Raw genomic sequence first — 115343 nt, 5'->3', positions numbered from 1 at the left:
AGCGAATGGAAGGGAGATCGCCATGGTAGTCGCCGCGCGAAATCACGATGGGCTGATATCAGCCCCGCAACAGAACCAATCGGTTGGCTGGGCGCTGGCAAGCCTGTCGCTCGCCACGCTGCTGTCGTCGCTCGGAACCAGCATTGCCAGCGTCGGGCTGCCCTCGCTGATGCAGGCGTTCGGGGCGTCGTTCCAGGCCGTGCAATGGGTGGTTCTGGCCTATCTCCTTGCCATCACGACACTGATCGTCAGCGCCGGGCGGCTGGCCGACATGTTCGGGCGCCGGCTGTTGCTGCTTGGCGGCATCGCGCTGTTCACATCGGCATCGGTGCTGTGCGGCCTGGCGCCGACGCTGTGGCTGCTGATCGCCGCACGGGCCGTGCAAGGGCTCGGCGCGGCGCTGATGATGGCGCTGACGCTGGCCTTTGTCGCCGAAACCGTGAGTAAGGAGCGGACCGGCAGCGCCATGGGCCTGCTCGGCGCCATGTCGGCGATCGGCACGACGCTCGGCCCCTCGCTCGGCGGTCTGCTGATCGCCGGCCTCGGCTGGCGGGCGATCTTTCTCGTCAATGTGCCGTTGGGCCTCCTGACCTTCGCTCTCGCCTGGCGTGCCTTGCCCGCCCACAGCAAGAGCGCGCAGGCCGCTCAAGGCGAATTCGACGCAACAGGCACTGTCCTGCTGGCCCTGACGCTCGCCGCATATGCGCTGGCCATGACGCTTGGCCGGGGCAATTTCGGCGCGCTGAACATCGGCCTGCTGGCAGCAACCGCTGCCGGCATTGGTCTATTCGTCATTGCGCAGAGGAGCGTGAAGAACCCCCTGGTCCAGCTTGCCAGCTTCCGGGATCCGCGGCTCAGCGCCAGTCTGGCCATGAGCCTGATCGTCGCCACGGTGATGATGGCGACCCTGGTGGTCGCCCCGTTCTATCTGTCGCGCGGGCTGGGGCTCGATGCCGCGATGGTCGGCGTGGTGCTTTCGACCGGGCCGCTCGTCTCGACCCTGTCAGCGCTGTTGGCCGGACGGCTTACTGATCGCTTAGGAGCCCACAGGATGATGGTCGCCGGGCTGTTCAGCCTCGCCATCGGCACATTCCTGCTGTCGCTGGCCATGACGAGGCTCGGCATTGCCAGCTATGTCGTTCCCATCACCGTCACCTGTTTCGGCTATGCCCTGTTCCAGACCTCCAACAATGCTGCCGTGATGACCGGTATCGCTGCCGGCGAACGGGGCGTCATATCAGGCCTGCTCAACCTGTCGCGCAATCTCGGCCTCATCACCGGCGCATCCTTGATGGGCGCTATATTCGCGGTTGCATCGGCCGGTGCTCGGCAAGGAATCGGTCAGCAGCTTCTGAGTTCCGAGGCTGCGGCCCGCGGAATGCAGGTCACCTTTCAGACAGCAACGGCGCTGGCGCTGGTAGCGCTGGTCCTCGCGCTGCTCTCGGCCCGCGTAGCCGGTCGTGTGGAACCCACGGTTTCATGAGGCACGACCTGCTTGGCGATGGAAGCATAATGTCCATTAGACGCCGCGCAGAGGCTGTTTCGAAATTCGCTCTGGCGAGTCATATGGTGGTGGTTTCGAGAACCGTAGCGCAGCGGACATTTGGTCCGTGAGCTCAGTTCCACTGCGAACGCAGTAGAACGGGGAAGCGCAGAAAACGCCATCAGATGGCCGCCAGAGTAGAATTTCCAAACAGGCTCTCAGGCCCCTGCCCGTTTGCGGCGTTCATAAAGCATGACCAGCGTTTCAGCTATCAGTGCAGGCTTTTCCTCGCCTTCGATCTCGACCGTGTTGGCTGCCTTCATCAGATACTGGCCGGGGCCTCTGTCTTCCATGGAAAGCAGGACCGTGCGCAGCCTGATGCGCGCGCCGACCTTGACCGGCGCCAGGAAACGCACCTTGTCGAAGCCATAGTTGAAGGCGGCCTGGGTGTTTTCCGGCACGATCCCCATACCGAGCGCCAGCGCGCCGATGATCGACAGCGTCAGATAGCCATGCGCGATCGTCGTGCGGAACGGGCTTTGCCGCCGCGCCCGTTCGGGATCGACATGAATCCATTGATGGTCGCCGGTGCATTCGGCGAACTGGTTGATACGGTTCTGGTCGACCGTGGTCCATTCCGAGACACCGAGCTCCTGCCCGGACATCGTTCTCAACTGCTCGTAGGTCGGCGGCGTTTTAGGCCGTACTTCTGTCATTCCTGCTTTCCCGATAGCTCACCGCGCCTCCGGACCACGAACGCACGGCCCCTGTCAATTCGTCCTGTGTGAATCCGTTCCGCCGAATTCCGGCTGACTCGTGCCATGCCTTGCCACGCAATGGCAGGCCGAATTCGGATTCTTGGACGTTCCAAGGCGGCTGGGAACCTATTCGTGGCGCGAATGCAACTATGAGCAAGGCTGCAAAGTCAGGAAGTCGCGTGCCCTGCGAAGGCGAAACGGCTGGCTGGAAGAGCCTATTTCTGCCCGTAACCGGCGCGGATTTCCTCCAACGCTTCCTTGATGCGCGCGCGCAGGATTTCGATCGATTCGGTGCCGGATTTCCGGGCCAGTTCAGCCACTTCCCCAGCATTCTTGAGCGCGGCCTCGAAGGATTTCTTGGCGAACTCGGTCTGCTTGGCCATGATTTCCTGCGGATTGCCCGGCGCCCTGTAGCTTTGTGCCATGTCTGCGACCTCGCGCAGCGTGTCCTGCAGCAGTTCGCGTTGCCTTGACAACAGCGAGGTCGCTCCGGCGGCGCCGGCTCGGGCCGATTTCTCCAAGGCTTCGAGGTTCTTGCGGTTATGGGCAAGGATCGCCTCTACATCGACATTGGGCACCTTCAGGTCGCGGCCAAACCTGCCGAACATGTCCATGAAGGAATCGGAGTCCGGTTGCTTGGCCATGATTTCTTCTCCCTTTACCGCAAATACGGGTGCCCTCACCGGGGAGCATAGCACTCGCGCGCCGCGTGTCCATTTCGAACCTCGCGATCAGTGCACATCAATTGACCGGGAGCAGCAACTCGATCGTGTAGAGCACGATGCCAGCCAGCCCGCCGATGATCATGCCGTTGAAGCGGATGTATTGCAGGTCCCTGCCGATGTTGATCTCGATCAGACGCGTCAGCTGGTCAAGATCCCAACGCTTGACTTGGTCGGCGATGAACTTCGACACGCCGCTCTTCTGGCTCTCGACGAAGGAGGCCAGCGCCACCACGAAGCCCTGGTTCATATCGGCTCTGATCTGTGGATCGCTGGCAAGATGACGGCCAACCTCGACGAACATGTTGGCAAGATGCGCGCGGATCACCGAATTCGGCGCCTTGGCGTCCTGCTCGATGAACTGGCTGAGGCTCTCCCACATGTCGCCGGCCAACCCCTTGACCTCCGGCCGAGCCAGAAAATCCCGCTTCATCTGTTCGGCGCGTTTGGCATACTGCTTCGATGTCCTGAGTTTTTCGATGAAGCCCTGCGCGAAACGGTCGAACTCGGCGCGCATCGGATGGTGAGGATCGGCCCGCACCTCGTCGAGCAAGGAACCCGCCGAAGCGACAATCTTCTTCAGCAGATAGGCGTCGGCTCGGAACAGGTTGAACAGCGACGGCAACTCCTCGCGGATTTTTTCACGCATCGTCGCCAGCGCCTGTTCGTCGTTGAGGAAGCGGCCGATCACCTTGATGAATTCATCGAACAGCTTCTGGTGGCGGCGGTCGTCGGTGAGTGCCGACAACAGTTCCGCCGCCAGCGGGGCCAGCGGCACCTTTTCGATCTGCTCGAGCATGCGGCTAGTGACGAAGCCGCGCAGGCCGGATTGCTCGACCGCGGCAAGCGTCTTCGGCACCAGCCGCACGACGAAGCGCGAGAGGCCAGCGGCGCGCTCGGCATCGGCCAGCCAGTCGGCGACGAGCGCTGCAAAATCGACCTCGGCAAGTTTCTCGCGCACCGGCTCCGGCGCCAGGAAATTGGCCTCGATGAAGCGGCCGAGATTGTCGGCGATGCGGTTCTGGTTTTCCGGGATGATGGCGGTGTGCGGGATCGGCAGCCCGAGCGGTCGCCTGAACAGCGCCACCACCGCGTACCAGTCGGCAAGGCCGCCAATGGTCGCCGCCTCGGCGAAGGCCGCAACGAAACCCAGCCACGGATACGTGCCTTGGAACGACTTGGCCACGGCGAACACCAGCACGCAAAACGCCAGCGCCGCCGCGGCGATGAATTTGGTGCGGCGCAGCGCCGAGAGCTTGGCGGCCGCATCGGCATCGAAACGGAGAGGCGCCAGGGACGGAGCCGATTGTGACATGGATGAACTGCTCCTCGTCGAACGCGGGCGGGCATCTCGGACCTATCTAGTGTTTCATCAGCCGAAATGCCCGCGACGACAGGCTTTTCCCGCGTTTTGCCGGCTTGCGCACATAAAGTTGACGAGAAAATTCATCTATCACGCGCTGCTAGTCTGGAATTATTCCAAGGTATAGGCCATATTCGCCGCAGGCCAGTGTGGCGAATCCGAAATTCCGGATCAGAGCCGCGCCAACAAAGTTCTGGAATCCGGCGTGGTTGCACCGCGCCGGCGCCTAGTGAGGACAAAAATGCGGCTTACGCGCCAGACCAATTATGCCATGCGCATCCTGATGTACTGTGCCGCCAACAATGACCGGCTGAGCCGCATTCCGGAGATCGCGGCCGCCTATTCGGTGTCGGAACTGTTCCTGTTCAAGATCCTGCAGCCGCTGGTCGAGCATGGTCTGGTCGAGACGGTGCGCGGCCGCAATGGCGGCGTCCGGCTTGGCCGCGCCGCAGAATCCATCAACCTGTTCGACGTCGTGCGCGTCACCGAGGAAAGCTTCGCCATGGCCGAATGCTTCGAGAACGATGCGGCCGAATGCCCGCTGGTCGACAGCTGCGCGCTGAATTCGGCGCTGCGCGAGGCACTCAACGCCTTCTTCGCCGTGCTGGCCCGCTACACAATCGCCGATATGGTGGCGGCAAGGCCGAATGTGCGCAACCTGCTAGGCATCGACATGCTGGAACGCCGCGCTCCGGCTGCCTGACCTGGGCAGGCCGGCCCCACCTGAATATCAACCGACCGACGATTGCGGCAGCACGAACGGCATGTTGCCGGCCGGCAGCGCGCCGACTCTGAGCCGGCAGTCGAACACTTTTTCGATCAGATCATCGCTCAGCACATCCAGCGGCGAGCCGGTCGCGGCCAGCCGGCCGCGATGCATGACGAAGATCCGGTCGGCATACATGGCCGTAAGATTGAGGTCGTGCAGGATGGCGACCACACCACCGCCCCTTCTGGCGAAATCGCGGGCGATGTTCATGATGATCAGCTGGTGCTTGATGTCGAGGCTGGAAACCGGCTCGTCGAGGAAGAGATAGCTCGGCTTGCCGTCGAGCACTGGCGCCCAGACCTGGCACAGCACGCGTGCAAGCTGGACGCGCTGCTGCTCGCCGCCCGAAAGCTCCTGGTACAAACGCCCGGCAAAACCGTCGAGGTCGACGCGGGCCAGCGCTCGCTCCGGCAGTCGCGCATCCTCGCCCGGCAAGACACCCGAGCGGCCACCGACAAGGCCAAGCTTGACCACCTCGCGCACCGTGAATGGGAAGGACAGTGTCGTCGCCTGCGGCAGCACCGCTCGCTGCACGGCAATCTCGACCGGCTTCATCGAAGAAAGGTTGCGGCCGTTGAGGGTGACGCGCCCGGTATAGGCGAGCTCACCCGACAACGCCTTCAGGAAGGTCGTCTTGCCGGAGCCGTTGGGGCCGACGATGGCCGCGATTTCGCCGGGCAGCGCGTCGAAATCGACCCCGCTGACGATACGCTTGCCGGCGATACCAACCGAAATGTCCTTTGCCACGATCATCCCAGCCTCACAAATCGACCACGCCGCGTTTGCGCAGCAGGATCCACAGGAAGAACGGCGCGCCTGATATCGCGGTGACGATGCCGATCGGCAATTCGGCCGGCGCCACGATGGTGCGGGCGACCGCATCGGCCAGAAGCAGCAGCGAGGCACCCAGCAGCGCCGAGGCCGGCAGCAGGTAGCGGTTGTCGGGACCGATCAGCAGGCGCAGCAGATGCGGCACGACGATGCCGACGAAGCCGATGCCGCCACTGACAGCGACGGATGCACCGACCGCCGCCGAGACACCGATGATGGCCGTGTATTTCAATCGCTGCACCGGAATGCCGAGATGGCCGGCGGTCGCCTCGCCGAGCGCCAGCGCGTTGAGGCCGCGCGCCAGGAACGGCATCGCCGCCAGTGCCAGTATGATGATCGGCCCGACGGAACCGATCTTCTGCCAGGTTGCGCCGCCGAGCGATCCCAATTGCCAGAAGGTCAGGTCGCGCAACTGGCGATCGTCGGTCATGAAGATGAGGATGCCGGTCAAGGCCATGGCAAGTGCTGCCAGCGCAATGCCGGCCAGCAGCATGGTGGCGACCGAGGTTTGCCCGCGTCGCGTGGCGACCTGATAAAGCACCAGTGTCGTGGCAAGACCGCCGAAGAACGCGGCCAGCGGCAGCGCGAGCGTGCCGAACAAGGCCGTCACCGGCGCCAGCACCGTGGTGCCAAGCACGATGACGGCCACCGCGCCAAGGCTGGAGCCGGCGGAAACGCCGATCAGGCCGGGATCGGCCAGCGGATTGCGGAACAGTCCCTGCATGACCGCGCCGGACACTGCGAGCGCCGCCCCAACCAGTATGCCGAGGATGATGCGCGGCAAGCGGATGTCGTAGACGATCAGGCTGTCACGGGCGCTCAGCGCCGCATCATTGGGAACGGCTCCTAGCAGCCAGCCCCTGAGGACGTTGACGGCCGAAGCATCCGATGCCCCTGACGTCAGCGACAAAAGCGCGGCCGCCGCGAGCCCCAGGCACAGCAAGAGGATGACGATGCGAGCGCGGCCCGAGCGGTCGCCTTCAGATGCACTCGCCATCGCCTTCACCGGGCCGGCGATCGATTGATCGACCATGATCTGCGCTCAGTCCGTGACTTCAGCGCCATAGAGCGAGGCGGCGAGGTCGTGGATGGCTTCAGCCGTGCGCGGCCCGAAGCCGAGCAGATAGCCGCCATCCTTGCGGATCAGCTTGCGCGCGGTTCCGGCGGGTGTCGAGGCGATCGAGGGATTGCCGAACAATTCATCGTCCGACACCGGCGGCCCGGCGTTGCTCATCATCAGGATTACGTCCGGACCGGCAGTGATGATCGCCTCGTCGGATATCTGCTTGTAGCCGGAAAAGCCCTCGATGGCATTGACGCCACCGGCCAGCTTGATGATGCCGTCGGCGGCGGTCTCCCTGCCGGCCGCCAGGATCTTGCCGCCCTGTATCGACAGCACGAACAGGATGCGCTTGCGCTCCTTGAGCGAGGCAGTCTGTTTTTCGGCTGATGTCAGCTTGGCATCGAGCTCCTTGGCCAGCACCTCGGCCTTGGCGTCGACGCCGAGCGCCTTGCCGACGATGCGGACCTTATCGAGGATGCCTTCGTGGCTATAATGCTCGGGCACTTCGATGAACGGAACGCTGCTCTTCCTCAGCACATCCACGGCTTCCTTGGGCCCGCTTCCGTGCAGCGCCAGGATGCCGGTCGGATTGACCGACAGCACACCTTCCGGCGACAGCGCGCGCATATAGCCGACATCGGGCAGGTCGAATGCCGCCTTCGGATAGCGGCTGCTGGAGTCGCGCGCCACCAGATGTTTCTCCTCGCTAAGCGCATAGACGATCTCGGTGATCGAACCGCCTATGGCGACGATCTTCGAGGTGTCCGTGAAAATCGAGACGCCTTCTGTGCCGGCAGCCGGCTGCAGCATGGCGAAAAAGAGGGAAAGGCCGACCATTGCGCCACGCATGGTCGGCGATCTCGAAAGAAAAGACATCGTTTTGTTCCTCAGGCTGCCGTCGGGTTCGGAATGCGCGGCAGATTCTCGGCCAGGAATCGCCAGTCGTTGCGCTCGCCTTCGCCTTCGTGGCGCTTGCCGAAGAACTGGATGATCATCTCGCCGTCGGCGGCGTAGACCTCGAGCGAGGTGACATGGCCGTCCTTGGTCGGCTTGCGCACCGCCCAGACTTCATGGATGTGGTCGGTGCGCAGGTGCAGATGGAAGGTCTCGTCCAGCACGTTGATCCACGGCCCCATCGGCTTGATCGACTTGACCGGGCCGGAATGAATCTGGATGCAACCGCGGTTGCCCACGAAGCACATGATCGGCATCTCGCCTTCGGCAGCGTGGTGGAACATGGCGCGGACCGCGTCATTGTCGAGTAGCCAGGCATAGTCCGTTCCGACCATGCGCACCGCCTGGAGGCGGCTGAGTTTCAGCGTCTTCAGCATGCCGAAGAACTGGTGCACGTCGGTCAGCCGGCTCCAGCGGTCGCGCAGATCGTCAAGGTTGGCGGTCGTCGCCGCGGCCTCGCCCTCATTGTCGGAGCATGGCCCGGTAATGGCGACCGTCGGCTCCTGGTTGGACGATTCCAGCGAGGCGACCAGCTTCTGGTAGGCATAGAGGCTGGAGGCTGGGCGCAGATGCACCTTGTGCACCGCCTCGCCTGCCGCGTCGAAGAATTGCAGGCCGCGGCGGATGTCGTTGCCCTCGCGCTTCTCCACGGCAAAGCCGTGCGCCCAGACCTTTGGAAAGATGCGCAGGTCGATGTTCTCGCCAAGCACCATCGCGTTGTGGTTGCCGGTGACGACCTTGTCGTAAACGCCGATCTTTTCGTGCACCGCACTTTCGTTGCGGGTCAGCGCCATCACCTCGCCGACGGCCTCGAGACCGGTCAAGAGGTCGTTGACGCGCGGTTCGACGCGGATGACGCCGTCGCCGCAATGCGCGGCGACCAGTTCGGCTTCCGAAATGCCGAGTTGGGCGGCCAGGTCGCGCTCGCGCGTTTTCGGATTTTCCGTCCGTGCCCGCCGGATTTCATGCGGGGCGGGTTTTACGCGCTGGTCCATGTCTCGTCCCTACTTGCCTTGCCTTACTTGTTGAGAATGAGCTTGCCCTGCCGGGTGATCTTCAGCCGGTAGAGAGCGCCATGATGCTCGATGCCGATCTCGTGCTCGCCCTGGAACAGCGTGTTGCTGGACAATGTTCTGACCGCCAGCGGAACCCGGTCGAAACGGGTGACGGGGGCCTCGTCGGAACGGCGGACGCGGTAGCGAAAGTCATTGGGATTGTGCGTGTTCATCTGGGTCGATCCCTTTCCTGTGCCGGGCGTCTGGCTAGGCGTTGCGAAGATCCGATTCATTTCTTGACTTGAATAATCATGTTTATTAGTCAGTGCAATACCGGATTAAATGAGTCAACATTTAACACGCCGGACACGATCAAAAATGCCAGCCAGCCACGGGCCAGCCAGCACGAAACCTGGAATCTGGAGTTGGGGCATGGGGTTGGTGAACTGGGAATGGCGCGGCCGGTCGGCGGTGAACGGTGTGGCGGCTTTGTTGGCAAGCGTGGCGGCGATCGCCGTGTCCGCGCCATCGGCGCATGCCCAACAAGCAACGCAGCCGGCGGGCGAGCAGACGGATCAATCGAAGAAGGCTGACCAGGAGAAGGCAGCCCCCGCGGGTGCGACGCTGCTCGACAAGATCCTGGTGCTCAGCCGCACCGGCGAGACGGCGATCGAATCGCTAGCCTCGGCCAGCCATCTCGATCAGGAACAGCTCGACCGCCGCATGGCGACGACGCCCAACGAGATGCTGTTCGGCGTGCCCGGTGTCGCCGCACAAGCCGACGCCAGGCGCGTCAGCACCAGCATCAACATTCGCGGCCTCCAGGATTTCGGCCGCGTTGCCGTCATCGTCGACGGCGCGCGCCAGGATTTCCAGCGTTCGGACCACGGCACGCAGTCGACCTTTTACATCGATCCCGACCTCATCAAATCCGTCGATGTGATCCGCGGTCCTGTCGCCAACACCTATGGCTCGGGCGCCATCGGCGGCGTCGTCTTCTTCGACACCAAGGACGCCGAGGACTTCCTCAAGCCGGAGGAAACATGGGGCGCTTCGGTAACCGGACGCTATGAGAGCAACTGCAAGGGCTGGACCACCAGCGCCACCGGCGCCTACCGTTTCAATGAAAACTGGGACGTCCTGGGTAACATCGTCTACCGCAACTACGATAACTACAAGGACGGCGGCGGCGACACCGTCAACGGCACCGGCTTCGACGTCTTGAGCGGCCTGCTCAAGACCATCATCCGTCCGACCGACAACAGCGAGCTGAAGCTCGGCTGGGTTGGCTCAAGCGACGGCTGGGACGAAACCAGCGGCGGTGTGCCGGTGAATGATGTCGACCTGAAGTCGAACACCTTCACGGCCCGGTACAACATCACGGATGAGGACAAGAGCTGGCTCGATCTCCACGTCAACACCTCGTACAACAAGACCAATCTCGACCTGACCAGCCTTGTTCCGCAAAACCGCTTCGATCCGGTCACAGGTCTTCCGGTGGTGCTGCCAACCGGCTCGACGTCGACGTTCGACGTCGGCACGGCCGCAATCGACATCTGGAACACCTCACGATTCGAGACCGGTGGCGTTGCGCATGAATTGACCTATGGCGGCGACTGGGTGAATGACGATGTCAAGACTGGCGGCACCGCCGGGGGCGACAGTTTCTACACGCCGTCGGGCAAGCGCAATGTCTCCGGCGCCTATGTCCAGGACAAGCTCACCTGGGATTGGCTCGAGGTGATCGCCGGGTTGCGTTACGACAGCTACAGCCTTAGGGACGACACCCACGATACATCCGGCGACCGGTTGTCGCCGCACATCACCGTCGGCGTCTCGCCCTTCGACAACACCGGCCTTGCCGGCCTGCAATTCTATGGCACTTACGCCGAGGGCTACCGTTCGCCCTCGCTGACGGAAACGCTGATCAGCGGCAACCATCCGGCAGGTGTCACCTTTCCATTCCTGCCCAATCCGAACCTGCGGCCTGAGACCGGCAAGACGACCGAATTCGGCATCAACTACAAGCAGAACGATCTATTGGAGACTGGCGACGCACTCCGCATCAAGGCGGCCTATTTCAACAACGACGTCGACGACTACATCGAAGGCGTGACATTGTCGCCGTTCGCCCCAGGCAGTGGTTGCCCGTTCGGCCCCGGCATTCCGATCTGCTATCAGTACCAGAATTTCGCCAAGGCCAAGATCCACGGCTTTGAGTTTGAAAGCGTCTACGACGCCGGATGGGGCTATGCCGGGCTTTCGGCATCGATTACGAATGGCCACACCGTTTCCTACAAGGGTGTGGAAGCCGATCTCGCCACAATCCCCTCTTCGCAGGTCACCGCCCAACTCGGCCTGCGCTTCCTCGAGGACAAGCTGACCGTCGGCGGCGAGGTGCAATACAACGGCAAGCCGAAGGGCAATGCGGTGGCCGAGGACTACACGCTGGTAAATGCCTTCGCCAGCTATCAGGCGACCGACAATCTGAAGGTCGATTTCCGCGCCGACAATCTGTTCGATGTCAAATACGCCAACCCGCTGAACGGCACCACGACAGTCGCGGCTAATGAACCGGGCATCACGCTGAAGCTGGCGGCAACAAGGCGATTTGGAGGCTGATGATCATGATGAGCTTGACGACATCCCTTCGTCTGCTGACCTCGACGCTGGCGATGTCGCTTGCGATGGTTCCGGCGTGGGCTGAAGGGTCCGCGCCGGTCCCCGCGCTGACCCTGGAGCTCAATGCCGCGCAACCTTCCGACAAGGGCTGCCGGCTGACCTTCCTGGTCAACAACAATCTCGGCGCCGACCTCTCCAAGGCAGCGTTCGAGATCGCCTTGTTCAACGAGGCCGGCGTCGTCGACCGGCTGACCGTGCTCGACTTCAAGGACCTCCCGGCAGGCAAGACCAAGGTGACACGCTTTGATCTCGCCGGCACCGACTGCGCCAAGATCAGCCGAGTGCTGATCAACAGCGCGACGGAATGCGCCGGCACCGGTGTTGAACCGGCCGCCTGCATGCGCAAGCTGAAGACGGACACCAAGACCGGCATCGCTTTCGGCGTCTGAGAACGGCGTTGAGATTGCATCCCGCATTCAAAGGAACGACCGTGGCTTGGCCGCTGGCCGACCACGGGTCTTCGATACCAGGGGCAAACGATCTTGATTTGACTTTTGCCCGCTGGTCGCTGCAATTTCCGGCCCGCGACATGCAGGAAATCAGTCCCCTCCCCGACGCCGGCAGCGAGCTGGCGATAGCGCCGGCAGCAACCTGGAGTTCACCGGCGCCATTGGACCGTTTTGAATGTCCCGCCTCCGAACCATTAGTAACCCCAGCAATCCATTGATTAAGAAAGGCAACCGCATGTACATCGCCATGAACCGCTTCAAGGTGCAGAACGGCTCGGAGGCCGATTTCGAGGCCGTTTGGAAGAACCGCGATTCCAGCCTTGCCGAGATGAAGGGTTTTCAGGAATTCCATCTGCTGCGCGGCCCGGTCAACGAGACCGAAGGCTACACGCTGTTTGCCTCGCACACGGTGTGGGCAAGCCAGGACGATTTCATCGCCTGGACCAGGTCGGAAAACTTCCGCGCCGCGCACAGGAATGTCGGCACGACCAAGGTGCACTATCTCGGTCATCCGCAGTTCGAAGGTTTCTCGGTCGTCGAAGGCGCTTGACCTGACTTTGCCCGAGCAAATGCGAGGACCTCCCTCGTCATGATCGCGTCGAACCGCGCCCACCCAGCCGTCGCAGCCACTGGGCACTGTGCATGCGCAGCCACTGCCACGGCCGTCGCCGGATCAGGTGTCGCATCAGCCGCGGATCATCGGCCAGCTCCCTGAACTGACGCACATGCTGCGTCAGGAATGCAGGTATGAAATTGCGCCCGTTAACTTCACCGAGCCAGGCTGAATTCTCCAGCACATAGTCGACGACATCCGCCGCCAATGTGCTCCTGTAGGCCCGATAGGCCTGCGTTTGCCGCACATGGCCGCCGGCAAAGCCAGCGCCGGTGGAGGACAGGTTCGACCCGTGCAGGCGATAGAGGCCGAGGCCTTCGGATAGGATGAGGCTGCCGCCGGCCAGATGCGCGCATGTGGCCGTCAGGTAATCCGTCCCCACCTTGGCCCTAAACGGGAAGGACAAGACCGATTCCAGCGCGCCACGCCGGTACATGATCGCCGAGCATGGTGACCATAGCCAGCCGGTTGTCGCAGGCGTGAAATAGGTCACCGGATGCTCCGAGGCGTAGGCAATCCTAGACGCCATGCCGGCAAGCTGGCCACCAGGCGCGATGGCGACGCCATTGCCATCGGACCCGAAGCGCGGTTTGCGCAGGGGAAGAAAAGTGCCGCTCAGCAAGGTGCCTCTGCCATCGACCAGGAACACATCGGAGCTCGACAGCGCGGCCGAATGTGTCGCGTTGAGGTGGGCGGACAGATGCGCCAGCAGAAAATCCGGCAGCCACGCATCGTCGGCATCGAGAAATACCACGAAAGGCGCGGCGGTCGCCGCAAAGCCATCGCGGAATCCCGCGATCTGCCCGCCATTTTGTGAGCGCGCCAGCAGGCGCAGGCGCGGATCGTCGATGGCCGCCAGAAGCTGGCGGATATGGTCGGCCGAGCCGTCGGTCGAGGCATCGTCGACAATGACGCAGTCCCAGTTCCTGTAGGTCTGCGCCAACACCGAGCGGATCGCCTGTTCGACGTAGGGCCGGTAATTGTAGCAGGTGATGACCACCGCCACGCAAGGCAGCTCAAACGGTGGGGACGTGTCTTCCATCTGATCGGTCGCCCCAGTCGATTTGCCGCCCATGCTTATCCCCGGCAACTCGAGACAAAGCAAGCGAGGTGCGAACAGTCCTTATGCCGCAGCCAGCAGGCTGGCATTGCCGCCGGCCGCGGTGGTGTCGACGCAGACGGCCCGCTCATGCGCATAGGCCGCCGGGTTGAGCACCTCGCTGACCAGCGGCACGATCGGGCCAGTCCTGTCGGCGATAACCTTGCGCACGATGCGCGCAGCTTCCGGTGTGCCTGAAAACGCGACGACATCGACGCGCAGCGAGCGCGCCTCGACCGGATCAGGGCGGCCATCTATTGCAGCCAATGGCAAGCCCTTGCCGGTCAATGCGGAGAGTGCGGCCGGCGCTCCCGGCGCCACAGCCAGCACCGCATTGCCTGCGGCGAGCGCCTGGATCGTCTGGGCAAGCAGCGAGTCGGCGTCGGGGCCGAGGCACAGCACCCGCCCGCGTGGTGACAACGACAGCGTGTTGGCCTCGCCGGTCGGCCCGGGCAGGTCGACCTGACCGAAATCGATTGCAGCGGCGGCGCCAATGGCGGCAGCGCCCTTGCCGCGCAGATGCTTCCTCAGGATGGCGATCCGGTCCGGCCGCGTCGACCAGCCGCCCAGCGTCGGATCGGGCAGATTGTCGGCCAGTTCGGTCGCCGTCACCTTGTGGCCTTCTCCCACATGCGTACCGGCTTCCGGCCCCTTGCGGAAGCGCCGGAGATAGTGCGGCCCGCCGGCCTTGGGCCCGGTGCCGGACAGCCCCTCGCCGCCAAAGGGCTGCGATCCGACAACGGCACCGATCTGGTTGCGGTTGACATAGATGTTGCCGGCATGGATGCCGTCGACGAAATGCTGGACGCGGCCTTCGATGCGGGTGTGCAGGCCGAAGGTCAGGCCATAACCCTTGCGGTTGATCGCGGCGATGACCGCATCGATCTCATCGGAGTCGAAGGTGGCGACATGCAACACCGGCCCGAACACTTCGCGGTCCATCTCCTCGATGCCCTTGACCCGGAAGACATGCGGCGCAACGAAGCGGCCGTCCTTCGGCGCCTCGAGCTTGGCGATCAGCCGGCCCTCGAGACCTTTCTTCGTGCAATAGTCACGGATCGAGGCCTGCGCCTCATCATCGATGACCGGACCGACATCGGTTGAAATCTGCCAGGGATCACCGATGTTGAGCGCTTCCATGGCGCCCTTCAGCATCTCAAGCATCTTCTTCTCGACGTCCTTCTGGACATAGAGCACGCGCAACGCCGAGCAGCGCTGGCCGGCACTCTGGAAGGCCGAGGCCAGGATATCGCGCACAGCCTGTTCGGGCAGCGCGGTGGAATCGACGATCATGGCGTTGAGGCCGCCGGTCTCGGCGATCAGCATCGCGTCGGGTGCCGCGGTCTCGGCCAGTTGCTTCTCGATCAGCTTGGCGACCTCGGTCGAGCCGGTGAAGCAGACGCCGGCGATGCGCGGGTCGGCGGTCAGCGGGCCGCCGACCGATGGACCGTCGCCGGGCAGAAGCTGGATCACGTCCTCCGGTACGCCGGCCTCGCGCAGCAGTTCGACGGCGCGGAAGGCGATCAGCGGCGTCTGCTCGGCCGGCTTGGCGATGACCGAATTGCCGGTGACGAGTGCCGCCGCGATCTGACCGGTGAAGATGGCGAGCGGGAAATTCCATGGCGAAATGCAGACAATGGCGCCACGCGCCTGCGTGCCGGCTTCGTTGTTGGCCGCTTCAGCGGCGTAGTAGCGCAGGAAGTCGACGGCCTCGCGCACTTCCGCCACACCATCGGCCAGCGATTTGCCGGCCTCGCGGGTGGCCAGCGCGAAAAACTCGACGGCGTTGGCTTCATAGAGGTCGGCGGCGCGGTCGAGGATGGCGGCACGCTCGGCAACCGGACGTTTTGCCCAGGCAGGCTGCGCCTCCACGGCGAAGCGTACGGCGGTCGCCACCTGCTTGGCGGCGGCCTCGCTAACCGTGCCGACCACTTCGTCAGGCTTGGCCGGATTGACGATCGGACGCTGCTTGCCATAGCCGGCGGCGCGCGTGATCGGCTTGGCATGCCAGCGGTCCGGCCCGGCAAAGGCGGCCTTGGCCTTGTTGATCGCCGCCAGCGTCACCGTATCGGTGATGTCAAACCCTTTCGAGTTGCGGCGGCCGGAGCCAAATATCTGGGACGGCCGGGCAATCGCCGGATTGGCGGCGGGCCCCTGGTCCTCGACTGTCTCGAGCGGATCGCGGGCGATGTCCTCCGGCTCGACATCCTCGTCGGTCAACTGGTGCACGAAGGAAGAGTTGGCGCCGTTCTCCAGCAGCCGCCGGACAAGGTAGGCAAGCAGATCGGAATGCGCGCCGACCGGCGCATAGATGCGGCAGCGCGTGCCTTCGGCCTGGCGCACGGTCTCGTGCAGGGCCTCGCCCATGCCATGCAGGCGCTGGAACTCGAAGGAGTCGCGATTTCCGGCCATCGACAGGATGGCGGCGACGGTGTGGGCGTTGTGGGTGGCGAACTGCGGATAGATGCGGTCGGTCATGCCAAGCAGTTTCTTCGCGCAAGCCATGTAGGAGACGTCAGTGTTGGCCTTGCGGGTGAAGACGGGATAACCCGTGAGCCCCAGCGTCTGCGCCCGCTTGATCTCGGTGTCCCAATAGGCGCCCTTGACCAGCCGCACCATGATGGTGCGGTCGTATTTCTTGGCCAGCGCGTAAAGCCAGTCGATGGCAAACGCGGCACGTGGCCCGTAGGCTTGGACGACGACGCCAAAGCCGTTCCAGCCGGCGAGTTCCGGCTCGGCCAGCACCCGCTCGATGACGTCGAGCGACAGATCGAGACGATCCGCTTCCTCGGCGTCGATGTTGAGCCCCATGCGCGAATGCCGCGCGGCGAGCGCCAGCGACAACAGCCGCTCGGCCATGACAGGCAGCATCTCTTCCTTCTGCGCCACCTCGTAGCGCGGATGCAGCGCCGAGAGCTTGACCGAGATACCATGGTTCTGACGGATGTCTGGGCCGTTGGAACCCGAGTCGAGCGAGGAAATCGCATCGGCATAGGCCTTGAGATAGCGCAGAGCATCGGCCTCGGTGCGGGCCGCCTCGCCCAGCATGTCGAAGGAATAGAGATAACCCTTCTGAATCATCGACCGGCCGCGCTTGACGGCTTCGGCGATGGTGCGGCCAAGCACGAACTGTTCGCCCATCTCGCGCATGGCGGCGGCCACCGCCTTGCGGATGACCGGCTCGCCCAACCGGCGCACCATCGAACGCAGCGTGCCTTCGATGCCACCCTCGCCCTCGTCCAACACACGGCCGGTCAGCATCAGCGCCCAGGTCGAGGCATTGACGAAGATCGAGCTCGAGCCGCCCGAGTGGGCCGACCAGTCATGCGGCGCGATCTTGTCGGCGATGAGATCGTCCATCGTCTCGGTGTCCGGCACGCGCAGCAGCGCCTCGGCCAGGCACATCAGCGCCACGCCTTCCTTGGTCGACAGGCCGTAGGCGGAGAGGAAGACTTCCATCAGGCGGGGATCGGACGAGCCGCGCACCGCCTGCACCAGATCGGCGGCTCGCGCCGAGATCGCATTGCGATCCCCGGCCGAAAGCCCTGTCGCCTCGGCCAGCCGCTTCACGGCTTCGTCTTCGTCGGGAAGATAGTTGGCACGGATCTGCTGGCGGATGGTGTCGAGCGGCATGGCGGGTCCTGTGGAGCGAGCATCAGGGAGCGGGCCGGCGGTCACCGGACCGAATGGCGCAAGCTAGCACAGGCGCGAATTTCAGTCGGTCCAAAGAAATCGACATGACAGGCCATTTGATCCATCATAGCGACATAAGATCAACAAATGGACTGCCTTTTTGATGACTGAAGACCAATTGGACCGCATCGACCGGAATATCCTGTCGGCGCTGGCAAGCAACGGCCGGCTTTCCATGTCGGAACTGGCGACAAAGGTCGGCCTGTCGAAGACACCGGTGCAGGCGCGGGTCAAGCGGCTGGAGAAGGACGGCTATATCAGGGGCTACCAGGCGATCATCGATCGCGAGCGCATGGGCGAAGGCCATGTCGCCTTCGTGCAGGTAAAATTGTCCGATACCCGCTCCGCCGCGCTCGACGCCTTCAACCGATCCGTCCAGAGCGTGCCGGAGATCGAGCAGTGCCACATGATGGCGTCGAGCTTCGACTATCTGCTGAAGGTCCGCACCAAGGACATCGCCGCCTATCGCCGCGTGCTGGGTGAGCGGATCTCGGCGCTTCCCCATGTCGCCCAGACTTCGACCTTCGTGGCGATGGAGACAGTGAAGGATCGATAGTTTATTCCGCCAAAGTCTTCAAAAACGCCACCAGCGCCGCGCGTTCGCGATCCGATAGCTGCAACGGGTGGATTTCGGATACCCCCTCAACGCTGGGCGCAGCCTTGGCGTAGTGCGCCACCACCTCGTCGAGCGAGGAAAACTGCCCGGCATGCATATAGGGCGGCCGCGTGGCAGCGCCGCGCAGCGAAGGCGTCTTGTAGGCGCGGATCAGTTGCGGCGCATCCTTGACCATGAAACGCAGCTCGCCGCAGGCGCTCGCATCGCCATCGCGATAAGCGCCGAAGCAGTTGAACGGGTCGGCCTCGACCTGTGCCACCGCATCGATGCGACCGCGATCCGGCGGCAGATCCGCGACAGGCGGCACGCCGGTGTTGTGAAAACTGTTGTCGGTGAAGCGCGGGCCGTTGTGGCAAGTCACGCAATTGGCCTTGCCGATGAACAGTTTCAGCCCAAGGATTTCTTCCCGCGTAAAGACCGCATCGCCCTTCGGCTCAGCGCCGGTGGCAAGGTCCAGCGCAAATCGGTCGAAGCGCGTCTGCGCCGGCTCGATCGAGCGTTCGAAAGCGGCGATCGCCTTGCCGATATTGGCAAAGACGCGGTTGATGGCGTCACGCTGCCCATCGCTCATCGCGTTCCAGGCAGTCTTTTCGGCATCCGTTCCGAGCGGGCTGGCATTCAACGGAATGCCGGAAAAGTCCGGCAGCGGTCCAAAAATGCGTTCATAGCGTTCGCCGAAGCGCGCCTTGATGTAGTGCGCGTAGGCGGCGCGGTTGCCGGCCTGTTCCAGCGGGTTTTCCAGCGGTGTCAGCGCTTGCGCCCACAGGCTGTCGCGGCGGCCGTCCCAGAAGAACCAGGGATCACGCGCCACGCCCGCCAATGCCATTGTGCGACGGTTGGTGCGGCCGACGCCGACGGCTTGCGGCAGGTCGTCCTGGAACTGGCGGTCGATCTTGTGGCAGGTCGAGCACGAGACCGTGCCGTCGCGGCTCATGCCGAGGTCGAAGAACAGCGTCGAGCCGAGCGCCGCAGCGGCCGGCACGTCGGCGAACCGGTTTGTGGTGTCGGGTTTCAGCGACGGCAAGGTGTTCAGCGCCAGCGACGCGATGGTCTTCTTCTCGGCGTCGGAGAAATCCGGCTTGCCGCAGCCGACGAGGACGACGGCGACCATCAGCGCCAGAAAGTAGAAAAGGCGCTTCATCGATCGCTCACAGGACCACGTTGAACAGCACCGTGTCGGAGCCGGCGCCGGACGAGATGGCGAAACGAAGTTGCCACCAGCCGCTCATGGTGAATTTCAGCCCGTCGATACGGTAACGGCCCTCGCCCAGGTAATCGGTCACCTGCGGGCTGGTCGGCAGGCCATGATTGTGTTGCGGCATGCCGCCGGAGATGGCGATCGCGGCGCGCTCCACCGAAGCCCCTGTCTTTGTTTTCAGGGTCAGCAGCCAGGATTCCAGTTCGCCCTGCCGCACCACGCCCCGTTCCGGAACGAAGCTCGCCATGTACAGCCCGTTGTCGGTTTTCTTCGTCCGCGAGACATCCGGGCCGGCAAGCTGCGCCGATTGCGGCGCCGTCAAATAGACGACCGCGAGGACGCCGACCAGCAGAGCAGCCAGACCAAGACCCGCCAGGAGATAACGCCATATCGATGCCAAACCGGTTCCTCTTCTGCGGATAACGTTCTGCTGGGTGGATCGCGTCCCGCCAGCCTGTGGGAAAACGCTGTGGCGCAAAAAAGCCTGCTTGCCAACCATGGCGCTGCCGCCGGCAAAAAGCTACAGCACCGAAATCATCGGAGGATTGCAGATGGCAGGAAACGGCGTCGCCTCGATCGGCGAATGCATGCTCGAACTGTCGGGCCAGGCCGGCCCGAACTGGCGCATGGGTTTTGCCGGCGACACGTTCAACACGCTGTGGGCGCTGCACGCGCTGAGCGGCGACCGCCCGGCGACCTATGTCTCGGCCTTCGGCGACGATCCCTTCTCGCAGGGCCAGATCGGCTTCTTCGCCGAAAACGGCATCGGCATCGGTTCCAGTCCGGTGATCCCGGGCGCGCGGCCCGGTCTCTATGCGATCACGCTGACAGGCGCCGAGCGCTCCTTCACCTACTGGCGCGGCGACGCCGCCGCGCGGCAGCTCGCCTCGGATCCCACGGCTCTGTCGAAAAACCTGGAAAATCAGGAACTTGTGTACTTTTCCGGAATCACTTTGGCAATTCTGAACGATGCCGCGCGCAAAACACTGCTGATGGCCGTGGCCAAGGCGCGGGCGGCGGGCTCGCTGATCGCCTTCGACCCCAATTACCGGCCACGGCTCTGGCGCCGGCGCGAGGAAGCGCAAACGGCTATCGTCGAGGCGCTTGCCGTTACCGACATCGCACTGCCAACCTTCCCCGACGAGCAAATGCTGTTTGAGGATGCAACGCCGCAGGCGACCGCAGAGCGGCTACGGCAATGGGTCGGCGAGGTCGTCGTCAAGAACGGCGAGCAGCCGGCGCTAATTTCCGAAAGCGGGACACTGCACGACGTGCCGGCGATCCATGTCGCGGCCCCCGTCGACACCACCGGCGCCGGCGATTCCTTCAATGGCGGCTATCTCGCGGCGCGTCTTGCCGGCCATGGCCCGCGGGAAGCTGTCCGCCGGGCCCATCGCGTCGCCGCCGCCGTGGTGCAGGTTCGTGGCGCGCTGGCGCCGTTCGAGACACTAAGAGCGGCGTTCGACAGCTGAGGTCTGTCGATCCTAGGGTAGACGGAATCGATATTCCGTCACGTGGTGATAAATGGCGCCCGGCCACAGGGTTGCCTGTGGGAAATACGGCCGGTTCGGTGCATCCGGCCATATCTGCGGCTCCAGGCAGAAGCCGGAAAAAGCCTTGTAGTCTCGCCCTTCCAGCCCTTTGCGCGGCGTCACATACTGGCCGGTATAGAGCTGGACGCCGGGCTCCGTGGTCCAGACCTCCATCTCGACGCCGGAACTGGCTCCTTGCGCCCACGCCGCTTGCCGCAACGGCCCGCGCGTCGAGGCAAGGCAGAAATTCTGGTCGTAGGGCAGTTGCTCGCCCTCAGTCTCCATGCGCAGCGGCCGCGCCTGGCGAAAGTCGAAAGGCGTGCCGTCAACCGGCTTGACCACGCCGGTCGGGATCATGTCGCCGTCGACAGGCAGATAGGCGCCCGCATTCAGCATCATCCTGTGGTCGAGAATGTCGCCGACGCCGCCATCGTCGAGGTTGAAATAGGAATGCTGGCTGAGATTGCACAGCGTCGGCTCCTCGCAGGTCGCCGTCAGCTCGACGCTGAGCGTACCGGGGATCTTCAGCCGGTAGGTGCAGGTGAGGTCGAGTGCGCCGGGAAAGCCCATCGTGCCGTCGGGATCGTGCAGCGTCAGCGTAACAAAATCCCTGCCGTGCAAAGAAACTGTCCAAGGCCGATGCGAATAGCCTTGCGAGCCGCCATGCAGCGTGTGCTTGCCGAGGAAGTTTTGGTCGGTTTGGTAGCGATTGCCGGCGATGGTAAAACGGCCATCATGGATGCGATTGGCGTAGCGACCGACGACCGCGCCAAAGAACGTGTTGTTGGTCTCATAGGCTTCCAGATTGTCGTAGCCGAGCACCAGCGGCGCGTCGTGCCCGGTCAGGCGCAAATCCTGGATGACAGCACCGAGCCCGATGACGTTGGCAGTGATACCGCCGCCCCTGATCGTGAAGCGGCGCACCGCCTCGCCCGCCTGCGTCGTGCCGAAAACCTCGCCGTCCTTCATAGCCATGCCCGCAAACGCCAGTAGATCCAGAAGAGTTCGGCCGGTTTTCCCATAAGAGATGGGCAGGCGATTGGCCTCCCCATCTCAGGACCAGTCTATCAGAGCCCGAGGCCGCCGATGCACACATATTTGGTATCGAGGTAATCCTCGATGCCCTGATGGCCGCCTTCCTTGCCGAGGCCTGATTCCTTGACGCCGCCGAACGGCGCCTCGGGCGTCGTGATAAGGCCTTCATTGACGCCGACCATGCCGTATTTCAGCCCTTCCATGACGCGGAAGGCGCGGCCGAGATCGCCGGTGTAGAAATAACAGGCAAGGCCGAATTCGGTGTCGTTGGCGAGCGCGATTGCTTCCGCTTCGGTCTCGAACTTGAACACCGGCGCAACCGGGCCAAAAATCTCTTCCTTCATGAAGCGCATCTTGGGCGTCGCATTGGCGATGACCGTCGGCTGGAAGAACGAACCGCCGAGCGCATGGCGCTTGCCGCCGGCGACGATCTTGCCACCCTTCGAGGTGGCGTCGGCGATCAGTTCTTCGACCTTCTCGACCGCCTTCTCGTCGATCAGCGGTCCCTGCTGGACGCCGTCTTCAAGGCCGGAACCGACCTTCAGCCCGTTGCTGGCGTCGGCGAGCTTCTCGACGAACTTGTCATAGACGCCGGCCTGGACGAGGAAGCGGTTGGTGCAGACGCAGGTCTGACCGGAGTTGCGGTACTTGGCGGTGATCGCACCGGCAACCGCACGCTCGAGGTCGGCGTCGTCGAAGACGATGAACGGCGCATTGCCGCCAAGCTCCATCGACACTTTCTTGACGGTCACCGACGACTTCTGGATGAGCAGCTTGCCGACCTCGGTCGACCCGGTGAAGGTGATCTTCGACACCAGCGGATTGGCGCAGATCTCGTCGCCGATCTCGCTGGCCGAACCGGTCAGGATGTTGACGACGCCCTTGGGGAAGCCGACTTCCTCGGCCAGCGCGCCCCAGGCAAGACCCGAGTACGGCGTCTGCGAGGCCGGCTTGACCACAGCGGTGCAACCGGCCGCGAGTGCCGGGCCGAGCTTGCGGGCCAGCATCGAGGACGGGAAATTCCACGGTGTGATGGCGGCGATGACGCCGACCGGCTCCTTGGTCACCAGGATGCGGCGGTCCGCCCATGGCGAGGGCACGACGTCGCCATAGGTGCGGCGGCCTTCCTCGGCGAACCACAGAATGTAGGCCGCGGCCGAGCCGATCTCGCCCTTCGATTCGAACAGCGACTTGCCCTGCTCGATGGTGAGCAGTTCGGCCAGCACGTCCTGATTGTCCATCATCGCGTCATGCAGCTTGCGCAGCAGCTTCGAGCGCTCGAGCGCGGTGGTCTTGCGCCAGGTCTTGAAGGCCTCAGCGGCGGCTTCGATGGCGCGGCGGGTCTCGGCCTTGCCGGACTTCGGCACCGTGCCGATCTTGAGGCCGGTGGCCGGGTTGTTGACGTCGACAGTCTGGCCGCTGTCGGCCTGCACCCATTCGCCGTTGATGAGATTGGCCTGCCGCATGAAATGGCTGGTTTTCTGAAGCATGGTTTAGCCTCCGCTCGGCGCACTGACGGGCCGGTATCTGGATTTTCTTCGATGGACGTGCCCGATGGTATCGAGGCCGGGACACTGGAGCCAGTGCTCTTTACCTAGGGCAAGCCACGCAATCAATTGCAAGATGGCATATAGGCTTTGGGCCAGCGCGAAACCAGCCGAAGACGAACTAGCCGTAGACGTGAAGCACCACGGTCAGCCAGAAAGCCGTGGTGACGGCGGCGCAGGCGGTGGCGATGGTCATCTGGTTCGATGCCAATGCCTGGCCGGTGTTGAACTGCACGGCGATGAGATAGGAATTGATGCCGGACGGTAGCGCCGCCACCACGACGGCCACCTTGGCCGTCATCGGCGGCAGGCCGAGCAGCCAGACGAAGGCGAGCACCAGCGCCGGCATCAGGAACAGTTTCAGCACCGAAAGCCCCAATGCCGGCCGGACATTGCCGGAAACGCCGAAGCGGCGCAGGCTGAGCCCCATGGCAAACAGCGCCACCGGCCCTGCCGTGTCGGCAAGCGCATCGACCAGCCGCATGATGAGGTCCGGCAGCGGCACGCCGCTGAGCCGCCATGCCAGCCCGAGCAGGATGCCGATGATCAACGGATTGATGAACAGCCGTCTCAGGAAGTTGCGGATAACGCGCAACGGATGGACAGGTTCACCCCCGCTGCGACCGAACATCTCGAACAGCACGATCGAGGCCATCATCATCACAGGCAGGTGCACGGAAACCAGCAGCGACAGCACTTCGAAGCCGCTCGGGCCGAATATGCCAAGAATGAAGGGAGCGCCGAGCAACACGACATTGGAATAGGCCGACGACACGCCGCCAACGACGCCGGCGCGCGCGTCGCGCCCGAAGATCCGCGTGGTGACAAGATGGCCCGCTGCCCAGGTGATCGCCACCGCCGTGAAATAAGCCCCCCACAGCGGCCAAGGCGCGACGCCATGGAAATCGGCATTCACCATCGTCTGGAACAGAAGCAGCGGCATCGCCACCGAGACCGCGAAGTCCGATATCCCCTCGCCGCTCGCCGGTCTGAGATAGCCGGTCAGCCCGGCGAGATAACCGAGCGCGACCAGGCTGAAGACAAAAAGCACGGTTTCTGTGAGCGGCGACATTTTTCAGGGATAGGCGAGCCACGCGCGCGGCGCAATCGCGCCCGAATTTGATCATGGTATGCTGGCAGCGTATAGAGCGTTTGGAATATCAGGGTGGACACGAACGACAAATGACCTTTGTCGAAACCTCAGGACGCAATCTTTTTGCGCGGATGTGGCTGTCGGCCTTCGTCGCCGCACTGATTTGTCTTGCCGCGACGGCGCTTGCATTTGCCGAGACCAAAAGCCTCAAGGGCGTGGCGCTGATCATCGGCCAGTCGAATTACCTGCACATCGCCGCCCTGCCCAACCCCGCCAACGACGCCCGCGACATGGCCAAGATGCTGACCGACCTCGGCTTCGACGCCCGCAACGTCACCGACCGCGATGCCACCAAGCTGAAGCGCGACCTCGAACGCTTCGTCGAGGACGCCGGGGGCGCCGACGTCGCCTTCATCTACTACTCCGGCCACGGCATCGAGGCCGGCGGCGAGAATTATCTGGTTCCGGTCGACGCCGACGTCTCGTCGCTCAAGGATGCAGGCAAGGCCCTGGTGCCGATTTCCGCGGTGATGGACGAACTGAAGAAGACCGTGCCGGTGACGATCGTGCTGCTCGATGCCTGCCGCACCAATCCGTTTCCGGCGGACGCCGTGGTGCGCCCGGCACCGACCGCTTCCGCTGAGCCCATCGGCGCCGGCGGGCTGGAACCGGTGCGTGGCGCCAAGGCGCTCGGCAACGCGTCAGCCCAAGATGCGAGCCTCGGCACGGTGGTCGGCTTCGCCGCCGAACCGGGCCGCCCGGCGCTGGATGGTGCCGCCGGTGAAAACAGCCCCTATGCGGCCGCGCTGCTACGCCACCTTGCGGCCATGAAGGGCACGGAGTTCGGCTCCGTCATGCGCATGGTGACCGAAGAAGTCTATCTCGACACCAAGGCCAAGCAGCGCCCTTGGGTCAATGAAAGCCTGCGCCGGCTGCTCTATTTCGGCGTCGCGCCGCCGGAACCGACCGGCGACGATGGGCTGATCACCGGCGAAAGGCGGCAGTTGCTCCTAACCATTTCCGATCTGCCCGACCCAAAGCGGGCACAGGTGGAATTGGCCTCGCTGCAGGACGGTGTCCCGCTCGACGCGCTCTATGGCGTGCTCAGGGCCCTCGGCACGGACAAGATCCCCGAGGATCCGACCGACCTGCAGAAGGTGCTCGACGGCCAGGCCGAGCGCCTGAAGAAGATGATGTCGGAGCGTGCGGCACTGCGCACCGATGATCCGGAGATCAAGCGGCTGGTCGCGTCCGCCGACAAGGCCATCGGCCAGGGCGCCATGGTGACGGCGCGCAAATTCCTCGATGACGCGGTCGCCAGGGTCGAGCAGAACAGCGGCGCCGTCGACGAGGCTGAGGACATGGTCCGGCAGAAACGCATTGCCGACGCCGGCATCTATGCCAAACGAGCCGACGCCGCCGCGCTGGTCTTCGACTACAGATCCGCCGCCAGCGACTATGCCAAGGCCTTCTCGCTGGTCGAGAAATGGGACGACAAGCTGCGCTGGAATTACAAGAACCAGGAAGCCGAAGCGCTCAACTCCTACGGCTACACCACCGGCGATCTCGACGCACTGCAGCACGCAATCGAGGCCTATCGCGTCATCCTGAATTTCATCCCCAATGGCGAGCAGAACAGGGATTGGGCAATCACCCGCAACAACATGGCGGTGGTGCTGCAGACCATCGGCGAGCGCGAGACCGAAACCGCGCATCTGGAAGAAGCAGCTCAGATTTTCCGCGACTCGCTCGTCGTCTTCGAGCGCGAGAAGGACGACCGCAACTGGGCCGCCTCGCAGAACAACCTCGCCAATGTGTTTCTAAAGATCGGTGAGCGGAATAGCGATCCGAAGTGGCTCAACGAAGCAGTGGCAGCGATGCGTGCCACGTTGAAAAAGCGCCCGCGCGACAAGGTGCCGTTCGACTGGGCGGCTTCGCAGATGAATCTCGGTATCGCGCTCTATGCGCTTTCTGAGCGCGAGCCCGCCGGCGAGCATCTGAAAGACGCGGAGGCCGCCTACCGGCTGGCGCTCGAGGAGTATACGCGCGAGAAAGCCCCCGTCGAATGGGCGATGGTCGAGAACAATCTCGGCAACACGCTGGTGACGCTTGGCATCCAGCTCAACGACAAGGCGAAGATCAATGAGGCGGCGGATGCCTTCCGCGCGGCTCTGACGGTGCGAACCCGCGAAACGTTCCCGGTCTCCTGGGCGACCAGCCGGCTCAACCTCGGCAATGCGCTGAGTGGCGTTGCCCGTTTCGATATGGGCACAAGCACGCTCGAAGAGGCCGCCGCGGCCTATGACGACGCGCTGACGGTATTTACCCGGCAGCGCTTCCCGATGGATTGGGCGTCGGCGCAGAACAATCTCGGCTCGATCTACCAGACGCTTGGCCAGCGGACCCGCGACGCGGCGAAGCTGGAGCAGTCGGCGGCAGCGTTCCAGGCGGCGCGGCAGGTCTATGTCAGGCGGAAATTCCCGCAGGATTGGGCCATGAGCTACTACAATCTCGGCAACACGCTGCAGTTGCTTGGCGGCGTGACGGACAAGCCCGAGCACTACGACGAGGCGGTCGACGCCTACGGCAATGCCTTGCGCGAGTACAAGCGCGAGACCAATCCGCGGCAATGGGCGCTGGCCCAGGCCGGTCTCGGCTCGACGCTGCACTGGCTGAGCATGAGCAATGCCGATCCGAAAACCTTGCGGGATTCGATCACGGCCCGTCGGGCGGCACTCGAAGTGCTGACCATCGAGACGGCACCGATCGACTGGGCCAGCGCCCAGAACGGCATCGGCATGAGCCTGCTCAACCTTGGCAATATCGAACGGACCGGCAAATATCTCGACGATGCCGAGGCGGCGTTCACCGCGACGCTGAAAGTGTTCACCAGGGAAAGCCAACCCATGCAGTGGGCCTTCGAGCAGAACAACCTCGGTGATGTCAGCTGGAATCGCGCCAGCTATGGCGGCGGCAAGGCCGAATATCTCAAGGCCATCGAGTTCTTCGAGAACGCCAAGCAGGGTTTCACCGAAGCCGGCTACACCCTCCCCATCCCGCTGACCGACCAGAAGATCGATCTGGTGAAGAAGCAGATCGCCAAAAAGTGAGACTTGAGACGCCGCCGGCTCCTGGCTTGTCTTTGTGCCTGCTTTCCAATCCCTATATGCGAATGGTCGGAGTCTGATGCCAGGCTCCTGGAAGGACTGCGATGATTCGATTTGCCCTGGCCTTGTTCCTGCTCGTCATTCCCGTCGCGGCCCACGCCACGGATGCCGGCTGGGCGCTGCTGCGCGATGGCGGCCATGTCGTGCTGCTGCGCCATGCCATGGTCACCGGCACCACCGATCCGGCCAATTTCGACATCGACAGCTGTGCCACCCAGATCAACCTGTCGGCGCGCGGCAAGCAGCAGGCGAGCAAGATCGGCGCCTTGTTTGCCGCTCGCGCCGCCCCCATCGAGCGAGTCCTGTCCAGCCGCTACTGTCGCTGCCTCGACACCGCACGCATCGCCTTCGAGGCCGAGCCGGAGCTGTTTGCGCCACTCGATCTCTTCAAAGGCGACGATGCGCAGAAAGCGGCGCAGATCGCCGCGATCATGAAGGAAATCCGCGCCTATTCCGGCTCCGACAATCTCGTAATGGTCACCCATCTGGAAGACATCGTGGCGCTCACCGGCATCTCGCCGCGCGAGGGCGAAGCCGTGGTCGTCGAACCGCAAGGCGATGGTCTGCGCGTACTCGGCCGCGTCACGTTTTGAAATTGGATATTCGGTCGCGGCTGCTGGAGGCAGTGTTGCCGAAATGCCACCGCCTAAAGAAGCCGCAAATTCGCCGTGATAATGCCGCTTGCGACAACCCGTCGCAGGGGCTATAGGCGCGCACCCGGTCACGAAAACCGAAGCGAGCACAACGGCTGGAGCTTTCGTCTCCGCCCGTGCAGGCGGCTTTGCCGCCCTGTATACGGTGCCGCTTTGGGGATTGGGATTGCGGGTGTAGCTCAGAGGTTAGAGCGCCGGATTTGGGTCCGGAGGTCGAGGGTTCGAGTCCCTTCATCCACACCACGGATAGCTCAGTTTGGTTAGAGCATCAGATTGTTAATCTGACTGTCGAAGGTTCGATTCCTTCTCCATTGGCCTGATAAGCCAGCACCCTGCCACGGTGTTATCTGAAAACGGTCCGGGGACTGGAATGCGAAAGACCTGACGACGGCCGAAGCCCTCGGGCCAAGGCCGTATCGAAAGGTCCAACGCCATCGGCTCGCGGCCAGGCCCGCGGTGATGGTCAAGGCGCAGTGTCGCCGGCAAGGGAGGCCAGGGCCTCCGGCGCCCGCTTCACTGCCCCGCGATCCGCTCCCGAAGGCCCGCTGCGATTTGATGCCACCAGTCCCCGGATCATTCGTGCCGGACCATGACGACGTGAAACGAGAAACGAAAGGGAAGATCGACGCATGAGTTAACGCCTCGCATGGGGCCATGCCCGACAGGAGTAAGACAATGACTGTTCTCGATAAGGTTCTTGGACGCGAGCGCGTCCTCGTAAGGGAAAACGAACGTGCCCTCACCCTCTTTAAGGGTGAGATCAAGGCTGTCCTGCTGCCGGGTGAGCATTGGCTCGCCAACCGGCGCGGAAGCCTGGAAGTATCTCGGCACGATCTGAAGAACCCGGAATTCGTTTCGGCATACGAGAAGGCGTTGTTCGACAAGCTCCCGGATGTGGCCGCGCGTCATTTCACCGTCGTTCGCACCGGGCGCACGGATGTCGCCGTCATCGAGCGTGACGGCAATCTGCATGCCGTCCTGGCACCGGACCGCAAGCTGGTGCTGTGGATGGATGCCGGGCCGTGGAAGGTGACGATGGTCGACACTTCGGCCGACCTCGCCATCGATCCGCCGGTCATGCGCCGGCTCGGCCAGGCCCGGAAGGCGGAGTTGATGTCGGTCCATCCGGTCATTGACGGCCAGGCCGGGCTGCTGTTCGTCGACGGTGTCCTGGTGCGGACATTGACGGCGGGCGTGCATGCTTTCTGGAACGTCGGACGCATGGTGCAGGTCAAGGTCGTCGACCTCAAGCGCCAGTCGCTCGACGTCGCCGGGCAGGAAGTGCTGACCAAGGATCGCGTGACGATCCGTGTCAACATCGCTGCCGAGTATCGGGTCGTCGATCCGGTCAAGGCGGTGAGCGCTGTGAAGGACTTCTCCGAGACCCTCTACCGCGCCCTGCAGTACGCCTTCCGCAAGACGCTTGGCGGGCTGACGCTTGACCAGATCCTTGAAAAGAAGGTGACGGTCGATGAGGAAGCCGCGGCCAAGGTCCGTGCCGACATGGCCGAGATCGGGGTGGAGGTCAACGATATCGCGCTCAAGGATGTCATCCTGCCGGGCGAGATGCGCGAGATCCTCAACCAGGTGGTGTCGGCCGAAAAGCAGGCCGAGGCCAACGTCATTCGCCGCCGCGAGGAGACGAACGCCACGCGTTCCCTGCTCAACACGGCCCGGGTGATGGCGGAGAACCCGGTAATGCTGCGGCTGAAGGAGCTCGAGGCTCTGGAAACCATCGCCGGCAAGGTCGAGCGGCTGACCGTCCACAACGGAACTGGCGGACTGCTGAACGACCTGGTCAAGCTCCGCGACAGTTGAGCTGACGCAGCGTCAATTGGAAGGGGCGCCGGTCGACCGGGGCCCTTCTTGCCTTTGCAGAGGAGGCTTCCCATCTGCGCCCGGCGCATCAGGCCTTTTCCTGCCGGGAAAAACCGATTAGACAGCGCCCAAACAAGATGCGGACAGATTCCGCCCGCAAAGAAGGAAAAGCCCTTGTCCACCACGTTCGACAAAGTCGCCAAGATCATTGCCGACACCAGCGAGATCGATATCGACACCATCACGCCCGAGAGCCACACGATCGACGATCTCGGCATCGACAGCCTCGATTTCCTCGACATCGTCTTCGCCATCGACAAGGAATTCGGCATCAAGGTGCCGCTGGAAAAGTGGACGCAGGAAGTCAATGACGGCAAGGCTTCGACCGACGATTACTTCGTCATGAAGAACCTGTGCGCCAAAATCGACGCGCTGGTCGCCGCCAAGACCGCCTGACATGGCTGTGTGCGCGACCTTGACGCGCTCAGCGCATGACCCCGAAAATCGGCATCGATTTTCGGACAGGATCATGCGCAAAATCAAAAAGCAGCCTGACACACAAAGCCGCTCATGAGCAGCCCCCGCGACGTCGTCATCACTGGTATCGGCCTTGTCTCCTCGCTGGGAGAAGGCCCTGACGCCCACTGGCAGAAGCTGGCGCAGCCGGGTCTGCAGCCGGTGCTCGAAGCTGTGCGCTTCGCGCCCTACACCGTCCACCCGCTGCCGGAGATCGACTGGAACCTGCAGATCGCCAAGCGCGGCGACCAGCGGCAGATGGAAACATGGCAGCGGCTCGGCACCTATGCAGCCGGCCTTGCGCTCGATGACGCCGGCATCAAGGGCAATGACGAACTCTGCACGACCATGGACATGGTTGTCGCCGCCGGCGGCGGCGAGCGTGACGAGGCGGTCGACGCCGCCATTCTCGCCGCTTCGGAAAGCCGCAACGATCGCGACGTTCTGCTCAATGAGAAGCTGACCACCGAGTTGCGGCCGACCTTGTTCCTGGCCCAACTCTCCAACCTGCTCGCCGGCAACATCTCCATCGTCCACAAGGTGACCGGGTCGTCGCGCACCTTCATGGGCGAGGAAGGTGCCGGCGTCGCCGCCGTCGAAACGGCTGCCGCACGCATCCGCTCCGGCCAGTCGACGCACATCCTGGTCGGTGGCGCTTTCCAGACCGAACACTCCGACATGCTGCTCGGTTACGAACTCGCCGGCTATTTGCATCGCGGCCCCTGGAAACCAGTCTGGCAAAGACAGGGCGCCGAGGGCGGTGGTGTTGTAACCGGCTCCGGCGGTGCCTTCCTTGTGCTGGAACAGCGCGAACACGCGATGAGCCGCGGGCGCAAGATCTATGCCGAGCTCGGACCAGTGGTCTCAGGCCGCGCCAGGCGGTCGCGCGGAGAACTCGACGCCGAGATCGCCGCGCTGCTCGGCCAGGCGGCGCTGCCGAACGGAAAGCTGTTGGCACTTTCGGGCGCCTCGGGCGCGCATGCCGCAACCACCGCCGAGAAGGCAGCGCTCGATGCCAATCCGACCATTGCCACACGCGGCTTCTCGACGCTGACCGGGCATATGAAGGAAGCGCAGTTTCCGTTCGCGGTGGCGCTTGCGGCACTCGCCGTCGACCGCAAGGCCGCCTACCCTGTTTTCGATGCCGCAGCCGAGAAGCCGTTCGAAGGCGTTCCCGCGACCGTCCTTGCAACGGCGATCGGCTATCACCAATTCGAGGGCATGGCGCTGGTCAAGTCAGCGTAAGGCGGCGCCAGCACGCTGCAGAGATAAACCACTCGAGGGCTTCCTGATGACCAAATTCAGAGATCACATGGGCAGGCCAATCGTCGCCGTCACCGGCATCGGCGTGGTTACCTCGCTTGGCGTCGGTAAATCAGACAATTGGGCGGCGTTGACCTCCGGCAAGTCGGGCATTCACCCGATCACCCGCTTTCCCATCGATCAACTGAACACCCGCATCTCCGGCATGGTCGATTTCCTGCCGTCGAGTTCGAAAGGTGCCAGCCCACTCACCTATCAGCTGGCCGAGCTTGCGGGTCTGGAAGCGGTGACCGAAGCCGGTCTTAATTCCAGCGATTTCGGCGGACCGCTTTTCCTCGCATCGCCGCCGGTCGAACTCGACTGGGCCGAGCGCTTCTCGCTCTACAATTCGGACAAGGACAAGGATGACACCGCCGCCGAAAGACTGCTTCGGGTGGCACGTAGCTTGAAAGAGCTGGATATTTTCGAGACCACCCAGTTCGGTTCGATTGCCGACCGCCTTGCCGACCGCCTTGGCACACGTGGTCTGCCGATCACCTTGTCGACGGCTTGCGCTTCAGGTGCCACCGCGATCCAGCTCGGTGTCGAGGCGATCCGACGCGGCGAATGCGACCGTGCGCTATCGATCGGCGCGGACGGTTCTGCCACCGCCGAGGCATTGATCCGCTTCTCATTGCTTTCGGCGCTCTCCACGCACAATGACATTCCCGAAAAGGCATCGAAGCCTTTCTCCAGGGATCGGGACGGCTTCGTATTGGCCGAGGGATCCGGGGCGCTGGTGTTGGAATCGCTTGAGGCGGCATTGGCTCGCGGCGCGACTATTCTTGGCGTCCTTGGCGGTTGCGGCGAGAAGGCCGACGACTTCCACCGCACCCGCTCGAAGCCGGACGCTTCGCCGGCCATCGCCGCAGTTCGCGCCGCCCTCGCTGATGCCGGCCTGAGTGAAGACGAGATCGACTATGTCAACGCGCACGGCACGTCGACCCCCGAGAACGACAAGATGGAGCATCTGGCGCTGTCGACCGTGTTCGGAGAGCGCATAAGCTCGATGCCTGTCTCTTCTAACAAGTCAATGATCGGCCACACCCTGTCTGCGGCCGGTGCTGTCGAGGCGGCGTTTTCGCTGATGACGATGCGTGAAAGCGTCATTCCGCCGACCATCAACTACGACAATCCAGACCCGGCGATCGTGCTCGACGTGGTGCCCAACAAGAAGCGCAATGCCGAGGTTCGCAGCGTTCTGTCGAACTCCTTTGGCTTCGGCGGCCAGAACACTTGCCTTGTCATGGCGCGGGAACCGGTCTAAGCGAGCCCCTTCCGCTCAAACAGAACCGACAGGCTTTATGCGCGCACTGCAACTTATCGAGGACCGCCGTCTCGAAACGGTGGACCTGCCGCCTCCCCCGCCGCCCGCACTCGGCGAAGTCACGCTGCGCATCAAGGCAGTGGCGCTGAACCATATCGACGTCTGGGGCTGGCGCGGCATGGCCTTTGCCAAGCGCAAGCTGCCGCTGGTCGTCGGCGCGGAAGCCTCCGGCGAAGTCGAGGCGGTCGGTCCCGGCGTTTCCAGCCTGCTGCCCGGGCAATTGGTGTCGATCTATGGCGCGCGCACCTGCGGCCTTTGCCGGGCCTGCCGCGAAGGGCGTGACAATCTCTGCGAACATGTTTCCGGTGTCCACGGCTTTCACCTGGATGGCTTCGCACAGGAGAAGATCAACCTGCCTGCACGTCTGCTCGTGCCCGCCCCGCCCGGCGTGACCGACATTGGCGCAGCTGTCGCGCCCGTCACCTTCGGCACGGTCGAGCACATGCTGTTCGACAATGCGAAACTGCAGCCGGGCGAAACCATCCTGGTCCATGCCGGCGGCTCCGGCATCGGCTCGGCGGCGATCCAGCTGGCCAAGCGGATGGGCTGCACCATCATCACCACGGTCGGTTCGAACGACAAGATCGACAAGGCCAAGGCGCTGGGCGCCGACCATGTCATCAACTACCGCGAGGACCGCTTCGAGGGCGTGGTGCGCAAGCTGACCAAGAAGAAGGGCGTCGATGTCGTGTTCGAACATGTCGGCGCCGACACCTTTGCCGGTTCGATGCTGTGCCTGAAGCGCGGCGGCCGCCTGGTCACCTGCGGCTCGACATCAGGCGTGTCGACGCAGATCAATCTCATGCAGCTGTTCCAGCAGCAATTGAAACTGCTGGGATCCTTCGGCTGCCGCATGGAGAACATGGCCAACGCCATGCAGAAGATGGCGGCCGGGCAGGTCGCACCGGTCATCGACACCGAGGTCGGCTTCAGCGATATCGATGCCGCGCTGAAGCGCATGGAAGGCCGCGACGTCTTCGGCAAGATCATCCTGCGGGTCGGCTAAAGCCTGTGTTCAAGAAGTTTCGCCGGGATCTGAGGTATCGCTACGGCAGGCAACTGCGCCAGCTGAACTACTGGCTGGTTGCGCGCGCGGCGATGATCATCATCTCGATACTGCGCCTGCTGCCGGCCGACAGCGCGCTGAATTTCGCCGACCGCATCGCACGCCTCGTTGGCCCCAGGGTCGGACGCCACCAGGTTGCCATCGACAATCTGCGCAAGGCCTACCCGAACAAGAGCGAGGACGAAATCCAGGCCATCGCCTCCGACATGTGGGGCAACATGGCGCGCTTGGCCGCCGAATATATCTTCCTCGATGCCCTGTTCGACTATGACCCAGCGGCCAGCAAGCCTGGCCGCGTCGAGGTCAAAGGAACAGAGCACTTCGTCGAGATTGCCGCCGAGAAGCGGCCGCACATTGTCTTCACCGGCCATCTCGGCAATTTCGAGCTGCTGCCGGTGGCGGCAGCCACCTTCGGCATGAACATCACGGCGCTGTTTCGCCCGCCCAACAACCCCTACCTCGCCGATTACATCCTCTCGACGCGGCGCTCGACCATGGGATCGCTGCTGCCGTCGATGGCCGGCGCCTCATTCGCATTGGCAGGTGTCCTGGAGAATGGCGGCAATATTGGCGTCCTCGTCGACCAGAAATTCTCCAACGGCCTGGACACGACCTTCTTCGGTCGTCCCTGCCAGAGCAACCGGGTGCTCGGCACCCTTGCCCGCCACTATGACTGCGACGTCTATCCCGCGCGTTGCATCAGGCTGCCGGGTAACCGCTTCCGGCTCGAGATCGAGAACAAGCTGGTCTTGCCGCGCACCGCCGACGGTAGCGTCGACGTCCACGCGACCACCCAGATGCTGAATGACGTGGTCGAACGCTGGGTGCGCGAGGATCCCGGCCAGTGGATGTGGTTCCACAAAAGGTGGGAGATCAGCAACTGGCGGCGTCGCCCGCGTGCCAAAGCAACGCAAGCCAGTTAGCCAATATCTGCGTGCCACTCGGCCATTGGCAGCAAATGCGCAAGAAAAAAGCCGCGAAAATTCCTCTTCGCGGCTTTTCCAGGTTGGTCCTTGTCACCCAGGCGCCTTCGCGCCTTCCACTATAGCAACGGCAGGATGAAGTTGGGGCGATAGGTGTCCATCGTCGCGCCATTGCGGTCTTCGTCGAGCAGCGTGTCGGAGCCGAAGCTGCCGCGCAGACCAATCACGAACTTATGGACGTTCAAGCTTCCCGAACTGCCGGGAGAGGATACATGATCCAGTTGGTAGCGTCCGAAGACCGATAGGGGGGTGCCGGAGAACCGGTACATGGCCTGCAACGCACCGGTGACGGTATTGAGGCTTTCGCCGCCCAGAGAAATCCTCGAATAGCCGAGTTCGGCATCAAAGCGAAGGTTGTCTTGAGCGAAATAACGCACGACGCCGCGACCACCCCAATTGTCGAAATGCTCGGATTGACCCGTCGCGCGCAACTGGCCGTAATAGATCTGCCCGTAGACGGTCACATTGCCAAAATAGGCTTGAGCCTCGGGGCCAACCGCGAAACTGTAGAGGTTCTCGCCACTGACCACGTCGCCACCATAGCCCGTCACCGAGGTGAACCCACCAAGAGCATAAGAACTCGGATCGCGCCAGTAGGCGTGAACCGCGCCGCCATAGCCATCTAGATTCTGGCTCTGAACCCAAAGCGAATCGACGAATGCGTCGGCCTGGATGTTCCAACGAGGGTCGATTGGGAAATTGACACGGCCTGCCCCGCCTGCCGTTGTCGCGCTCTCGTGCTCGCCGCCCGACGTGAGATAGAGCCCTCCGAGATAGGCTTCGACATAGCCGGAAATATGCGGCTGAGCGAGTTCCGGTTCCATGACGATCGGCGCGACCGCGTCGGCGGCAAAGGCGGAAGTCGCAGTGGCGGCAATCGCCGCACCAAGAAGAAGTCTGTACATCAAAGCCCCTCGTAACGTTATATGCGCGATATCTAACACAAACGCATTCTTGACGGAAACGATTGGTCGGGCGGAAGTGACGCAACGACAACGTTTCCGAGCCAAATGCGCCATTCCTGCAACATTTTTCAGGAAAAGCGCCCGAGATGCGGACAATTGCACCCTATCCCACCGCAACGACCTTGTTGGGATCAACGGCGGTCAAGGCTCTAGTTCGTCACGACAATGCGCGTGTTGCCGAAGCCCACTTCCCGCACCATCGAATAGAAGGTCGCGGCGTTGGCCGTGTGTAGCCGCACGCAGCCATGCGAGGCCGGGCGGCCGAGTTGCCTGACGGCGCCCGTGCCATGGATGGCATAGCCGCCATGGAAGAACACGGAATAAGGCATCGGCGACATATGGTACTTTTTCGAATACCACATCCGCGCCGTGCGTTGCGGCCGGTACGTGCCGCGCGGCGTGAAATAGCCGGGACGCGCGGTGGACACGGTCCATCGGTAAACCGACAGGCCATACCTGACCGTCATTGTCTGCGACGACACGTCGATATTTGCTTCCAACATGGCCGCGTGACTTGCGGCCGGCGCACCAAACAGCGCGGTTGCCAATATCGCCGCTGCGACTAGAAAAGACTTCTTCATGCGACCAAACCCCTTTGATTGCCCTTGCCTGTCTGCCCTCACGATGTTTTTCATCTTTTTAATGGCAGGTGAACCGGATAACACACACTCCTTGATCAATTCCCCAATCCGATGCGGCGAATTTGAACGATTTCCCGCGATAGTTGCCGCAACGACACGTCGCACGGACTTGATTGCTGGCGGGCTTGCAATGCCACGTCGTTGTTTGCTCAACTCTGCTGATGAACGAACAACTCCTTCAAGCAATCGACATCAGGCGCGATGAAGTCGTCGCGCTGACCGCCGACCTCATCCGGTTCCCGACCATCAATCCGCCCGGCGAGGCCTACCGGCCATGCGCCGAATATCTTGGCGCGCGGCTGAAGAAGCTTGGCTTCGAGACCGAATTCATCCGCGCCGAAGGCACGCCGGGCGACACCGATCGCTACCCGCGCGTCAATGTCGTGGCCCGTTTCGACGGCCGGTCACCCGGCGCCTGCGTTCACTTCAATTCGCATATCGACGTGGTCGAGGCCGGCGACGGCTGGACCATCGATCCCTTTGCCGGTGTCGTCAAGGACGGCAAGGTCTATGGCCGCGGCGCCTGCGACATGAAAGGCGGCCTGGCTTCATCGATAATCGCCGCCGAAGCCTTCATGGAAGTCTATCCGGACTTTCCCGGCGCCATTGAAATATCCGGCACGGTCGACGAAGAATCCGGCGGCTTCGGCGGAGTCGCCCATCTGGCCAGGCTCGGCTATTTCTCGAAACCCAGGGTCGACCACGTCATCATCCCCGAGCCACTGAACAAGGACCGCATCTGCCTTGGCCATCGCGGCGTCTGGTGGGCGGAGATCGAGACCAAGGGCGAGATCGCGCACGGCTCGATGCCGTTTCTCGGCGACAATGCAGTGCGCCACATGGGCGCCGTGCTCAGGGCTTTCGAGGATGAATTGTTCCCGGCGCTCGACCGCAAGATGACGCGCATGCCGGTCGTGCCCGAAGGTGCAAAACGCTCGACCATGAACATCAACTCGATCCATGGCGGCCAGACAGAGGATTTCCGGCCCGGCCTGCCCTCGCCCAACGTGCCTGATTCCTGCCGGCTGACCATCGACCGCCGCTTCCTGCTCGAGGAAGATCTCGCCACGGTCAAGGGCGAAGTGACCGGTATTCTCGACCGGCTGAAGCGCGAGCGTAAAAAATTCGATTATGAAATCCGCGACCTGATGGAAGTGCTGCCGCTGATGACCGAGCGCGATGCGCCGGTGGTCAAGGCGGTGGCGCAAGGCATCATGGCCATCTTCGACCGTGAGCCCGACTACGTCATCTCGCCCGGCACCTACGACCAGAAGCACATAGCCCGCATCGGCCATATCTACGACTGCATCGCCTATGGTCCTGGCATTCTCGACCTCGCCCATCGGCCGGACGAATGGGTGGGCATAGAGGACATGGTGGAATCGGCCAAGGTGATGGCGATCGGGCTCAACGTGCTGCTGCGCGGCACAACTCGATGAGCGGCCCGCGGCGCAAAAACATTTCTCCCGGCGCGATGCGACAGCACGAAACGCAATTTACTCCCGCGTGAAATCACGCTTCTATCCGCCGGCTTGAGCATTTGAGCACATAGGGAGTTCAGCGATGAGACTTTGGAAGACCCTTCTGGCCGCTGCCGTGCTGGCGCTTGCAACCGCCACTTCGGCGTCTGCCGCCAGGACCGATCTCGTCATCGGCATTCCGCTTGAACCCCCGCATCTCGACCCGACGGCGGGAGCGGCCGCGGCGATCAGGGAGGTCACCTACGCCAATGTGTTCGAGGGCCTAACCCGGATCGGGCCCAATGGCGAGGTTCTGCCGGATCTTGCCGAAAGCTGGACCATTTCCGATGACGGCAAGGTCTACACCTTCAAGCTGCACACCGGCGTGAAATTCCACGACGGCGCCGATTTCGGCGCCGACGACGTGAAGTTCTCGCTCGACCGTGCCCGCGCGGAAAACTCGCTCAACGCGCAAAAGCAGCTCTTTGCCGCCATCGACAAGGTCGAAGCGGTCGACCCCGCCACGGTGAAGGTGACGCTCACCCACCCGCAGGGCTCGTTCCTTTACAATATGGGCTGGGGCGACGCGGTGATTGTGTCGCCGAAATCCGCCGACACCAACAAGGAGAAGCCTGTTGGCACCGGCCCCTTCAAATTCGAGAGCTGGGCCAAGGGTTCATCGGTCACCCTGGTGAAATCAGATCATTACTGGGGCACCCCTGCTTTCCTCGAAAAGGTCGAGTTCCGCATCGTTCCCGATGCCGCGGCGGCGGTGCCGGCGCTGCTTTCCGGCGACATCCAGGCCTTCCCCTTCTTCGATCCCGACAGCGTTTCCCAGGTCAAGGATGATCCGCGCTTCAAGGTTGTGGTCGGCGCGACCGAAGGCGAGACCATCCTGTCCATCAACAACAAGAAGCCGCCCTTCGACAAGCTGCAGGTGAGGCAGGCGATCTCCTATGCGCTCGACCGCAAGGCGATCATCGACGGCGCCTCGGCCGGCCTTGGCCTGCCGATCGGCTCACATATGTCGCCGGCTAATAAATATTATATCGACCTCATCGGCCGCTATCCGCACGACGAGGCCAAGGCCAAGGAACTGCTCAAGGAAGCGGGACTGGAGAACGGCTTCAAGGCCACGTTGAAGCTGCCGCCGACGTCCTATGCGCGGCTCGGCGGCGAGATCATCGCCTCACAGCTCCGCGACGTCGGCATCAACCTCGAGATTATCCCCGTCGAGTGGGCGCAGTGGCTGGACCAGGTGTTCACCAAGAAGGACTACGACCTGACCATCGTCTCCCATACCGAGCCGAACGACATCGATATCTATTCGCGCAAGGACTACTACTTCAATTACGACAACCCTGCCTTCAACAAGGTCATCGCCGATCTGGAACTGACGTCCGACGAGGCCAAGCGCAAGGAATTGTATGCGCAGGCGCAAAAGATCCTGGCCGACGATGCGGTGGTCGGCTTCCTCTACGAACTGCCCAAGGTCGGGGTCTGGGACGCCAAGCTGCAAGGGCTGTGGGAAAACGCGCCGATCCCCGCCAACGACCTGACCAAGGTGAAGTGGTCGGGTTGATCTCGCGCTTTCGAGAAATGCGTGGCTCCGGAAGTAAAACGGCTTCCGGAGCCTGCCTTTTTCCGGCACGTTGGAACGGATGACCACCTACCTCCTCAAGCGCCTGGCCATCTCGCTTGCCACACTGGTGCTGGCCTCCATCGTGGTGTTCGCCGTGCTCGAAATCCTGCCCGGCGACCCGGCGCGGCTGATGCTGGGCATGAACGCCAGCGCCGACCAGGTCGAACTCCTGCGCAACCAGATGGGCCTCAACGCGCCGCTTGTCCTGCGCTATCTGCACTGGGCCGGCGGCCTGCTCAGCCTCGATTTCGGTCGCTCCTACACCTATTCGGTGCCGGTCATCGATCTCGTGCGTGAACGGCTTGCCGTCTCGCTGCCGCTGGCGCTGATCGCGCTCGCGCTTTCCACCCTCATCGCCATTCCCGTCGGCCTGTTTTCAGCCAGCCGGCGCGGACGGGCCGGCGATACGATTTCCATGGGCGCGGCACAGCTTGGCGTCGCCGTGCCCAATTTCTGGTTCGCGCTGATGCTGATCTATGTTTTCGCCGTGTGGCTGCGGTTGGTTCCGGCCGGCGGCTTTCCCGGCTGGGGCGCAGGCATCTGGCCCGCGCTGAAATCGCTGCTGCTGCCGGCGATCGCCCTTGCCTTGCCGCAGGCGGCGATCCTGGCGCGCGTCACCCGCTCGGCGCTGATCGAGGTGTTGAACGAGGACTATATCCGCACCGCCCGCGCCAAGGGCCTGCCCTACCGTGCCGTGCTGTGGCGGCATGCGCTGCGCAACGCCATGATCCCGATGCTGACCATTCTCGGCCTGCAGTTCGCCTTCCTGCTCGCCGGTACCATCATCATCGAGAATGTCTTTTATCTGCCCGGCCTCGGCCGGCTGGTGTTCCAGGCGATCACCCAGCGCGACCTGATAGTCGTCGAAAGCGTCGTCATGCTGCTGGTCGCCGCCGTCATTGCCGTGAACCTCGTCGTCGACCTTTCCTATGCGGTCGTCGATCCGCGCTTGAGGAGCCGGCAATGACGCTGCACATCGACATGTCACAAGAAACGTTCAGCGCCATCCTGGCCAAGGCGTTCAGGAACACGGCTTTCGTCACCGGCTTCGTCATCACCTTGCTGATCCTGGCGATGGCTATGGTCTCCTACGTCTGGACGCCTTACGACGTCACCAAGCTGGTGATAGCCGACAAGACGCAAGGCCCTTCGCTGGCGCATTGGTTCGGCACCGACCATTTCGGCCGCGATATCCTGTCGATGATCATGGTCGGCGCCCGCAATTCGATTGCAGTGGCACTTGTAGCGGTCGGCATCGGCATGGGCATAGGCGTGCCACTCGGCGCTTTTGCCGCGGCGCGTGGCGGCTTGGTCGACGAAGCGCTGATGCGCATCAACGATCTCGTCTTCGCCTTCCCCGCCCTGCTATCGGCGATCATGATCACTGCCATCTTCGGGCCCGGCGCCGTCAACGCCATCATCGCCATCGGCATCTTCAACATTCCGGTCTTTGCCCGCGTCGCCCGCGCCGGCGCGCTGGCGATCTGGCCACGCGAATTTATCCTTGCCGCGCGTGCCGCGGGAAAAAGCAGCACGCAGATATCCATCGAACATGTGCTGCCCAACATCGCCACGTTGCTGCTGGTGCAAGGCACCATCCAGTTCGCGCTGGGCATCCTCGCCGAAGCCGGGCTTTCCTATCTCGGCCTCGGCGCGCAGCCGCCAATGCCGAGCTGGGGCCGCATGCTGTTCGACGCCCAGACGCGCATGGTGGTGGCGCCGTGGATGGCGATCTTTCCCGGCATGGCGATCGTCATCACCGTGCTCGGTTTGAATCTCCTGGGTGACGGCATCGCCGACATTCTCGACCCGAAATCGCGGCGGCAGCGATGAGCTTGCTGGAGATCGAGAACCTGTCGCTGGCGATCGGCGACACGCCGATCCTGAAAGGGATCGAACTCTCCGTCACGCCCGGAGAAGTGATGGGACTGGTCGGCGAATCCGGCTCCGGCAAGTCGATGACCGCGCTGACGCTCATGCAACTCCTGCCGCACGCAGCGCGCGCCACCGGTCGCGTCACCTTCGACGGCATCGACATCCTTGCCGCAAGCGAGGACCAGATGTGCGCCCTGCGCGGCGGCGACATCGGCATGGTGTTCCAGGAGCCGATGACGGCGCTCAATCCGGTCAAGACCATCGGCGAACAGGTGGCCGAAGGCATACGCTGGCACACCAAGGTCACGCGCGCGGCGGCTGAAGAGCGGGCGCGCAAAATGCTCGACCGGGTGGGTCTGCCCGAATCAAAATTCCCGCTGTCGCGCTATCCGCACGAACTCTCCGGCGGCCAGCGCCAACGCGTCGTCATCGCCATCGCCTGCGCGCTGAAACCCAAGCTCTTGATCGCCGACGAGCCTACGACGGCGCTCGACGTGGTGCTGCAGGCGCAAATCCTCGACCTCTTGCGCGATCTCGTCGCGGAGAGCCGCATGGGCCTGCTGCTGATCTCGCACGACCTCGCCGTAGTGACCGAAATGGCCGACCGCATCACCATCCTGCGCCATGGCGAGGTGATGGAAGCCGGCGACACGGCGCGCACGCTGTCGGCGCAACTGCACCCCTACACGCGCCAGCTGGCGCAGGCCTCGATGCATGTGCCGGCGCGCGCCAAGGTTCACGCCGTCGGATCGGCCAAGCCGCTGCTCGAGGTCGAAGGCGTGACGCGCGATTATGCGGGCCGGCGCACCTCTCTGTTCCGGCGCGCCGTACCGATCCGCGCCGTCGACGACGTGTCGCTGTCGATGGCGCCAGGTCAATCGATAGCGCTGGTCGGCCGTTCCGGCTGCGGCAAGTCAACGCTCGCCCGCATGATCCTGGCACTGGACCGGCCGAGCTTGGGCACGATCCGGTTTCGCGGCGAGACCATCACCGGCAAGAGCGAGGCCGAACTGAAGCCTGCCAGGCGCGACATGCAGGTTGTTTTTCAAGACCCTTACGGCTCCTTCGATCCGCGCCAGAAGGTCGAAAAACTGGTCGCCGAACCCCTGCATGTGCTGGAGAAGAAACCGACGCGCGCCGAGCGCCGCGAGATGGTGGCGCACGCGCTGCACGAGGTTGGCCTCGACCAGCGCGACATGGACAAATACCCGCACGAGTTCTCGGGCGGCCAACGCCAGCGGCTGTCGATCGCGCGCGCCATCATCACCCGCCCCCGGCTGGTCGTCGCCGACGAGCCGGTTTCGGCGCTCGACGTCTCGATCCGTGCGCAGATTCTCGACCTGTTCGCCGAACTCAACCAGAAGCTCGGCATCGCCTATCTCTTCATCACCCACGACCTGACCGTCGCTCGTGCCGTCACGGACGAGGTGCTGGTCATGCATGACGGCAAGATCGTCGAGCGCGGCAAGACCAACGAGGTGCTGGATCATCCGCAATCCGAAGCCGCCAAGGCGCTGGTCGCCGCAGCTCCTGATCTGCATCGGGCGATAGCCCGACGGATGCAAGAGCAAGGGTGATCGGCCAAACTGTTGGCCGATCCGAAACTTATTCTTCCGGCTTCACCACATCGACCGGGCTGATATCGAGCAGGTCGAGCGTGCGGCGCAGCAGGCGCACCTCGCTCTCGGCCAGTTGCGAATCCGCCTTGGCGATCTCCGCCATGTGCTGGGCCAATTGCTTGCGCCGTTCGACGTCGAGATCGCGAAACAGCGCGATTGCTTGCGAGCCGTTGGTCTCGTAGCCGAACTCGTTGAGATATTCGATGACGGCGTCGATGCTGGTTTCCGGAATGCCGAAGGCATCCTTGCAGATGCGCCGGAAGGCAACCATCTCGCTCTCGCTGACCGTCCCGTCGGCCAGGATCATGCGAAACAGCATCAGAAGTTCAGCCGACAGCACCGGGTCGTCCGCGACCTTGCGTACGCCCGGGTCGCCGTCGAAGATCGAGCGTATCTGGTCCAGCAATGCGAATGCCATCAGGGCCTCTTTCCGGGTTAACTGCACACGAATACAAATCCAAGCGCGATGCGCTTGGATAGAGGTAGCGCGGAATCGGTCTTGCGCAAACAGGGCGGTCGTGGTCGAACGCCGTTATCCCGCCGCCCGGACGTCTCCGCACATCAGATGATCGACCTCACCACCCACACAATCGCCATGCTCGCCTTCGCCGCCTTTGCCGCGGGCTTTGTCGATTCGATTGCCGGCGGCGGCGGGCTGATCACCATTCCAGCACTGCTGTTGGCCGGCTTCTCACCGGTCGAGGCGCTTGGAACCAACAAGCTGCAAGGCATGTTCGGCTCCGGGTCGGCGACCATCCACTATGCCTCCAAGGGCCACGTCGATTTGCGCCGGCAGTTGCCGTCTGCATTGCTCGCACTTGTCGGAAGTGCCATCGGCGCGCTGCTGGCCACGATCGTTCCCGGCGATCTCCTGCGCGCCCTGCTGCCCCTGGTGCTGATCGCCATCGCGCTCTATTTCGCGCTCAAGCCCAACATGAACGATGTCGACCGGGCCGAGCGCCTGTCGCCATTCCTGTTCGGACTGACCCTGGTGCCGGCTATCGGCTTCTATGATGGCCTGTTCGGCCCCGGCGCCGGCTCCTTCTACATGCTGGCCTTCGTCGCCCTTGCCGGCTACGGCGTGCTCAAGGCGACGGCGCATACCAAATTGCTCAATTTCGCCTCCAACATCGGCGGCTTCATCGTCTTTGCAGTAGTCGGCGTCATCTCCTGGAAGATCGGGCTGATGATGGGCGTTGCCCAGTTCCTCGGCGCCCGTGTCGGCGCCAGCCTCGCCATGCGCATCGGCGCCAAATTGATCAAGCCGCTGCTGGTGATCGTCTGCGTGGCGCTGGCGGTGAAGCTGCTGGCGGATCCGGCCAATCCGCTGCGTGTGATGATTGGTGTGTGATAGACTGCCACTGTTCGAATCATGTTGAGGAGGAGCCAAACATGAATCTCAGCGCACCCACACAGATCGTTTTCATCATTGCAGTTGTTATCGCCATCATCGGCGTTCTCGCAGCCCTCGGCATCTTGGCGTTCATTCCATTGGCTTCGGTCTGGATCGTTACCATCGCTTTCGTCGTGCTGGCCGCTGGCTGCCTGATGCGCGGCGCCTGACAAGTTTCCCTTGATGTGGGGACGGAGAGCGCCCGGCCAAACGCGGGGCGCTTTTGATTCTGATCCAAGCTCTGCTAGATTCTACCGGGGAGAAGGTGGCCGATGCCAATCGAGATGCAGCGTCGCAAGGAACAGGACCGCTCCATATCAGGGCGTTTCGAGATGCGCCGGCGCCTTGCCGATCCTGCACTTGATGGCATCATCACCGACTTTTGCGGCTATCGCGAAACGGCACCAGGCCACTTCCGCAATGTCGAATACGCCTCGCTGACCGTACCGCTGGTGATCAGTTTCGCCGAGCCCTTCGCCATCGGCCTCGGCAAGGCGCCGGGCGACAATGACCGCTTCGCCAGTTTCGCCGCCGGCCTCTTTGCCGGGCCGGTGATGATCGAATCCTTCGGCGCCGCTTGCTGTGTGCAGATCAACTTCACCCCGCTTGGCGCGCGCCGTTTCTTCCGCCTGCCGATGAGCGAGCTGACCGACAGCATGGTGGTCCTCGACGACGTGCTGGGCGCCGAGGGCATGATGCTGCGCGAACAGCTCGGCAATGCGCCGGACTGGGCGTCGCGCTTCGACCTTGCCGAAGCCTTCGTCACCGTCCGTCTTGCGAGCGCTGCCGAAACGCCGCCGGAAATCGCCTGGGCCTATGACCGCATCATCACATCGGGTGGCCGCACCCGCATTGCATCGCTCGCCGAACGACTGGGCTGGAGCCGCAAACACCTCGCCGAAAAATTCGCCGACGCGACCGGCATCGGCCCCAAGACGCTGTCGCGCATCGTTCGCTTCAACCGGGCGCTTGGGCTGTCACGGCAGCAGACCGTGGACTGGGCCGATATCGCGGCCGATTGCGGCTATGCCGACCAGGCGCATCTGGTACGCGAGTTCCGCGACCTCGCCGGCGAGACGCCGACGGCGCTTCTCGGCAGGTAACATTTCTTCAAGACGCTGGAGCGGCCTTCGAACAGAGTGGGTTATCGACCAACCCAGATGAAGGAGGTTCCCATGCCCACCACAACCGAAGCCCCCCCCGCCTCTACCCCGCTTTGCGCTACAAAAACGCGGCGAAAATGATCGACTGGCTCTGCGAAGCCTTCGGCTTCAGCCTGCGCGCCCGCTATGGCGAAGGCGATATCGTGCACCATGCCGAACTGGTTTTCGGCTCCTCGATGATCATGCTGGGCACGGTGCGCGACGACGACTACGGCAAGATGGTTGGCGAACCCGGCTCAGGCGGCGGCAAGTCGATCTATATCGCCGTCGACGATGCCGATGCCGCCTACACCAAGGCCAGGAAAGCCGGCGCCACGATCATCGAGGAACTGACGAACCGCGACTATGGCAGCCGCGAATTCATCTGCCGCGATCCGGAAGGCGGCGTGTGGTCGTTCGGGACCTACTGGCCGAAGGTGGGCGAAAAGGGCTGAGCCGAGCCTTCAACGCGCCAACGCGAAAATCGCGTCGCAGTCGAGGTGGGTTTCCAGCTCGGCGGCGACGTCGTCGAGCGCCCGTTCGACCTCGGCGCGATAGTCGATGCCGCCGCCCTTGATGCCAAGGCTTTCCAAGAATTTCCCGCGAAAGCCGTCGGCGCCGAAGAGGCCATGCATATAGGTGCCGATCACTTTGCCATCGGCCGAGATCGCACCGTCCTCAATGCCGTTAATGATCGCCGACGGCCGCATTGTGTCCGGGCCGGTGGTGCGGCCGAGATGGATTTCGTAGCCTTCGAGCGGCAGATCGAATTGGACCGAGTGCGCACTGACATTGCGCACCGTCTTCTCCGGCTCCATCACCGTTTCAATATCGAGCAGGCCGAGCCCTTCGGCCTCGGTGACGTTGCCCTCGATGCCGTCGGGATCGCGCACCCTACGGCCAAGCATCTGGAAACCACCACAAATGCCGACCACATGGCCGCCGCGCTTGCGGTGCGCCGCCAAGTCCCGGTCCCATCCATTCTCGCGGAATTTCAGCAGATCGCCGATCGTCGACTTGGAACCGGGGATAACGACCAGCCCGGCATCGGCCGGCAGCGGCTTGCCGGGCGGCACGAACATCACTTCCACCTGAGGCTCGGCTTTGAGCGGATCGAGGTCGTCGAAATTGGCGATACGGCCAAGCACCGGCACCGCCACCTTCAGCGCCCGCGCCTCGCCGGACGCCAGCCGTTCCAGCACCACCGAATCTTCCGAGGGCAGCCGCGCCGCCGCCTTAAGCCACGGCACGACACCAAAACAGCGCCATCCCGTGAACTTTTCGATCGCCTTCAGACCATCATCGAACAGCGAGACATCGCCGCGGAACTTGTTGATGAGATAGCCGACAATCATGCGCCGGTCTTCTTCCGGCAGGATCAGGTGGGTTCCGGCGACCGAGGCGATGACGCCGCCGCGATCGATGTCGCCGACCAGCATCACCGGCACATCGGCGCGCCTGGCAAAGCCCATATTGGCGATATCGCGGCTGCGCAGGTTGATTTCGGCCGGCGAGCCGGCGCCCTCGACGATAACCAGATCGGCGCCCTCGCCCACCTTAGCCCAGGAGTCGAGCACGGCGTCCATCAGCCGGCCCTTCAGCGCCTGATAGTCGCGCGCCCGCGCCTCGCCGAACACCTTGCCCTGGACGATGACCTGCGCGCCGACATCGGTCTGCGGCTTGAGCAGCACCGGGTTCATATGGACCGACGGCGCCACACCGCAAGCGATCGCCTGCAGCCATTGCGCGCGGCCGATCTCACCGCCGCCATGGCTGTTGTCGCCGGGAATGTCGGCGACGGCGGCATTGTTCGACATGTTCTGCGGCTTGAACGGCCGCACCCTCAGCCCACGCTTTTTCGCGACGCGGCAGAGCCCAGCGACCAGCACCGTCTTGCCGACATCCGAACCCGTGCCTTGCAGCATGATCGCTTTGGCCACGATCAGTTCCCACCCTGAACAGCACTACCGGTGATTGTGGATTTCTGCGCCAGCGGCCCACCGCGCCAGATGTAGATCGCCAAGAGCGGCTCGCTGCCGGTTCGCATGGCGTGGTTGACATTCGAGGCGTGGTGCACGACCTCGCCAGCCTCCCGCTCACGAAAGCCGCCCTCGCCCATCCGCCATTCCGTACCGCCGGTCAAAGGGATGTAGATCTCTTCGGCGACGTGATGGTGGTCGGGATAGATGATCTCGGGTCCAAGGATCAGCAGCCCGGCGGCAACCTCGTCATTGGTGAAATGGCCACGCGTGCCGAACACTTCCAGCCAGCCATAATTGTCGATGAAGGCCTTGCCGAAATCAGCCTCGGTGTAGGTCTGCCCCCAGCGCAAATCGTTGCGCTGCTCGGCCAGCACTTGAACCAGCGGCTTCGCCTCGGATGGTGCCAGTTCGGCAGCGCGGTCGAGATGGCGCAGGCAGCCGAGCGGATGCGGCTCCAGTGCGCGGGCCGGCATGTCCCAACCGATCCGCGCCACGGCGTCACGAACCAATGCGTCATCCACGCAAGCGAGACAGGCGTGGAAGCGTCGCAGCAGTTCATCGAATATTGTCGTCACATCTCGCTCCGGACATGCATTGATGCACAGCCGCTCCGCAGGGGATCGGGTTGCGCGGCGGCATCATTGGTCTAGATTGGTGCGCGCGCAAAGCCAAAAACGACAGGCCAGCGGGCTAGCTGGCCAGCACATAGGGAGCACGCCATGGACGCCGCGGTCGATGCGAGCACCAGCCAGTTCGAACTCAACGAGGAGCAACGCGCCATCCAGGAGATGGCGCAGGCCTTCGCCGCCGACCGCGTCGCGCCGAACGCGCTCGACTGGGACCGCAGGAAGCACTTTCCCGCCGATGTGATCCGCGAGACCGGGCCACTCGGCCTCGGCGGCATCTATGTCAGGGACGATGTCGGCGGTTCGGCGCTGGGCAGGCTCGACGCCGTACTGATCTTCGAGGCACTGTCGCATGCCGATCCGGCCTTTTCGTCCTTCATCTCGATCCACAACATGGCGGCCTCGATGATCGACCGTTTCGGCAATGACGAGCAGCGCCAGCGCTTCCTGCCGAAGCTGACTTCGATGGAATGGCTGGCAAGCTACTGCCTGACCGAACCGGGCTCCGGCTCCGATGCCGCGGCGCTGAAGACACGCGCGGTGAAGAGCGGCGCCGACTATATCCTTAACGGCGCCAAGCAGTTCATCTCGGGCGCCGGCGACAGCGATGTCTATGCCGTCATGGTGCGCACCGGCGCCGACGGGCCAAAGGGCATTTCCACCATCGTCGTGCCGAAGGACGCTCCCGGCCTTTCCTTCGGCGCCAACGAGCACAAGATGGGTTGGCACATGCAGTCGACGCGCCAGGTCATTTTCGAGGACTGCAAGGTGCCGGCGGAAAACCTCTTGTCGGGCGAAGGCGCCGGCTTCGGCATCGCCATGGCCGGGCTCGATGGCGGCCGGCTGAACATCGCCGCCTGTTCGCTGGGCGGCGCGCAGTCGGCGCTCGACAAGGCGCTGTCCTACACCGCCGAACGCAAGGCGTTCGGGTCCAAGATCAACCAGTTCCAGGCGCTGCAGTTCAGGCTGGCCGACATGGAGACAGAGCTGCAGGCGGCGCGCATCTTCCTCTATGCGGCAGCCTCCAAACTCGACCGCAAGGCGCCGGATGCCGGCAAATGGTCTGCCATGGCCAAACGCTTTGTCACCGACACCGGCTTCAACGTCGCCAACGATGCGCTGCAATTGCTTGGCGGCTACGGCTATCTGCACGACTACGGCATCGAGAAACTGGTACGCGACCTCAGGGTGCACCAGATTCTGGAGGGCACCAACGAGATCATGCGGGTCATTATTGCCCGCGCCTTGATCGGGCGCTGAAGCCAACTCCGGGAGTGAGAGACAATGACGACGATCGCCTTCATCGGCCTCGGCAATATGGGCAATCCGATGGCCGCCAATCTGGTCAAGGCGGGGCATGCCGTGAACGGTTTCGACCTCATACCGGAAAACCTCACTGTCGCGCGAGAACACGGTGTCGTGGTCATGGCCAATGCGCCGGCGGCGGTGAAGGACGCCGATGTCGTGATCACTATGCTGCCCGCCGGCAAGCACGTGCTGTCGGTCTATGAGGACATCGCGCCCATGGCGAAGAACGGCGCGCTGTTCATCGATTCCTCGACCATCGACGTCGATTCGGCGCGCGAGGCGCATGCGATTGCCGCAAAGCACGGCTTGCTGTCGATCGATGCGCCCGTCTCCGGCGGCACCGGCGGAGCGACGGCCGGAACGCTGACCTTCATGGCCGGCGGCTCCGACGATGCCTTCGCCGCCGCCGAGCCGATCCTGAAACCGATGGCGGGCCGCATCGTCCACTGCGGCAGCGATGGAGCCGGCCAGGCGGCAAAGATCTGCAACAACATGATCCTCGGCATTTCGATGATCGGCGTCGCCGAGGCCTTCGTGCTGGCGGAAAAACTCGGCCTGTCGCACCAGGCGCTGTTCGATGTCGCCTCGACCTCTTCGGGACAGTGCTGGTCCTTGACCACCTATTGCCCGGTGCCCGGCCCGGTGCCCACTTCGCCCGCCAATAGGGATTACAAGCCGGGCTTTGCCGCGGCCCTTATGCTGAAAGACCTGAAATTGTCCCAGGAAGCAGCACTTGGCGCAGGCGCGGTGACCCCGCTTGGCGCCGAGGCGGCACAGCTCTACGCCCTGTTCAACGCCCAGGGGCATGGCGGCGCCGATTTCTCCGGCATAATTAATTTTCTCAGGGGTAACCCTGCGTAACCAACGGATTTGATGGGCTTTTCCGGGATCGTGGGGCAGAAAACCCGCAAATTTACATTTGCTTAAGCTCTCGATAACTCTGCGGTAACGATGTCCCTATAAAACGGATTGCGAGGCGGACATATCGCATCCGCCCGGCGCTCCGGATCAGGTCTCGCGTACCGGAGCCCGTAAGTTTCGCCAAGTGTTTGAGTAGCGAAGCGCCTGCGTATCTGGCAAAGCCGCGTTCCCGATGGAGCGCGGTTTTTGCGTTTCTGCCGCGCTCTATCCAAGCTGATGTCTATATTCCGATCGCCGCGTTCGGGATCGGAACATGATCTTCGTTGGTCACCACGATCGGCGCATCCACTCCATCCACCCTGACCACGAGCAGGCGCATGCTCCAAGTGCCGGCATTGCGAACCAGATGGGAAAACACGGTGCCTTTTCCCTTGGCTCCGTGAACGGGGATGCTGAACTGGGCGTCGCCCGCCCCGTTCGCATTGACGTTGAGATGGCCGCCGACCCAGAAATTGTCGCTCATATCGTCGCCAATGGCAGCCTTCACGCGGGTATCGGCACGCACGGCGTCCATTGTCATGTGGTAGGCATCACTGCCCTTGAACATGAAGGGGATGCTGCCGACGATCGTCGCACAGCCCCCGATACTGACCACCCAGACGGCAAGACCAGCGATCGCCCAGTTGCGCTGCGTCTTGCGGAACTGCTCGGCATCGCGCCAGGCCCGGTTCTGCCAGGCCCAGCGGCTGCCACGGGCGCCAAGCACGAAGATCATGATGAGGTTGACGACCGGGATCAGTGCCAGCAACGCAATGAAGGTGCTGTTGCCGATGCCCCAGATCCAGTTGAGGAAGAAGGCGCCCCAGTTCCAGCGGTCGAGTTCGGGCGGAATTTCAGCGGGCTGGTTGAGCGGTTGTCCGACCATGAAGTCCCCCATCGGTGCATATACCGATCGGTTCTAGCGTATGATCCCGACAATGCGCAAAATCAAAGTTCCGTAGGGTCTATTTCAAGCCTTTGACGAAAGCCGGCGAAAATTCGCCTTCACCGCACGGCTGGCCGGCTTCAGTGCGGCACTGATCGAACGCTCCGCCGCGACGCCGCTGAACAGCGACGGCGTGCGGCCGGAAAGGAGTTCCGGCCAGAACCGCGATGCCGATTGCAGGACAGACATTTGCGCCGCGAACGCGCCTTCGGCGATTGCCGCGGTCTTCTCGTTCACCGCACGCGTGGTTTCGCTGCCCCAGGGCTGGCTGCTGCCGGCGTCCATTGCCATCAACGGCAGGCGCATCATTGCCACCAGCGGCGCCAGCATCAGGTCCGCGCCAATGCTGGCTGCTTCTTGCGCGCGTCGGCTCTTGCCGGTTTTTCTCATGGAAATGAACCCCTTGTCGCAGCCAGGCCTGCCGCCGCCTCACACACTACGCGCGGAGGATGAAGTAGTTCCGCATTGCGGCAGCATGTTTCTCGAGGCCGGGCGTTCCCTCTAGGAAACGCCCGGTCGTGGTTCGCTTAGAGCAGTTCACCGTTTCACGAAACGGCGAACCACTCTAACTCTTTGTTCTGACGCAATTCCGGACCGAAAACCGGTCACACTTTTCCTGGAATTGCTCTTAGCGCTTGCGCAGATCCGCCTGTGCCAGATCCAGCGCTTTGCCGATGCGCTCGCAGGCCATGTCGATCGTGTCGCGGGTCCAGATCAGCGGCGGCGACAGGATCATCGTGTCGCCGGTGGCGCGCAGCATCATGCCGTTGGCGATCGCATGGTCGCGCACCGTCACCGCCGCACTTCCCGACGGGAGGAACCGTTCCTTGGTCGCCTTGTCCTTGACGATCTCGATCGCACCCATCAGGCCGATCGAGCGCACCTCACCGACCAGGTCATGCCCGGCAATGCGCTCCTGGAGGGCCTTGGCGAAGTAAGGCCCGGTGTCGTCCCTGACGCGGTCGACCAGGCCTTCCTGCTCGATGATCTCGAGGTTCTTCAAGGCCACGGCGCAGGCCACCGGGTGACCGGAATAGGTATAGCCGTGGTTGAACTCGCCGCCCTTCTCGACCAGCGTCGAGGCGATGCGATCACCGACCAGCAGTGCCGACAGCGGCTGGTAGCCTGACGTCAGCGCCTTTGCCGTGGTGATGGTGTCCGGCTCGACGCCGAAGGTCTGTGCCGCGAACCACTCGCCGGTCCGGCCGTAGCCGGTGATAACCTCGTCGAGCATCAAAAGCACATCGTATTTGCGGCAGATGCGCTGCACTTCCGGCCAGTAGCTGGCCGGCGGGATCTTGACGCCGCCCGCGCCCATCACCGGTTCGCCGATGAAAGCCGCGACCTTGTCGGCGCCGGCCTCGAGGATGGCGTCCTCAACCGATTTGGCCGCGCGCAGGCCGAAATCATGATCGCTTTCGCCGGGCAGAGCCAGCTCGTAGGCATAGGGCATCATCACATGGACGATGTTGGGCACCGCACCGTTGAGCTGCTTGTGCATGGCATCCATGCCGCCGAGCGAAGTGCCGGCGATGGTCGAACCGTGATAGGCCATCTTGCGCGAGATAATGCGGTTCTTCTCAGGCTTGCCTTCCAGCACCCAGTAGTGGCGGACAAGACGCAATGCGGTGTCGTTGGCTTCCGAACCGGAGGAGCCGTAGAAGACCTGGTTGACGTTCTTCGGCGCGATTTCCGCCAGCTTCTTGGACAACAGCACCGGCGTCGGCGTCGAGCATTTGAAGAAGGAATTGTAGTAAGGCAGTTCCTTCATCTGCGCATAGGCGGCCTCGGCCAGCTCGTCGCGGCCATAGCCGATGTTGACGCACCACAGGCCGGCCATGCCGTCGAGCAGCTCGGTCCCTTCGGAATCGTAGATGAACGGGCCATTGGCGTGGGTGATGATGCGCGAACCCGCTTCGCGCAATTCCTTGTGGTCGGTGAAGGGATGCAGATGATGCGCGGCGTCGATCTGCTGAAGCTGCTTCAGCGAATAATTCTGATAGGTCATGTCTCTGATCTTTCCTCTGAAATCATTCCGGCGGTGCCGGGGCGAATTCGTCAGAGGATGGCAGGTGGCGAATAACCGATGCGGGCGCACAACCGCAAAAGCTCCGCCCGCAGCGTGCGCGATGACGGTGTCACCGCAACCCGGAATGCGCGAGCTGATAGTCTAGCGAGAGCCATGGCAGGCACCATAGAGCAAAGGGCGGTCAAGGTGAACCACCCTTCGCTTCAGTGGCTCCATAGAGAGACGTCAGGCCGTGGCGCTCAGTGCCCGTTGCAGGAACACATATTTCATCGCCGTCTGCGCCGCTTGCGGCCGGCGATCGCCGCGACCGCCATGTCCGCCCTCGGTCTCCTCGAAGAACAGCGTCCTGGCATGGCCTGCCTCCTGCAGGCGGGCCGCCATCTTGCGCGCATGGCCGGGATGGACCCGGTCATCGGCGGTCGAGGTGGTCAGAAGGACCGGAGGATAGGCGGCCCCGGCGGCGACATGCTGGTAAGGCGAATAGGCGGACAGCCATTTCGCGTCTTCCGGCTGTGACGGATCGCCATATTCGGCCATCCAGGAGGCGCCGGGCGGCAATTGCGTGTAGCGCAGCATGTCGAGCAGCGGCACCTCGATGATGACGGCGCCGAAAAGCTCCGGATGCTGCGTCAGGGAAACGCCGGTCAGCAGGCCGCCATTCGAGCCACCCTGGATACCGAGGGATTGAGCCGTCGCGATGCCGCGCCTGACGACGTCCTCAGCCACCGCAGCGAAATCGTCATAACCGTTCTGGCGATTGCCCTTCAGCGCCGCCTGGTGCCAGGCCGGGCCGAACTCGCCGCCACCGCGAATACAGGCCTGGACATAGGCATTGCCCTTCTCCAGCCACAGCCTGCCGCGCACGCCGGCATAGCCGGGCAAGAGCGGCACTTCGAATCCGCCATAGCCGTAGAGCAGCGTTGGGACCGCTCCATTCTGGTCGCGCCGCCTGACGACGAAATATGGAATCATCGTGCCGTCCTTCGAGCGCGCCTCGAACTGTTCCGAGATCAGCGGCGCGGCATCGAAACGCGCCGGCTGCGACTTCACGGTGGCGAGCGTCTCGCCATTGTCGTCAGACCAGATGATCGAGCTCGGCGTCAGGAAATCCGTGAAGGAGAACGACACGCTGGAACCGAAATGCTCGGCATGACTGATGCCGACAGTGCCGTTTTCAGGCAGCGCGACCGGCTTCATGGACCAGGCGCCATCCCTGCGCTCGCAGACGACGACCTTGCCGCGCACATTGTCCATCAGACTGATGAACAGCCGGTCCTGCGTGCGGGCAATGCCGGCGATCGACACGCGATAGGCCGGTGCCAACAGGGTCTCGACCGCGCCAAAACTGCCGGTTTCGATCCAGTGCGCGAAATCGAGCGAGTAAAGCCCGTCCGGCTGGCACACCGTGCCGTCCGGGGCCGTCCATGGCGTACGCACCCCGAACACCAGCTGGTCCTTGAAAAGCGATGTGTCGGTGGCGTCGTCGGGCAGCGGAATGCGCCGGTTTTCGCCAGACGGGAGATGCAGGAAACTGTGCGATGCAAAGAAATTGATTGCCCGCGCCAGAAACACGTGACGCTTCTCGCCGTCGAATTCGACGCCGGCGCCGGCGGCGAGATCTTCGGTCTTTGCCTCGAAGATCGGCGTCGCCTCTTCCAGCTTGGTACCGCGTTTCCAGAGCTTGATCACGCGTGGATAGCCGGACTCGGTCTTGTCAGCGTCCTCGAAGGCCGCCGAGACGATGACCGTGTCCTTGTCCAGCCAACCAAAACCCGACTTCGAGGCTCGCGCGTGATACCCGCCTTCTATAAATGACTTGGTTTCGATGTCGAATTCGCGCATCTCGCTCGCGTCGCCGCCATCCGGCGACATCGACAGCAGGCAGCGGCTGAAGTCCGGATAGAGCCGGCTGGCGCCGCTGAACACCCATTTTATCCCCTCCTTCGCCGCAAGCTGGTCGAAGTCGATGATCGTTTCCCAGACCGGCTTCTCGGTCTTGTAGGAAGCGACCGTCGTGCGGCGCCACAGGCCGAGCGCATTGGTCTTGTCCTGCCAGAAATTATAGACATGGCCGGCGATTGCCGCGCCGACGGCGATGTTGTCCTCGGCCGTCATCAGGTCGAGCGCCGTCTGGAACGACGCCTGATAGGACGGATCGCCTTGTAATTCGCCAACCGAGACCTCATTCTGGCCATGCACCCAGTCGAGCGACTGTTTGCTGGTCCTGTCCTCCAGCCAGAGGAAGGGATCGTCAGCCGTGGAGTTTTGCAGGCTCTGTGATGTCGACTTGGTCATATGGTCTCCGATAAACTCATCAAGGCGCGGTGTCGCAAACATCGTCATGCCACTACCGAAATTCAATTGGAACGCACGAAAGAAGCGATCCCAGCGATACCGTGTCAACTGCGAAAAGAGCCACGATCGCCATCGGAGAAAACTCGTGCAGCGTCTGTACATTGCGAAAGAGAGATTTGGTTCATCCGACGGCAGCGGATGGACCAAATACGTCGAGTGGTCGGGCCTCACCCAACTGACCGAGGTTGTCACGCTCGACACAATGCTTTGCCCCGCCGCTCTTGAAGACACAAAGGACAGCTATTGGCCCCACATTGTGAACGAAGATTATATGCTCGATTTCTTCGTCGACCTGAACTTCCTTCTTTCAGAGTTGGCCGATGAGAGCGGCGTCAACATCCTTGGCGTGATTCGAAGACCTTCGACGGATGTGCGCCAACTTGACTGGGATGGATTTGCGTTCCTCGGCTACGACCTGCTGGACCAGGACGTTTCAACAAGCGCACTGACCAACTGCGGCGGCTTTCCAGAAGCATTTGAGAACTCGGAGCTGTCCAATGTCGGACTGATCCCAGACTTTGATCGCGCTGTTGAAATTCAAAGGATGCTGCGCAGCAAATATTACCCGCCAGAGTACCATGCCGATTGTGACCTCTGGGCAATTTTCAGACGGCAAAGCGAATGAGAGGCTCACGCTGATCTGCGGCCGAAAACACTCGCCACCGCCAGCACCAGGCACATCAGGCCGAGCGTGATCGGCAGGCCTCCTGCGCCCAATATGTCCATGGCGCCACCAGCCAGCGGCGGCACGGCTATGCCGCCGACGCCCCACATCAGCGAGAAGGCGGCGTTGCCGGCGACCAGTGTCGAGCCGGTGAAGCGTTCGCCGAGTTCGATGATCGACATCGTGTAGATGCCATAGGAAACCGCGCCCCAGACAAAGATCATTGGCCAGATCAGCGGCGTTTCGATGAGAAGCGGCAGCAGCACGCATCCGAGCACCGTCAAGGAAACACAGGCAAGCCGCACCAGGCGTGCGGTCAACCTCTCCGCCAACAGCCCGAGCGGCACCTGCATGGCGATGTTGCCGGCAATCATCATCGACAGCAGCGCCGACATGCGGATTTCCGCGATGCCGTGGTGGGTGCCATAGACCGGCAGCAAGGCCAGCGCGCCCTGCTCGAAACCCGCGGCCACGATAACGGCGAACAAGAGCAACCACGCCATCGGCACGAAGCCCAGGACGGAAACCTGATGCCCGGCTTCGTCGACCTTCGGCAGGCGCGGCAGCACCGACGCCAGGCAGATGCCGCACAGCACGAAAGCGCAGATGCCGACGAGGAAGGGCGGCCATCCCTGCGTGCCGACGGCAAGCAGGCAAAGCGGCCCGGTTGCAAATCCGGCCGAGATGATCGTCGAATAGACGCCCATGATGCGGCCACGCCGGGCCGGCGGTGCCAATGCGATCACCCAGATTTCGCTTAAGACATAGAGCGGATTGGTCACCACGCCGATCAGGAAGCGCAGCGGGAACCAGAGATAGACATTCTGCGTCCAGCCGATCAGCGCCAGTACAATTGCCGAAAGGGCCGCACAGGTAAGCGCCGTGCGCCCTGCCCCGAACCGCCGCGCCAGCCCTGGGATAAGCGGCGACGAGACGATGAAGCCAACTGGCGTCATCGCCGCCGACAGGCCGATCATTGCCGGCGAGACGCCCTGCCTCTGCAGGATGAAGCTCAACAGCGGATAGGACAACCCTTGCGCGATGGCGAACACCGAAACGGTCGCGATCACGCCGGTGATCGCCGCCCATTGCATTCCTTCGCCAGTTTCCGAATCCGCCGCGGTCATGCCTTGCCGCTCCGGCGGACCGATGAACGATACAGCGCGAAGATCACCAGCAAAGCGTCGAGGCCGATGATCACCACCGGCAACCCCAGCGGACCAATGCCTTGCATGAGCAGGCCGGCGGCCGGCGGTCCGACAATGCCGCCAACGCCCCACAGCAAAGCGAAGGCCGCATTGCCGGTGACCAGCAGCGTGCCCTTGAACCGGCTGCCGAGTTCGACCAGCGCCATCGTATAGACACCGTAGCCGACAGCCCCCATCACCAGCAGCACGCCCCAGATCAGCGGCGTCATGATCAGCAGCGGCAGCAGCGCCGCGCAAACCGTTGTCGCCACCGCGCAGGCCACGATCATCGGGCGACCACCAAACCGCTCCGCCAGCAGGCCGAGCGGGATCTGCAGCAGGATGTTGCCAAGGGACAGCGCCATCACCAGCGCGGCGAGCACGGCCTCCGGCAGGCCATAGCCGGCACCGAAGACCGGGACCAGCGCATAGGTGCTTTGCTGGACGGCGGCCGAAACCAGCACGGCCAGCAGCAGCGCCGGCGCCAGCCGGGCAAAACCGATGAAGCTGCCGGCGGGCTGGCCGTCATCCTCGAAGCCGGTGAGTTTTGACGAGACAAGGCGCAGAATGACGGCGCAAAGCAAGAAGCCGCCGACACCGACGCTGAACGGCGCCCAGCCCGACGTGCCGATGAAGGTCAAGGTGAAAGGTCCCGCCGCATAGCCGGCGCCCATCAGCGTGTTGAACACCCCCATCACCCTGCCACGCCGCGAAGGCGGCGCCAGCGACAATGCCCAGACCTCGCCAAGGATGTAGAGCGGGTTGATGACGACGCCGATGATGAGGCGGATGACATACCAGGCCACCCAGTTCTGTAGATAGCCGATCGCCAGGAAGCACAGCGCGCCGATCAGCGAGCAGCCGACCGCCAGGTTGCGCGCACCGACCAGCCGCACCGCGGCCGGCACGAAGGACGCCGACAGGATCAGCCCGAGCGGCATCATCGCCGCCGACAGGCCGATCAACCCGGGCGACATGCCTTGCTTCTGCATCAGAAGCGTAAACAGCGGCGAACTCAAGCCTTGCGCGGCGCCGAACATGGCAAGCGCGGCGGTGACGCCCGCGAGCGCTGCCCACTGCGTCCCCGCTTCGCCTTCGCTCGAGCCGGTTGCCACCATTCCGTCATTCCATATGAGGTGCCGGCAGCCTCCCGGCCGGCAAGGCTCACCAGCTACCCGTTCGATCCGGGTAAGGAAAGGGCCGGCAAGGGAAATCCGCTTGCGCCAACCCGACGGTGATCAGGCGAATGTCGCCGCCGCGCAACTGCCGTTCCGGCATGTCGCTTCCCTCGCCCTAGTGGTCGCCGCCTCCGCAATGGCCGGCGGGCCGCCGGTCCATTATGCCGCCCGCTATCGCATCCTACGAGGACCATCATGACCGCCGCCCTACAACCCTTGGAATCGGCACAGGCGCCCGACCGTGCCCGCCGTGGCGGCCGCGCCGGAAAGCGCGCCGGCGGCTCGGCCGCCTTTGAGCAGCCGGCTTTCCGTCAGTTGAGAAACCCGCTGACGCCGACCAAACTGGTTTCCGAAGACGAGCTGGAATCGATCCACCTTGCCTCCCTGCGCGTGCTCAGGGAAATCGGCGTCGACGTCCTGCACGACGAGGCCCGCCGCATCATGAAGGCGCACGGCGCCGATGTGCGTGAAGGCTCAGAGCGTGTGCGCTTCGACAGCGACATGATCCTCGATCTGGTGTCGAACTGCCCGTCCGAATTCACTATCCATTCCCGCAATCCCGCGCACAATGTGCGCTTCGGCGGCGACAATCTTATCATCTCGATGATGGCCTCGGCGCCCAATTGCTCCGATATCGACCGTGGCCGCCGCCCAGGTAACCAGCAGGACTATCGCAATTTCCTGCGCCTGGCGCAGATGCACAACATCCTGAACTGCACCGGCGGCTATCCGGTCGAGCCGACCGACATCCACCCCTCCATCCGCCACCTCGAATGCGTCCGCGACCTTGCCACGCTGACCGACAAGGTGTTCCACATCTATTCGCTCGGCAAGGAGCGCAATGTCGACGGTATCGAGATCACCCGCATCGCGCGCGGCATCAGCCACGAGCAGTTGCTCGAGGAGCCGTCCGTCTTCACCATCATCAACACCAATTCGCCGCTCAAGCTCGACGTGCCGATGATGGAAGGCATCATCCAGATGTCGAGCAAGGGCCAGGTCGTCATCGTCACCCCGTTCACCCTGTCGGGCGCCATGGCGCCGGTTACCATCGCCGGCGCGCTGGTGCAGCAGAACGCCGAGGCGCTGTCCGGCATCGCCTTTGCCCAGATGGTGCGCAAGGGCGCGCCCGTCGGCTATGGCGGCTTCACCTCCAATGTCGACATGAAGTCCGGTTCGCCAGCCTTCGGCACGCCCGAATACATGAAGGCGCAGCTCGTCGGCGGCCAGCTTGCCCGCCGCTACAAGATTCCCTACCGCACCTCCAACACCTGCGCCGCCAACACGGTCGACGCACAGGCTGCCTATGAGAGCGTGTTCTCGCTGTGGGGCGCCGTCCAGGGCGGCGGCAATCTGATGATGCATGCCGCCGGCTGGCTCGAGGGCGGCCTGCGCTGCTCCTACGAGAAGACCATTCTGGACATCGACCTGTTGCAGATGGTGGCCGAATTCCTGACCCCGCTCGACCTGTCCGACGAGGCGCTCGGTTTCGACGCCATCCAGTCGGTCGGCCCCGGCGGCCATTTCTTCGGCACCCAGCACACGCAGGACCGCTACAAGACCGCCTTCTACTCGCCCATCCTGTCCGATTGGCGCAATTTCGAGACCTGGGCGGAAGCCGGCTCGCCGACGGCGATGGAAAAAGCCAACAAGGTGTGGAAAGAACGGCTGGCATCCTACGAAGAACCGTACATGGACCCGGCGATCCGCGAAGAGCTCAACGCCTTCGTCCAGAAGCGCACGTCCGAAGGCGGCGCGCCGACCGATTTTTGATTGTGCTTGGCGTGCATGATGACGCCAGTGATCGAAACCTCTGATTCAGTTTACGAAAAAACGGACCCATCTTCATGAAATCCCACGTAAAAGCGGTTGTCATCGGCGGCGGTGTCGTTGGCTGCTCGGTGCTCTATCACCTGGCCAAGGCCGGCTGGACCGACATCATGCTGATCGAGCGCTCGGAACTGACCTCGGGCTCGTCCTGGCACGCGGCGGGCGGCTTCCATACGCTGAACGGCGATCCCAATGTCGCCAAGCTTCAGGCCTACACCGTGCAGCTCTACAAGGAGATCGAGGAAATCTCCGGCCAGTCCTGCTCGCTGCATCTGACCGGCGGCGTGATGTTGGCCGATACGCCCGAGCGCATGGATTTCCTGCGTCTTGCCCACGCCAAGGGCCGCTATCTCGGCATGGACACCGAGCTGATCACGCCGTCCGAAGCCAAGGCGATGTTTCCGCTGATGGACGAGACCAATTTCGTCGGCGCCATGTGGGATCCGGTCGAAGGCCATCTCGATCCCTCTGGCACCACCATCGCCTATTCCAAGGCGGCGAAGAAACTCGGCGCCGAGATCGTGCTGCGCAACCGCGTCGTCGACCTGACGCAGCAGCCGGACGGCACCTGGAACGTCGTCACCGAACAGGGCACGGTCCACGCCGAGCATGTCGTCAATTGCGGTGGCCTGTGGGCGCGCGAAATCGGCCGCATGGTCGGCGTCGAACTGCCGGTGCTCGCCATGGAGCACATGTATCTGCTCACCGAGCCGATGCCGGAGGTCGAGGAATTCAACAAGTCGACCGGCCGCGAAATGATTGGGGTGCTCGACTTCAAGGGCGAGATCTACACCCGCCAGGAGCGCAACGGCATCCTGCTCGGCACCTATGAAAAGGCCTGCAAGCCGTGGTCGCCGGTCAACACGCCATGGGATTTCGGCCATGAACTGCTCCCCCCCGATCTCGACCGTATCGCGCCATCGCTGGAAATCGGCTTCAAGCATTTCCCCGGCATCGAGAAGGCCGGCATCAAGCAGATCATCAACGGCCCATTCACCTTCGCGCTCGACGGCAACCCCCTGGTCGGTCCGGTGCAGGGCCTGACCAATTTCTGGTGCGCCTGCGCCGTCATGGCTGGCTTCAGCCAGGGCGGCGGCGTCGGCCTCGCTCTGTCGAACTGGATGGTCCATGGTGACCCCGGCTTCGACGTCTGGGGCATGGATGTCGCCCGCTTCGGCGAATGGGCCGGCCTGCGCTACACCAACGCCAAGGTGCGCGAAAACTATTCGCGGCGCTTCTCCATCCGCTTCCCCAATGAGGAGCTGCCGGCGGCACGCCCGGCGCAGACGACGCCGCTCTACGACACCATGCTCGCCAACAATGCCGTCATGGGCGACAGTTGGGGCCTGGAAACCCCGCTGTGGTTCGCGCCAAAGGGTAAGGAGCCCAGGGATATCATCTCCTTCCATCGCTCCAACGATTTTGGCCCGATCGGCGAGGAAGTGCGCGCCACGCGCGAGCGCGTCGGCGTCACCGAAATCGCCAACTTCGCCAAATACGAAGTGTCGGGACCGGGCGCGGAAGAGTTCCTCAACCGGCTGATGACCAACCGCATGCCGAAAACCGGCCGCATCGTGCTCACCCCGATGATCAACGAATTCGGCAAGCTGATCGGCGACTTCACCATCGCCAAGGCCGGCGAAGACCGCTTCATGATCTGGGGCTCGTCGGCCGCGCAGAAATACCACATGCGTTGGTTCGAAAAGCATCTGCCGAAGGACGGTTCGGTGCGCATCCACCGCTTCGACCAGACGCTGGTCGGCCTGTCGATCGCCGGGCCGAAATCGCGTGACCTGCTTCAAAAGCTCGTCGACGTCGACATCTCGACCAAGGCGTTCCGCTTCATGGACTTCCGCGAGATGGCGGTCGGCGGCGCGCCCTGCCTGGTCAACCGCATCACCTACACCGGCGACCTCGGCTACGAAATCTGGATGGCACCGGCCTATGAGCGGCTGGTGTACAAGGCGATCAAGGATGCCGGCGAGGAATTCGGCCTTGTCGATTTCGGCATGCGTGCCCTGCTCTCCATGCGCCTCGAAAAGAACTTCCCGACCTGGTTCCGCGAGCTGCGCCCGATCTACGGCCCGTTCGAAGGCTCGATGGACCGCTTCATCAAGCTCGAGAAGAACGATTTCATCGGCCGCGAAGCTGCCGCCAAGGAACAGGCGGAAGGACCAAAACTGCGCCGCGTCTCCTTCATCGTCGACGCCGCCGATGCCGACGTCATGGGCGACGAGCCGATCTGGGCCAAGGTCAGCAAGGATTTTGGCTCCGTGGAAAGGCCGCATGGTTACGGCGCGCCGCGCTTCGATACATCAGGCAAGGAAATCCGTGGTTCCAGGGCCGCTGAAGGCGCGTCCGCCGTGCGCGGCATTGTCGATGGCGACTGGCGCGTGGTCGGCTGGGTCACGTCGGGCGGTTATGCCCACTATGTCCAGAAGTCGATGGCGCAAGGCTATGTGCCGGCGGCACTGGCCGAGGATGAAAGCGCCGGCCTCTTCGAGATCGAGATCCTCGGACATCGCCGTCCTGCGCGCATCAATGTCGAGGCACCGTTCGACCCGAGCGGCGAGAAGATGCGGAGCTGAGGTTACGATGTGAGCCAGACATCGGGCGGGAGCTTCGGTCGCCACCGCAAGATCATGCCGTTCGAACCCGGCTCGATCGAGGCCCTGCGTGACGCCTCCCGCCAGAAGGCGGTGTCACTCAACCAGCATGTGCTGGGCTATGGCGCGCAGGCTGAGACAGAATGGGCGGCAGCAGGCATTGCCGCTCCCGATCTTCCGGCAATGCGCAAATACCGGCTGGAGCGCATCCGCGCCGAGTTGAAGCGCCGTAGCTATGCCGGCGCCCTGCTCTACGACCCGGTCAACATCCGCTACGCCACCGACTCGACCAACATGCAGCTATGGGTGGCGCACAACCCGACGCGGCATTGTTTCGTCGCCACCGAAGGGCCGGTGGTGCTGTTCGACTATTTCTCCTGCGAGCATCTGTCCGACCATTCCGGCGTCGTCGACGAGGTGCGCCCGGCTATCTCGTGGATGTATCTCTATGGCGGCGAACTGACCGAGCAGAAAGTCCGCCGCTGGGCCGCCGGCATCGCCGACCTGGTGAGAGAACATGGCGGCGGCAACAGCCGCATCGCGGTCGATCACATCAATCCGGAAGGCGTCGAGGAACTGGCGCGGCTTGGCATCTCCATCGGCAATGGCGAAGCGGTGATGGAGAACGCCCGGCTGATCAAATCGCCGGACGAAATCCTCGCCATGCGCCGCGCCATCGTCGCTTGTGAGGCGGCGATGGGCGAGATGGAACGGGCGCTGAAGCCGGGCATCTCCGAGAACGAGTTGTGGGCCGAACTGCATCGCGGCAACATTGCGCGCGGCGGTGAATGGATCGAGACACGGCTGCTGACCTCAGGCCCGCGCACCAATCCGTGGTTCCAGGAATGTTCGTCGCGCGTCATCGAAGCCGGAGACCTCGTCGCCTTCGATACCGACCTGATCGGCCCCTATGGCTTCTGCGCCGACCTGTCGCGTACATGGCTGTGCGGCGATGCAAAGCCGACCAATGAACAGCGCGATCTGTTCCGCATTGCCGCCGACCAGATCACGCACAACACTGAATTGATGCAGCCCGGCATCTCGTTCCGCGATCTGGTCGAACGCTCGGCGGTGCCGCCTGGGGACTGTTTCCCGACCCGCTATGGCGTCCTCTATCACGGCGTCGGCCTGGCCGACGAATACCCCACACTGCCGCATGCCAGCGACTGGACACCGGACACGCCCGACGGCGTGCTCGAACCAGGCATGGTGCTGTGCGTGGAAAGTTATATCGGCCGGCTTGGCGGGCGCGAGGGCGTCAAGATCGAGGAGCAGATTCTGATCACGGACAGCGGCAACGAGCAGCTTTCAACCTACCCGCTGGATGCGAGACTGCTCGGCCAATAACGCATTCTTTTCAATATCTGCAATCGCGCTTTTTCTGTGCGGCGGCGACCTTTGCATCGAATTGAGCGCGTTTGATCTCTGGACTGCCTTCACTATCGCCTGCCCCCAAGTGTTTCCAGACGTCCTCGGGTTTTGAGCCGAAGCCGACAAGGGCCTGAATTGTGAGGTCTCTGTAGGGGTGACCCGATTTAACCATCGCGCCGCTGTCGAGGCGGTCAAACACCGGTCCAATCGCCGAAGCCCCTTGGATGCCGAGACCGCAAAGTCCGACCAAGCCGGCAAGATAATCGGGTTGCCACAATTCGCCCGCCGGGCGCCCGGTGGACCAGGATGCGTCGTCGATCAGATAAAGCAAGGTCGGCACGGCATCCGCGCCAAACACATTCAGTCGACCCAACGCACTGAAAGCCGGAATACGCAGCATTTTCCGCCGGGCCAGCCACTCCAGATCATCGCGGTGCAACCGGATGACCTCGTCAGGAAGCCTCGCGATGGCGTCAGCCGCATGAGATGCATCGAGTTCGTCGCCAGACGGAATAGCCCTCGTTATGACGATTTTGGTTTCACGCAACCGCTCGAACAGAACCTTTCCAAAACGCCCCGAAACGTCGCCCGCCATGCCGCGAGAATACAAAACCGGCGCCCAACTATTCTGAGGGATCGGCAATCGCGAATCCGCGAGGAGTCTGAGCACCAGCTCCGCGTCCGCGGCGTCGATTTTCTTGTTCGCCTCGATGTCCTTGAAAAAATTGCTAGTCAGGTCCGCCATAAGCGGATTGATTTTACCCGGCTGGTCCAGGCCCGCGACAAGAACCGCATCTCTTGCTTTGGGTGCCGCGTCATCTCTGAGCGCGAGATTCATTCCGAACGTTTTGGTGAATACATCGGAGCGGTCCGGGCCGACGTAGTACTTATTTCTGCTGTCAATATTCTTGTACAGCGCGAATCGCTGGAATCCTGTTCTGAGTTCGAATTGGTAGCCGCCGACATAGGTCGGCAACAGCAGCGGAAACAGCATGTAGGTGACGACACCAGTCCGACGATAGACCTCTCGGTAGGCATTGTCGGACCGCACAGAAACACTGATGCGGTCGGCCTGAACGGTGTCCGCCAGCGGATTGAGTCCGGCGGCATAGGCATTTTCGCCATGTTTGATCTGCCCGATCGACACGATCGTATCCGCCTCGCCCAATTTGGCGTTTTCTTCGACAAGGCAATTGCCGGAGGCGATTTGCAGCAGCATGCGGTCGGCCGCAATCGCGCGTCCGTAGGTAGGTTTTTCGCCTTCGCCCCTGATCGGATAGGCGCCGGGACCGAGTTTCATTGCCGGGCAGGCGTCGCGCCTTTCCATCCGAAACGCCTTGCCGACGGCTGCAGGATTGATGGCCTCACCGACGTTGTTTGCCTCAACGACAATCAGCCGCTTGATCGTACCGCTCAGCAGCGCACGCAGGCAAAAATCATTGCAAAGCGTGTCGGTTCTAAGCAAGCCGGGATCGGCTGCCGCGCGCACGGCAAGAGTGGTCGCGGAAAGTGGTCCCTTGAGCTGATCGATATCTTTCGAGACGTAGCTTCTCGCTCGCAATTCGAGCATGACGTTGACCGCAAGAGGGATGACGGCGAGCAAAGCGGCGGCGCAGGCGAAACTTTTCAACCATCCAAAGGCAGCGCCTTCCCCCAGCATTCTGTTGAACAGCCGGACAAGCACCACGAAAATGAAGATCGGAGGGATGATCGGCATCGCAAACGCGATCGGCGCCCCGATAAGGCTGAACGCCGCAATGATTGCCAAGGCTGGGAACAGCAAACAGACCAATGCCAAAGCGCCGAGGATCACCACCCCAGCGCTGAACACCGGCCTGTTCAGGACGCCGTTTGCCATTGACCTATGTCCCGTCGCCTCAACTCTAGGTAAGCTAAGTCTGACCGGTTGCGCTCCCGTTAAGAGTCATCCGGCACGGGTTAAGGCACGTGGAAATTTCGAATGTAGGTTAGCGTTCGCCTAAGCGCCGACTTTGGACCGGGTCAGGTTTGCAACGACATCGCGCAACGCCCTGACCGTCGTTTCCGGCGTTGTGCTGGCGGTGATGAATGGCAACCCCTTGCGCCGCGCCGTCCAGCCGACGACCGCGACTTTCCGCGCTGCCGGCTCGAAACGCTGCGCAAGCGCCCAGCTTTCGCAGTCGATCGCGGCAACATCGGCCCTGCCTTCGGCGACCGCGACGATCGAGCCGCGATGGCCGCCGCTTTCGCTGCACGACGAAAAGATGTTCAGGCTTTCGCCCTGTGCCTCGAGGTCGCGCGTCAGCGCAATGATGCCGGACATCGAATCGAGGCTGTTGAGGGTAAAGCGCTTGCCGCGGATCAGATCGAGCGGAATGACGGCGCTGCCGTCCGAGGGCGATCGAACCTCAGGCCCCTCGCCTGCCCGCATCACCAGGGCGCTCGAATAAAGCTCGCCCTGCCCGCCCTCGTAGGCGTCGTAGCTTGGCTGGCCAACCACCTGCACATGCCTGGACAGGCCGAGTTCCATCGGTCCCCAGCAGGTCTGCGCGAACAACAGTGCCGGATGGAGCCAAAGCCGGTGGAAATCGAGTTCGTCCGGCGGCAATGTTGCTGGATCAGGCGCGATCAATGCACCCTTGGCATCACGAATGCCGCCCGGCACCGGCGGCAGATCGCCATTGCGGCGCACGATGGTCTGCGGGGCATCCAGGCCCTTTTGGCGAAAGGCATCGCGCAGACGTGCCCACTGCGCGTCAACCTCGCCGCGCACTTCAGGCCAGTCATACATCGGCAATGCCGCAATCAATTCGCTCATGCCGATATCAAACCATCATGTCCGGGGAAAGAATCGCAAAAACGCGGCGCCCAAGCAGAATTGGACGACACGGTTTCGGGCGTGGGATTATTCCTTTGGCGGCTCGGCCGGAACCGGTGCGCTGCCAAGCCCATTGATGCTGCGCGCCCGGATGCGTGGCTTGAACGCCCGGCCGTGCTCGGGCGCGCGCCGCAGCACTGGATGCACGATCGGCTCCTTGGCCTTGAAGGCGTAGGCTTTGATCAGCGCGAAATAGTTCGGATAGGCATAACCATTGTTCATCCGCAGCCATTCGTCGCGACGCTCGCGAAACAGTTTTGGCAGGTTGTACCAGGCCACTGTCGGGGTCTTGTGATGGACGAAGTGCAGATTGTTGTTGAGGAACAGGAACGACAGCGGCGAGCGCTCGATGATCACCGTGCGGCCTTCCGGATGCTCGGACCACTGATGCTCGGCAAAAGTGCGGATCGCAATCAGCGACTGGCCGAGCCAGACCGGCGCCAGAATGTAGAGCCACAGCGGAATGCCGAAGCCGAATTGCACCACCGGCGCCACGATGGCGAGCCCGATCGCATGCAGCAGCCAGGCTTTGCGTATCGCTCTGTCGCCGGCCGTGACCTGCTTGGCATCCTCGACGAAGAAGCCGATGCAGGACAGCCAGGGACCGAGGAAGAAACGGCCGGCCATGGTGTTGTTGATCTTGAGGAGGAATTTCATCGGCGGCGGCAAATCGTCATGCTGCCACAGCGCCTGATAGTAGCTCTCGGGGTCGTCGAGCGGATCGGTCAGCCGCTCGTCGGCATGATGGCGCAAGTGCAGCGTCTTGAAGCGGCGGAACGGCCAGACCAGGCCGATCGGCAGGAAGACGAAGGCTTCATTGATCAGCGCGCTGCGCGTCGGATGGCCGTGCAGCACTTCGTGCATGATCGACGATTGCAATGCCAGGGTAAAGCCAAGGATGGCGAGCGCCAGGATGGGATGAGAGGGCCAGAGCAGGAAACCGGTGGCGAGCCATGTTCCGTAACAGAAGAATGCGAGAACCACGGTGGGCCATTCGATGGCCGGTGCGTTGCGTCGCTTGATGCTCTTGCCTGTCATGCTATCGACCACTGTCCCTCAGTCGCCGGAACCCCCAGTGGCTCCTGACAGCATAGTGTCAGGAGAAGTGATTCCACTCAACGAGACAAAGTGTACAAAATGTTGCGATTGCGCATTTTTGACTGCACATGTTACACATTGTAAACAAGCTTAGGGATTCATTTGCGCCTGAGACAGCCCGCCGGGTCGCTTCGGCGCAAATTTTTCCTCAAGATGCAGAGGACGGCACGATGGACAAACGCGACCTATCAGCAATCTTTCGGGAGCGTCTGAAGCTGCTCCTGACACGCTCCGACCTCAACCAGTCGGCATTCGCGTCAGCTGTCGGCATCGATCGGTCGGCGCTGTCGCAGCTGATGTCCGGCGCCTCGACGCGCTTGCCGCGTGCTGAAACACTGCTCAACATCGCCGCCGAATTCAAGGTGTCGCTGGACTGGCTGCTCGGCCTCAGCCAGGACGAGGGCGTCACCGGTGAAATCCGCGAAAGCCTGGAGATCGAGGAAGCGCCTGACGGTTTCGACCGCACCCTGCTCGCCAAATGGTTCGCCGAGGCCGCGGGCACCAAGATCCGCTACGTGCCGGCCGGCATCCCCGACCTGCTGCGAACCCGCGCGCTGGTCGACTACGAGGCCAACATCACCAACAGGAGCCGCCTGGCGCAGGCCAGCGAGACCCAGTATCGCATCGAATACAACCGGCGCCCGGAAACCGACATGGAAGTCTGCATGCCGCGTCACACGCTGGAGATTTTCGCGCGCGGCCTCGGCGTCTGGGATCGTTTTCCCGAGGCTGACCGCCGGCAGCAGCTCGCGCATATGGCGACGCTGCTCGACGATCTCTACCCGACCTTCCGCCTGTTTCTCTACGACGGCCGCATGCGCTATTCGATCCCGTTGACCATCTTCGGCCCCTACCGCGCCGCCATCTATGTTGGCGACATGTATGTGGTGCTGAACGCCACCCAGCCGATCCAGGCGCTGACCCAGCATTTCGACAATCTGATCCGCGCCGCCGACATCAACCCGCACGAAGCCGCCGCCTACGCGCGCAATCTGGCCGGCATGTCGTTCCTATCAGGCTCTGTCTGAGCGACCGCAATCGTGGTCATTCGACAGGCCTTGGCCAGTGATATGGCCGAGGGCCAAGTCAACCGCATTGCCAGAGGACAGCCCATGCCAGACCCACGCCGTATCGTCGTCCCTCCTCAATCGGGCCGCTCGATCCATGTCAAACGCGGCGATCTCATCCGTATCATCGACCCGCAGGGACAACAGGTCGCCGATCTCTGGGCCTTCGCCACCGGGGATCAGCTCGACTGGTTGAGCACGTCGCAGACCCGCGACATCACTGAGCAGCTCTTTCCGGGGATAGGCGACCATTTCTACAGCGCCGCCGCCAAGCCGATGCTGACATTGGTCGAGAACGCATCGCCCGGCCCGCATGACATGCTCTACCCCGCGCCTGCGACAGCGCGCTTTACGAGCGCGCCGGTTTTCCCAACCACCCGAACTGCCGGGACAATCTGATGCAGGCGTTGGCCGCAGAGGGCATATCGCTGTCCTTTGCCCCTGACCCAGTTGATCTTTTCCAGAACTCCCTGCCGCAAGCGGACGGCAGGCTGGTGGTCGAGGCCTCGATCAATCCGCCCGGCGGCAACGTGACGTTGCGTGCCGAACAGGACCTGCTTCTGGTGGTCATCGCCTGCTCGGTCGACTATTACCCGACCAATGGCGGGGTCTGCACCGAAATCGCGGTCGAGATCACGTCCGGATCGTGAGCAAGGGCTTCAATCCAGCCGGAAGGTCGCGGCAAATCATTGACTGGACATAAAGACTTCTTTATATCCTTATTCGAATTCGAAACACGAAAGCCAATCCGATGACGACGACCAATCCGATCGATGCCTTGCTGGCTGAAAAGGGCGTGCTGCTGGCCGATGGCGCCACCGGCACCAATTTGTTCGCCATGGGCCTGGAGGCCGGCGAGGCGCCGGAGTTGCTGAACGAGACGGCGCCAGACACCATCACCAGCCTGCACCAGAATTTCGTCGATGCCGGCGCCGACATCATCCTGACCAACTCCTTCGGCGGCACGCGTCATCGGTTGAAGCTCCACCATGCGCAGGACCGAGTGCATGCGCTCAACAAGCGCGCCGCCGAGATCGCCCGCGCCGTCGCCGACAAGGCCGGCCGCAAGGTGATCGTCGCCGGCTCCGTCGGCCCGACCGGCGAATTGCTGGTGCCGCTCGGCGCCATGACCTATGACGAGGCGGTCGACGCCTTTGCCGAGCAGATCGAAGGCCTCAAGGAAGGCGGCGCCGAAGTCGCCTGGATCGAGACCATGTCGGCGCCCGACGAAATCCGCGCCGCCGCCGAAGCCGCCATCCGCGTCGGCCTCCCCTACACCTATACCGGCTCCTTCGACACCGCCGGCCGCACCATGATGGGCCTGCTGCCGAAAGATATCCACGGCGTCGTCGACGGGCTGTCTGAAGCACCGCTCGGCGTTGGCGCCAATTGCGGCGTCGGCGCCTCGGATATCCTGGCATCGCTGCTCGACATGACGGAGGCGAAGCCGCAGGCGACCGTGATCGTCAAGGGCAATTGCGGCATTCCCGAATTCCGCGGCACCGAGATCCATTACTCCGGCACGCCCGAGCTGATGGCGGATTATGTGCGTCTCGCCGTCGATGCCGGCGCCAAGATCGTCGGCGGCTGCTGCGGCACCTCGTTCCAGCACCTTGCCGCGATGCGCAAGGCGCTCGACGCCCACACCAAGGCGGATCGCCCGACTGTAGCGGCGATCGTCGAGCGCATCGGTCCGATGCGCAACAAGGTGGCGACGGAAAACACCGCTGAGACCAGCGAAGCCCGCCGCGAGCGCCGCCGCAGCCGGGCCTGACTCGATATTCTCGATTATTCGCTGTTGTCGGCGTAGCTCGACTGCGCCGACTTGAAATCGACGACATTGTCGCTGCGCATTGTCATCAGCGTGCCGGATGACGCCGGATCGGTGATCTGTTCTAGCATGGCGCGGAAGCGATCGTTGGTCAGCGCCGACATGGCGGTGTGACGCGCCTGCGCAACATCGTCGCTGATGCGCCTCGATTCGGCTGATGGGGCCGATGAGACCGCCGAGGCGTCTCGTGCCGGCGGTGGCGAGTTGGCGATAGTCCTGATCTGCAATTCCGGCTCCCTCAAGCCCTGTAAACATGCCCGGTGTAACAAGAGGACATTGCGATCCGGTACCGGAAATACCGCGAAGTTTAACGATCGCAAACGCCGCGCCTAGGATTCGTTGATTCAGGTCAGGCCGGCATCACCTGAATATCAACGGATCCAAAAAAAAGGCCGGCAAGGGAATGAATCCCTCGCCGGCCTGCCTCACCCGCGCGTAGGCCGGTTTCCCGTATCAGAACGATCCCATCTGAAAGAAACCGGCCGTCATCGCCACTACCGGTTACCGCCCAGCGCCGAGGCAAGGCGCACGAGTGAGAGGAACTCTGACCTGTACCCAAACGGGTCGGCTCCTCGGGCGGCAGTGGCAATCTCCATGATCTTGTCGTAACCGAACTTCGCGGTCGCATCCTCGTCGCGCAGCTTCTGGCCGAAGGCGGCAACCGCGACGGAGAAGCGCTGGTCGGTGCTGGCCTGGTCGAAGGACGCCACCTCGTTGGCCGATGTCACCGGCGTGGTTATCAGCTTCGAGATGTCTTCGTTCGGCAGCTTGTAGCGGATCTTGACGAAGGCATATTCGTCCGCATTGGCGACGCCGCCATTGTTGACAGTAGCCTGGCCATAGCGCAGCGGGTCGATCTGCTCGCCGCCGCTGCCCTTCGGCGTGATCTCGTAGATCGCGGTGACCGAATGGCCCGAGCCGATATCGCCGGCATCGACGCGGTCATTGTTGAAATCCTCGCGGTTGAGCGCCCGGGTCTCGTAGCCGATCAGGCGGTATTCGGAGACCTTGTTCGGGTTGAACTCGACCTGGATCTTCACATCCTTGGCGATCGGGAACAGCGTCGAGGAGGCATCCTCGACCAGCACCTTCTCCGCCTCGGCCAGCGTGTCGATATAGGCTGCGGTGCCGTTGCCGTTCTGGGCAATGGTCTGCATCATCTGGTCGTTCAGATTGTCGTGGCCGAAGCCGAACACCGACAGGAAGACACCGCTCTTGCGCTCCTGCTCGATCAGGCGCTTGAGATCATCGTCGTCGCTTTGGCCGACATTGAAGTCGCCATCGGTGGCCAGCATCACACGGTTGACGCCATCCTTGACGAAGGATTGCTGGGCAAGCTTGTAGGCCTCCTTGATGCCGGCCTCGCCGGCGGTCGAGCCACCGGGCGTCAGATTGTCGATGGCATTGAGGATCTTGTCCTTCTCGGCGGCCTTGGTCGGCATCAGCACGGTGCCGGCCTCGCCGGCATAGGTGACGATGGAGATCGTGTCGTCGGCCTTCAGCTTGCTGACCAGCAGCCGGAATGCCGATTTTAGCAGCGGCAGCTTGTCCGGCTCGTCCATCGAGCCCGAGACGTCGATCAGGAACACCAGATTGGCCTTCGGCTGCTCGGTCGGCTTGATGTCGAAGCCCTTGATGGCGACATGCATCAGCTTGGTGTGCTCGTTCCACGGCGTCGGCATGACGCTGACGGTCGAGTTGAATGGCGTCGAAGCCGAGTCGGGCCCCTTCCAATCATAGGGGAAGTAATTGATCATCTCCTCGACGCGTACCGTGTCGGCTTGCGGCACGGAGCCTTCCTTCAACGAACGGCGCACGAAGGAATAGGATGCGGTGTCGACGTCGATCGAGAAGGTCGAAACCGGATCTTCCAGTGCCGCGTGCACCGGATTGGTCTTGACGCCCTCGATGCGGTTGCGGTTTTCCTCTTGCGGCGCGATCTGATCCGCCGGTGCCACGGTGGGCTGTGGCGCCATCAGTTTGGACTCGGCAGCCGGCATGCGGGCGACCCGCGATGTGCTGGGCGCGTTTACAGTTCCATCCAGCGCGAACTCCCCCGTCGGCGCCGGCGGTGCCGGCTCGGCCACCACCCCGCGCTCCGCCGCAGTTTGCTGAGCGGCGCCACCGGCCTGGGCCGATTCGGATTTGGGCGGCGAAGCCGGCGCTACAAGCGCGTCGGTCGCGTTGCGGCTTTCGACATCCGCGTCGGCCTTCTTGTCCTTCGCCAGTTCGGTTGGAGCCTGCTTCGGCTCGGTCGGCTTCAAGGTTGCCGGCTTGTCGGCCAGCGTCTCGGTGATCTTCTCGTCGCCGCCGACTTTGGGCGGCTGTTCCCTCAGCAGATGGAAGGTGGCGTATCCGGCGATCGGCAGGGCGATGAGCCCGGCAATGGCCGGCGTGGCAATGAGTTTCTTTTGCATGATCTCGCTCCAGAGCTTTTGTGCTCGCTCTGTGAGACGAAGGCCGCGGGTCGATCCTTGGGTGACGGCAGAAATATTTTCCTGATCATAGGCGCGCAGGGCGGCCTCAAACGCGCGCGCCTTCGCGCTCTCGCCCGGCGCCGGTGCTGCGATATCGCGCAGTCTGTTGAGTTCGTTGTCGTCGACCATGGTCACACTTCCCCGGCCGAGCGCATCAGCGTCTTCAGCCGTTTCTTCGCTTCATGGATGTGCCAGGAAACCGTCGTCTCCGAGATCGCCATCGCCTCGGCGGCGGCCGCGTGGCTCAAGCCCTCGCCATAGACAAGCAGCACGGCGTCGCGCTGCTTGTCCGGCAGCTGCCGCACCGCCGCCCAGAGCGCCTCGGCCGGATCCTCGCTCTCGGCCGGCGCCTCGCCGGAAATCAGCGCATGGACGCCGTAAGCCTCTGTCTTCACCGTCTCGCGCGCGGTCTTGCGCATCATGTCACGCGCCGCATTCATCGTCACGGAATAGAGCCATGTCGTGAAGGCGCCGCCACCACGATAGTCGCGGATCGCCTTGCCGAGCCGAACGCAGACTTCCTGGGCGATGTCTTCGGCATCGGCCTTCTTGCCGCACCAGCGATAGGCGGCACGATAGACGAAGTCGTAGTGGCGCTCCAGCAATGTGCCGAAGGCCCCTCTGTCTCCGCCCTTCGCCCGCCCGATCAGTTCGGCGTCGGAGGCTTCGCTCTCATCCAGCATCATCGCCATCATTTGTCAGTTGGACGAAGGCTAATGGCTAATCCTTGGGGTGATGCAAAGATTTTTTGCTGCATGGCGGCTCAAGGCGTGTTGAGATTCAGGTCAGGCCGAACCGAAAACGGCGGTTTCCGAGAACCGGACCGGAGCGTACTTGAAGTACGCGAGCACAGTTCTACTGCGACGCAGTAGGACGGGGAAGCGCAGGACACCGGCGTTTGCGGGCCGGCATCACCTGAATCTCAACACACCTGCCCCGCCACCCAGCCCGACGACCACGCCCACTGGAAATTGTAACCGCCCAGCCAACCCGTCACGTCGACCACTTCGCCAATGAAGAACAGGCCCGGCACGGATTTCGCCTGCATCGTCTTCTGGTCCAGTCCGTTGGTGTCGACCCCGCCCAACGTCACTTCGGCGGTACGGTATCCCTCGGAACCCGCCGGCTTGATGCGCCAGTCGTTGACCGCGGCGTCGACGGTTTTGATCTGGGCGTCCGAAAGATCGGCGAGGTTGCCGTCGAACCCGGTGCGCTCGGCGATCGATTGTGCGAGCCGTTTCGGCAGGTGATTTGCGAGCACTGTCTGCACCGCCTGCCGCCCATTGGAACGTTTGGCGGTGCGGATGAGGTCCGCCACATCGACCCCGGGCAGCATGGCGATGCGGATTTCGTCGCCCTCGCGCCAATAGGATGAGATTTGCAGGATGGAGGGCCCGCTGACGCCGCGATGTGTGAACAGCATGGCCTCTGCAAACCGCGTCTTGCCACAGCTGACTTCCGCGTCGACCGCGTTGCCGGCCAGGGGCGCCAGCCGCTCGAGCGTTTTGGCATCGAAAGTCAGCGGCACCAGCGCCGGCCGCGTTTCGACGATGGCAAGGCCAAACTGCTCGGCAATCTCGTAACCGAAACCCGTCGCTCCCATTTTCGGGATCGACTTGCCGCCGCACGCCACGACCAGCGACTGGCAAGTGACCGTGCCGGTGGAGAGGGTGAGCACGACCCCTTCCACGGTTTTGCTGACATCCCTGACCTCGGCAGAGAGTGCCAGATCGACGCCCCGGCCCTGCGTTTCCGAAACCAGCATGTCGATGATCTGCCGCGCGGAGCCGTCGCAGAACAGCTGCCCCAGCGTCTTCTCATGATAGGCGATCTTGTGCCGGTCGACGAGCGCAATAAAGTCGCGTTGCGTGTAACGGCTGAGCGCCGAGATGCAGAAATGCGGATTGCCCGAGATAAAGTTCTTCGGACTGGCGTGGATGTTGGTGAAGTTGCACCGGCCACCGCCGGAGATACGGATCTTTTCGCCAGGCGTTGCAGCGTGGTCGAGGATCAGCACCGAGCGGCCCCGCTTGGCGGCCTCCATGGCGCACATCATTCCAGCGGCGCCAGCGCCGATGATCACGACATCGTAGGATTGCACCAGGCCAGTTGTTCCCGCTCGGCCCCTGCCCAATTCGGGGGGCATCATTCAGGCTGCCTGATACCGCGAACGGGTCGGGTCGCCAACAGGCAAGAACAGCCGCGCGAAAACTCAGACCAGCGTTTCGGCGAACAGCGCCGTCAATCGCTTCCAATGGCGCTCGGCGCCGGTTTCGTCATAGACGCTGTGATCGGGCACGCACCAGCCATGCGCCATGCCGACATAATTCTCCAGCACATGATCGACTTCCGCTTCCCTGAACGCCTCGGCCAATCGCGTCGACTGCTCCGGCGGAAAACTCCTGTCGACGCCCGCCATGCCGACATAGACACGCGCCTTGATGGTGGCGGCCTTGCGGTGCGGGCTGTCGCCGGCATCGCTGGCGAGATTGCCGCCATGGAAACTGGCGGCTGCCTTGATCCTGTCGGGGTAGGCCGCGGCGACGTTCAGCGCCCGCGCGCCGCCCATGCAATAGCCGACGGTGCCGATCGGCCCGGTGACGCCTTCGCCGGCGAGCGCATCGAGGAATGCGGCGCTGTCGCTGATGGTCATCTCCTGCGTCGTGCCGGTGACCAGCGCCATCAATGCTGCCTTGGTCTGTTCCTCGGTGAAAGCGGTCTTGGCGTCAAATGGCCCGTAGGGCGCATTGCGGTAGAACAGGTCCGGCACCAGCACCGCATAGCCCTCGCTCGCCAAGCGCTCGGCCATGCCGTCCAGCGCCGGGCGCGGGCCGAAGGCGTCCTGATAGAGGATGACACCGGCCCTGGCCGAGGAGCCCTTGGCCGAGCGGAACAGGCCGGCCTTCGACACACCGTCACGGGTCTTGATCCGAAGGTCCTGCTTAGTCATCGCATGCTCCGTTGGTCAGATGCGCGATACATATCCGCGCATGCGACAACGGCAAGACATTGCCTGAACGTGGGGGTCAACATTTCGTGCAGGCTAGCGTGAGGCGTGCGGATCAATCTTGGCCGTCGACGCGCACGGTCCTGGCGCCGACATGCAGCGCACGCCCGGCGCCAAACCCCATGATGGCCGCCCCCAGTCCGAGCGCGACAAACAGGAAGGCCGATTCCGAGAAACTGCCGGTCCAGCCGCGGATCAGGCCGACCAGCAGCGGGCCGGTTGCGGCAAGAACATAGCCGACACCTTGCGCCATGCCCGAAAGATGCGCCGCGACATGCGAATCCGGAGAGCGCAGCACGATCAGGGTCATGGCGGCGGCGATCAGGCCGCCCTGCCCGATGCCTTGCAGAACCGCCCAGAACAGCACGGTCGAGGTTGGTGCGAACAGGATGCCGAGCAGCGCAACAACCGCGATGCCGACGAGCGCCACGTTGATACCACGCTGGTCCTTGAGCCGCACCGCGATGGAGGGCACGGCAAGGCAAGTGACGACCTGCGCCATGACAGACACCGAAGCGATGGCGCCGGCGGTGGCAGCGTCGAAGCCGCGCTCGCGCAGGATCGGCGCCAGCCAACCGAAGATGCAATAGGCAAGTGCCGACTGCAGCCCCATGAACAGCGTCACCTGCCAGGCCAGGCGATCGCGCCAGAGGCCGACGACGCGAAAGCCGCGATGGCTGACCTGCCGCCGGCTGCTGAGCGCCTGCGGGATCCAGATCAGCAGCACGAGCAATGTCGGCACGGCCCATGCAGCCAGCGCGCCTGACCATGAGCCCGTGACAAAATGTTCGATCGGCAGCGTAAGACCGGCGGCAGCGGCCGAGCCGGCGCACAGAGCCATGGTGTAAAGCCCGGTCATGACGGCGGTGCTGCCGGCAAAATCGCGCTTGACCAGGCCCGGCAAAAGCACGTTGCCGATGGCAATGGCGCCGCCAGCAAGGAAGGTCGCGACAAACAGCAGCGGCACCGAACCGAACCAGCGCAGCCCGGTTCCCAGCGCCAGCAGCACAAGCGCACCGAGCAAGGTGCGTTCGGCCCCGTAGCGCTGGGCAAGTTTTGGCGCAAAGGGGGCGAACAGGCCGAGGCACAGAACCGGCAGCGTGGTCAGCAGACTGGCGCCAGTCGTTGAGAGACCGGTCGCCTGCATCACCTCGGGCAACAGCACCGAGAGGCTGGAAAACAGCGGCCGCAAATTGAAGGCGATCAGCACAAGGCTGGCGCCAAGCACGATGCGCGCGGCTCGGCTGCGCAGTTCGGGCGGCTGCGGCTTCGGCAGGCTATCAGCTTCGGCATCGATGAGGTCCAGCCCCTCGACGGCCGCGGATTGCGCCGTCAGGCCAGGTTGACGAAATGTCTGGTTCATTGGGAAAGCAGTCTCTCAAGCTGGGCAAGCACCGGCGCCATGAAAGCGCGGGCGGCGGCAACCGCATGGTCCGGATCGTTCGCGGCGATGGCGTCGACAATGGCCGTGTGTGCCTGCCGGTCCGGTTCAGGCAATTCGCCGTCGATGGTGGCATGGATGGTTTCGCTGATGGCGGCAGTGAAGAAGTCGTAGAGCTCCATCATCGCTCTGTTGCCGGACGCCGCGACGACCGATTTGTGGAAAGCCAGATCACGCCGGATGAAGGCTTCGCTGCCGCCGTCGGCGACGGTACCGCGCTCGGCCAGCAGCCGGCGCATCCGGTCGAGATCGGCGGGCGTGTGACGCAACGCGGCAAGCCGTGCGGCCTCCAGGTCGAGCGCTGCCCGCGCCTCCCATTGGTCGCGCAAGCCGGTGCGCTTGACGCGGTCGAGCGCTGCTGACGAATCGACGGTCGAGCGCACATAGGTGCCCGAGCCTTGCCGCGTATCCAGCAAGCCTTGCGAGACGAGCACCCTCACCGCCTCGCGCACCGTGCCGCGGCTGACCGACAAGAGGTCGCTGAGGGCCGCTTCATTCGGAATACGCTCGCCGACGCCCCAGCGGCCGCCAACGATTTCAGCACGCAGGCTCCCGGTCGCGCTGTCGGTGAGATTGGTTCGGATAGCAGGTTGCATCGGCCTATTCATCAAGTCATCAGATGACTTGATGAATAGGCCCGCTTCTGGCTTCCGTCAAGCTACTGATCGAGATGGAAGCTTCCCAAGCGTGGCGTTGATCAGTTGGCGGCCCGTGAAAAACTTGCCATGTGGAAGGCCTGAACCTCCGGCGGATAGCGATATTCCGTGCCATAGGGACAGGCATTGCGGTCAAGGCAGCCGCCGCTGCGGCACGGCTCGCCAACTCCCCGCACATGCGCCAGGCAGGCCTGATAGGCAAACCCTTCCACGGAATAGGCGTCGACCGGACAGGATTTCACGCAGGGTTTCTCGACGCAGGCATCGCAAAGATGGATTGCCTCGCCCTGCTCCGGAAACGCGATCTCGTCCTCGAACAGCAGCGCACCGCGATAGGCATGCCAAAGCCCGTATTGCGGATGCATGAGAATGCCAAGCGGCGACGGTTTTAACCCCTCCGCCCGCATCGCCCATTGCTGGAACGGCAGATACGGCTTGTCCGACGGCGAAACCGCGCGCGCGCCGAACTTTTCCGCCACATCGCCGATGACCTGCCGCGACCAGCTGTCAAGCGGATTGGCGATTGTCTGTGACTGTTGCTCCCGCCAGCGCAGGAAATGCAGCCAGGGTGCCGCCCCCGCCTGCCCCACCAGCAGCACGGACCTTGCCGGCGCGCCCGAGGCGCCATGAGGAACAAGTTCGTTGCAGGGAAAAACAAAACCACCGCGCAGGATGAGGCTGTTGGCGCCAAACGCGGCCGTGATCTCTTCGATCATGCCGCGCGCAATCATCCGTTCTTGTCCGGATCGGAGAAAGCACTCCGCCAGACTTCCTTGTGGATGATGTTGGCGACTTTAGCCCCGCCTGACTCGGGCTCCTTTCAAGTGAAGGCGTCGGGCATCGACCCCTTCTTCTTGGCGATGAACTCCTTCAGCGCTTCGTCGATGCTCGGGTCGAGATACGGCGCCTCATAGCTTTCCAGCCAGCGGCGGGCGAGTTCGTTGGCGCGCTGCGGCGCGGTCTTCTCGCCCTCGGCCAGCCACTGTTCGTAGGAATTGTTGTCGGCGATGTTGGAACGGTAGAAGGCGGTCTGGAAATTGGCCTGGGTGTGGTCGCAGCCGAGATAGTGGCTGCCCGGCCCGACCTGGCGGATGGCATCCATCGCCTGGCCGTTCTCCGAAAGGTCGACGCCTTCGGAGAATTTCTGCGTCATGCCGAGCTGGTCGATGTCCATCATGAATTTTTCATAGCAGGACGCCAGCCCGCCCTCGAGCCAGCCGGCCGAATGCAGCACGAAATTGGTGCCGGCAAGGATCGTCGAGTTCAGCGTGTTGGCGCTTTCGTAGGCCGCCTGTGCGTCCGGAACCTTGGATGCGCAGAGCGAACCACCGGTGCGGAACGGCAGGCCGAGACGGCGTGCGAGCTGGGCCGCGCCATAGGACACCAGCGACGGCTCCGGCGTGCCGAAGGTCGGTGCACCCGACTGCATCGAGATTGACGAGGCGAAGGTGCCGAACAGCACCGGCGCGCCCGGCCGGATGAGCTGTGTGAACGAGGCGCCGGCCAGCACTTCGGCCAGGACCTGCGTCAGCGTGCCGGCGACCGTCACCGGGCTCATCGCGCCGGCGAGGATGAACGGCGTGACGATGCAGGCCTGGTTGTGGCGCGAGTAGACTTTCAGCGCGCCAAGCATGGTCTCGTCGAACACCATCGGCGAGTTGGCATTGATCAGGCTGGTCAGCACGGTGTTGTTTTCGACGAAATCGTCGCCGAACACGATCTTGGCCATCGCCACCGTATCTTCAGCCCGCTCCGGCGCGGTGACCGAGCCCATGAACGGCTTGTCGGAATATTTGATGTGGCTGTAGATCATGTCGAGATGGCGCTTGTTGACCGGCACATCGACCGGCTCGCAGACCGTGCCACCCGAATGGTGGATCGACGGCGCCATATAGGCGAGCTTCACGAAATTCTGGAAATCCTCGATCGTCGCATAGCGCCTGACACCGTCCAGGTCGCGCACGAAGGGCGGGCCGTAAACCGGCGCGAAGACAGTGGCGTTGCCGCCAATCTGCACCGAGCGTTCCGAATTGCGAGCATGCTGGGTGTAGACGGACGGCGCGGTCTTGAGCAGCGAACGGCAAAGCCCTTTCGGGAAATGCACGCGCTCGCCCTTGACGTCGGCGCCGGCCTCTTTCCACAGCTGCAGCGCTTCGGCGTCGTCGCGGAAGATGATGCCGATCTCTTCGAGCACCGTGTCGGTGTTCTTCTCGATCAGCGCCAGGCCTTCCTCGTCGAGCACCTCATAGACGTTGATCTTGCGCTTGATGTAGGTGAGCTGCGTGCCAGGGCCACCGCCCGAACGCGCCGCGCGCCTTGCCGCCGCGCCGCCGCTGGCAGCGCGTCCACGCCGTGCGTTTGACGCTTCCTGGTCGACTGCCGCGTGTTCGCTCATGATCGCTCTTCCCTGAATATGGCCTGGCCTGACGATGGCTGGTCCGTAACCGTTGCGGCCGCATGGCGCGGCTTTCGCCGGATCGTAGCCATGCACCCTATTCGAAACGGCCCGTCCGCGCCAACGCCTGTCGCAAAATCGACAAGAAAACCAATAGATTTTCCAGTCGCTTTCCTTTTGCGGGAAGTCGCAAATCAGCTATGGATACCCGCCCGTTGCGGGTTAGGTATGAACGCTAATATTTTGTGCCTTGCGACGCAGTCGCGATGCCGTGAGGAGCTGGATTAAAATGTCCGACGACGAGATCATCCTTTCTGAACTTTCCGACGACGAGTTGGTGCAGCAGATGCACGACGATCTCTATGACGGGCTGAAGGAAGAGATCGAGGAAGGCACCAACATCCTGCTGGAGCGCGGCTGGGTGCCCTACAAGGTGCTGACCGAGGCGCTGGTCGAAGGCATGCGCATCGTCGGCGAGGATTTTCGCGACGGCATCCTGTTCGTCCCCGAAGTGCTGTTGTCGGCCAACGCCATGAAGGCCGGCATGTTCATCCTGCGTCCGCTGCTCGCCGCCACCGGCGCACCGAAGCAGGGCAAGATGGTGATCGGCACCGTCAAGGGCGACATCCATGACATCGGCAAGAACCTCGTCGGCATGATGATGGAAGGCGCCGGCTTCGACGTCATCGATCTCGGCATCAACAATGCGGTCGAGAAGTATCTCGATGCGATCGAAAAGCACCAGCCCGACATCATCGGCATGTCGGCGCTTTTGACCACGACCATGCCCTACATGAAAGTCGTCATCGACACGATGAAGGAAAAGGGCATTCGCGACGACTATGTCGTGTTGGTTGGCGGCGCGCCGCTCAACGAGGAATTCGGCAAGGCCGTCGGCGCCGACGCCTATTGCCGCGATGCCGCAGTGGCGGTCGAGACCGCCAAGGACTTCATGAAGCGCAAGCACAACGTCCGCGCTTCGGCCTGACCCAAGGCATCAGGATGGACAGACAAGAAAAGCCGCGCCTTGCAGCGCGGCTTTTTTGTTCCCAGATGATAGACGAGGTTGCCGATCAGTTGGCGACAGTGTCCTTGACCGCTCTTGCCGTCGATTTGACGTCCTTGCCGACGCCGCGGACGGTGTTCGCGCAAGCGGAAAGGGCCAGGGCACAGGCAAGAATGGCAATCGGTGCGATGCGTAGCAGTTTCATGGACGGTATCTCCCCCAATAGATAAATTAGCCCCACAGCAACGAAAGCCGGCTTTGACTGGTTCCATGGCCAAGACACAGAAAACGAAACCGAATCAAGGCGACAGGCTGCTCGTCATCGCCTGCGGGATGATTGCGCGCGAGGTCTTGGCCGTCAAGGAACGGCTCGGCCTCAGTCACCTCGAATTGACCTGCCTGCCGGCGGAGTTTCATTTCTACCCCGACCGTATCGCGCCCGCCATGGACAAGGCGATCGAGAAGGCCAAGGCGGAGGGTTACGAGCACATCTTTGTCGGCTATGCCGATTGCGGCACCGGTGGCCTGCTCGACCGCGTCCTGGAGAAGCATGGCGTCGAGCGCATGGCCGGACCGCATTGCTTCGCCTTCTATCAAGGCATGGAGGCCTACGCGAAAATCGCCGATGACGACATGATGTCCTTCTACATGACGGACTTCCTGTGCCGTCAGTTCGACGCCTTCTTCATGAAGCCGCTCGGCCTCGACAAGCACCCGGAGCTGATCAAGGACTATTTCGGCAATTACGAGAAGCTGGTCTATCTCGCCCAGACCGACGATCCGGAGCTCGACAAGGTCGCGGAAAAGGCAGCAAGCCTGCTCGGTCTCGCCTATGAGCGGCGCCCGACCGGCTACGGCGACCTGATGGCCGGGATGGCGCAAGCGGCGCAGGTCGCCTGAGCGCAGTTGCGCTAGGCTAGCCCATTCTCCGCCCTGAGCGCCGCCAGCCAACAGCGCCGCCGCTCCGGATATCGACTGCCATTTTTTTGACTCAGGGAGTTCCAGATGATGCTTCGTCCCCTTTTCGCCGTCATCGGCCTGCTCTGCTGCACCCTACCCGCCATTGCCGACGGCGCGGTGCAGAAGCTGATCACGCCTGCTGACAAGGTCCGCCTCGACAAATATGGCGAGACGCGCAAGGCAGCGCTTGCCGAGGCGAAGGCGGGCGACCCGGCCGAGGTCAAACAGCTCGATGCCTTGCTGGCGAAGCCGCTGGTTTCGTTCTCAAACAAGGACCTGACCGGCAACTGGCAGTGCCGCACCATCAAGGCAGGCGGCTTGAGCCCGCTCGTCATCTATGGCTGGTTCAAGTGCAAGGTGACCGACGATGGTTCCGGCTGGCGGTTGGAAAAGATCAGCGGCTCGCAGCGAACCCAGGGCCGCTTTTTCGACGACAGCGAGAAGCGCGCGATCTATCTCGGCTCCGGCTCCGTCAACAACGATCGGGCAAAACCCTATGGCAGCGGCCCGCAGTCCGACCAGGTCGGCTATGCCTTCCGCACCGGCGCCAAGGAATGGCGTATCGAACTTCCCGCCCCCTACTACGAATCGAAGCTCGACATCATCGAATTCAAGCGCTGAGCGTGGTCATCAAGATTTAACCCCATTCCGGCACAAATTCCGGCCAGCAGCATGCGGCAGGCGACCGCGTACAAGGCAGGGAAACAGGCTATGTCTTCACCGGTTGCAACCAGCGCGCCGATCGTCGTCGTGACCGGCGGCGGCCAGCATGTCTGGGCTATGATCAACGCAATCGCCGATCGCGTTGGTCCTGTCAGCGTCGTCCTCGAAACCCCTGAATCCAAAAAGCAATTGCTGCGTGGTCGGGCTCGCCGCCAAGGCTGGATCTCGGCCATGGGCCAGTTGGGCACGATGGTGCTGAGCAGGTTGGGCAAGCGGTTCCTGGCAGGCCATGCCGAGCGGTTGATTGCAGAGGAGAAGCTGGAGGTCGAGCCGCGACCGGGCCAGCAGATCATCCAAGTGGCCTCGGCCAATGGGCTTGAATGCCTGCAGGCCATCCAGAAGATCCAGCCAGGCGTTGTGCTGCTCAACGGTTGCCGACTGATCTCGGCTGAGATGCTGAGCAAAATGCCTTGCCCGGTGCTCAACTACCATGCGGGTATCACGCCGAAATATCGCGGTATGAATGGCGGCTATTGGGCTCTGGTATCGGGCGATGCGCAGAATTTCGGCACGACTGTCCACCTCGTCGACGCCGGCGTCGACACCGGCGGCGTGCTGAAGCAGGCGCGCGGCAGATCGAAAAGAGGCGACACCATCTCAAGTCACGCGCTACGCCAGACGGCGTTCTCGCGCGACATCTGTGTCGAGGCCGTCCGCGATGCACTGGCAGGAAAACTGACGACGATCGATCCCGGCCTGCCTTCGAAACTGTGGTATCATCCGACGATCTGGTTCTATGTCTGGACCGGCCTCAGAACCGGAATCTGGTAGGTTTTTTCAGTCCCGAACCGCGTAAGGCACGACGGCTCTTTCGGCACGCCGACCCTGCCGCCGGCACACGCCGCAAACGAATAAACGCACCTTTCATTTTACGACATTGAAATGCGTCGCTTTTGAATGCGCGCGCGTCGTCCCATAACAAGCGGCCCCTCGGCGCATGCGGCAATGCTCGATAGTTCGAGGAGCGAGAATTCATGGCCGATCTTATCGTCGTCTACTGGCGCGACATCCCTGCCCAGGTCATCGTCAAGAAGGGCCGGCAGAACGCCAAGCGCGAACTGCCGTTGCGCTTCACCGAGGCCATCGACATGTGCGCCATGCGCACCGGCGCCGGCGGCACCGACGACTATCTGGCCGAATGGCGCAAGGCCGATCCCATTCCTGTCAGCGACGATCTCGAAGCCGAAGTCGAAAAAGCCTTTCAGGACCTCGACACGAAATATGACCGCGAGCGGCTGGTCGCTCTGGTCAAGGCGGGCGGAAAAGAAAATGTCTGAAGCCACTCCTGCTAAGCAAGATGGGCCGTCAGTTACCCAGGCCACCCAGGTCAAGAAAGCAGCGCCGAAGTCTGACTACAAGCCGGCCGATGTATCGCCGCAGCGGCGCGTGCAGCGCTCGTTTGCGATCAGGCTGTGGTCGATCCGCCATTCGCGCCTGCTCGAATGGTTTTATGCACGTTTTGCCGACACCTTCCTGCTGCTGCATCCCTTGTGGAAAGGCCTGGGCTACGGGCGCGTCGAGGCCCCGATCAAGTTCGTCGAAAAACGCGTAAAGGGCTTCATGTTCGACTGCCGCATGTGCGGCCAGTGCATCCTGTCCTCGACCGGCATGTCGTGCCCGATGAACTGCCCCAAGCAGTTGCGCAACGGCCCCTGCGGCGGCGTGCGCGCCAACGGCAATTGCGAGGTCGAGCCCGATATGCCCTGCGTCTGGGTCAAGGCCTGGGAAGGTTCGCAGAACATGGTCAACTCAGACAAGATCCTCACCGTGCAGAAGCCGGTCGATCAGTCGCTGCGCGAAACCTCCGCCTGGCTGCGGGTCACCGCGCAAGCGGCGGCAGCCCGCGAAGCCGCGGCCGCGCCAAAGACCGGAGCCGCCGCATGATCGGCCGTCAGCGCGACGAGAACCCAGCCGGCATTGATCTGCCGCTCGATCCCCTGCCCGGCCACTCTTCCCGCGGCCGGCTGGAGCGTGTGCTGCGGCGCGGTGAATTCGCGGTGACGACCGAGCTCAATCCCCCAGACAGCGCCGACCCGGAGGACGTCTACAACAGGGCGAAGATCTTCGATGGCTGGGTCGACGCCATCAATGCGGTCGATGCCTCCGGCGCCAACTGCCACATGTCGTCGGTCGGCATCTGTGCGCTGCTTACCCGCATGGGCTATGCCCCAATCATGCAGATCGCCTGCCGCGACAAGAACCGCATCGCCATCCAGGGCGACGTGCTGGGCGGTGCCGCAATGGGTGTCGCCAACATGCTGTGCCTCACCGGCGACGGCGTGCAGGCCGGCGACCAGCCCGGTGCCAAGCCGGTGTTCGACCTTGATTCCATGTCGCTGCTCGAAACCGTCCGCATCATGCGCGACAACGGCAAGTTCCTGTCCGGCCGCAAGCTGACGACGCCGCCGCAGGTCTTCCTGGGCGCCGCCGTCAATCCGTTCGCGCCGCCCTTCGATTTCCGCCCGATCCATCTCGGCAAGAAGATCGCCGCCGGCGCGCAGTTCGTGCAGACCCAGTATTGTTTCGACGTGCCGATGTTCAGGACCTTCATGCAGAAGGCGCGCGATCTTGGTCACACCGAAAAAGTGTTCGTCCTGTGCGGCGTCGGCCCGCTCGCCTCGGCCAAGACGGCCAAGTGGATCCGCAACAACGTGCCGGGTATCCACATCCCGGACGCTATCATCAAACGGCTTGAGGGCGCGCAGGACCAGAAGAAGGAAGGCAAGCAGCTCTGCATCGACATCATCAACGAGGTCAAGGAAATCCCCGGCATCTCGGGCATCCATGTGATGGCCTACCGCCAGGAGGAATATGTCGCCGAGATCGTCGATGAATCGGGCGTGCTGAAGGGCCGCCAGCCCTGGAAGCGCGAAATCCGTCGCGACGACCAGATGGTTGCCGACCGGCTCGACCACATACTGCACGACGAGATTACCGAAACACAGGTGGACATGGTAAAGACCGCGCACTAAGCGCGGCCCATCACCAGACCCTGGAACGAAACCAGAGACGATATAAAGAAGCACTTTATATCAAGGCGGAGAGACTTCATGACCCGGACCATCGTCGCCTCGGCGACACGAGAGATCATCATCGGCTTCGACCAGCCCTTCTGCGTCATCGGCGAGCGCATCAACCCGACCGGCCGCAAGAAGCTCGCCGCCGAGATGATCGCGGGTAATTTCGAAACCGTGATCAGGGACGCGCTGGAACAGGCCGCCTGCGGCGCCACCATGCTCGACGTCAACGCCGGCGTCACCTCGGTCAACCCGAACGAGACCGAGCCCGGCCTTCTCGTGCAGACGCTGGAGATCGTGCAGGGGCTGGTCGACCTGCCGCTGTCCATCGACAGCTCGGTCACCGCCGCAATCGAAGCGGCGTTGAAGGTCGCCAAGGGTCGCCCGCTGGTCAACTCCGTCACCGGCGAGGAGGAAAAGCTCGAAGCCATCCTGCCGCTGGTCAAGAAATACAACGTACCGGTCGTCGCCATCTCCAACGACGAGACCGGCATTTCGATGGATCCGGACGTGCGCTTTGCCGTCGCCAAGAAGATCGTACAACGTTGCGCCGATTTCGGCATTCCGGCGCATGACGTCGTCGTCGACCCGCTGGTCATGCCGATCGGTGCGCTTGGCGATGCCGGCCGCCAGGTGTTCGCGCTGCTGCGGCGCCTGCGCGAAGAACTCAAGGTCAACACCACTTGCGGCCTGTCCAACATCTCCTTCGGCCTGCCGCACCGCCATGGCATCAATGCCGCCTTCATCCCGATGGTCATCGGCGCCGGCATGACCTCGGCGATCATGAACCCGGTGCGTCCGCAGGAAATGGAAGCCGTGCGCGGCGCCAATGTGCTCAACGGCACCGACGAGAACTGCACCAACTGGATCCGTACCTACAAGGACTACAAGCCAGCCGAAGGCGGCCAGGCAGTTGCGGCACCGACGCAGGTCAATGCACCAGGCGACGGTGCTGCCGGCGGTCGCCGTCGCGGCGGCCGTGAAGCCCGGATGGGTCGGGGATAAGCGCGCAATCGTGAATTCACCTGCCAACATCACCGATCCGCTCGTGCTGTTCATGCCGTCAGGCAAGCGCGGGCGGTTTCCTGTAGGCACGCCGGTGCTGGATGCCGCGCGCCAGCTAGGCGTCTATGTCGAGAGCGTGTGCGGCGGCCGTGCCACCTGCGGGCGCTGTCAGATCGAGGTGCAGGAAGGCAATTTCGCCAAGCACAAGATCGTATCCTCCAACGACCACATTTCGCCCAAGGGCCCCAAGGAAGATCGCTACGAACGCGTGCGCGGCCTGCCTGAACGGCGCCGCCTCTCCTGCTCGGCGCAGATCCTTGGCGACCTCGTCATCGACGTGCCGCAGGATACCGTCATCAATGCGCAGACCATCCGCAAGGATGCCGACACCAGGGTGATCGCCCGCGATACGGCGATCCGCATGTGCTATGTCGAGATCGAAGAGCCCGACATGCACAAGCCGCTTGGCGATCTCGACCGGCTGAAGATCGCGCTGATGAAGGACTGGGGCTTCAAGAACCTCGAATTCGACTTCTACCTGCTGCCGCAGGTGCAGGGCATCCTGCGCAAGGGCAACTGGACCGCCACCGCCGCCATCCACAAGGATGCCGACAGCGATATCGCACGCGTCATCGCTTTGTGGCCAGGCCTCAAGAACGAGGCCTATGGGCTGGCCTGCGATATCGGCTCGACCACCATCGCCATGCATCTGGTGTCGCTGCTGTCGGGCCGCGTCGCCGCCTCCTCCGGCACCTCGAACCCGCAGATCCGCTTCGGCGAGGATCTGATGAGCCGCGTCTCCTACGTTATGATGAACCCTGATGGCCGCGAAGGCATGACGGTGGCCGTGCGCGAGGCGATCTCCAGCCTCGTCGACAAGGTCTGCGCGGAAGGCAATGTCCAGCGCAACGACATCCTGGATTCCGTCTTCGTCGGCAATCCGATCATGCACCATCTGTTCCTCGGCATCGATCCGACCGAGCTTGGCGGCGCCCCTTTCGCGCTCGCCGTCTCGGGCGCCGTGCGCATCAAGGCCTCCGACATCGGCCTTAAGCTCAACCAGGGCGCCCGGCTCTATATGCTGCCTTGCATCGCCGGCCATGTGGGCGCCGACGCGGCGGCAGTCACGCTGTCGGAAGGCCCGCATCGCCAGGACGAGATGATGCTGATCGTCGACGTCGGCACCAATGCCGAGATCGTGCTCGGCAACCGCACGCGGGTTGTCGCTGCCTCCTCGCCAACGGGACCAGCCTTTGAAGGCGCCGAAATCTCCGGCGGCCAGCGCGCCGCGCCCGGCGCCATCGAGCGCGTGCGCATCGATCCCGAAACGCTGGAGCCAAAATACCGCGTCATCGGCTCCGAACTGTGGTCCGACGAACCGGGCTTCCTCGACAGCGTGCAGGCGACCGGCGTCACCGGCATCTGCGGCTCCGGCATCATCGAGATCGTGGCGGAGATGTATCTCGCCGGCATCATTTCCGAGGATGGCGTCGTCGATGGCTCACTGGCCGCGCGCTCGCCACGGGTCGTCGCCAACGGCCGCACCTTCTCCTACGTGCTGAAGGAAGGCGAACCGAAGATCACCATCACCCAGACCGACGTGCGCGCCATCCAGCTCGCCAAGGCAGCGCTTTATGCCGGCACCAAGCTTTTGATGGAAAAGCAGAATACCGAGCATGTCGACCGCATCCATTTCGCCGGCGCCTTCGGTTCCTTCATCGATCCGAAATACGCCATGGTGCTGGGCCTGATCCCCGATTGCGACCTCGACAAGGTCTCGGCCGTCGGCAACGCCGCCGGTGCCGGTGCACGCATGGCGCTGCTCAATCGGGGCTATCGCCGCGAGATCGAGGAGACGGTCAGCCAGATCGAAAAGATCGAGACCGCGCTGGAGCCGAAATTCCAGGAGCATTTCGTCTACGCCATGGCGCTGCCCAACAAGGTCGACCCGTTCCCGAAACTGTCGGCGGCGGTGAAACTGCCGCCGCGCAAGACGGTCAGCGAGGACGGTGTCGCCGGCGACGCCGCCCCACGCCGCCGCTCGCGCGAAGGCCACGCGGCAAGGCGTAGCCGGGAATAGAGGCGACCTTCACAGGTTGCCTCGAAATCTCAAACTCATTTGCATGCAAATGTTTCCGGATCGAACCGATCCGGAAACCGAAACGCTGTTTTCGCGAAATCCATCCGATACATGGCAGGCGCATTTACCCCGCTTCGAACGGCGGCCGAAGATAATCCTCGGTCGAGGCCGTTCTCCAAGGGAGATGAAAATGTCGATGTTTGGAAATCTCGGCCGCTTCGGTGCGACCATCAGGCAGACCCATGCCAGGAACAAGGCGATCCGCGAGCTGAACAGCCTGCCGGCGCATGTCCAGAAGGATATTGGCTGGCCGGCTTCTCCGCCCAGTGATCCGCAGGCCGCGCTCACTTCGCTGCTTCTGGGTACGGCGCGCTGATGACCTTCGCCGACAAATGCAAATTGCTCGGCGTCCGCCGGGGGTCTCGCACATCCCCGGCGCCAACCAGCAACCGGCTGCGCGCGGCACTTCTGCCGCGCCGCTGACGTCAGGGGCGCGGATCACAGCGCCGTGTGGACACTGCGTAAAACTTGACTTTCTCGGCCAAGGTACGATCTTCGGAAATAGTGGAGGTTTCTCTTAGTCGGCTCTTGCCGAAGTTCGTGTATCCGCATGCCAAGTTTCAAAAGCCACGTCGTGTCCTTCGTGCTCAGGTACAGCCGCAAAAAGGCGTTTTCCAGCCCGGAAAGCCTGCAGCGCTGGATCGCGGCCGCGCGCAAGACCGAGGATCACCATCCGCCGGCCTCGCTGCAGCAGCGCTTGGACATCCAGACCCGCACCGTCGACGGTTTTCCGGTCTATGAAATCGCCCGAAGAGCCGGCGAGTACAAGCGGATCCTCTATTTGCATGGCGGCGCCTATGTGTTTGAGATCACGCCCTATCACTGGCACCTGATCGCTGACATGGCCGACCGGCTGGGCTACGGCATCACCGTGCCGATCTATCCCATCGCCCCGGAACACGATTTCCACGCCATGTTCGGCATGGTCGGCGACGTCTATCGCCAGATGCTCGACGAGACGGAAGCGGAAGACATCATCTTCATGGGCGATTCCGCCGGCGGCAATATGGCCGTGGTGCTGACCATGATGGCTGCCGAAGCAGGCTTGCCCCTGCCGTCACGGCACGTGCTGATCTCGCCCGGCGTCGACATGTCGCTTTCTAACCCTAAGCTGTTCGAGGCCGAGCGTAACGACCCTTGGCTCGGGATTCCAGGCGGCCTCGAAGCGATCCGGATGTACAGTGCCGGCATCGACCGCAGCGACTGGCACATCAGCCCGGTCTACGGTGATCTCTCCGTGCTGCCCAAGACACTGCTTCTGACGGGCTCGCGTGATCTCCTGACCCCCGACAATCTGGTCTTCGCGGAAAAAGCGCGTGCCGCCGGTGCCGAGATCGACGTCGTCCATGAGCAAGGCATGTTCCACGTCTGGCCACTGTTCGACATGCCGGAATCGCGGCGCGCCCGCCAGCACATCGTGGCGTTTCTCAACGAGAGCCCCTCGCCGATCAGGCAGGACACGAGAACAAGGTTCGAAGCGCCCTCCGCCGAGGCGGCGGAGTAGCGCTTCTGATTTCGGTCTGATCCCGGCTCGTCAGAACTTGCCGGTTTCCCGGAACACTTCGAAGGTCGCGCGGATATGGTCGGCGACGGCCTTGACCGGCGCGCTGGCGTCCGGCGCCACCACCATGGCGAGATTATAGGTGCCGATATCGGGCATGCCGTCCTTCGGGCACAGTTCGACCATGTCGTTGCCCAGAAACGACTTCGGCAGCGGCGCCACCGCGAGGTCGGACATGATCGCGGCGCGCTGGCCGGCCGTGTGCGCGCTCATATAGGCGATGCGGTAGTTGCGGCCTTCACGGCCCAGCGCATCGAGCGCGCCGGCCCGCCAGGCGCAGCCCTCCTCCCACAGCGACACCGGCAACGGTTCGCGCAGATGCGCGCAACCGCCCTTGGCGCCGGCCCAGACGATCGGCTCGGTCAAAAGCACCTCGGCGCCGAGCGCGCTGGTCTTGTAGGAGTTGGTCAGAAGCGTGATGTCGAGCGCGCGGTCGTCCATGCGCCGGCGCAGATTGCTGCTCTGGTCTATGGTGACGTCGACGGCGATCGACGGGTGCGACTGCGCAAAGCGCTTCAGCACCTGCGGCAGAACGCGCTCGCCATAATCATCCGGAGAACCGAGCCGGACCACGCCGACAATCTCGGGAATGATGAACTTCGACACCACCTCGCGGTTGATCGACAGCAGCCGGCGGGCATAGCCGAGCAGCATCTCGCCATCCGTGGTCAGCGACACCGAGCGGGCGTCGCGGGCAAACACCGAGCGGCCAAGAATGTCCTCCAGCTTCTTGATCTGCATGGAGACGGCCGACGGCGTGCGGAACACGGCATTGGCGGCGGTGGTGAAGCTGCCGGTCTCGGCAATCGCCACGAAAGTGCGCAAAACGTCGAGATCGAGCAGCGGCAGTGGATGATTGAGCGGGGCGTTCATGGGAACCGACCTTCAATTTTTCTGATACAAAGCATCATTCCATTTCGTTTGATTGAACATCAGAACAGGAGGATAGTCAACTCCATCGAAGCAGGGTGCTGCCAATAGCAGCCACGAAACGACCACGTCACAAACCTGCAATCGGCATGAAATGGGGTTGAAACACGCCTCGTGTAAGGCCCCATCAAGGGTCGGAGTGTCTCCGGCCCGCCACCAAAGGAGAATGAAATGTCTATCCTGTCGTCCCTCGGTCGCATCGCGACTGAATTCAGCGCTGCCCGCGCCCGCTACCAGACCGAACGCGCCATCCGCTCCCTGCCGATCGAACTGCAGAAGGATATTGGCTGGCCCGAAGCTTCCGACACCAAGGCCGGCATTCGCAACGGCGTTGGATCGTGGGCTGGAGCAAAGTAAACCGTGTGTACCAAATGCCGAAGGCCTGCCGCGCGCACCCAGCCCGGCAGGCCTTCTCTATTTTCCCCAGGCCCTCTCCACTTTGTTTGTATTCAAATGAGTTTTGGAGCCATGCCGCCAACGCATGGCGCATATGAGCAAGCCGCATAGCGGCTCTGATTTTGAATTAATGCCTTGTAAACAATCATAATTTTCGAGCACGTTGCCCAAATTTGTCGCATTCGGTGTCGCATTTCATATCAAGCGCTTCGCTTTTGCGATTTAGTTTCTGCTCACACAAGCCTATATGGGCGTCAGCAAACGAGCTGCCCCACTCCATAAAGCGAAGGCGACCCGTCTGAGCAACCAATGGAGATGATCATGAAGCTTTTTGCCCGCTTCTTCGCCCGCCGCGAAATGAACCTGACCACCGCTCTCGAGCGTCAGCGCCTTGCCAACACCATGCCCGGCCAGACCGGCGCCATGGCTGCGGCGCGCCTCGGCTTCGTCGCCTGATTTTTTTCCAGGCAGCGCCTCCCTGCCGCTGCTTTAAGACTGTAACGCCGCCTGGCTCCAGCCACGGCGGCGTTTTGTTTTCCCTTTGCGCATTTTGCCCGCCGTTTGGACAGTTGGCGCTGCTAGCCCGGAACATGCAGTCATGTTCCCGGGGAACATGACTGCATGTTCCAAGAGCACCGCCGCACAGCAATTGCCCATTTGCGACCCATGTCGCAAATTTTGTCTCGCCAAGGCGGCTTAGCCAATTGACAAGCAAGGTTTTTCCTGATGACGCTATGCTATTCGCGACATCCTGTTCGCGCCATGGCTGTGTGAGGTTCCCTTGAACGCCGTAAAGCATCCGATCAAGCGATCGTTTGTGTTCTTCCTTGTCCCCGATTTCACCATGATCGCTTTTGCGACCGCGCTCGACCCGCTGCGCTCGGCCAACCGCATGCTTGGCTACGAGGCCTATCGCTGGCGCCTGGCCAGCATCGACGGTAAGCCGGTGCGCGCCTCGAACGGCGTCGAATGCGCGGTCAACACTTCGCTGGAGGAAGAACGCAAGAAGATGGCCGGCCCCGACCGGCCCAACATGGCCATCGTCTGCAGCGGCATCAATGTCGAGCGCTACCAGAACAAGTCGGCCTTCGCCTGGCTGCGCGAAGAGTACAACCGCGGCGTCGCCGTCGGCGGCCTGTGCACCGGCGCGCATATCCTCGCCGCCGCCGGCCTCTTGTCCAACAAGCGCTGCGCCATCCACTGGGAAAACCTGCCGGGCTTTTCCGAGGCGTTTCCGAAGGCCAATGTCTTTGCCGACCTCTTCGAGATCGACCAGAACATCTACACCTGCGCCGGCGGCACCGCCGCACTCGACATGATGCTGAAGCTAATCGGCGACGATTTCGACGAGAGCCTCGTCAATCGTGTGTGCGAGCAGGTGCTGACCGACCGCGTACGCAGCCCGACCGATCGCCAGCGCCTGCCGCTGCGCGCCCGCCTTGGCGTGCAGAACTCGAAAGTGCTGACCATCATCGAGTTGATGGAAGGCAATCTCTCCGAGCCGCTGTCGCTGATCGAGATCGCCGACCACGTCGACCTGTCGCGCCGCCAGATCGAGCGCCTGTTCCGCACCGAGATGGGCCGCTCGCCTGCCCGCTACTACCTGGAAATCCGGCTCGATCGCGCCAGGCACCTCTTAATCCAGTCCTCGATGCCGGTGGTCGAGGTTGCGGTCGCCTGCGGCTTCGTCTCGGCCTCGCATTTCTCCAAATGCTATCGCGAACTCTATGCTCGCTCGCCGCAGCAGGAGCGTGTCGACCGCAAGCAGTTGCTGGCCGCCTGATCCCCGGATCAGGCCTTGATCCCAGATCAAGCTCCGGCCGGCTGGGCCTGTGCCGTGCGCATCGCCTCGACGCGGATGTCTTCGGTCAGCCGTGCCTTCAGCACTGAGAATTCCGGACTGGTCTTCAGCGTGTAGTGGCGCGGATGCGGCAAATCGATGGCGACATCCGACTTGATGCGGCCGGGCCGCGCCGTCATCACGATGACGCGCGAGGCCATGAAGATCGCCTCCTCGATGTCGTGGGTAACGAACAGCACCGTCTTCCTGCGCCGCTCCCAGATCCCGAGCAACAGCTCCTGCATCAGCCCGCGCGTCTGGTTGTCGAGGGCGCCGAACGGCTCGTCCAGCAACAGGATTTCCGGATCGTTGGCGAGCGCCCGGGCAATCGCCGTGCGCTGCTGCATGCCACCGGACAGCTGCTTCGGCCAATGGTTCTCGAACCCTTTCAGCCCGACGAGATCGACATAGGAGGCAACGATCCCGTCCCGCTCCTTTTGCGCCATGCCGCGTTCGCGCAGGCCGAACGCGATGTTTTCGGCCACCGTCAGCCACGGAAACAGCGTGTAGGACTGGAAGACCATGCCGCGGTCAGGCCCCGGCCGCGTCACGGCCTTGCCGTCGAGCAGCACACGACCCTCGCTCGGCGCCTCGAGACCGGCGACGATCCTCAGCAGCGTCGACTTTCCGCAGCCGGATGGTCCCAGAATGGTGATGAAATCATTGGCGGCAACCGCCAGGTTGACCGGCATCAGCGCCTTGACCGGCTGCCCGCCGCGCACGCCGGCAAAGGTGCGCGAGACGCCCTCGATGAGAAGCTTGCTCACGCCAGGCTCCATGGAAAGAGCCAGCGGTTGAACGCCTTGAAGGCGAAATCGGACAACAGCCCGATCAGCCCGATGACGATGATGCCGAAGATGATCTGTCCGGTCGCCAGCCGCGACTGGCTGTTGATGATCATGTAGCCGATGCCGGAAGACGAGCCGATCAGCTCCGCGACGATGACATAGGTCCAAGCCCAGCCGAGCACCAGCCGCAGTGTCTCGGCGATTTCTGGCGCATTTGCAGGCACGATCACCCGTTTGACGATGCCATTGTTGGTCGAGCCCAGCGTATAGGCGGCCTCGACCAGGTCGCGTCGCGTGGAGCCGACCTTGACGGCGACGATCAGGATGATCTGGAACACCGAGCCGACGAAGATGACCAGCAGCTTTTCCAGTTCGCCGATGCCGGCCCACAGGATGAGCAGCGGAATGAAGGCCGACGCCGGCAGATAGCGGGCGAAGGAGACGAAGGGCTCCAGGAACGCTTCCACCGGCTTCCAGGCGCCCATGGCGATGCCGATCGGCACCGCGACCGCCGAGGCCAGCAGAAAGCCGCCAAAAACGCGCCAGATGGTGATCAGTATGTCGAGCCAGAAACGGTCCTCGACCAGCAGTCGCCAGCCATCCCTCAGCATCGACAGCGGATCGGCGAGGAAGATGCGGTTGACGTGGCCGCCAAGCGTGATCCAGGCCCAGAAGGCGACGAACAGCACGAAGAAGGAAATGCCGAGCACGGTTCGCAGGCCCGGCGACACTGGATGCAAGGGGCGCATCTTCACATCGTCCCCATCGAATGGTCACATGTCCAGGAGAAGGCGGCGCCGCGCCCGGCGCCGCCGCGGGATGGGCAAAGGCCGGACGATCAGTTGGACACCGCGCTGGTGTCGGCCAGCGTGGCCACATCGGGCGCTTCCTTGATCAGCCCCATCTGCAGCAGCAGGTCGCCGGCGGTCTTGGAAAAATCCTGGAATTCCTTGGTGAAGAACTGCTTGTTCTCGGCCTTGTCGGCCCATTTCAGGTACTTCGCCGAATCCTCGAATTCCTTGGCCGACTGCTTCACGTCGGCGCCCATGATCTCGTAGGATTTCTGCGGGTCGCTCTTGATCAGGTCGAGCGCTTCGAAATAGCTGTCGGCGAGCGCCTTTGCGGCATCCGGATTGGCCTTGAGGAATTCGGGCGTGCAGCCGACCGTGTCGAGCACCATCGGATAGTCGAGCGTGGTCGCCAGTATATGGCCCTGGTCGGACTTGTCGCGTACCGCCGAGATGAACGGCTCATAGGTGACGGCAGCATCGTTCTGGCCGGCGAGGAAGGCCTGCGCTGCCGCATCCGGCTCCAGATTGACGACCGTCACATCCTTGGTCGACATGCCGTTCTTGTTCAGCACCCAGGCGAGCAGGAAATAGGGTGACGTACCGGGTGCCGAGGAGGCGACGTTCTTGCCCTTGAGATCGGCGACGGTCTTGATGTCGTTGCGCACGACGATGCCGTCGGCGCCATAGGATTTGTCGAGCTGAAAAATCTGCTTGGTGGTCACTCCGCTGGCGTTCCACACCAGCCAGGTCTCGACCGTGGTGGCGGCGCATTGCAGGTCGCCGCTGGCGATGGCGAGCGGACGGCTGGCCTGCGGCACCTTCTTCAAGGTCACGTCGAGGCCGTGTTTTTCGAAAAGGCCTGCCTGCTTGGCAAGCGTCAGCGGTGCGAAGCCTGTCCAGCCGCTGATGCCGATGGTGACCGATGTGGCGGCCATCACCGGCGCGGACAGACCGGCGGCAAGCGTCAAAGTCGCGGCAAAAACAGCGATCCGGTTCATGTCAGTTCCCCTTTTTTCTCCGAAGGGAAATTGTTCACAGACGCCAATCGGCTTGTCAATCAACAGGACCGTGTTCGGCGGCATGTTCGCTGGGACGTCGTTGGCACCGACGCTAGCTGGCCTGAGGCCCTGCCCGGTCAATAGCCATCGCAATAGCACTCGGCCGAGGAAATGCGGTCGTTCCAGTCGCTGCCCAACTCCCGAGCCCGGCGTCTGATCTCGATCGATTCACCCCCCCTGTTCGTATCCTCATAGGCAACGAGCGTGCAGCCCCGGCGAACGAACACCGACGACACACGGTCGTTCCAGAACTGGCCGCCACGAAAGTTCACTGAATCGTCGGGTCCCATTTCGATCGACCGCCCGCGAAAGTTTACGTGCTCGAACATGACGCACGCAGGCTGGTCGTTGTATTGGGCGCTGGCGCCGTCGGCAAAAAGCACGGACGCGACAGCTGCCATTATGGCAAGGCGTTTCATCTGATGTTTCCTCGGTTTCGACCGCGGTCCCCCACCGCTGGATAGCGCGGTCCGGACCGTTTGCCAATGGTCCGGTCCTAGCGGGTGTCGAGCTTCCAGCTGCGGCTGCGCCACATCTTCTCGCCGATCTGGCAGTCGCTGGCGGGCTTGTCCTGCGCCAGCACCACTGGCGGATGATCCGCGTCCTCCGCCGCCCACTGCGGCGACGCCGGGCCGGCAAGCTCCAGCACCAGCTTGCGGCGTATGGCCTCGGGAAATTGCGTCCAGTCGTTGACCGGGATCATGAACGCTCCGGGGCCGCCGATGACGCAGTCGCTGTAGTAGCGGTCGAGATCGTTGACATCGTAGGCGCCGGAAAAGCCGCCCCGCGTCATCAGCGGCAGGCCGTTGATGACAATGCCTTGCCTGACCACGCCGTCGCGAGTGAGATTGACCGGCGCGCCCTGATTGTTGGGTCCGTCGCCGGAAATATCGATGACCCGCTTGGTCCCCTGGTAGCCGCTTTCGGCGAAAAGGTCGCTGCCGAACTCCAGAGCGCCGGAGATCGACGTCCGGCGCGCGCTGTCGGGCGGATGCGCCGACAATTGCGCCACCACCCGCTCCGCATCGGCACGGTTGGCGATCACGGTCCATGGCACGATGACGCGCTGCCACGTGGTGCCGGCCCATTCGACATAGGTGACGGCGATCTTGCCATAGGCGCCATCGGCGATCGCTTGCAGCACATTGTCGTGCGTCAGCGCCGCCGCGTAGCCATGACGCTGGATCTCGAGCTCGTCCGCCGACATCGACAGCGAAACGTCGACCGCCAGCACCAGTTCGACATCGACCGGCTCGTCGGCGCGGGATCCGGGCGCCAGCCAGAGCATCAGCGCCAGTGCGGCACAGCCGTAAAGGAGATGTCTTGCACACGGGAAAGCAGACATGCTGCAAGGGTAAGCGAAAACCATCCGGTTAAAAAGACAAAAGCCCGGCTCGAAGCCAGGCTTTTGCAATCAGTCCGCTCTCGGCCGAAGATCAGCTGCGCGGCTTGAGGTTCTCCGGGTCGTAGAGCGGCTTGTAGCCGACGCCGGCGACTTCGACGGGATAGGTCTCGCCGAAATACTCGACATTGAGCTTGCGGCCTTCCTGCGCATACGAATGCGGCAGGTAGGCAAGCGCGATGTTCTTGCCGATGGTCGGGCCATAGGCGACCGAAGTGGTGAAGGAGCGGCGGCCGAGTTCGTCGACCAGCGTTTCGCCGGTGGCGGGGTCCATCACCGGCATGATGCCTACGGGATACCGCGCCACGCCTTTGGAATCGGTGTTTTCGGTCATCACCAGCGTGCACAAAGTCGCCGGCTGGTGCTCGCGGGCGCGGTATTCCACATGCTTGCCCTTGCCGCAGAAATCGTTCTCCTTGACCTTCGGACGCGCGAGATCCGCTTCAAGCAGATTGTACTCGGTCAGAAGGTCGGCATTCTGCAGCCGCAGGCTCTTTTCCATGCGGCGCGTATTGGCATAGGTCTCGACGCCGAACGGCATCACGCCGGTCGAGCGCAGCGCGTCCCAGACGGCAAGGCCGTCCTCGTAGCGCATATGCAGTTCCCAGCCCTGTTCGCCGACATAGGAGATGCGGAAAGCGGTGACGTCCTTGCCGCCAATCCTGACCGGCTTGATCGCCGCGAAGGGGAAATTTTCAATCGACAGCCCGTCCGGATTCTCGACCACCTTCTGTAGCGTCGTGCGAGCATTCGGGCCCCAGATGCCGATGGTGACGTATTTCTCCGTCACATCGGTGATGGTGACATCGAAACCTTTGTCCTGCGCGGTGCGCTGCATGTAGCGGAAGTCGCGCGGGCCGGCGTCGGCGCCGTCGATCAAGCGACAGCGGTCGGCCATGCGGATGACGGTAAAGTCGGCGCGCACCATGCCTTCCTCGTCGAGGAAGTGGGTGTAGATGCCCTTGCCGATGTTGTTGTCGCCGCCGACCTTGGCCGCGCACAGCCATTCCAGCAGCGCGACATGGTCGGGTCCCTCGATGTCATACATCGAGAAATGCGACAGGTTGACGATGCCGCAATCCTCGCTCATCGCCAGGTGTTCCGCATTGGAGACGCGCCAGAAATGGCGGTTGTCCCACTCGTTCTCACGTACGGGAACCCGGTTGCCATACTTCTCCAGCAGGTGCTCGTTGGCGGCATAGCCATGGGCGCGCTCCCAGCCGCCCAGCTCCATGAAATAGCCGCCGAGTTCCTTCTCGCGCTCCCAGAACGGCGAGCGGCGGATGTTGCGGCCCTTGGAGAAGGGTTCGCGCGGATGCACGGCCGGATTATAAACCTTCATCGCTGTCTCGGTGCAGCGATCCCAGATGAACTGTTCCTTGGTCTGGTGCGGATAGAAGCGGGCATAGTCGATGGCGTGGTGGTCGATCGACGTGCGGCCGTCGGTCATCCAGTCGGCGATCAGCTTGCCCATGCCGGGGCCATCCTTGACCCAGATGGCGACGGCATACCAGAGACCCCTTACCTTCTGGCTTTCGCCCATCGACGGGCCGCCATCGGCGGTTACTTGCAGCAGGCCGTTGAAGGAATGGCTTTCGTTATAACCGAGTTCGCCCAGGATCGGCGTCAGTTCCATGGCGCGTTCGAGCGGTGCCAGGATCTGCTCCATGTCGAGGTCGCGCTGCGAAGGCGACAGCCGCGCCTCATGCTTTTCCAGCAGGTCGCGCGGATGGCAAAGGCGCGGGTTGTTTTCTTCGTAGTAGCCCCATTCGATCTGGCCGCCCTCGGCGGTCTTGGGATCGCCGGTATCGCGCATATAGGCGGAATTACCCTGGTCGCGCAGCAGCGGCCAGCCGATCTCCTTGCCGGTGCCGGCGAACTCATTGTAGGGGCCGAAGAAAGTCAGCGGATGGTCGATCGGCATGACCGGCAGGTCCTCGCCCACCATCTCGGCGATCAGCCGGCCCCAGATGCCGGCACAGACGATGACATAGTCCGCCTCGATCGTGCCGCGGTCGGTCACCACGGCGCTGATGCGACCGTCCTTGACGACGAGTGACCTGGCCGACGTGTTAGCGAAGGATTTCAACTTGCCCGACGCTTCCGCCTGGTCGACCAGCTTGCCAGCTACGGTCTGCGAGCGTGGGATGACGAGGCCGGCGTCCGGGTCCCAGAGCCCGCCCTGCACCATGTCCTGTTCGATCAGCGGGAACTTTTCCTTGATCTCGGCCGGCTCGATCAGGCGCGCGCGTGTACCAAAGGCCTTGGCTGAAGCGATCTTGCGCTTGATCTCGTCCATACGGCCGTCATCGCCGACGCGAGCCACTTCGAGGCCGCCGATGCGGGCGTAGTGACCCATCTTCTCATAGAAATCGATGGAATAGAGCGTCGTCCAGCAGGACAAAAAGTCGTGGCTGGTCGTGTAGCAAAAGTCGGAAGCATGCGCCGTCGAGCCGATGTCAGTCGGGATACCCGACTTGTCGATGCCGACAATATCGTCCCATCCGCGCTCGATCAGGTGATGCGCGATCGATGCGCCGACAATACCGCCGAGGCCAATGATGACTACCTTCGCCTTTTTCGGAAACTCTGCCATTGCCCGCGACTCCAAATGCTATTGCGGGCAGCGTCAGCGCCCGTTTTCATCGGCGCACAATATGCAGGCGACCGGGACGACGCTACCGCCTGTTTGCGACACGCCGCATGTGCGGCGCGACCCGGTATGATCAGGGAGAAACGGTAGCCTCAGGCAAAAGCCCAGATATCCTCGGCCTGGAAGCCGAGCTGGTAGCCCGCCGTCTTCAGCTTGACCACGACCTGACCGATCTCGGCTGCCGGCAGCGCGCCGACCTCGACCTTGATCATGCCCGGACGATAACGCTTGAGGTCGAGCTGTTCGAAGACGATCCAGTCCGCACCTTCGCAATCGACCAGGAACGCATCGATATGGCTGATGCGGTTGCGATCGAGCAATGTCTGGAGCGTTTCCGATGGCACTTCGATGTCCTTCAGATGCGGCGCGAATTTGTTGAAGTTGGCGTCGGCCTCGCCCCAGGCATTCTTGCCTGACATCAGATTGGTGTCGGTGACCGAGGAGCAACCGATGAACTCGATCGGCAAGGTGCCCGCCTCGAGGGCTGCGGCATCGAACGTGTGGACGGTGATCGTGCCCTTGGTCCGGGTCACGGCTACCGGCTCGATGATGAAGCGGTCCGTGTCGGGATAGTTGGCGCGCAGTCGCTTCTGATTGTAGGGGATCGGCTCGACCAGCATGGCGCGGGCGCCGGAAATCTTGTGCAGCCAGGGCGTGACATCGTCGAACAGCGCGCCATCGCAGGCACCGACATTGACCATCTGGAACGGCTGCCCTGCCCCGCCGAAGCGTGCTTTCAGCGCCGCCTTGGCCAGGAACTTCGTGCCGCGCAGCGACGGCCCGCGATCGAGCAGGCCGGAGGGAAGGCCGAGCGACAAGGCGATGCGCGCCAGGCTGGATAGCGAACTCATGGCTTGTCTCCGGGAATGATTTGAAAGGCGGCGCGATGCTGGCCGCGCACCAGGGCTGCCCACAGCGCCATGAACGGCGTCGCCAGCAGCAGGAAGGGCGGGATCAGGTGTGGAAAATAGATGCGCGTGTCGTGGATCGGGAAGACCGTGAACTTCGCCAGCGCACCCAGCACCAGCGCCGCGAACAAAATGCCGGCACGGCGCTCAAGGCGGAAGCCGGCACGGCCGGCGGCGAACCAGCCGGCCAGTGCCAGAACTGAAACGCCGACCCAGCTGTTCAGATTGATGGCGCGCAGCAGCGATGTCGCAAACGCCCTGAGATAGGCGGTGACCGAAAACGCCGGCTCGAAGCCGTCCATATTATAGTGCTGCTCGATGCTGGAGAACCACAGATGCGGCCACCAGCCGGGATGATGGGCCCAGTGCGAAATGGCGAAATAGGCGACAAAAGATGCGGCAAAACCGGCCAGCGCGCCCCATGCCTTTTGCCGGAAGGCGACCAGCAGCACCGCGAAAACGGCAAGGAAAACAATATTGTCCGGCCGCATCATGAAGGCGAGGAAGAGCAGGATCGCCGTCGCTGCCTCGCGGCCTCTGATATAGGCGTAGAGCCCGCCGAGCAGCAGCGTCGACGTCAGCAGATCCGGCGTCGATGCCCGCGCCGCATCGCCGAAACCAGCCATGATCAGCACCGCGCCGACCACCGGCGCCAGCGCCAGCGCCTTTTCCCTGTGCAGCCAGAGCAACGTGATCGCGCCGAACAGCAGCACCGAAAACACCTGCACCAGGCGCATCGCCTCGACCGGCGACATCACCGCGCTCAACGTCGACAGGATCTCGGCATAGAGGAATTTTATCCGGTACATACCGAGCAGCGAATGGAAATCAGCGGCATTGTCCGTCATGTGGCTGCGGAAGCCGCCGCCATCGTCGGTCAGCGCCTTGTAGTCGCCGGCCGAAACGCCTGATTTGACGGTGCTGTAGGCATAATCATGCAGCGCCTGCGCATCGGGATAGGTGCCTTCCTCCGATATTGCGAGATAGGGCAGCATGTCCCAGTTGGCGTCGGGCATCACCCAAGCCGTGAACGCCGTCAGAAGAATGTAGAGCGCGAAGGCCGCCGCGCCGATCGGTGCGGCCAACCGGGCATAGGTCGCCCCGCCCCACGCCAGACCGGTCTCGGCGAGCCGGTCGAGCGGGTTTTTCGCAGCGGGAGACTTGGTCAGCATCGAAGTTCTCAACGGACCTGGCTTTTGACGAAATCCTTCACGATCGACACGATGCCGCGCGACAGCAGGCTGTCGAAGGCATCGACGAAGCGGTCGACATGCTCGCGCTGGCAGATCAGTGGCGGTTCGAGCCGGATGACGTTGCGGTTGTATTCGGTGAAGGCGACGAGCACGTCGTAATCGCGCAGCAACAGCGCGCCGACGAAGCCGGACAGCGATCCCTTCAGCTTGTCGTCGAGCACACTGACGATCGGGCGCAACACCATCGGCAAGGTCTGCGAGAAGTCGTGGAACTCGAGGCCGACCATAAAGCCTTTGCCGCGAACATCCTTGATGATCTTCGGATATTTGTCCTTGAGCGCCAGCAGGCGCTGCAGAAGGTAGTCACCGGTAACGGCGGCGTTGTCGATCAGCCCTTCGTCATAGAGCACGTTGAGGCCCTCGATCGCGGTTATGCAGGCCTCGCCCATGCCGCCAAAGGTCGCCATGGCATGGATCATCGCCGTCTTCGGCGTGCCATAGGCCTTCATGTAGACGTCGCGCTTGGCTATCATCGCACCGACCGCCGCCTTGCCGCCGCCGAGCGACTTGGCCAGCGCCGTCACATCAGGCACGACGCCGTAATGCTCGAAGGCATAGAAACGGCCCGAACGGCCATAGCCGCACTGCACTTCGTCGGCGACCCACAGCACGCCAAACTGGTCGCAGAGCGCTCGCAGCTTCTGCCAGTATTCGGCAGGGGCCTGGATGATGCCGCCGCCACCCTGGATGGTTTCGAGCACGATGACGCCGACCTCCGGATCGCTGCGGAACAGGCGCTCGACCGCCTCGATGTCGCCGAATGGAATGCGGACCGTGTTCTCGGCCATCTTGAAATCAGCGCGATAAAGCTGGCCGTCGGTGATGCCCAGCACGCCCTTGGTCTTGCCGTGGAAGGAATTCTCGGCATAGACGATTTTCGGCCGCTTCGGGCCGGCGGCGCGCTCGGCGAGCTTCACCGCCGCTTCCATCGCCTCCGAGCCGGACGAGCCCAGAAACACCATGTCGAGATCGCCGGGCGAGCATTTGGCGATGTTGTGCGCAAGCGCCGCCGCATATTGCGACATGAAGGCGATGGCGATTTCCTGGCGCTTCTCCTCCTGGAACTTTTTGCGCGCTTCGAGGATACGCGGATGGTTGTGGCCGAAGGCCAGCGAACCGAAGCCGCCGAAGAAGTCGAGTATCTTGCGGCCATTCTGGTCGATGTAGAACATGCCTTCGGCACGCTCGATCTTGACCTTGTGGAAGCCGAGCAGCTTCATGAAATGCAGCTGGCCGGGATTTAGATGCGCTTTGAACAAATCGGTCATGCGGGCGACATCCATCGCCTTGGCCTGCTCGACGCTGATCAAATCGGGCTTGGCGATGGTGGCGGGCGACAGCGCTGGCGCGCTGACCATGGTGCGCGCATTCGTCCGTTCGGGCTTGGCCATGACGGTCATTTCAATCTCCTGTCCGCGCTAACGACCAGCGTCGTGCGCCACAAACTGTTTGGCGGGCCCGTTATTCGGCGGGCACATGTGTGGTTGCGACGGCGTGACCGGCCTTCTTGGCGCGGTACTCGCTGTAGGCGGCGATCAGCATGTCCTCGTCGCGATATTGCGGCACCCAGCCGAGCTGGCGCTCGGCCTTGGACACGTCAAGCACGCACTCCTCGTCGGCGATCAGATACTGCTCCGGATCCATGATCGGCATGTTCATGAGATCGAGCAGGTCGAGCGTGCGCTTGACCGCCCAGCCGGGCGTCGGCAGCAGGATCGATTTCGAGCCGGCATGCTTAATCAAATCGCCGAGCAGCTTCTTCACCGGCGGCGGGTTGAGCGAGCCGAGATTGTAGGCCTCGTTGGGCACGCCGGCCTTCCAGGCCGCGCGGGCAGCCTCGGCACAGTCGAACACCGAGATGAACTGATAGGGGTTTTTGCCCGAGCCGATCATCGGCACCGGAAGATTCCAGTCGATCAGCTTGAACAGTTTTTCCAATATGCCGAGCCGGCCGGGCCCGATGATCAGACGCGGCCGGAACAGCGAGATCGACATGCCACGCTTTCGCCATTGCGCGGCCAGTTCCTCGGTCTTCTGCTTCGACCAGCCATACTCGCCGAGCGGCGCGACCGGATGCTCCTCGGTCATCATCGGCTGGGTGACAGTGTGGCCGTAGATCATGTCGGTCGTGTAGTGGACGAGCTTGGAAGCGCCGGCTCGGTCCATGGCCTGGATGATGTGCTCGGTGCCGTGGAAATTGACCGGGAAAAAGAAGTCGTGGCGCTTGGCGCGCACCTGGATCGGCGACAGCATCTTGGCCGACAGATTGTAGACCATGTCGTCCAGCTCGATGCCGACACAGGCCACCGAGGCGGCTTGTGTCACGTCGCATTTGGCAAAACGGACATTGCGGTAATGCGGCAGGTCGCTCTTGACGATGTCGGCGACGACAACCTCTTCGCCATCAGCCACAAGCTTCGGGGCAAGGTGGCGGCCGACGAAGCCGTCACCGCCGAAAATCACATGTCTCATCGAACGGTCTCGCTGTGAATCTTGTCGGACGAAAGGGAAGCCGTCTCCTCGTCATGCCCGCGCCCACTTTGCGCGATCAGCACCGTGCCGACGCAGATGAAGGCGATACCGGCGATGCGCCAGCCATTGAGGTCTTCGCGGAAGACGAAATAGGCGAAGATGGCGACGGCGACGTAGGCGAGGCTGAGGAAGGGATAGGCGAAGGACAACTCGACCTTGGACAGCACATAGAGATGCGAGGCCATCGAAATGACGAAGGTGCAAAGGCCGAGGAACACCCAGGGACTGAAGACGATCTGCAGCAGCTTCACGAGCGGATTGACGCCCTCGAACGAGATCGGTCCAAGCGACATCATGCCTTGCTTCAGCATCAGCTGCGCAGCGGCATTGGTCATGACCGTAAAGAGAATGAAGACGATATATTTCATACCTGCTCACCCACCCCGTATCATCGAGTAATACAGAGCTGAAAAGATTTCGTGAACTCACAAGAGTGTTTTGAGTAAATCTTGCAATTAATCATTTGCTAACCACGATTCATTCCAATTTTATCTATTCCGCGGCCTCAGCGCCGCGCCGCCGCAGGTCGATGCTGCCAGCCGTGCGCGCCCAGAAATCGGACATAAAGGCAGGGTCGCGCAGCGCTTCCAGCCTTGGCCAGTCCGCAAAGGAGGCGGCGAAGGTTGCCGCGTTCATGCGCGCATCCTTGTAGGGGTTGACTGCACCGCCGGCCGCGATGGTGATGCGGTCGAGTTCGCCAAGCAAGGCAAGTGTCGGCTCCCCCTTGTTGGGGAAATCCAGCGTCAGCGTGTAGCCCGGCCTGGGGAATGACAGCAGCGCCGGCGAGCGAATTGAGCCAAAGCGTTTCAGCACGGTGAGGAAGGACCCCTGCCCGGCCCGCCGGGCAGCGACCAGCAATTCCGGCACCACGGCACGCGCGACCTCTTCCGGCACCACGCTCTGGTGCTGGAAAAGCCCTTTGGGGCCATAAAGCCGGTTCCAGTCGCGCACGCCGTCGAGGGGGAAGAAGAAACCTTGATAGCCGGTCTGGCGCGGCACCGTGGCGCGGCCTTTCTTCCATCGGTAGGCGGCATTGAAAGCGGTCAGGAACGGCCGGCTGAGCACGTTGAATGGCGGCTGGAACGGCACCACGAAATTAGCGCCGGCGCGCGCGGCCGCATGCGAGCCATGCTCGGCATGGTTGCCGGTGAACAGCAGGCCGCGGCCACTGTTGCGGCCGCCGGCGAGCTGGTCGATCCAGGCCACCGCATATTCATTGGCCTGGTCCGCCGCCTCGGCCAGATCGAAGAATTCGCCGAGATCGCGAAACGGCGTCGTCTTCTCGACGATGTCGAGCGAAGGCACCCGCATCAGCCTGATCGAGGCCGACAGGATCAGGCCGGTCAGGCCCATGCCGCCGATGGTCGCCGCAAACAGGCGCGGATTGTCCATGGCCGAGCAGCGATAGGTCTTTCCATCGGACCGCAGCAGCATGAAACTCTCGACATGGCAGCCGAACGTGCCGCGCCGGTGGTGGTTCTTACCGTGCACGTCATTGGCGATGGCGCCGCCGAGCGTGACGAATTGCGTGCCCGGAACGACAGCCGGGAAGAAGCCGTGGGGTGCGGCGTACGCGATGGTATCCGACAGCAGCACGCCGGCATCCGCCTCGAGCACGCCGGTCTCGGCGTTGAAGGCGCGGATGCGGTTCAGGGTCCGCATGTCGACGACCGCGCCGACCTGGTTCTGGCAGGAATCGCCATAGGAACGCCCACTGCCATAGGCCAACAGCGACCCATCCTTCGCCTGGCCACCCTTCAGCAGCGCAATGGCGTCGTCGGCGTGGATCGCACGTGGCGCAGGCGGCCTGGCGAGGCCAAAGCTCTGGAACCGGCCGGCCATACCTACCAGCCCCCGATGACCAGCAGCACCGCGCCGATCGCCACCACGATCTGGCTGCGCCAGTCGCGGATGATGAACACGACCGGGTCGTCATGCATCTCGTCGCGGCGCGCCAGGATCCAGACGCGCATGGTCAGGTAAAGGACGATCGGTGCCAGCGGCCAGATCAGCCATGGATGTGGATAGAGTTCGCGCACCGCGACGCTGTCCATGTAGAGCGCCAACACCAGCGCCGAGGAAAAGGCCGAGGCCATGCCGGCCTGGGCGACGATCTCCTGATCCTCGGTGCGATAGCCACGGCCGACAATGCGTTCGCCGGGCGGAATGGCGGTGGTGCGCAATTCGACAAAGCGCTTCACCAGCGCCAGCGACAGGAAGAAGAAGATCGAGAAGGCGAGCAGCCAGAACGAGACGTCGACGCCGGTCGCGGCCGCACCGGCGATCACGCGGATCGAATAGAGGCCGGCAAGCGTCAGCACGTCGACCAGCAGCATGCGCTTGAACGACAGCGAATAGGCCGTGGTGACGACCATGTAGCCGCCGAGCACACCGAGGAATTGGATTGGCAAAAACAGGCTGGTGCCGATGCCGATCGCCAACAGCACGACGATCGCGCCGAGGCCGAACGGGATCGACAGTGCGCCGCTGGCGAACGGCCTGTTGCGCTTGGTGATATGCTTGCGGTCAAGCGCGAGGTCGAAGAAATCGTTGAGGATATAGATGGCGGACGCCACCGCACTGAAAGAGATGAACGCCAGCAGGCACTGCCAGATCATGTTGGTGTTGAAATATTCGTGCGACAGCACCATCGGCACGGCGATCAGCGAGTTCTTGAGCCACTGATGCACGCGCAGCATCTTGACGATGGTCCGCAAGGTCGGCTTCGGCGCCGGCATGGTTTCGGCGCCATGCGCCGCCTGCCAGCGCGCGGCATCACGGTCGGGCGCGACAACGATTGCATTGCGCGCGGCGTCGAAGACCTGGAGGTCATGGCGGCTGTTGCCGGCATAATCGAAACCGCCGTCGCCATAGGCGGCGACCAGCGAAGCACGCTTCTTGCCAGAGGTGAGATTGTCGAAACCATCGGTCGCCAGCACCCGGTCGAAAATGCCGAGATGGGCAGCTATGGCGTCGGCGAATTTGCGCGGCGTGCCGGTCGCCAGCACGATCTGGCGGCCTTCGCTGTGCTCGGTACGGAGCCGGTCGAGCAAGGGCGCGCGATAGGGCAGTGTCGCGGGGTCGATGTCGATGCGCTGCGCGATCGCCTGCTTCAGCCGCGCCGGCCCGCCGGCAGCCCAGAATGGCACCAGGAAGATATAGAGCGGGTTCTTCTTGAGCAGAAGGAACAAGCCTTCCCACAACAGGTCGGTTGCGATCAGCGTGCCGTCGAGATCGACCGCAAGCGGTATTGCGTTCCTGTCCGACCGCGCGTCCATGTCCGTCCTGCCCTGCCAGCGTATGATCCGGGAAACCGGAATCTGGTTGCGCGCCGCGTTTTGGCGTCTTGACGCTGGTATAGCGGGGGATGGCGTAGCGAACGTTAAAACGCCTGGTTGCAGACGGCTGCCGCACCGGTATTTCCGGCGTCGTTATTAAACAAATGCTACCGGAAACGATAAAAGGCCGAGCAAATGCCCGGCCTTTCCAATTATGCCATCGAGATTACTTGATGCGGGCGACGCCGCCCGAGATTTCGACGGTTTCCGAGCCGGTCAGGGCTTCGAGGTCGCCGTTGGGCAAGGTGACGAAGCAGCCGTTCTGGCAGAACTCGACGGTTTCACCGCCAGCCAGCGCTAGCTCGGTCTTGCTGCCACCCTCGGTCACGACCAGCGTGCGGGTCTCGGCGTCCTTGTTGACCGCGCTGGCGGCATTGGCCGTACCGCTCACGGCGAGCAAGCCGACGGCGACGACGAGAGACTTCCACATGTTGCAATATCGGTGTTCCCACCGCCTCTGTTGCATTTCGCAAGGCATTTTCGCCCTTTGCATGGGAGCTTATATGAGATGGAAGCTGAACCGCAACTGAATGCCGCATTCATGCCGCAATTGGTTTTGGCTTCTCCAGGCACGCCAGTTGTCCGATGTGCTGGACCTAGTCGGGATCAGGTTTGCGCACCTTGCGCCCGGTCTTGACCAAACGCTTCTTCTCCGCCTCGGCGTCCGCCTTCGCCTGCTGCTGGTCGGCAAAGTCGGCCTCGATCTTGTCGTCGTCGGTCGGCCAGGCCTTCGCATGCTTGGTCTCGATAACGGCGCGCGGCGTCGAGGGTATCTCGATGTGCTGGTCGGTGAATCTTTCCAGCACGGCGAAACGGACGTCGTTTTGCACGATATTACCGTTCATCACATCGGCCAGGAAAACACGGATCTCGAATTCGAGCGCGGCAAGTCCAAAATTGGAAAACAGCACGAAGGGTTCGGGGTTCTTCAGCACCATCGGATGGCTGCGCGCAATCTCCAGCAGGATGGCGTGAACCTGCTTGACGTCGCTGCCATAGGCGACGCCAACCCTGATGTCGATGCGGCCGAGCTTGTTGCGATGCGTCCAGTTGCCGACGGCATTGTTGATCAGGTTCGAATTGGGCAGGATCACCGACTGCCGCTGAAACGTCTCGATCTCGGTAGCGCGCACACTGATCTTCTTGACCGTACCGCTGACGTCGCCGGCCACGATCCAGTCGCCGACCTTGAATGGCCGCTCGGCCAGAAGGATCAGGCCGGAGACGAAATTCGACACCACGTTCTGCAGACCGAAACCGATACCTAGGGAAAGCGCACCGGCGACCAGCGCCAGGCTGGAGAGATCGATGCCCGCCGCTGATATGCCGACCAACCCCGCCAGCGCCACGCCGGCATAGCCGACCGCCAGCCGGATCGAGTTGCGCACGCCGGTATCGACCTTGCCGCGCGCCATGACGGAGCCGTCGAGCCAGCCCTGGAACCAGCGCGTCAGGAAATAGCCGATGACGAAGACGATGATGCCCGAAAGGATGCCGGTAACCGAAATCGTCACCGAACCGATATTGATCCCGGTCGCGAGCTTGTAGGCCCAGGCCTGGATGTCGCCTGGCTGGAAGCCCCACATCAGCAGGATCAGCGGCAGGAAAACCAGCACGATCAACAGGTTGATGGCAATGCTGACGACAAGGCCGAGTTGGTCGAGTGCGGTGTCTTCGTAGCTGGAATTGGTCGACAGCCAGCGCCCGACGGATGTGTTGGCGAAAGCCCCCTCCTCGCCGATCGCGCGCGCCGACAGGAAGCCGATATAGGCGGTGATCAGCGCCGTGCCGGTGACCACGACCTGCAGCGAGACGAACAGCGCAAGACCGATATAGCCAAGCAGAGCGGCGACGATGGTGAACAGGCCAAGCGCCAGCGCCAGGTAGCGCAGCCATGCCGGCCACGGCCGCCAGCTTCCGTCCCGCGCCTTGAACGGCCGCAGCATCGCCATCAGGATCAGGATGATGCCGACGATGATGGTGGCGACGAAACTGCGCGCGATGGTCAGCGACAGCGGCGAGCCCATCTTGTCGTTGATAACAGACAGGAAGGTGTTGACTGAGATGACCACCGCCATGGCGGTGGCCAGGCGCACCAGCCAGCGCGCCGGCCCGGTCTCGACTGGGATCAGGCGCCAGTTTGGCAGCCGCGGCTCCAACGCCGCATTGGTCAGCCGGTTGACGCAGAACACCACGCCAATGACCGTCGCCATCGCGTTCAGGAAGAGGCCAATGTCGCCACGCAAGACGTTGTAGTAATTGAAAAAGAAAATGGTCGAGCCGAGAAATGCGCCGACCGCCAGGGTCGGCAGCAATGTCGACCAGAAGGCCACCGTGAGGCGGCTGAGATAGGATGGGTCTTCATTGGTGGGGTCAGCCTCGAACATGCGCCCGAACAGGCGCCTGCCGCCGACCAGCAGTACCAGCGCCAGGCCGAGCGCCACGAAAGTTGCAGCGAGGATGGCCTGGAATTTGAACTTGAAGGCGAAGCTCAGCCATGACGACACCGCCTTGTAGAAATTGTTGAACTCGTCGCGGGCGTCGGAAAACACCTGCGGGCTCAGCGCATCCGAGAGCACGTAGCGCTTGGTCAAAAAGTTACGGAACAAGTCACTGCGCATCTTGCCGATCTTGTCGATCAACCCGCTGATACGGATCGACAGGTTCTGCGCGCTGGCGACGACAGCGTTGATCTCGGCCTTTTCCGACGCCAGCGCCTGGCGTTCGCCGGTCACGATGTCGGGCTCCGACGGCTGGCCCGCCGCCGGCGGCGGACCCAGCACCTCGATGCGATTGTTGATGTCGGTGAGCCGCGAACGGAACGCCAGCGCGCTGGTCAATGCCGCCCGCGACACATCCTCCAGCTGCAGACGGATATCCACGAGCGAGGCATCGTCCTCACCATCCTGCTGTATTTTCTTTTCGAGATCGTCGGCCTTGGCCGTCAGCCCCTGAATGACTTTCTGCTGATCGGTGATCAAGCCGGCGGCGCCCTGGCCAAGCGCTTGCGCCATCGCCTCGAACGAAGGCTGCGCCGAAACGACGAGCGCGAGGATCAGGAAGAGGCGAAGCAATCGAAAAAGCATGATTTGTTGGCGACTCATGGGCGGCAAAGGCATTTCAAAAAGCCTGTCCTTGATAAAGACGGCCATATCATGGGGCAAGCCGTCGCATCGCGGCGTCGGTCAGTCGAAAGGCCATGGCGCAATATTGGCTTTGCGGATGCGGCCTGCTCTATAGTCTGCCGCATCGCCCGAACCGGATGACAATGATGGCAGAGTACTCGGCCTTTTCGCTGCTTGCGAACGCGCTCAAGGGAAACAAGGACTGGAAGCCGGCCTGGCGCAAGCCCGATCCGAAGGCTTCCTATGATGTCATCATCATCGGCGGTGGCGGTCACGGTCTGGCGACCGCTTACTATCTGGCCAAGGAACACGGCATCACCAACGTCGCGGTGCTGGAAAAGGGCTGGCTCGGCTCCGGCAACGTCGGCCGCAACACCACGGCCGTGCGCTCGAACTACCTGCTGCCGGCCAACACCCGCTTCTACGAGCATTCGATGAAGATGTGGGAGAACCTCTCGCACGAACTCAACTACAACGTCATGTTCTCGCAGCGCGGCTGCCTGAACCTGGCACACACGCCGACCCAGTTCGACGACTATGCAAGGCGCGGTAACGCCATGCGCCATCTCGGCGTCGACGCAGAGCTGATGACGCCGGCCGAGATCAAGCGCCTGATCCCGGCGCTCGATATTTCCAGCGAGGCGCGCTTTCCCGTGGTCGGCGGCCTGATGCAACGGCGCGCCGGCACCGCCCGCCATGACGCGGTGGCCTGGGGTTATGCGCGCGGTGCCGACCGGCGCGGCGTCGACATCGTCGAGAACTGCGAGGTCACCGGCTTCCTGCGCGATGGCGACCGCGTCACCGGCGTCACCACCTCGCGCGGCGACATCCGGGCCAAGAAGGTGGCGGTTGCCGTGGCCGGCAGCACCGGGCGCGTCATGCATCTCGCTGGCATCGAAACGATGCCGATCGAGAGCCATGTGCTGCAGGCTTTCGTGACGGAATCGCTAAAGCCCTTCATCGACACGGTCGTGACCTTCGGCATGGGCCATTTCTACATGTCGCAGTCCGACAAGGGCGGCCTTGTCTATGGCGGCGACATAGACGGCTACAACAGCTACGCTCAGCGCGGCAATTTGCCCATCGTCGACGAGGTGATGAGCGAGATGCTGGCGCTGTTCCCGGGCCTTGCGCGTGTGCGCATGCTGCGCTCCTGGGGCGGCGTCTGCGATATGTCGATGGACGGCTCGCCGATCATCACCACCGGCCCCCTGCCCGGCATGTATCTCAACTGTGGCTGGTGCTACGGCGGCTTCAAGGCGACGCCGGCCTCCGGCTGGACCTTTGCCTGGACCATCGCCAAGGATGAGCCGCACGACTTCAACGCGCCGTTCACGCTCGACCGCTTCCACCGCGGCCTCGTCATCGACGACAAGGGCCAGGGCGCGAACCCCAGGCTTCATTAGGAACATCCTGTGCTCATCACCTGCCCCTATTGCGGCCCGCGCGACGTAATCGAGTTCACCTATCAGGGCGACGGCAATCGCGAACGACCCGACCCCGTCTCGCAGAATTTCGAGGCGTGGAACGCTTATGTCTATGACCGGCTGAACCCGGCCGGCGATCACAATGAAATCTGGCAGCATTCCGGCGGTTGCCGCGCGCATCTGCGCGTCGTGCGCAACACGCTGACGCATGAGATTTCCCGCGTCGCCTTCGTGCGCGGCGATCATGGCTCAGCCGCGCGCCCCAAGGCGGAGGACGAGGCATGAGCCCGCGCCGCACCGACACTGGTGGCCGCATCGACCGGCTGAAGACGATCCGCTTCACCTTCGACGGCGTTGCCTATACCGGCCATGCCGGCGACACGCTGGCCTCGGCGCTGCTGGGCAAGGGCGTCACGCTTTTCGGGCGCTCGTTCAAATATCACCGCCCGCGCGGCCTGCTCACCGCAGGTGTCGAGGAGCCCAACGCACTGGTGACTGTGCTGAAGGGCGAGGTTCGCGAGCCCAACATTCCGGCGACCATGGTCGAGATCCATGACGGGCTGGTGGCGATCAGCCAGAACCGCTTTCCCTCGCTGGCCTGGGATATCAATGCCG

105 protein-coding genes, 2 tRNA genes and 2 pseudogenes (1 of these 109 cut by a window edge) are annotated in these 115343 nt (G+C 62.9%); 54 read left to right on the top strand and 55 right to left on the bottom strand.

Annotated elements, in window-relative coordinates; genetic code table 11:
* The first annotated feature begins 22 nt into the window (after positions 1-22).
* Positions 23-1483: an MFS transporter gene (locus HGP13_RS18675; RefSeq protein ID WP_172228032.1), complete on the top strand. Its 1461-nt coding sequence runs from the start codon at positions 23-25 to the stop codon at positions 1481-1483.
* Between the two features lie 218 nt (positions 1484-1701).
* Here the strand turns inward: HGP13_RS18675 and HGP13_RS18670 are convergent, their stop codons facing one another.
* The 3 genes from HGP13_RS18670 to HGP13_RS18660 all read right to left on the bottom strand — a co-directional run bounded on the left by HGP13_RS18670 (position 1702) and on the right by HGP13_RS18660 (position 4278).
* Entirely contained in the window at positions 1702-2199 is a 498-nt protein-coding gene (locus HGP13_RS18670; protein WP_172228030.1) for a MaoC family dehydratase, read from the bottom strand.
* 257 nt (positions 2200-2456) lie between these two features.
* Positions 2457-2885 (bottom strand): phasin family protein, encoded by a 429-nt coding sequence (locus HGP13_RS18665; RefSeq protein ID WP_172228028.1) that lies wholly within the window; start codon positions 2883-2885, stop codon positions 2457-2459.
* A gap of 97 nt (positions 2886-2982) precedes the next feature.
* Complete coding sequence (locus HGP13_RS18660) at positions 2983-4278, bottom strand: DUF445 domain-containing protein (protein ID WP_172228026.1); 1296 nt, start codon at positions 4276-4278, stop codon at positions 2983-2985.
* Positions 4279-4567: 289 nt separating this feature from the next.
* Here HGP13_RS18660 and rirA point away from each other — a divergent pair, with 289 nt between their 5' ends.
* A complete protein-coding gene (rirA, locus tag HGP13_RS18655; protein WP_172228024.1) occupies positions 4568-5029 on the top strand; it encodes an iron-responsive transcriptional regulator RirA in 462 nt (153 codons plus the stop codon).
* A 27-nt stretch (positions 5030-5056) separates the two neighbouring features.
* Here rirA and HGP13_RS18650 read toward each other — a convergent pair whose 3' ends face one another.
* Genes HGP13_RS18650 through hemP form a run of 5 tightly spaced genes read right to left on the bottom strand, consistent with a single transcriptional unit; the run spans position 5057 to position 9171 of the window.
* The gene (locus tag HGP13_RS18650) at positions 5057-5848 is read right to left on the bottom strand and encodes a heme ABC transporter ATP-binding protein (RefSeq protein WP_172228022.1); all 792 of its coding nucleotides are present in this window, start codon (positions 5846-5848) and stop codon (positions 5057-5059) included.
* 7 nt (positions 5849-5855) lie between these two features.
* Complete coding sequence (locus tag HGP13_RS18645; RefSeq protein WP_172228020.1) at positions 5856-6959, bottom strand: iron ABC transporter permease; 1104 nt, start codon at positions 6957-6959, stop codon at positions 5856-5858.
* Positions 6960-6968: 9 nt separating this feature from the next.
* Positions 6969-7865 (bottom strand): hemin ABC transporter substrate-binding protein, encoded by an 897-nt coding sequence (locus tag HGP13_RS18640; RefSeq protein ID WP_172228018.1) that lies wholly within the window; start codon positions 7863-7865, stop codon positions 6969-6971.
* Between the two features lie 11 nt (positions 7866-7876).
* Positions 7877-8938 carry a hemin-degrading factor gene (locus HGP13_RS18635; RefSeq protein ID WP_172228016.1) on the bottom strand — a complete coding sequence of 354 codons (1062 nt, stop codon included), beginning with the start codon at positions 8936-8938 and terminating at the stop codon, positions 7877-7879.
* A gap of 23 nt (positions 8939-8961) precedes the next feature.
* Positions 8962-9171, bottom strand: coding sequence for a hemin uptake protein HemP (gene hemP, locus HGP13_RS18630; RefSeq protein WP_027043821.1), 210 nt, complete (start codon positions 9169-9171; stop codon positions 8962-8964).
* A gap of 199 nt (positions 9172-9370) precedes the next feature.
* Between hemP and HGP13_RS18625 the strand changes: the two genes are divergently transcribed.
* The 3 genes from HGP13_RS18625 (at position 9371) to HGP13_RS18615 (ending at position 12619) form a co-directional block, all read left to right on the top strand.
* Positions 9371-11560: a TonB-dependent hemoglobin/transferrin/lactoferrin family receptor gene (locus HGP13_RS18625; RefSeq protein ID WP_172228015.1), complete on the top strand. Its 2190-nt coding sequence runs from the start codon at positions 9371-9373 to the stop codon at positions 11558-11560.
* Positions 11561-11565: 5 nt separating this feature from the next.
* Positions 11566-12009: a hypothetical protein gene (locus HGP13_RS18620; protein ID WP_172228014.1), complete on the top strand. Its 444-nt coding sequence runs from the start codon at positions 11566-11568 to the stop codon at positions 12007-12009.
* Positions 12010-12304: 295 nt separating this feature from the next.
* Positions 12305-12619, top strand: a complete 315-nt coding sequence (locus HGP13_RS18615) for an antibiotic biosynthesis monooxygenase (RefSeq protein ID WP_172228013.1) — start codon at positions 12305-12307, stop codon at positions 12617-12619.
* Between the two features lie 37 nt (positions 12620-12656).
* Here HGP13_RS18615 and HGP13_RS18610 read toward each other — a convergent pair whose 3' ends face one another.
* Both HGP13_RS18610 and putA read right to left on the bottom strand, forming a co-directional pair.
* Positions 12657-13757 carry a glycosyltransferase gene (locus HGP13_RS18610; protein ID WP_246707051.1) on the bottom strand — a complete coding sequence of 367 codons (1101 nt, stop codon included), beginning with the start codon at positions 13755-13757 and terminating at the stop codon, positions 12657-12659.
* A 48-nt stretch (positions 13758-13805) separates the two neighbouring features.
* Entirely contained in the window at positions 13806-17414 is a 3609-nt protein-coding gene (putA, locus tag HGP13_RS18605; RefSeq protein WP_172228012.1) for a bifunctional proline dehydrogenase/L-glutamate gamma-semialdehyde dehydrogenase PutA, read from the bottom strand.
* A 163-nt stretch (positions 17415-17577) separates the two neighbouring features.
* Between putA and HGP13_RS18600 the strand changes: the two genes are divergently transcribed.
* Complete coding sequence (locus tag HGP13_RS18600) at positions 17578-18030, top strand: Lrp/AsnC ligand binding domain-containing protein (RefSeq protein ID WP_172228011.1); 453 nt, start codon at positions 17578-17580, stop codon at positions 18028-18030.
* A gap of 1 nt (position 18031) precedes the next feature.
* On the opposite strand, the gene HGP13_RS18595 is transcribed toward HGP13_RS18600, so the two are convergent.
* Both HGP13_RS18595 and HGP13_RS18590 read right to left on the bottom strand, forming a co-directional pair.
* Positions 18032-19231, bottom strand: coding sequence for a cytochrome-c peroxidase (locus tag HGP13_RS18595; protein ID WP_172228010.1), 1200 nt, complete (start codon positions 19229-19231; stop codon positions 18032-18034).
* Between the two features lie 7 nt (positions 19232-19238).
* Positions 19239-19688 (bottom strand): FixH family protein, encoded by a 450-nt coding sequence (locus tag HGP13_RS18590; protein ID WP_172234764.1) that lies wholly within the window; start codon positions 19686-19688, stop codon positions 19239-19241.
* Positions 19689-19839: 151 nt separating this feature from the next.
* Between HGP13_RS18590 and HGP13_RS18585 the strand changes: the two genes are divergently transcribed.
* A complete protein-coding gene (locus tag HGP13_RS18585) occupies positions 19840-20760 on the top strand; it encodes a sugar kinase (RefSeq protein WP_172228009.1) in 921 nt (306 codons plus the stop codon).
* A gap of 12 nt (positions 20761-20772) precedes the next feature.
* Here the strand turns inward: HGP13_RS18585 and HGP13_RS18580 are convergent, their stop codons facing one another.
* The 3 genes from HGP13_RS18580 to HGP13_RS18570 all read right to left on the bottom strand — a co-directional run bounded on the left by HGP13_RS18580 (position 20773) and on the right by HGP13_RS18570 (position 24474).
* Positions 20773-21795, bottom strand: coding sequence for an aldose epimerase family protein (locus tag HGP13_RS18580; RefSeq protein WP_172228007.1), 1023 nt, complete (start codon positions 21793-21795; stop codon positions 20773-20775).
* A 92-nt stretch (positions 21796-21887) separates the two neighbouring features.
* Positions 21888-23345 carry an NAD-dependent succinate-semialdehyde dehydrogenase gene (locus HGP13_RS18575; RefSeq protein WP_172228005.1) on the bottom strand — a complete coding sequence of 486 codons (1458 nt, stop codon included), beginning with the start codon at positions 23343-23345 and terminating at the stop codon, positions 21888-21890.
* A 178-nt stretch (positions 23346-23523) separates the two neighbouring features.
* Entirely contained in the window at positions 23524-24474 is a 951-nt protein-coding gene (locus HGP13_RS18570; RefSeq protein WP_172228003.1) for an AEC family transporter, read from the bottom strand.
* Positions 24475-24584: 110 nt separating this feature from the next.
* Here HGP13_RS18570 and HGP13_RS18565 point away from each other — a divergent pair, with 110 nt between their 5' ends.
* From HGP13_RS18565 to HGP13_RS18520, 10 genes are all read left to right on the top strand, one after another.
* Positions 24585-27605 carry a caspase domain-containing protein gene (locus HGP13_RS18565; protein ID WP_172228001.1) on the top strand — a complete coding sequence of 1007 codons (3021 nt, stop codon included), beginning with the start codon at positions 24585-24587 and terminating at the stop codon, positions 27603-27605.
* 101 nt (positions 27606-27706) lie between these two features.
* Positions 27707-28255, top strand: a complete 549-nt coding sequence (locus tag HGP13_RS18560; RefSeq protein ID WP_172227999.1) for a histidine phosphatase family protein — start codon at positions 27707-27709, stop codon at positions 28253-28255.
* Positions 28256-28483: 228 nt separating this feature from the next.
* Positions 28484-28558: transfer RNA gene (locus HGP13_RS18555), tRNA-OTHER, on the top strand.
* Positions 28559-28560: 2 nt separating this feature from the next.
* Positions 28561-28630, top strand: a tRNA-Asn gene (locus HGP13_RS18550).
* Between the two features lie 360 nt (positions 28631-28990).
* Complete coding sequence (locus tag HGP13_RS18545) at positions 28991-30133, top strand: slipin family protein (RefSeq protein ID WP_172227997.1); 1143 nt, start codon at positions 28991-28993, stop codon at positions 30131-30133.
* 174 nt (positions 30134-30307) lie between these two features.
* Complete coding sequence (locus HGP13_RS18540; RefSeq protein WP_010909964.1) at positions 30308-30589, top strand: acyl carrier protein; 282 nt, start codon at positions 30308-30310, stop codon at positions 30587-30589.
* Positions 30590-30703: 114 nt separating this feature from the next.
* Positions 30704-31894, top strand: coding sequence for a beta-ketoacyl-ACP synthase (locus HGP13_RS18535; RefSeq protein WP_172227995.1), 1191 nt, complete (start codon positions 30704-30706; stop codon positions 31892-31894).
* A 46-nt stretch (positions 31895-31940) separates the two neighbouring features.
* A complete protein-coding gene (locus HGP13_RS18530; RefSeq protein WP_172227993.1) occupies positions 31941-33218 on the top strand; it encodes a beta-ketoacyl-ACP synthase in 1278 nt (425 codons plus the stop codon).
* Between the two features lie 37 nt (positions 33219-33255).
* Entirely contained in the window at positions 33256-34284 is a 1029-nt protein-coding gene (locus HGP13_RS18525) for a zinc-binding dehydrogenase (RefSeq protein WP_172227991.1), read from the top strand.
* 5 nt (positions 34285-34289) lie between these two features.
* The gene (locus HGP13_RS18520; protein ID WP_172227989.1) at positions 34290-35267 is read left to right on the top strand and encodes a lipid A biosynthesis lauroyl acyltransferase; all 978 of its coding nucleotides are present in this window, start codon (positions 34290-34292) and stop codon (positions 35265-35267) included.
* A gap of 119 nt (positions 35268-35386) precedes the next feature.
* Here the strand turns inward: HGP13_RS18520 and HGP13_RS18515 are convergent, their stop codons facing one another.
* Positions 35387-36271, bottom strand: coding sequence for a hypothetical protein (locus HGP13_RS18515; RefSeq protein ID WP_172227987.1), 885 nt, complete (start codon positions 36269-36271; stop codon positions 35387-35389).
* Between the two features lie 170 nt (positions 36272-36441).
* Positions 36442-36873 carry a L,D-transpeptidase gene (locus HGP13_RS18510; RefSeq protein WP_172234763.1) on the bottom strand — a complete coding sequence of 144 codons (432 nt, stop codon included), beginning with the start codon at positions 36871-36873 and terminating at the stop codon, positions 36442-36444.
* Positions 36874-37094: 221 nt separating this feature from the next.
* Here HGP13_RS18510 and HGP13_RS18505 point away from each other — a divergent pair, with 221 nt between their 5' ends.
* The 5 genes from HGP13_RS18505 (at position 37095) to HGP13_RS18485 (ending at position 43487) form a co-directional block, all read left to right on the top strand.
* Entirely contained in the window at positions 37095-38372 is a 1278-nt protein-coding gene (locus HGP13_RS18505) for an acetylornithine deacetylase/succinyl-diaminopimelate desuccinylase family protein (protein WP_172227985.1), read from the top strand.
* 124 nt (positions 38373-38496) lie between these two features.
* Positions 38497-39975 carry an ABC transporter substrate-binding protein gene (locus HGP13_RS18500; protein WP_172227983.1) on the top strand — a complete coding sequence of 493 codons (1479 nt, stop codon included), beginning with the start codon at positions 38497-38499 and terminating at the stop codon, positions 39973-39975.
* A 79-nt stretch (positions 39976-40054) separates the two neighbouring features.
* The gene (locus HGP13_RS18495) at positions 40055-41002 is read left to right on the top strand and encodes an ABC transporter permease (protein WP_172227981.1); all 948 of its coding nucleotides are present in this window, start codon (positions 40055-40057) and stop codon (positions 41000-41002) included.
* Entirely contained in the window at positions 40999-41868 is an 870-nt protein-coding gene (locus tag HGP13_RS18490; RefSeq protein WP_172227979.1) for an ABC transporter permease, read from the top strand. The genes HGP13_RS18495 and HGP13_RS18490 overlap by 4 nt, the downstream gene beginning before the upstream one ends.
* Complete coding sequence (locus HGP13_RS18485) at positions 41865-43487, top strand: dipeptide ABC transporter ATP-binding protein (protein WP_172227977.1); 1623 nt, start codon at positions 41865-41867, stop codon at positions 43485-43487. Before HGP13_RS18490 ends, HGP13_RS18485 begins: the two co-directional genes overlap by 4 nt.
* Before the next feature lie 28 nt (positions 43488-43515).
* On the opposite strand, the gene HGP13_RS18480 is transcribed toward HGP13_RS18485, so the two are convergent.
* On the bottom strand, positions 43516-43947 hold the full coding sequence (locus tag HGP13_RS18480) for a TerB family tellurite resistance protein (protein WP_172227975.1): 432 nt from the start codon (positions 43945-43947) through the stop codon (positions 43516-43518).
* Between the two features lie 147 nt (positions 43948-44094).
* Between HGP13_RS18480 and HGP13_RS18475 the strand changes: the two genes are divergently transcribed.
* The 4 genes and pseudogenes from HGP13_RS18475 to HGP13_RS18460 all read left to right on the top strand — a co-directional run bounded on the left by HGP13_RS18475 (position 44095) and on the right by HGP13_RS18460 (position 46519).
* Positions 44095-44880, top strand: coding sequence for a TSUP family transporter (locus tag HGP13_RS18475; protein ID WP_172227973.1), 786 nt, complete (start codon positions 44095-44097; stop codon positions 44878-44880).
* Positions 44881-44921: 41 nt separating this feature from the next.
* The gene (locus HGP13_RS18470; protein WP_172227971.1) at positions 44922-45092 is read left to right on the top strand and encodes a hypothetical protein; all 171 of its coding nucleotides are present in this window, start codon (positions 44922-44924) and stop codon (positions 45090-45092) included.
* Between the two features lie 102 nt (positions 45093-45194).
* A complete protein-coding gene (locus tag HGP13_RS18465) occupies positions 45195-46025 on the top strand; it encodes an AraC family transcriptional regulator (RefSeq protein WP_172227969.1) in 831 nt (276 codons plus the stop codon).
* 72 nt (positions 46026-46097) lie between these two features.
* Positions 46098-46519: pseudogene (locus tag HGP13_RS18460) on the top strand (VOC family protein).
* Between the two features lie 9 nt (positions 46520-46528).
* Here the strand turns inward: HGP13_RS18460 and HGP13_RS18455 are convergent.
* Positions 46529-48004: a cobyric acid synthase gene (locus HGP13_RS18455; RefSeq protein ID WP_172227968.1), complete on the bottom strand. Its 1476-nt coding sequence runs from the start codon at positions 48002-48004 to the stop codon at positions 46529-46531.
* Between the two features lie 2 nt (positions 48005-48006).
* A complete protein-coding gene (locus HGP13_RS18450; protein WP_172227966.1) occupies positions 48007-48621 on the bottom strand; it encodes a dimethylsulfonioproprionate lyase family protein in 615 nt (204 codons plus the stop codon).
* Positions 48622-48765: 144 nt separating this feature from the next.
* On the opposite strand from HGP13_RS18450, the gene HGP13_RS18445 reads away from it, so the two are divergent.
* On the top strand, positions 48766-49932 hold the full coding sequence (locus HGP13_RS18445) for an isobutyryl-CoA dehydrogenase (protein WP_172227965.1): 1167 nt from the start codon (positions 48766-48768) through the stop codon (positions 49930-49932).
* Positions 49933-49956: 24 nt separating this feature from the next.
* Entirely contained in the window at positions 49957-50841 is an 885-nt protein-coding gene (gene mmsB, locus HGP13_RS18440; protein ID WP_172227963.1) for a 3-hydroxyisobutyrate dehydrogenase, read from the top strand.
* Between the two features lie 280 nt (positions 50842-51121).
* Here mmsB and HGP13_RS18435 read toward each other — a convergent pair whose 3' ends face one another.
* From HGP13_RS18435 to HGP13_RS18420, 4 genes are all read right to left on the bottom strand, one after another.
* A complete protein-coding gene (locus HGP13_RS18435; RefSeq protein WP_172227961.1) occupies positions 51122-51766 on the bottom strand; it encodes a cytochrome c oxidase assembly factor Coa1 family protein in 645 nt (214 codons plus the stop codon).
* An 84-nt stretch (positions 51767-51850) separates the two neighbouring features.
* Entirely contained in the window at positions 51851-52216 is a 366-nt protein-coding gene (locus HGP13_RS18430; protein WP_172227959.1) for a hypothetical protein, read from the bottom strand.
* 238 nt (positions 52217-52454) lie between these two features.
* Positions 52455-53834 (bottom strand): aspartate aminotransferase family protein, encoded by a 1380-nt coding sequence (locus HGP13_RS18425; RefSeq protein ID WP_172227957.1) that lies wholly within the window; start codon positions 53832-53834, stop codon positions 52455-52457.
* Positions 53835-54080: 246 nt separating this feature from the next.
* On the bottom strand, positions 54081-56150 hold the full coding sequence (locus HGP13_RS18420; protein ID WP_172227955.1) for a prolyl oligopeptidase family protein: 2070 nt from the start codon (positions 56148-56150) through the stop codon (positions 54081-54083).
* Positions 56151-56295: 145 nt separating this feature from the next.
* Here HGP13_RS18420 and HGP13_RS18415 point away from each other — a divergent pair, with 145 nt between their 5' ends.
* Positions 56296-56835: a hypothetical protein gene (locus HGP13_RS18415; RefSeq protein ID WP_172227953.1), complete on the top strand. Its 540-nt coding sequence runs from the start codon at positions 56296-56298 to the stop codon at positions 56833-56835.
* Between the two features lie 5 nt (positions 56836-56840).
* Here HGP13_RS18415 and HGP13_RS18410 read toward each other — a convergent pair whose 3' ends face one another.
* Positions 56841-58001 carry an MFS transporter gene (locus HGP13_RS18410; RefSeq protein ID WP_172227951.1) on the bottom strand — a complete coding sequence of 387 codons (1161 nt, stop codon included), beginning with the start codon at positions 57999-58001 and terminating at the stop codon, positions 56841-56843.
* Entirely contained in the window at positions 57998-59179 is a 1182-nt protein-coding gene (locus HGP13_RS18405; RefSeq protein WP_172227949.1) for an MFS transporter, read from the bottom strand. The genes HGP13_RS18410 and HGP13_RS18405 overlap by 4 nt, the downstream gene beginning before the upstream one ends.
* 100 nt (positions 59180-59279) lie before the next feature.
* Here HGP13_RS18405 and HGP13_RS18400 point away from each other — a divergent pair, with 100 nt between their 5' ends.
* From HGP13_RS18400 to HGP13_RS18385, 4 genes are all read left to right on the top strand, one after another.
* Positions 59280-59438, top strand: coding sequence for a hypothetical protein (locus HGP13_RS18400; protein WP_172227947.1), 159 nt, complete (start codon positions 59280-59282; stop codon positions 59436-59438).
* Positions 59435-61012 carry a trimethylamine methyltransferase family protein gene (locus HGP13_RS18395; RefSeq protein WP_172227945.1) on the top strand — a complete coding sequence of 526 codons (1578 nt, stop codon included), beginning with the start codon at positions 59435-59437 and terminating at the stop codon, positions 61010-61012. Before HGP13_RS18400 ends, HGP13_RS18395 begins: the two co-directional genes overlap by 4 nt.
* 74 nt (positions 61013-61086) lie before the next feature.
* Entirely contained in the window at positions 61087-63657 is a 2571-nt protein-coding gene (locus HGP13_RS18390) for an FAD-dependent oxidoreductase (protein WP_172227943.1), read from the top strand.
* Positions 63658-63711: 54 nt separating this feature from the next.
* A complete protein-coding gene (locus HGP13_RS18385; RefSeq protein ID WP_172234762.1) occupies positions 63712-65022 on the top strand; it encodes a Xaa-Pro peptidase family protein in 1311 nt (436 codons plus the stop codon).
* A 10-nt stretch (positions 65023-65032) separates the two neighbouring features.
* Here the strand turns inward: HGP13_RS18385 and HGP13_RS18380 are convergent, their stop codons facing one another.
* The 3 genes from HGP13_RS18380 to HGP13_RS18370 all read right to left on the bottom strand — a co-directional run bounded on the left by HGP13_RS18380 (position 65033) and on the right by HGP13_RS18370 (position 68941).
* Positions 65033-66904 carry a hypothetical protein gene (locus HGP13_RS18380; RefSeq protein ID WP_172227941.1) on the bottom strand — a complete coding sequence of 624 codons (1872 nt, stop codon included), beginning with the start codon at positions 66902-66904 and terminating at the stop codon, positions 65033-65035.
* A 120-nt stretch (positions 66905-67024) separates the two neighbouring features.
* Entirely contained in the window at positions 67025-67843 is an 819-nt protein-coding gene (locus tag HGP13_RS18375) for a PhnD/SsuA/transferrin family substrate-binding protein (protein ID WP_172227939.1), read from the bottom strand.
* Positions 67844-67930: 87 nt separating this feature from the next.
* The gene (locus HGP13_RS18370; RefSeq protein ID WP_172227937.1) at positions 67931-68941 is read right to left on the bottom strand and encodes a fatty acid desaturase; all 1011 of its coding nucleotides are present in this window, start codon (positions 68939-68941) and stop codon (positions 67931-67933) included.
* Positions 68942-69171: 230 nt separating this feature from the next.
* Here HGP13_RS18370 and HGP13_RS18365 point away from each other — a divergent pair, with 230 nt between their 5' ends.
* The 4 genes and pseudogenes from HGP13_RS18365 to bmt all read left to right on the top strand — a co-directional run bounded on the left by HGP13_RS18365 (position 69172) and on the right by bmt (position 71842).
* Positions 69172-70029, top strand: coding sequence for a helix-turn-helix transcriptional regulator (locus HGP13_RS18365; protein WP_172227935.1), 858 nt, complete (start codon positions 69172-69174; stop codon positions 70027-70029).
* Positions 70030-70071: 42 nt separating this feature from the next.
* On the top strand, positions 70072-70467 hold the full coding sequence (locus tag HGP13_RS37955; RefSeq protein WP_348647064.1) for an urea carboxylase-associated family protein: 396 nt from the start codon (positions 70072-70074) through the stop codon (positions 70465-70467).
* Positions 70461-70718 (top strand): annotated as a pseudogene (locus tag HGP13_RS37950) (DUF1989 domain-containing protein); the annotation flags it as partial. The gene HGP13_RS37955 and the pseudogene HGP13_RS37950, both read left to right, overlap by 7 nt.
* A 101-nt stretch (positions 70719-70819) precedes the next feature.
* The gene (bmt, locus tag HGP13_RS18355; protein WP_096446978.1) at positions 70820-71842 is read left to right on the top strand and encodes a betaine--homocysteine S-methyltransferase; all 1023 of its coding nucleotides are present in this window, start codon (positions 70820-70822) and stop codon (positions 71840-71842) included.
* A gap of 14 nt (positions 71843-71856) precedes the next feature.
* Here bmt and HGP13_RS18350 read toward each other — a convergent pair whose 3' ends face one another.
* The 9 genes from HGP13_RS18350 to HGP13_RS18310 form a co-directional block, all read right to left on the bottom strand.
* Entirely contained in the window at positions 71857-72126 is a 270-nt protein-coding gene (locus HGP13_RS18350) for a hypothetical protein (RefSeq protein WP_172227933.1), read from the bottom strand.
* Positions 72127-72393: 267 nt separating this feature from the next.
* Positions 72394-74505 (bottom strand): VWA domain-containing protein, encoded by a 2112-nt coding sequence (locus HGP13_RS18345; protein ID WP_172227931.1) that lies wholly within the window; start codon positions 74503-74505, stop codon positions 72394-72396.
* A gap of 2 nt (positions 74506-74507) precedes the next feature.
* On the bottom strand, positions 74508-75068 hold the full coding sequence (locus HGP13_RS18340; protein ID WP_095200256.1) for an RNA polymerase sigma factor: 561 nt from the start codon (positions 75066-75068) through the stop codon (positions 74508-74510).
* A gap of 230 nt (positions 75069-75298) precedes the next feature.
* Positions 75299-76477 (bottom strand): NAD(P)/FAD-dependent oxidoreductase, encoded by a 1179-nt coding sequence (locus HGP13_RS18335; RefSeq protein WP_172227930.1) that lies wholly within the window; start codon positions 76475-76477, stop codon positions 75299-75301.
* A gap of 111 nt (positions 76478-76588) precedes the next feature.
* Positions 76589-77326, bottom strand: a complete 738-nt coding sequence (locus HGP13_RS18330; protein WP_172227929.1) for a dienelactone hydrolase family protein — start codon at positions 77324-77326, stop codon at positions 76589-76591.
* Between the two features lie 112 nt (positions 77327-77438).
* The gene (locus HGP13_RS18325; protein WP_172227928.1) at positions 77439-78746 is read right to left on the bottom strand and encodes an MFS transporter; all 1308 of its coding nucleotides are present in this window, start codon (positions 78744-78746) and stop codon (positions 77439-77441) included.
* Complete coding sequence (locus tag HGP13_RS18320) at positions 78743-79420, bottom strand: FadR/GntR family transcriptional regulator (RefSeq protein WP_172227927.1); 678 nt, start codon at positions 79418-79420, stop codon at positions 78743-78745. The genes HGP13_RS18325 and HGP13_RS18320 overlap by 4 nt, the downstream gene beginning before the upstream one ends.
* Before the next feature lie 101 nt (positions 79421-79521).
* Positions 79522-80211, bottom strand: a complete 690-nt coding sequence (locus tag HGP13_RS18315) for a hypothetical protein (protein ID WP_172227926.1) — start codon at positions 80209-80211, stop codon at positions 79522-79524.
* A gap of 89 nt (positions 80212-80300) precedes the next feature.
* Complete coding sequence (locus HGP13_RS18310) at positions 80301-81875, bottom strand: trimethylamine methyltransferase family protein (RefSeq protein WP_172227925.1); 1575 nt, start codon at positions 81873-81875, stop codon at positions 80301-80303.
* A 289-nt stretch (positions 81876-82164) separates the two neighbouring features.
* Here HGP13_RS18310 and HGP13_RS18305 point away from each other — a divergent pair, with 289 nt between their 5' ends.
* Positions 82165-82863, top strand: coding sequence for a B12-binding domain-containing protein (locus HGP13_RS18305; protein WP_172227924.1), 699 nt, complete (start codon positions 82165-82167; stop codon positions 82861-82863).
* Between the two features lie 85 nt (positions 82864-82948).
* Here the strand turns inward: HGP13_RS18305 and HGP13_RS18300 are convergent, their stop codons facing one another.
* Positions 82949-83086, bottom strand: coding sequence for an EncA/B family entericidin (locus HGP13_RS18300; protein WP_172227922.1), 138 nt, complete (start codon positions 83084-83086; stop codon positions 82949-82951).
* A gap of 65 nt (positions 83087-83151) precedes the next feature.
* On the opposite strand from HGP13_RS18300, the gene HGP13_RS18295 reads away from it, so the two are divergent.
* From HGP13_RS18295 to HGP13_RS18250, 10 genes are all read left to right on the top strand, one after another.
* Positions 83152-83781 carry a DUF1638 domain-containing protein gene (locus tag HGP13_RS18295; RefSeq protein ID WP_172227920.1) on the top strand — a complete coding sequence of 210 codons (630 nt, stop codon included), beginning with the start codon at positions 83152-83154 and terminating at the stop codon, positions 83779-83781.
* A gap of 105 nt (positions 83782-83886) precedes the next feature.
* The gene (locus tag HGP13_RS18290) at positions 83887-84462 is read left to right on the top strand and encodes a DUF4893 domain-containing protein (RefSeq protein ID WP_172227918.1); all 576 of its coding nucleotides are present in this window, start codon (positions 83887-83889) and stop codon (positions 84460-84462) included.
* 90 nt (positions 84463-84552) lie between these two features.
* Positions 84553-85335: a formyl transferase gene (locus HGP13_RS18285; RefSeq protein WP_172227916.1), complete on the top strand. Its 783-nt coding sequence runs from the start codon at positions 84553-84555 to the stop codon at positions 85333-85335.
* 203 nt (positions 85336-85538) lie between these two features.
* Positions 85539-85841, top strand: coding sequence for a virulence factor (locus tag HGP13_RS18280; RefSeq protein WP_172227914.1), 303 nt, complete (start codon positions 85539-85541; stop codon positions 85839-85841).
* Positions 85834-86448, top strand: a complete 615-nt coding sequence (locus HGP13_RS18275) for a methylenetetrahydrofolate reductase C-terminal domain-containing protein (protein WP_172227912.1) — start codon at positions 85834-85836, stop codon at positions 86446-86448. The genes HGP13_RS18280 and HGP13_RS18275 overlap by 8 nt, the downstream gene beginning before the upstream one ends.
* Positions 86445-87536, top strand: a complete 1092-nt coding sequence (locus HGP13_RS18270) for a methylenetetrahydrofolate reductase (protein ID WP_172227910.1) — start codon at positions 86445-86447, stop codon at positions 87534-87536. The genes HGP13_RS18275 and HGP13_RS18270 overlap by 4 nt, the downstream gene beginning before the upstream one ends.
* A gap of 78 nt (positions 87537-87614) precedes the next feature.
* Positions 87615-88586 (top strand): methyltetrahydrofolate cobalamin methyltransferase, encoded by a 972-nt coding sequence (locus HGP13_RS18265; RefSeq protein WP_027029477.1) that lies wholly within the window; start codon positions 87615-87617, stop codon positions 88584-88586.
* Between the two features lie 10 nt (positions 88587-88596).
* Positions 88597-90666, top strand: a complete 2070-nt coding sequence (locus tag HGP13_RS18260; protein ID WP_172227908.1) for an ASKHA domain-containing protein — start codon at positions 88597-88599, stop codon at positions 90664-90666.
* A gap of 190 nt (positions 90667-90856) precedes the next feature.
* Positions 90857-91042 (top strand): hypothetical protein, encoded by a 186-nt coding sequence (locus HGP13_RS37945; RefSeq protein WP_246707049.1) that lies wholly within the window; start codon positions 90857-90859, stop codon positions 91040-91042.
* A gap of 234 nt (positions 91043-91276) precedes the next feature.
* Positions 91277-92230 (top strand): alpha/beta hydrolase, encoded by a 954-nt coding sequence (locus HGP13_RS18250; RefSeq protein ID WP_172227906.1) that lies wholly within the window; start codon positions 91277-91279, stop codon positions 92228-92230.
* Positions 92231-92260: 30 nt separating this feature from the next.
* On the opposite strand, the gene HGP13_RS18245 is transcribed toward HGP13_RS18250, so the two are convergent.
* A complete protein-coding gene (locus HGP13_RS18245; RefSeq protein WP_172227905.1) occupies positions 92261-93160 on the bottom strand; it encodes a LysR substrate-binding domain-containing protein in 900 nt (299 codons plus the stop codon).
* A gap of 228 nt (positions 93161-93388) precedes the next feature.
* Here HGP13_RS18245 and HGP13_RS18240 point away from each other — a divergent pair, with 228 nt between their 5' ends.
* The 3 genes from HGP13_RS18240 to HGP13_RS18235 all read left to right on the top strand — a co-directional run bounded on the left by HGP13_RS18240 (position 93389) and on the right by HGP13_RS18235 (position 95396).
* Positions 93389-93574, top strand: coding sequence for a hypothetical protein (locus HGP13_RS18240; protein ID WP_172227904.1), 186 nt, complete (start codon positions 93389-93391; stop codon positions 93572-93574).
* A 360-nt stretch (positions 93575-93934) separates the two neighbouring features.
* Positions 93935-94069: a hypothetical protein gene (locus HGP13_RS38575; RefSeq protein ID WP_281410967.1), complete on the top strand. Its 135-nt coding sequence runs from the start codon at positions 93935-93937 to the stop codon at positions 94067-94069.
* Between the two features lie 388 nt (positions 94070-94457).
* Positions 94458-95396 carry a GlxA family transcriptional regulator gene (locus HGP13_RS18235; protein WP_348647147.1) on the top strand — a complete coding sequence of 313 codons (939 nt, stop codon included), beginning with the start codon at positions 94458-94460 and terminating at the stop codon, positions 95394-95396.
* 26 nt (positions 95397-95422) lie between these two features.
* Here the strand turns inward: HGP13_RS18235 and HGP13_RS18230 are convergent, their stop codons facing one another.
* The 15 genes from HGP13_RS18230 to HGP13_RS18160 form a co-directional block, all read right to left on the bottom strand.
* Positions 95423-96220 carry an ABC transporter ATP-binding protein gene (locus tag HGP13_RS18230; protein WP_172227903.1) on the bottom strand — a complete coding sequence of 266 codons (798 nt, stop codon included), beginning with the start codon at positions 96218-96220 and terminating at the stop codon, positions 95423-95425.
* Positions 96217-96990 carry an ABC transporter permease gene (locus HGP13_RS18225; protein WP_172227902.1) on the bottom strand — a complete coding sequence of 258 codons (774 nt, stop codon included), beginning with the start codon at positions 96988-96990 and terminating at the stop codon, positions 96217-96219. The genes HGP13_RS18230 and HGP13_RS18225 overlap by 4 nt, the downstream gene beginning before the upstream one ends.
* Positions 96991-97079: 89 nt before the next feature.
* A complete protein-coding gene (locus HGP13_RS18220) occupies positions 97080-98030 on the bottom strand; it encodes an ABC transporter substrate-binding protein (RefSeq protein WP_172227901.1) in 951 nt (316 codons plus the stop codon).
* 137 nt (positions 98031-98167) lie between these two features.
* Positions 98168-98509: a peptidase inhibitor family I36 protein gene (locus HGP13_RS18215; RefSeq protein ID WP_172227900.1), complete on the bottom strand. Its 342-nt coding sequence runs from the start codon at positions 98507-98509 to the stop codon at positions 98168-98170.
* Positions 98510-98586: 77 nt separating this feature from the next.
* Positions 98587-99435, bottom strand: coding sequence for a DUF1194 domain-containing protein (locus tag HGP13_RS18210; protein ID WP_172227899.1), 849 nt, complete (start codon positions 99433-99435; stop codon positions 98587-98589).
* Between the two features lie 91 nt (positions 99436-99526).
* Positions 99527-102088 (bottom strand): FAD-dependent oxidoreductase, encoded by a 2562-nt coding sequence (locus tag HGP13_RS18205; protein WP_172227897.1) that lies wholly within the window; start codon positions 102086-102088, stop codon positions 99527-99529.
* 149 nt (positions 102089-102237) lie between these two features.
* The gene (locus HGP13_RS18200; protein ID WP_172227895.1) at positions 102238-102996 is read right to left on the bottom strand and encodes an FkbM family methyltransferase; all 759 of its coding nucleotides are present in this window, start codon (positions 102994-102996) and stop codon (positions 102238-102240) included.
* Entirely contained in the window at positions 102993-104225 is a 1233-nt protein-coding gene (locus tag HGP13_RS18195; protein WP_172227893.1) for a hypothetical protein, read from the bottom strand. Before HGP13_RS18195 ends, HGP13_RS18200 begins: the two co-directional genes overlap by 4 nt.
* Before the next feature lie 8 nt (positions 104226-104233).
* Positions 104234-105664 carry an aspartate aminotransferase family protein gene (locus tag HGP13_RS18190; RefSeq protein WP_172234761.1) on the bottom strand — a complete coding sequence of 477 codons (1431 nt, stop codon included), beginning with the start codon at positions 105662-105664 and terminating at the stop codon, positions 104234-104236.
* Between the two features lie 103 nt (positions 105665-105767).
* Positions 105768-106778, bottom strand: coding sequence for an NAD(P)-dependent oxidoreductase (locus tag HGP13_RS18185; protein ID WP_172227891.1), 1011 nt, complete (start codon positions 106776-106778; stop codon positions 105768-105770).
* Positions 106775-107206 (bottom strand): EamA family transporter, encoded by a 432-nt coding sequence (locus HGP13_RS18180; protein WP_172227889.1) that lies wholly within the window; start codon positions 107204-107206, stop codon positions 106775-106777. The genes HGP13_RS18185 and HGP13_RS18180 overlap by 4 nt, the downstream gene beginning before the upstream one ends.
* A 124-nt stretch (positions 107207-107330) precedes the next feature.
* Complete coding sequence (locus tag HGP13_RS18175) at positions 107331-108680, bottom strand: FAD-binding oxidoreductase (protein WP_172227887.1); 1350 nt, start codon at positions 108678-108680, stop codon at positions 107331-107333.
* A gap of 2 nt (positions 108681-108682) precedes the next feature.
* Positions 108683-110116 (bottom strand): UbiA family prenyltransferase, encoded by a 1434-nt coding sequence (locus tag HGP13_RS18170; RefSeq protein ID WP_172227885.1) that lies wholly within the window; start codon positions 110114-110116, stop codon positions 108683-108685.
* A 226-nt stretch (positions 110117-110342) separates the two neighbouring features.
* Positions 110343-110606, bottom strand: a complete 264-nt coding sequence (locus HGP13_RS18165) for a hypothetical protein (RefSeq protein WP_172227883.1) — start codon at positions 110604-110606, stop codon at positions 110343-110345.
* Positions 110607-110772: 166 nt separating this feature from the next.
* Positions 110773-113262 carry a mechanosensitive ion channel family protein gene (locus HGP13_RS18160; protein WP_172227881.1) on the bottom strand — a complete coding sequence of 830 codons (2490 nt, stop codon included), beginning with the start codon at positions 113260-113262 and terminating at the stop codon, positions 110773-110775.
* Between the two features lie 185 nt (positions 113263-113447).
* Here HGP13_RS18160 and HGP13_RS18155 point away from each other — a divergent pair, with 185 nt between their 5' ends.
* The 3 genes in view from HGP13_RS18155 to HGP13_RS18145 are tightly spaced (at most 9 nt apart) and all read left to right on the top strand, a layout consistent with a single transcriptional unit that may run on beyond the window.
* Entirely contained in the window at positions 113448-114707 is a 1260-nt protein-coding gene (locus HGP13_RS18155; RefSeq protein WP_172227879.1) for a sarcosine oxidase subunit beta, read from the top strand.
* 9 nt (positions 114708-114716) lie between these two features.
* Positions 114717-115013, top strand: coding sequence for a sarcosine oxidase subunit delta (locus HGP13_RS18150; protein ID WP_172227877.1), 297 nt, complete (start codon positions 114717-114719; stop codon positions 115011-115013).
* Positions 115010-115343, top strand: partial view of a sarcosine oxidase subunit alpha gene (locus tag HGP13_RS18145; protein ID WP_172227875.1) — the 5' portion only. The gene runs 2675 nt beyond the window's last position; only the first 334 of its 3009 coding nucleotides appear in the window; it begins with the start codon at positions 115010-115012; its stop codon lies beyond the right edge, outside the window. The genes HGP13_RS18150 and HGP13_RS18145 overlap by 4 nt, the downstream gene beginning before the upstream one ends.

Origin of the sequence: Mesorhizobium sp. NZP2077, from assembly GCF_013170805.1 — a bacterium.
Classification (GTDB): Bacteria; Pseudomonadota; Alphaproteobacteria; order Rhizobiales; family Rhizobiaceae; genus Mesorhizobium.
Note: the sequence above shows the minus strand (reverse complement) of the source record. Positions and strands in the feature narration are given on the sequence as shown.

Excerpts from the sequence above, each read along its gene's own strand:
- HGP13_RS18675 (WP_172228032.1), top strand. The coding sequence starts at position 23 with ATGGTAGTCGCCGCGCGAAATCACGATGGGCTGATATCAGCCCCGCAA.
- HGP13_RS18670 (WP_172228030.1), bottom strand. The coding sequence starts at position 2,199 with ATGACAGAAGTACGGCCTAAAACGCCGCCGACCTACGAGCAGTTGAGA.
- HGP13_RS18665 (WP_172228028.1), bottom strand. The coding sequence starts at position 2,885 with ATGGCCAAGCAACCGGACTCCGATTCCTTCATGGACATGTTCGGCAGG.
- HGP13_RS18660 (WP_172228026.1), bottom strand. The coding sequence starts at position 4,278 with ATGTCACAATCGGCTCCGTCCCTGGCGCCTCTCCGTTTCGATGCCGAT.
- rirA (WP_172228024.1), top strand. The coding sequence starts at position 4,568 with ATGCGGCTTACGCGCCAGACCAATTATGCCATGCGCATCCTGATGTAC.
- HGP13_RS18650 (WP_172228022.1), bottom strand. The coding sequence starts at position 5,848 with ATGATCGTGGCAAAGGACATTTCGGTTGGTATCGCCGGCAAGCGTATC.
- HGP13_RS18645 (WP_172228020.1), bottom strand. The coding sequence starts at position 6,959 with ATGGTCGATCAATCGATCGCCGGCCCGGTGAAGGCGATGGCGAGTGCA.
- HGP13_RS18640 (WP_172228018.1), bottom strand. The coding sequence starts at position 7,865 with ATGTCTTTTCTTTCGAGATCGCCGACCATGCGTGGCGCAATGGTCGGC.
- HGP13_RS18635 (WP_172228016.1), bottom strand. The coding sequence starts at position 8,938 with ATGGACCAGCGCGTAAAACCCGCCCCGCATGAAATCCGGCGGGCACGG.
- hemP (WP_027043821.1), bottom strand. The coding sequence starts at position 9,171 with ATGAACACGCACAATCCCAATGACTTTCGCTACCGCGTCCGCCGTTCC.
- HGP13_RS18625 (WP_172228015.1), top strand. The coding sequence starts at position 9,371 with ATGGGGTTGGTGAACTGGGAATGGCGCGGCCGGTCGGCGGTGAACGGT.
- HGP13_RS18620 (WP_172228014.1), top strand. The coding sequence starts at position 11,566 with ATGATGAGCTTGACGACATCCCTTCGTCTGCTGACCTCGACGCTGGCG.
- HGP13_RS18615 (WP_172228013.1), top strand. The coding sequence starts at position 12,305 with ATGTACATCGCCATGAACCGCTTCAAGGTGCAGAACGGCTCGGAGGCC.
- HGP13_RS18610 (WP_246707051.1), bottom strand. The coding sequence starts at position 13,757 with ATGGGCGGCAAATCGACTGGGGCGACCGATCAGATGGAAGACACGTCC.
- putA (WP_172228012.1), bottom strand. The coding sequence starts at position 17,414 with ATGCCGCTCGACACCATCCGCCAGCAGATCCGTGCCAACTATCTTCCC.
- HGP13_RS18600 (WP_172228011.1), top strand. The coding sequence starts at position 17,578 with ATGACTGAAGACCAATTGGACCGCATCGACCGGAATATCCTGTCGGCG.
- HGP13_RS18595 (WP_172228010.1), bottom strand. The coding sequence starts at position 19,231 with ATGAAGCGCCTTTTCTACTTTCTGGCGCTGATGGTCGCCGTCGTCCTC.
- HGP13_RS18585 (WP_172228009.1), top strand. The coding sequence starts at position 19,840 with ATGGCAGGAAACGGCGTCGCCTCGATCGGCGAATGCATGCTCGAACTG.
- HGP13_RS18580 (WP_172228007.1), bottom strand. The coding sequence starts at position 21,795 with ATGGCTATGAAGGACGGCGAGGTTTTCGGCACGACGCAGGCGGGCGAG.
- HGP13_RS18575 (WP_172228005.1), bottom strand. The coding sequence starts at position 23,345 with ATGCTTCAGAAAACCAGCCATTTCATGCGGCAGGCCAATCTCATCAAC.
- HGP13_RS18570 (WP_172228003.1), bottom strand. The coding sequence starts at position 24,474 with ATGTCGCCGCTCACAGAAACCGTGCTTTTTGTCTTCAGCCTGGTCGCG.
- HGP13_RS18565 (WP_172228001.1), top strand. The coding sequence starts at position 24,585 with ATGACCTTTGTCGAAACCTCAGGACGCAATCTTTTTGCGCGGATGTGG.
- HGP13_RS18560 (WP_172227999.1), top strand. The coding sequence starts at position 27,707 with ATGATTCGATTTGCCCTGGCCTTGTTCCTGCTCGTCATTCCCGTCGCG.
- HGP13_RS18545 (WP_172227997.1), top strand. The coding sequence starts at position 28,991 with ATGACTGTTCTCGATAAGGTTCTTGGACGCGAGCGCGTCCTCGTAAGG.
- HGP13_RS18535 (WP_172227995.1), top strand. The coding sequence starts at position 30,704 with ATGAGCAGCCCCCGCGACGTCGTCATCACTGGTATCGGCCTTGTCTCC.
- HGP13_RS18530 (WP_172227993.1), top strand. The coding sequence starts at position 31,941 with ATGACCAAATTCAGAGATCACATGGGCAGGCCAATCGTCGCCGTCACC.
- HGP13_RS18525 (WP_172227991.1), top strand. The coding sequence starts at position 33,256 with ATGCGCGCACTGCAACTTATCGAGGACCGCCGTCTCGAAACGGTGGAC.
- HGP13_RS18510 (WP_172234763.1), bottom strand. The coding sequence starts at position 36,873 with ATGAAGAAGTCTTTTCTAGTCGCAGCGGCGATATTGGCAACCGCGCTG.
- HGP13_RS18505 (WP_172227985.1), top strand. The coding sequence starts at position 37,095 with ATGAACGAACAACTCCTTCAAGCAATCGACATCAGGCGCGATGAAGTC.
- HGP13_RS18500 (WP_172227983.1), top strand. The coding sequence starts at position 38,497 with ATGAGACTTTGGAAGACCCTTCTGGCCGCTGCCGTGCTGGCGCTTGCA.
- HGP13_RS18495 (WP_172227981.1), top strand. The coding sequence starts at position 40,055 with ATGACCACCTACCTCCTCAAGCGCCTGGCCATCTCGCTTGCCACACTG.
- HGP13_RS18490 (WP_172227979.1), top strand. The coding sequence starts at position 40,999 with ATGACGCTGCACATCGACATGTCACAAGAAACGTTCAGCGCCATCCTG.
- HGP13_RS18485 (WP_172227977.1), top strand. The coding sequence starts at position 41,865 with ATGAGCTTGCTGGAGATCGAGAACCTGTCGCTGGCGATCGGCGACACG.
- HGP13_RS18480 (WP_172227975.1), bottom strand. The coding sequence starts at position 43,947 with ATGGCATTCGCATTGCTGGACCAGATACGCTCGATCTTCGACGGCGAC.
- HGP13_RS18475 (WP_172227973.1), top strand. The coding sequence starts at position 44,095 with ATGATCGACCTCACCACCCACACAATCGCCATGCTCGCCTTCGCCGCC.
- HGP13_RS18470 (WP_172227971.1), top strand. The coding sequence starts at position 44,922 with ATGAATCTCAGCGCACCCACACAGATCGTTTTCATCATTGCAGTTGTT.
- HGP13_RS18465 (WP_172227969.1), top strand. The coding sequence starts at position 45,195 with ATGCCAATCGAGATGCAGCGTCGCAAGGAACAGGACCGCTCCATATCA.
- HGP13_RS18445 (WP_172227965.1), top strand. The coding sequence starts at position 48,766 with ATGGACGCCGCGGTCGATGCGAGCACCAGCCAGTTCGAACTCAACGAG.
- mmsB (WP_172227963.1), top strand. The coding sequence starts at position 49,957 with ATGACGACGATCGCCTTCATCGGCCTCGGCAATATGGGCAATCCGATG.
- HGP13_RS18435 (WP_172227961.1), bottom strand. The coding sequence starts at position 51,766 with ATGGTCGGACAACCGCTCAACCAGCCCGCTGAAATTCCGCCCGAACTC.
- HGP13_RS18430 (WP_172227959.1), bottom strand. The coding sequence starts at position 52,216 with ATGAGAAAAACCGGCAAGAGCCGACGCGCGCAAGAAGCAGCCAGCATT.
- HGP13_RS18425 (WP_172227957.1), bottom strand. The coding sequence starts at position 53,834 with ATGACCTATCAGAATTATTCGCTGAAGCAGCTTCAGCAGATCGACGCC.
- HGP13_RS18420 (WP_172227955.1), bottom strand. The coding sequence starts at position 56,150 with ATGACCAAGTCGACATCACAGAGCCTGCAAAACTCCACGGCTGACGAT.
- HGP13_RS18410 (WP_172227951.1), bottom strand. The coding sequence starts at position 58,001 with ATGACCGCGGCGGATTCGGAAACTGGCGAAGGAATGCAATGGGCGGCG.
- HGP13_RS18405 (WP_172227949.1), bottom strand. The coding sequence starts at position 59,179 with ATGGTGGCAACCGGCTCGAGCGAAGGCGAAGCGGGGACGCAGTGGGCA.
- HGP13_RS18395 (WP_172227945.1), top strand. The coding sequence starts at position 59,435 with ATGACCGCCGCCCTACAACCCTTGGAATCGGCACAGGCGCCCGACCGT.
- HGP13_RS18390 (WP_172227943.1), top strand. The coding sequence starts at position 61,087 with ATGAAATCCCACGTAAAAGCGGTTGTCATCGGCGGCGGTGTCGTTGGC.
- HGP13_RS18385 (WP_172234762.1), top strand. The coding sequence starts at position 63,712 with ATGCCGTTCGAACCCGGCTCGATCGAGGCCCTGCGTGACGCCTCCCGC.
- HGP13_RS18380 (WP_172227941.1), bottom strand. The coding sequence starts at position 66,904 with ATGGCAAACGGCGTCCTGAACAGGCCGGTGTTCAGCGCTGGGGTGGTG.
- HGP13_RS18375 (WP_172227939.1), bottom strand. The coding sequence starts at position 67,843 with ATGAGCGAATTGATTGCGGCATTGCCGATGTATGACTGGCCTGAAGTG.
- HGP13_RS18370 (WP_172227937.1), bottom strand. The coding sequence starts at position 68,941 with ATGACAGGCAAGAGCATCAAGCGACGCAACGCACCGGCCATCGAATGG.
- HGP13_RS18365 (WP_172227935.1), top strand. The coding sequence starts at position 69,172 with ATGGACAAACGCGACCTATCAGCAATCTTTCGGGAGCGTCTGAAGCTG.
- HGP13_RS37955 (WP_348647064.1), top strand. The coding sequence starts at position 70,072 with ATGGCCGAGGGCCAAGTCAACCGCATTGCCAGAGGACAGCCCATGCCA.
- bmt (WP_096446978.1), top strand. The coding sequence starts at position 70,820 with ATGACGACGACCAATCCGATCGATGCCTTGCTGGCTGAAAAGGGCGTG.
- HGP13_RS18345 (WP_172227931.1), bottom strand. The coding sequence starts at position 74,505 with ATGGTCGACGACAACGAACTCAACAGACTGCGCGATATCGCAGCACCG.
- HGP13_RS18340 (WP_095200256.1), bottom strand. The coding sequence starts at position 75,068 with ATGGCGATGATGCTGGATGAGAGCGAAGCCTCCGACGCCGAACTGATC.
- HGP13_RS18330 (WP_172227929.1), bottom strand. The coding sequence starts at position 77,326 with ATGACTAAGCAGGACCTTCGGATCAAGACCCGTGACGGTGTGTCGAAG.
- HGP13_RS18325 (WP_172227928.1), bottom strand. The coding sequence starts at position 78,746 with ATGAACCAGACATTTCGTCAACCTGGCCTGACGGCGCAATCCGCGGCC.
- HGP13_RS18320 (WP_172227927.1), bottom strand. The coding sequence starts at position 79,420 with ATGCAACCTGCTATCCGAACCAATCTCACCGACAGCGCGACCGGGAGC.
- HGP13_RS18315 (WP_172227926.1), bottom strand. The coding sequence starts at position 80,211 with ATGATTGCGCGCGGCATGATCGAAGAGATCACGGCCGCGTTTGGCGCC.
- HGP13_RS18310 (WP_172227925.1), bottom strand. The coding sequence starts at position 81,875 with ATGAGCGAACACGCGGCAGTCGACCAGGAAGCGTCAAACGCACGGCGT.
- HGP13_RS18305 (WP_172227924.1), top strand. The coding sequence starts at position 82,165 with ATGTCCGACGACGAGATCATCCTTTCTGAACTTTCCGACGACGAGTTG.
- HGP13_RS18300 (WP_172227922.1), bottom strand. The coding sequence starts at position 83,086 with ATGAAACTGCTACGCATCGCACCGATTGCCATTCTTGCCTGTGCCCTG.
- HGP13_RS18295 (WP_172227920.1), top strand. The coding sequence starts at position 83,152 with ATGGCCAAGACACAGAAAACGAAACCGAATCAAGGCGACAGGCTGCTC.
- HGP13_RS18290 (WP_172227918.1), top strand. The coding sequence starts at position 83,887 with ATGATGCTTCGTCCCCTTTTCGCCGTCATCGGCCTGCTCTGCTGCACC.
- HGP13_RS18285 (WP_172227916.1), top strand. The coding sequence starts at position 84,553 with ATGTCTTCACCGGTTGCAACCAGCGCGCCGATCGTCGTCGTGACCGGC.
- HGP13_RS18280 (WP_172227914.1), top strand. The coding sequence starts at position 85,539 with ATGGCCGATCTTATCGTCGTCTACTGGCGCGACATCCCTGCCCAGGTC.
- HGP13_RS18275 (WP_172227912.1), top strand. The coding sequence starts at position 85,834 with ATGTCTGAAGCCACTCCTGCTAAGCAAGATGGGCCGTCAGTTACCCAG.
- HGP13_RS18270 (WP_172227910.1), top strand. The coding sequence starts at position 86,445 with ATGATCGGCCGTCAGCGCGACGAGAACCCAGCCGGCATTGATCTGCCG.
- HGP13_RS18265 (WP_027029477.1), top strand. The coding sequence starts at position 87,615 with ATGACCCGGACCATCGTCGCCTCGGCGACACGAGAGATCATCATCGGC.
- HGP13_RS37945 (WP_246707049.1), top strand. The coding sequence starts at position 90,857 with ATGTCGATGTTTGGAAATCTCGGCCGCTTCGGTGCGACCATCAGGCAG.
- HGP13_RS18250 (WP_172227906.1), top strand. The coding sequence starts at position 91,277 with ATGCCAAGTTTCAAAAGCCACGTCGTGTCCTTCGTGCTCAGGTACAGC.
- HGP13_RS18245 (WP_172227905.1), bottom strand. The coding sequence starts at position 93,160 with ATGAACGCCCCGCTCAATCATCCACTGCCGCTGCTCGATCTCGACGTT.
- HGP13_RS18240 (WP_172227904.1), top strand. The coding sequence starts at position 93,389 with ATGTCTATCCTGTCGTCCCTCGGTCGCATCGCGACTGAATTCAGCGCT.
- HGP13_RS38575 (WP_281410967.1), top strand. The coding sequence starts at position 93,935 with ATGAAGCTTTTTGCCCGCTTCTTCGCCCGCCGCGAAATGAACCTGACC.
- HGP13_RS18235 (WP_348647147.1), top strand. The coding sequence starts at position 94,458 with ATGATCGCTTTTGCGACCGCGCTCGACCCGCTGCGCTCGGCCAACCGC.
- HGP13_RS18225 (WP_172227902.1), bottom strand. The coding sequence starts at position 96,990 with ATGCGCCCCTTGCATCCAGTGTCGCCGGGCCTGCGAACCGTGCTCGGC.
- HGP13_RS18220 (WP_172227901.1), bottom strand. The coding sequence starts at position 98,030 with ATGAACCGGATCGCTGTTTTTGCCGCGACTTTGACGCTTGCCGCCGGT.
- HGP13_RS18215 (WP_172227900.1), bottom strand. The coding sequence starts at position 98,509 with ATGAAACGCCTTGCCATAATGGCAGCTGTCGCGTCCGTGCTTTTTGCC.
- HGP13_RS18210 (WP_172227899.1), bottom strand. The coding sequence starts at position 99,435 with ATGTCTGCTTTCCCGTGTGCAAGACATCTCCTTTACGGCTGTGCCGCA.
- HGP13_RS18205 (WP_172227897.1), bottom strand. The coding sequence starts at position 102,088 with ATGGCAGAGTTTCCGAAAAAGGCGAAGGTAGTCATCATTGGCCTCGGC.
- HGP13_RS18200 (WP_172227895.1), bottom strand. The coding sequence starts at position 102,996 with ATGAGTTCGCTATCCAGCCTGGCGCGCATCGCCTTGTCGCTCGGCCTT.
- HGP13_RS18195 (WP_172227893.1), bottom strand. The coding sequence starts at position 104,225 with ATGCTGACCAAGTCTCCCGCTGCGAAAAACCCGCTCGACCGGCTCGCC.
- HGP13_RS18190 (WP_172234761.1), bottom strand. The coding sequence starts at position 105,664 with ATGGTCAGCGCGCCAGCGCTGTCGCCCGCCACCATCGCCAAGCCCGAT.
- HGP13_RS18185 (WP_172227891.1), bottom strand. The coding sequence starts at position 106,778 with ATGAGACATGTGATTTTCGGCGGTGACGGCTTCGTCGGCCGCCACCTT.
- HGP13_RS18180 (WP_172227889.1), bottom strand. The coding sequence starts at position 107,206 with ATGAAATATATCGTCTTCATTCTCTTTACGGTCATGACCAATGCCGCT.
- HGP13_RS18175 (WP_172227887.1), bottom strand. The coding sequence starts at position 108,680 with ATGGCCGGCCGGTTCCAGAGCTTTGGCCTCGCCAGGCCGCCTGCGCCA.
- HGP13_RS18170 (WP_172227885.1), bottom strand. The coding sequence starts at position 110,116 with ATGGACGCGCGGTCGGACAGGAACGCAATACCGCTTGCGGTCGATCTC.
- HGP13_RS18165 (WP_172227883.1), bottom strand. The coding sequence starts at position 110,606 with ATGTGGAAGTCTCTCGTCGTCGCCGTCGGCTTGCTCGCCGTGAGCGGT.
- HGP13_RS18160 (WP_172227881.1), bottom strand. The coding sequence starts at position 113,262 with ATGCTTTTTCGATTGCTTCGCCTCTTCCTGATCCTCGCGCTCGTCGTT.
- HGP13_RS18155 (WP_172227879.1), top strand. The coding sequence starts at position 113,448 with ATGGCAGAGTACTCGGCCTTTTCGCTGCTTGCGAACGCGCTCAAGGGA.